Origin of the sequence: Marinobacter sp. P4B1 (genome assembly GCF_001447135.1) — a bacterium.
Taxonomy (GTDB): Bacteria; Pseudomonadota; Gammaproteobacteria; order Pseudomonadales; family Oleiphilaceae; genus Marinobacter; species Marinobacter vinifirmus.
In genome coordinates this window covers 1-114,881 of sequence record NZ_LLXM01000006.1, presented here as the reverse complement: position 1 = coordinate 114,881, position 114,881 = coordinate 1, and the positions used below count along the sequence as shown (strand labels likewise).

Here is a 114,881-nt window from a genome sequence, read left to right as displayed (position 1 = left end):
GTGAGCCACTCCCGGTCGTGCGGAGAGCCCGGTTGATCAGCGTTTGACGCTTTTCTGCCGGGTTTTCTTGATCTTTCGGCCTTTCTTCAGGTCATTATCCTTCTTGACCTTCTGCCGTGGTGTCAGCCGGTCAACCTTGTTGGCAAACGGGTTTTCACCGGACTTGAACTCGAAGCGGATGGGTGATCCCACCACTTTCAGCACCTTGCGGAAGGTGTTCTCCAGATACCGTTTGTAAGCCCCGGGCAGCGAATCCACCTGGTTACCGTGCACCACAATCACCGGCGGATTAGAGCCGCCCTGGTGTGCGTAACGCAGCTTGATTCGCCGGCCATGAACCATGGGCGGCTGATGCTGGGCTACGGCATCCTGCAGGATTGCCGTCAGGCGGTTTGTGGGCCACTTCGCCATGGCAGATTCGTAGCAGGCCTGCACCGATTCGTACATCGTGCCTACCGCGGTGCCATGCAGCGCCGAGATATAGTACTTGTCTGCATAATCCAGGAAATCGAGGCGACGGGCCACCTGCTCCTTCACCTTGCTTCGGTCTTCCGGATCCATGCCGTCCCATTTGTTGACGGCGATCACCAGTGACCGGCCGGCATCCAGCACAAAGCCGATCAGGTGCAGGTCCTGGTCTACCAGACCTTCCCGGGCGTCAATCACCAGGATCACCACGTGGGCGTCGTCGATGGCCTGCAAGGTTTTGATGATGGAGAACTTCTCCACCACTTCGTGAACGTTTTTGCGGCGCCGTACCCCGGCGGTATCAATCAGGGTGTACTGCTCACCATGGCGCTCGTAGGGAATATATACGCTGTCGCGAGTGGTTCCCGGCATGTCATAAACCACCACCCGGTCTTCACCCAGCATCCGGTTAACCAGTGTGGACTTGCCTACATTCGGACGGCCCACAACACCGATGCGGATACCCGGATAACGATCGGCCCGGTCCTGCTCCTCCGGATCTACCGGTTCAGGCAGCAGGGTTTCCAGCAAGGTACGGATACCGCGGTTATGGGCAGCGGCGATGGTAAAGCTGGATTCAAAGCCCAGGCGGTAGAAATCCGCTGCGGCAACATCCGGATCCTGGCCGTCCGTTTTGTTAACCACCAGGTGCGCCTGCTTACCGGAGCGGCGCAGATGGTCAGCAATCATTTCGTCACCGGCCGTCAGCCCTGCCCGACCGTCTACCAGGAACAGGACGATATCGGCCTCTTCCACAGCCTGCAGGGATTGCCTGGCCATTTCAGCGTCCAGGCCAACTTCGTCACCAGTCAGACCGCCGGTGTCGATAACAATGAACTTCTGCCCTTCATAATGACCTTCCCCGTATTTTCTGTCACGGGTGAGGCCCGGAAAATCTGCCACAAGGGCATCCCGGGAACGGGTCATCTGGTTGAACAGGGTGGACTTGCCAACGTTTGGGCGGCCCACCAGGGCTATTACTGGGGTCATATTGGTCTGCTATGCAAATAAAACAGAAACCCGGCCGTAGCCGGGTAAATTCATGGGGCTGTCAGTCGTCCTGCTCAAGCCTGAGCACGGACAGTTTGCCGCCGTTTCCGTAAACCAGCAGGTTACCATCTCTCGTAACCTGAACCGGTACGCGGATACCCTCACTGTCGAACTTCACCTGGCCCTGCAGGCTGCCGTCCTCGGCGGACAACACGTGCAGATAACCCTCAAAATCGCCAACCACCAGATAGTCTCCGGAAACGGCCGGACGGGTTACCTGGCGCCAGGACAGCTGGTCCTGAACCCACAGCTCCCTGCGGTCATTGCCACGAAGCGCCTGGATGTCGCCATTGGCCGAGGCCAGGTAAATATTGCCGTTACCGATTGCCGGTGAATAGAAGCTGGATGCCGGCTTGCTCCAGATTTCCTGGCCGGAACGAATATCCACCAGGGCCAGCTTGCCCTGATAACCCGCCACCATAATGGCGGAATCCAGCACCAGCGGCTGTCCGCCAATATCCACCAGGCGCTCAAGCTCTGTACGGCCCTGCGGCTGGCCTACTTCGTACTGCCAGACCGGCTGCCCGGCGGCTGCCGTCAACGCAATGACCCGGCCGTTGGCGAAGGACGCGATCACCACGTCTCCACCCACCAGCGGAGCAGCGCCAGTGCGCATGGTCAGAACCGGAACCTGGGCATCGTACTGCCAGAGCTGGTCACCGTTCCCGGCATCAAAACCGATCACCCGGCCATCGGTGGTCTGCGCCACGACCAGGGAACCGTTAGACTGCGGCGCGGCTACCACTTCCGTTGGCAGGCTCGCGCGCCATTGTTCACTGCCATCCTCACTGGACAGGGCGATCAGTTCGGCATTCCGGCTTGCCAGGTACAGTTGCCGGGCATCAGCACCCGGGCCCGCAAACAAACGCTCGTCCAGGTCCTGCTCCCAGATCAGCTCGCCGTTTTCGCTTTGGACCGCGACAACCTCGCCGTCTGCAGAGGCAGCATACAAGGTGTCACCCGCATACAGCGGCGCCATGTGCAGGAACTCACCGTCGTGGCCATCGCCAACCGACATGGACCACACCCGGTCGAAGTCCACACGCTCGTCGATTTCCGGCAAGGGAGCAGGCTGTTCAAAGGTATCGGTGGTGCTGCATCCGGCCAGGGCCATTGCCGCAATGGATGCCGCCGCCAGGAAACCCGAGCGGATGCTTCTGGATACCGGCATCAGGCGTCCTCCCCGACGCCCAGGTCAGACAGTTTCAGTTCCAGGACACCGCTTCGGCCCTGCTGGTTCTGCTCCCGGGCGGTCAGATAGGCTTCGCGGGCACCATCCTGGTCACCTTTGGCAAACAGGATATCGCCCCGAAGTTCGGAGAAAATGGCATTGAAGGCATCCGCTTCGCCAGCACCATCAAGCGTGGCCAGGGCATCGTCGTGGTTGCCGGCGGCAAACTGGGCCCGAGCCAGGCGGTTGCGCACGACCAGGGAAAGCGCCTTGTCATCAGCAGCCTTGTCCAGCGCCCAGCTGAGAGATTCTACTGCAGCGGCTGGATCGTTCTGTTCGGCCAGTTGCTGGCGCGCCATCACCAGGTTGCCGTATATGGCATAGGCGCTGTCGGAGTGCTCTTCACGCAGGGTTTCGGCGACAAAGGCCATGGTGTCTGTGTCAGATTCTCCCTGCTCACCCGAAAAGGCGTTCAGCAGATTGGCGAACTGGTTGGCTGCTTCCGCCCGTTGCTGGGCCTGGTGGTTCTGCCAGGCTTGCCAGCCGAAGACAATGGCGAGTGCCGCGCCGATACCGATCAGCAGCGAACTGCCGTTCTTTTTCCACCAATCCTTGATCGCCTGGACCTGTTCTTCTTCTGTGCGCAACTCGGCCATGAAAACTCCTGATTAATTAGTAAAATACAATGCGTTATCAAGAAAACTTAAAGCAAACCCTTCAGGACTGAAGCCAGTTCGGACTGGTTAACTTCCTGCTGGGGATCGTCATTTCGAAGTGGTTTCAGGGCCACCGTGCCGCTGGCAATTTCGTTCTCTCCCAGAATGACTGCATAGCGAGCATTGCTCCGGTCAGCCTTTTTCATCTGGCTCTTGAAACTTCCGCCACCACAATGGCTGACCACCACCACTCCGGGCAACTCATTACGCAGACATTCGGCCACCGCCATGGCTGGTGCAACGGCCTGCTCGCCCATGGCGGTTACGTATACGTCGGCGTTGTTGTTGACCTGCTCCGGCACCAGGTCGAGGGTTTCAAGCAGCAGAATCAGCCGCTCCAGACCCATGGCAAAACCTACCGCATCGGTGGGCTTGCCGCCAAGTTGCTGAACCAGTCCATCGTAACGGCCACCGGCACAGATGGTGCCCTGGGCGCCAAGGCTGTCGGTGATCCACTCGAACACGGTTTTACCGTAGTAATCCAGGCCCCGAACCAGTGCCGGATTGACGGTGTAGCTTACGCCGGCCGCATCCAGCAGTGATTTCAGTTGCTCGAAATGGGCGCGGGATTCGTCGTCGAGGTAATCATCCAGCAACGGTGCCCCGTTCAGGATTTCACGGGTGGCCGGGTCCTTGCTGTCCAGGATGCGAAGCGGATTGGTGCCAAGACGACGCTTGCTGTCGTCATCGAGCTGGTCTTTATACTGCTCGAGATAACGAACCAGCGCCTCCCGGTACACCTTGCGGGATTCGCTGGTACCGATGGAATTGATTTCCAGCCGGGCATGCTCGGTCAGCCCGAACGCCTTCCACAGGCGGGCGGTCAGAACCAGCAGCTCCGCGTCAATGTCAGGGCCGGCCATACCGAAGCACTCGACACCGATCTGGTGAAACTGGCGATACCGCCCTTTCTGGGGCCGCTCATGGCGAAACATCGGGCCGGTGTACCACAAACGGCGTGTCTGGTTGAACAGCAGGCCATGCTCTTCTGCGGCCCGCACGCAACCGGCTGTACCTTCAGGGCGCAGAGTCAGGCTGTCGCCATTGCGGTCATCGAATGTATACATTTCTTTTTCGACGATATCGGTTACTTCACCGATCGAGCGCTTGAACAGCTCGGTGTGCTCTACCACCGGCATACGGATTTCCTGGTAGCCGTACTGGCCGAGCACTTGTCTTACCGTGGACTCTACATACTGCCAGACCGGGGTCTGGTCCGGGAGGATGTCATTCATCCCCCGGATTGCCTGAATTTTAGCCAAGTTTAAACCCTGAAAATCTTTGAATGGTGTCTTTGTAACGCTCAGTCTGAAGACCGGGCGATAACGGCTTCTTCCTGCTCCTGGCGCTTGGCAACCTGTTCGCGGATCAGCCGCTCGAGGTCATCAGCCAGTGCCGTGTTGTCCAGTTTCTGGTTCGGCTTTCCGCCCACATACAGCAGGTGTTTCGGGCTGCCGCCGGTCAGCCCCAGGTCTGCTTCCTTGGCTTCACCCGGCCCGTTAACGATACAGCCAATGATGGCTACATCCAGTGAGGTGTTCACATCTTCAAGACGGGCTTCCAGGTCGTTCATGGTCTGGATAACGTCGAAGTTCTGGCGTGAACAACTCGGGCAGGCAATGAAATTGATGCCGCGGCTACGCAAACGCAGGCTCTTGAGGATGTCGAAGCCTACCTTGATTTCCTGTACCGGGTCTGCCGCCAGGGAGACCCGTATGGTGTCGCCAATGCCATCCATCAGCAACATGCCGAGGCCGATGGCGGATTTCACGGTACCGGACCGGAAACCGCCCGCCTCGGTAATGCCCAGGTGCAAGGGCTGCTCAATCTGGGAGGCAATCTGGCGATAGGCTGCGACGGTCATGAATACGTCGGACGCCTTCAGGCTGACCTTGAAGTTCTGGAAGTCGTGCTTGTCCAGAATATCGATGTGGCGCATGGCAGACTCCACCAGCGCCTCGGGGGTCGGTTCGCCATACTTGCGTTGCAATGCCTTTTCCAGTGACCCGGCATTCACCCCGATGCGGATCGGAATATTGCGATCCTTGGCAGCGTTGATCACCGCACTCACCCGGTCGTCCCGGCCAATGTTGCCGGGGTTGATCCGCAAACAATCAACACCCAGCTCGGCAACCCGCAACGCAATCTTGTAGTCGAAATGGATATCCGAAACCAACGGCACCGAGACCCGCTCACGAATCTTGCCGAATGCCTCGGCCGCCTCCATAGACGGCACAGACACGCGGACAATATCCGCACCGGCCTCTTCAAGGGCCTTGATCTGACCGACGGTGGCATCAACATCACAGGTATTGGTGTTGGTCATGCTCTGTACCGAAATGGGCGCATCTCCGCCCACTGGCACATTGCCCACCATGATCTGGCGGGATTTACGTCTCTTGATCGGGGAATCTTGCTTCATGGTCTGGAACCAACAATCTGTTCAGGCGGTCGTTCAGGGTTCTAGGGTGAACTCTGCTCGGTTATTCACTACGCGGAAACGGCCAGGGTCCAGGGTCTCGCCCCGGAACTGGATGGTTTCAACGGCACTCATTGCGCCAACTACCACTCTCAGTGGCGCCTCACCGGATACGTCCAGCTGGTTGCCGCGGGTACGAAGACCGGCAGCCAGGCGGTTACCAGCGCCATCAGTAACCTGAATCCAGCAATCATCACTGAACGTCATCTGCAGACGGGCCGCTGCCGGCGGCTCGTTAGCCGCAACCGTTTCTTCCGGAACCGGCTCAGCGACCGCCGCAACGTCCGCCGGCGCGGTCTCAAGGGCTTGGTCGTCAGCCTCAGGGGCTGTTGCAGGGGCCATGTCAGGCTCCAGGGTCACCCCGTCTTCGGGCATAACCGGCCCTGCCTCTGGCGCGGATTCATCAACAGACTCCTGGGGCTCTGGCACCCCCACAGCGGGCTCGTCAGATTCAATCAGAGGCGCGGTTGCAGTACTGTCCGGCTGAAACCCGGCAGGGTCTTCGGCGGCTTCGGGCTGCTCTGCTTCCGGTTGCGGTGTCGCCGGAAGCGCGGAGTCTTTGTTGCTGAGATAAGTAAAGGCCAGAAAGCCAATCAAAGCTGCGGCCACCAGCACGAGAATCAGCTTGGCGGCCCGACGCTTCTGGCGCCGGCGTCGTTCGATATTTACCAGCGGGTTAGCCTGCAGCGCCTGCTCCCGCTCCTGGCGGCGAGGCTCAAGCTCTGTGTCCAGGTCACGGATAATCGAGTCTGCATCCAGGCCTACTTGCCGCGCATAGGCACGGACATACCCCTTCAGGAACAGCTCGGTATCAATTTTGCTGTAATCACCGCTTTCAATCGCCTGGATCACGGAAACCCGAAGGTGCTGTTGGTCTGCAACCGCTGCCAGACTCAGCCCTGCCTTCTCCCGTGCCCGCCGGAGCTGCTGTCCGACAGATTCTGCGGATACGTTATTCAGCTGCTCGTCACCGGTCATTGGCAATCAGCACCTTGTATTGTTGATACTCTATGGATTCCGGGAATTCGTTCCGCAATAACAAAGCCATACTGGCTTCCTGGTCTTTGTCCCCGAAATAACGGGCAATGCGGATACCTGTGTAAAGGCTTTCTGCGGAATGGGTCAGTCGTGTATTGCCCTGAATCATGGTCTGAAGGCGACTGTAATACCGGGACGCTTCGGTGTAATTGTCCTGTTCCACCAGCACACGTGAAAGTGACAGTAACGAGCGAGCTTCGCCGCGGGTCAGCTCTACGGCTCTGCGGTAGGCTGCCTCTGCGCCTTCGAGGTTATCCAGGCGCTCTTCTGTCATGCCCAGATTGTAAAAGACACCTCCGCGCTCTCTGTACCCGGTATCCCGGGACGCAACGGAAAACTGGTTACGGGCACCTTCGTATTCTTTTTGGCCGTACAAGAAGGCACCGTAATACACTCGCCCACGGGTATAGCTTCCGTCCGCTGACACAGCCTTGCGGAAACTTTCTTCGGCCAGCTGCTCTTCGCCTTCATAGCTGTACACCAGCCCCATGGCAGCCAATGCCTCGGCATCTCCGCTGTCAATTTCCAGGGCGCGATCAAGGTGGTGCCGGGCCCGCTCCAGGTTGCCCTGCCGGATATAAGCGGTTGCCAGCTGAACGTAGCTGCTCAAGGCTTTGTCGCGGTCAGCCTCCCGGCTGAAACGGCTGTCTGTGGTGGTTACGCATCCGGACACCAGCATCCCTGAAAAAATCAGGGCCAACACAGCCAGTTTTACCTTGGAATTCCTAACCATCAACAAACACCTTACCTTGGTTGTTTCTGCTCCCCTGTATTCAGGGATTAACTTGCTGAACGGCAATATAGCGCTGGCTTCTGCGCGTCCGGTCTTCCACCCGGCCTACCAGCTGCCCGCAGGCAGCGTCAATGTCATCACCTCGGGTGGTTCGGATGGTGGTCACGAAGCCGGCTTCGTTCAGCACATTCTGGAAGCGCCGGGTTGCGTTCATGCTGGGCCGGCGGAAATCGCTTTCCGGGAATGGATTAAACGGTATCAGGTTAATCTTGCAGGGCAACCCCTTCAAGATTACGGACAGTTCCCGGGCGTGCTCTGGCTGGTCGTTCACACCTTCTATGACCGTGTACTCGATAGTGGCCTTACGCTTGTCCGGCAGGCGCGCCAGGTAGCGGCGGGTCGCTGCCAGCAACTCGGCAATCGGGTACTTTTTATTCAGCGGCACCAGCGTGTTACGAAGTTCATCATTAGGGGCATGCAGAGAGATGGCCAGTGAAACATCGGTAACCTCACCCAGCCGGTCAAGGGCCGGAACAACACCGGAGGTACTCAGGGTAACCCGACGCTTGGAAATACCGTAAGCCAGGTCTTCCATCATCAGGTTCATGGCGTCAACCACGTTATCGAAGTTGAGCAGGGGCTCTCCCATGCCCATCATGACCACGTTGGTAATCGGCCGATCGGTGGGATCAAACGGCATGAAAGCGCGGCGCGCCACCCACACCTGGCCAATGATTTCTGCCGCTGTCAGGTTACGGTTAAAGCCCCGCTTTCCCGTCGAACAGAAAGTACAGTCCAGGCTGCAGCCAATCTGGGACGACACACACAAGGTGCCACGTTCCCCATCAGGAATAAGCACAGTTTCAACACTGTTGCCGTTATCCATGCGCATAACCCACTTGCGGGTGCCGTCTTTCGAGGTTTCGTCGTAAACCACCTCGGGGCCACGCACTTCAGCAATTTCCTTGAGCCTTTCGCGCAGAACGCGGCTCATATTGGTCATTTGATCGAAGTCATCAACGCCACGCTGGTGGATCCACTGCAGCACCTGCTGGGCCCGGAAACGTTTTTCCCCCAGGGTTTCAAAAAATGCCTCGAGCTTGGCTTTGGGCATCCCCAGAAGATTGATTTTTTCGGCAGGGGCAGTCATGACATAACCTCGATCAGATAACCAATTCAGGGGCAGCCGTAAGCTGCCCCTGAACAGACAACATCAGCCGCGCGGGCAGATTTCGTTGTCGGAGAAGAAATACGCAATTTCGCGCTCGGCAGAAGCTGCAGAGTCGGAGCCGTGAACGGCGTTTGCGTCGATGGAAGAAGCGAAGTCTGCACGGATAGTGCCGGCGTCGGCTTCTTTCGGGTTGGTTGCACCCATCAGCTCACGGTTCTTCAGGATGGCGCCTTCGCCTTCCAGAACCTGCACAACAACCGGACCGGAAGTCATGAAAGCAACCAGGTCGTTAAAGAACGGGCGCTCTTTGTGCTCGGCATAGAAACCTTCGGCCTGCTCCTGGGTCAGGTGCATCATTTTGGCCGCAACGATTTTCAGGTCGGCTTTTTCAAAACGGCTGTAGATTTCGCCGATAACGTTCTTGGCGACCGCGTCGGGCTTGATGATAGAGAGCGTGCGCTCGTTTGCCATGATGTTTCTCCAGTCTGGTTAGGGTAAAAATTCAGGGGTGCGATTATACGCAGTCCGAGTGCAACTGCCTACCGCACCGTACGAAGTCGGGACACAACCTGCACAATCTGCTCCACGGCAAAGTCGATTTCTTCATCGGTGGTGAACCGCCCGAAGGAAAATCTTAATGCCCGATGAGCCAGCTCGTCACTCACGCCAATGCCACGCAGCACAAACGAGGGCTCTACCGTAGCCGAAGCACAGGCAGAACCGGATGACACCGCCACCTGCCGCAAGCCCAGCATCAGGGACTCGGCTTCAACACCCTCAAAGGATAGGTTGACAATGCCCGGCACCCGATGTTCCCGGCTGCCGTTGAAATGAACGCCGGAAAGCGACTCCAGCCCGCCCAGAAAGCGCTCGCGCAGGGCTTCAAGGCGCATAAGTTCGTCGGACAGTCCTTGCCCGGCCAGCTCGAAAGCCTTCCCCATGCCGGCAATCTGGTGGGTAGGCAAAGTACCGGAGCGCATGCCCCGCTCGTGGCCGCCACCATGCATCTGGGCCTCGATGCTGACCTCCGGAGACCGGCGCACATACAACGCACCAACACCTTTCGGGCCGTAAACCTTATGTCCGGAAAGCGACATCAGGTCGACATTCAGTGCGGCGACATCGACCGGCATCTTTCCGGCGGCCTGCGCGGCGTCCACGTGAAACAACACGCCACGGTTACGCAACAGTTCGCCGATTGCAGCCGTATCGGTAATACAACCCAGCTCATTGTTCACCAGCATCAGGCTCACCAGTACGGTGTTTTCCCTGAGTGCACCCGCCACCGCCTCAACCGAAATACGCCCGTCGGCTTCCGGCGCCAGCCAGGTAACCTCTACGCCCTGTTGCTCCAGCCACTTGCAGGTATCAATAACTGCCTTGTGCTCGATCGTCGATGTAATCACGTGGGCACTGGCCCGGCCGGCTACGGCACCTTTAATGGCAAGGTTGTCCGATTCCGTTGCCCCGGAGGTCCAGACAATCTCCCTGGGGTCGGCATGGATAAGGTCGGCTACCTGGCGGCGGGCACCTTCAACAGCGGCCTCGGCTTGCCAGCCGTATCCGTGGGAGCGAGACGCGGGGTTGCCAAAAACTCCATCAATGGTCAGATATTTGACCATCTCATCGGCAACGGCAGGATCAACGGGCGTCGTCGCCGCATAATCAAGATATACGGGTGTTTTCATAGTCAAAGGAAGTGTCGGTTATCAGGCCGGAGCCTGGTCAATCAAACGCCGGGTATTGATGGTATCCGGATCGCCATCAGACTGTTTACGGTTCTGGCGGTCCGCCACCTGGCGGATTTCGTGTTTTCGCATCAGGTCGCCCAGGCTGATTTCGCTGAGAAACTGATGAATCTGGCTGCTCAGGTCTGACCACAAATGGTGGGTAAGGCACTTTTCGCCATTCTGGCAGTCGCCTTTATTACCGCAACGGGTGGTATCCAGGGATTCGCTGACCGCATCCACCACTTCCGCGACATAAACGTCATCGGCAGAGCGGCTCAGACGATAGCCACCACCCGGGCCCCGCACGCTCACCACCAGGCTATGACGGCGCAAGCGGGAGAACAGCTGCTCGAGATACGAGAGGGAGATTTCCTGCCGGGCTGAAATATCTGCAAGGCTTACCGGCCCCTGGGCTCCGTGCAGAGCCAGGTCAAGCATCGCCGTTACAGCGTAGCGGCCTTTGGTGGTCAGCTTCATAATTTCAGCCCCGTTAATGGGAATGAATCGCGATATGCATGCGGAAGTATGAATTGACCAACTAAAACAGTCAAGTATTCAGCCTTTTCCGTCGGTGTCGGTTTCATCCCGCACGCAGTCAAAATCTTCCTCGTGCAAAGGTGGCAACTCGCCGTTCTGGTATTCGCTGTTCACCTTGCGAATGGCCTTGCACATGTTTTCGATGCGATCGTCCACCGCGTGCATGTGATCCAGCAGCGAACGCATGGCCCTGGCCACAGGATCCGGCATTTCTTCGGTAACCCCGTAGGCATCGAAGCCCATCCGCTCTTCCATCTGCTTGCGACGGACATCATCTTCGCCCTGACGCTTCACAATCACCCGGCCAGGAATGCCAACGACGGTCGCGCCCGCAGGCACCGCCTTGGTCACCACGGAATTGGACCCCACCTTAGCGCCCTCTCCCACTTCAAACGGCCCCAGGATCTTGGCACCGGCACCAACTACCACACCATTTCCGATGGTGGGATGGCGCTTGCCTTTATTCCAGCTGGTACCGCCCAGCGTAACCCCCTGATACAAGGTGACGTCGTCACCGATAACAGTGGTTTCGCCGATAACCACGCCCATACCATGATCAATAAAGAATCGCCGGCCAATGGTTGCGCCCGGATGAATCTCGATACCGGTAAACCAGCGGGCCAGGGTAGACAGGGTTCGGGCCAGCCACTTCAGCCCCAGGTTCCAGAGCCAGTGAGCCAGCCGGTGGAGCAACAAGGCATGCAACCCGGGATAGTTGGTAAGCACCTCGAAGGTGTTCCGTGCCGCCGGATCCCGATGGAATACGCTGTTGATGTCTTCCCTTAAACGCTCGAACATGACTTTATTCCCGCCCTTCGTCTGCGGAGGATTCCGCCGTCGGTTTATGCTTCATACCACCTTGTTGGGTTCCGGCGGCCTTCTGGACTGCAGAGAGTACGCCTCTCAGGATGTTTATTTCCATTTCATCCATCCGTGCCCGCTGGAACAGGCGCCTTAACCTGCTCATTAACTGACGCGGATTGTCACGGCGATGGAAATTCACATCCACCAGCACCTGCTCCAGGTGGCCAAAGAACCCTTCCACATCATTCACTGTTGCCGGCGGCACATCCCAGCCGTTATCACCCGGCGCCACCATAGCCTCAAGGTAGGGGCTCGACTCGCCCTCTTCAAGGCCGCGCAGGTACTGCATGCGCAGTTCATAGCAGATCACCTGAACCGCCATGGCCAGGTTCAGCGAACTGTAATCAGGGTTCGAGGGAATATGGATATGATAGTGGCAACGCTGAAGTTCGTCGTTCGACAGCCCGTGATTCTCCCTGCCAAATACCAGGGCCACCCGCCCCTTCGCACTGTGTTCTGATGCCATGGCTGCCGCCTGCGGCGGCGCCATCACCGGCCAGGGTACCTTGCGGCCGCGGGCGCTGGTGCCCATCACCAGGATGCAGTCCGCCAGGGCTTCATCCAGCGAAGAAACCACCCGGGCCCGGTCAAGCACATCCGAAGCACCGGCCGAACGAGCGTAGGAGGCTTCATCGGGGAAAGACGAAGGATTCACCAACCAGAGATTCCCCAGCCCCATATTCTTCATCGCCCGGGCAACCGCACCGATATTTCCGGAGTGGGAGGTTTCAACCAGAACAATCCGGACCTGATCGTTGAAAGTGTCGCTTCCTTCCTGCGGCATTGCGTGCTTGTGCATGTTCGTGGTGCCTGTGACTGGTCGTACATTCGCGGAAAAGAACCGCATGATAGCAGAAACCCGACCGTTTCCGCTCTCCGGAAATCCCGCAACTTCGCCCGAACCCCATGGTATCCGTGGATTTCCTGAGCCAAAAAACGTACAAGCGAAGGGAGTTTTTGCTATGATAGCCGGCCTTAACACACCCGGATAATGAACACTCAGATGCAACCAGCAATCAAAATGGCCCTGCGCGTTGCCCGCCAGGGATCCGACTACCTGAAAGCCCACTTCGAGCGCCAGGAACCTAACGGTAAAGATGAGTCTGACCGCCTGCGCCAGCTGGAACGGGTTGAGCAGTCCATTTACGACAACTTTGCCGAACAGCTTGAAAAGGCCTACAAAGACCACACCATCGCTCCGATGGGCGAGGCTGATGCCAACGGTAGCGATAAAAGCTGGCACATTTTCCCGGTTCTGGGGCGTGAGAACTTTGTACGGGGCATTCCCGAGTTCGCCCTGGCCCTGTCCCAGAAAAAGAACAACCGCACCGAGAACCTGCTACTGGTTAACCCGGTGACCGGCGAGGAATACTCCGCCAGCCGCGGCCATGGTGCCGCCCTGAACAGCCGCCGCGTGCGGGCTTCCGATGTAAAACTGCCAGCCAAGGCTGCAATCTCCACCAACCTCCTGGACCAGACTCGTCAGGGCGATGATCCGATGGTATGGGGCGAAATGGCCGCGACACTGGCCAGCGAAACCGCCATGTTCCGCACCTCCGGCTGCGTGGTCCTGGATATTGCCCGGGTTTCCGCCGGCCTGCTGGATGCAGCCGTTATCTTCCGCCCTGCCGCAGCTGACCTCGACCTCGGGGTTACCCTGGCTATGGAATCCGGCGCACTGACCGGCGACTTTTCCGGTAATCCCTCGGCTGGCAACGCCCGTCAGCTGATTGTGGCGAACCCGAAACTGTTCCGTGAAGTCCTGAAAGTACTGCACCCCTTCCGGGGTCGCCTGCCACGGTAAATTTACCGGCCACAAAAAAACCGCCATCCTTTCGGGTTGGCGGTTTTTTTTATGCCGGGCCACAAGGGCCCGGCAGGCATGCATTACATGCGATTCAACCACTCGGGCGGCTGCTCTTCCTCCGCCTCGTCTCCGGCACCTTCCTTTGCAGGCACCATCAGGTCTTCGCGGGTTACACCCATCACCATCAGCATGTTCGCAGACACATAGATGGAGGAATAGGTACCCACAACCACACCGATCATCAGAGCCAGGGCGAAGTTGTTGATCGCCTCACCACCGAGGAAATAGAGCGCAATCAGCACCACCAGCGTCGTGCCGGAGGTGTTAATCGTACGAGTGATGGTCTCGTGGATGGACTGGTTGATGATATCCCACGGCTCCCCTACCCGCATTTTCCGGAAATTCTCCCGGATACGGTCCGCCACGACGATGGTGTCGTTCAGGGAGTAACCGATAATGGCCAGCAAGGCTGCCAGAACGGTCAGGTCAAAGGTCCACTGGAACAGGGCAAACACACCCAGCACAATCAACACATCGTGGGCCAGCGGAATCACCGAGGCGATACCGAACTTGAACTGGAAACGCATACCGACGTAGATCAGTACTACGGCCAGCGCAATCAGCAGCCCCAAACCGCTATCCTCTTTCAGCTCGTCACCCACCTGGGAGCCGACAAACTCGGAACTCACCAGCTCCAGCTCGGCACCCGTGCGTGACAGCACCTCGGTCACCTCGCTCGCCAGCTCATCGTTACCTGCTTCCGCCATGCGGATCAGCACGATGGTGTCGGCTCCGAAGTTCTGAACCGAGAACTGCTCGTAGCCGGCTTCCGTCAGCTGGGTACGGATTTCATCAAGGCTTGGAGCCTCGGCATATTCGAATTCGACGGAGGTGCCGCCGGTAAAGTCCATGCCGAGATTGAGGCCGCGAATGCCCAGCAACGCAATAGACGCAATTACCAGAGCGATAGAGAGCACCGAAGCAATCTTTCGGAAGCCCATGAAGTCAAACGGTTGCTTTTCGGTATCAGCCATTGGCCAGCTTCCCTCCGATCGAAAGTTTCTCGACCCTGCGGCCGCCATACACCAGGTTCACCATGCTGCGCCCGACCATCAGGCCGGTAAACATGGAGGTCAGGATACCGATACACAGGGTAACGGCGAAGCCCTTGACCGGGCCGGAGCCCATGGCGAACAGAATCACCGCCACCAGCAGCGTGGTGATGTTGGCATCGAAAATGGATACGAAGGCGCGACTGTAACCGGAGTTGATCGCGCTTTGCGGCGGCACGCCCGATTTCAGCTCTTCCTTTATGCGCTCAAAGATAAGCACATTGGCATCGACGGCCATACCCACTGTCAGAACGATACCGGCAATACCCGGCAGCGTCAGGGTGGCCGAAAGTATCGACATACACGCCACCAGCAACATCAGGTTGAGGGTCAGCGCCACGTTGGCCATCATGCCGAAGCCACGATAGAAGAACGCCATGTAGATCAGGACCAGGGCAAAACCGATCATTACCGACATCAGGCCGGCATCGATGTTCTTCTGACCCAGGCTTGGCCCGATGGTCCGCTCCTGCACAAAGTACATCGGCGCAGCCAGTGCACCGGCACGCAGCAACAGCGCGAGTTCCGCGGCTTCGGGAATGGAATCCAGGCCGGTGATACGGAAGCTGCTGCCCAGGGCAGACTGCACCGTTGCCAGGCTGATCAAGCCCTTCTCTACTACGCGCTTGTCGGTCTCGACAATCTCGCCATCGACTTCGCGGGTTTCGGTCTCGGTACGGTACTCAATAAACAGCACCGCCATGCGGCGACCGATGTTGTTGCGGGTAGCGCGGTTCATCAGGTCACCACCCACGGAATCCATGGTGATGTTAACCTGCGGCTGGCCGTTCTCGTCGAACGCCTGCTGGGCATTTGCCACGTTGTTACCGGTCGCAATAACGTCCCGCTCCAGGCGAGCTGAGCGATTAGGCTCATCCCGGAAGCTGAACTGCTCGGTTTCGGCAGAAGCGGTGTCCTGGCGGGCTTCCATCCGGAACTCCAGGTTGGCCGTAGCCCCCAGAACCCGCTTGGCCTGCGCCGTATCCTGCACGCCCGGCAGCTCCACAATAATCCGGCTCGCGCCCTGGCGCTGTACCAGCGGCTCGGCAACACCCAGTTCGTTTACCCGGTTACGGATAGTGGTCAGGTTCTGCTCCAGGGCATATTCCTGGATGTTACGAACTTCGGCTTCAGAAAGGGCGAGTGAAATCAGGAATTCACCACCCTCGGTGCTCTCGTCGAGCAGGAATTCGTTGTAGTTGTCACGAATCAGCGTGAATGCTTCCGCGCGGGTCTCCGAATCGCGAAAACTCAGGATGATGTTGCGGTTCTCGCCCACATCACCGCCCCGGTAGCGGATGCGCTCTTCCCGCATATCCCGCTTGATCTGGCCTGACAGGGCCTCAAGGCGCTGGTTAACCGCTGTCTCCATATCCACTTCCAGCAGGAAGTGAACACCGCCACGAAGATCCAGGCCCAGCTTCATGGGGCCGGCGCCCAGACTCTGCAGCCAACCGGGAGTCGACGGAGCCATGTTCAGGGCCACCAGGTATTCCCGACCCAGGGCCGCCTGCACTGCCGGCCTCGCCCGCAACTGGTCATCGGAACTGGTCAGGCGAATCAGGGCGTCCCGCTCTTCGAGGAGGCTGGATTTGACTTCGATACCGCGGCTTTCGAGTTCGCCAAGTGCGCGGTCGAGCACACGCTGGTCTACCTCGGTGCTACCACGGGCGCCGGTGATCTGGATGGCGTAGTCGTCGGGGAAAAAATTGGGTAAGGCGTAAATAAACCCGATGACCAGTGCAAACACGATCACCAGATTTTTCCAGAGAGGATACTTGTTCAGCATGGGATCCCTTTGAGCCGACTGGTCGCCGGTCTTGGTGTGTCAGCCAGTATGAATCAGCCGGCGCCACAGGGCGCCGGCGCCTGACCAGCTCAGATATCCTTCAGCGTACCCTTCGGCAGGGCGGCTGCTACAGCTACTTTCTGAACCTTGATTTCTACGTTATCGGACACTTCCAGAACGATGAAGTCGTCCGCAACCTTGGTAATGCGACCGGCTACGCCGCCGGAAGTAACAACTTCGTCACCCTTGTTCAGGCCGGACATCAGAGCTTTGTGCTCTTTTGCACGCTTGGACTGCGGGCGCCAGATCAGGAAGTAAAAGATCAGGATAAAGCCTGCGAAGAAGATGATCTGACCCATCACGCTCATACCCTGGGCGCCCGGATCCTGAGCCATGGCCAATGCAGGCATCAGAGACAGCAGACCGGCGATGAGCAGTTTGATTGATTTCATTCAGGTTCTCCGTTTATTGACTTGTCTAGGTGTAAAACTTGATCAGGAATCGCCCAGCGGCGGCACACTTTCGCCGCGTAAGGCATAGAATTCGCTTACAAAGTCGGACAATGTACCTGCTTCAATGGCGCCACGCAATCCGCTCATCAGGTTCTGGTAAAAGCGCAGATTGTGGATGGTATTGAGCTGGGAGCCCAGCATTTCACCACACTTGTCCAGATGGTGCAGGTAACTCTTCGAGAAATTCTGGCAGGTGTAACAGTCACACCGTTCATCCAGGGGCCCGGTGTCGTGCCGGTTCCTGGCATTGCGAATCTTCACGATGCCGGTTGAGGTGAACAGGTAACCGTTACGGGCATTCCGGGTGGGCATTACACAGTCGAACATATCGACACCGCGGCGCACGGCCTCAACAATATCTTCCGGGCGACCCACGCCCATCAGGTAGCGGGGCTTGTCTTCCGGCATCTTGGGCGGCAGATGATCCAGAATGCGGATCATGTCTTCCTTCGGCTCCCCTACCGACAGGCCACCAATGGCATAGCCGTCAAACCCGATATTAGTCAACCCTTCCAGCGAGCGGTCCCGCAGGGATTCATACATGCCACCCTGAACGATTCCGAACAGTGCCGCCGGATTACCCTCATGGGCATTCTTGCTTCTTTCTGCCCAGCGCAGGGACAACTCCATGGATTCCTTCGCCTGCTTCTCGGTGGCAGGATACGGCGTACATTCGTCAAAAATCATGACGATATCCGAGCCCAGGTCCCGCTGCACGCCAATGGCAATCTCCGGCGACAACTCCACCTTCGAGCCATCCACCGGTGAACGGAAGGTTACGCCCTGCTCGGTAATCTTGCGCATTTCGCCCAGGCTGAACACCTGGAAACCGCCGGAGTCCGTGAGGATCGGCCCCTGCCACTGGGTGAAGTCGTGCAGGTCACCATGGGCCTTGACCACTTCCGTACCCGGCCGGAGCATCAGGTGGAAAGTGTTGCCCAGAATGATTTCCGCACCGATTTCCTTGATGTCCCGGGGCAGCATGCCCTTGACGGTACCGTAGGTGCCCACCGGCATGAACGCCGGCGTCTCGACCGTTCCCCTGGGGAAGGTCAGGCGGCCACGCCGGGCCTTGCCATCTTCTCCAAGTTTCTCGAAGCTCATGAAACAGGAATTACTCACAGGGATTCTCCACGGGATTCCGGTTGATCAGTATCGGCTTGGCCAGAGGCAGCCTGGCGCCCAAGGCTTGGCTGCTGGCCGGTCAGGAACATGGCATCACCGTAGCTGAAAAACCGGTAACGCTCCTGAACCGCCTCACGATAAGCAGACATAATATGTTCATAGCCGGAAAACGCACTAACCAGCATGATCAGCGTGGACTCCGGCAAATGGAAATTGGTGACCATCGCGTCCACCGTCTGAAAACGATAGCCGGGATAGATAAAGATATTGGTTTCACCCCGAAAGGCCGACAGCACGCCGTTCTGACTGGCGGATTCCAGCGAGCGTACCGAGGTGGTGCCCACCGCCACTACCCGACCGCCCCTGGCGCGGGCCTGATTCACGGCATCTACCGTTTCCTGGGGAACGTGGGCAACCTCACTGTGCATCACGTGGTCTTTGACGTTATCCACCCGAACCGGCTGAAAGGTACCGGCGCCTACGTGCAAGGTGACGTAGGCAAACTCAACGCCCTTTTCTTTCAGTAGCCCCAGCAGGTCATCGTCAAAGTGAAGCCCGGCGGTAGGCGCCGCCACGGCACCCGCCTCCCTGGCGTAGACGGTCTGGTAACGCTCCCGGTCTGACTGATCGTCATCCCGCTCCATATAAGGAGGCAACGGCATGTGGCCAATGCGCTCGAGCACATCAAGAATGGGTTCTTCGCTCTCGCAGACAAAGCGGAACAGCGCATCTTCCCGACCGGTCATAAGCAGGGCCGTGCCATCCTCAAGCAACACCCGCTGCCCCGGCTTGGGAGACTTTGAAGAACGGGTGTGGGCCAGGATTTCGTGTTCACCGACCACTCGCTCAACCAGCACCTCTACCCGGCCACCGGTCTCCTTCTGGCCGAACAGGCGCGCGGGAATAACACGGGTATTATTGAACACCAGAAGGTCGCCAGGCTGAAGCAGGTCAGGCAGGTCAGTAAAACGAAGGTGCCGGGTGTGGCCGGTAGGGCCATCGAGATTCAGTAAACGGGATGCACTGCGTTGTTTGAGCGGGTAACGGGCGATGAGCTCGTCCGGCAGGTCAAAGTGGAAATCAGAGACGTTCATGGGCCGGGCTATTCACGACGCCGCAGGTTGCGGCCAATAAGTGGTAGCGGCGGGCGGACTCGAACCGCCACGGGTTTTACCCCAACGGATTTTGAATCCGTCGTGTCTACCAATTTCACCACGCCGCCATCGGAGAGTGGGAGGATTATACTGACCCTGATTCTGAAAGCAACCGATCATTCATCCCAGGATGCAAGCTGCCCCGGCGCTTGCCAATTTTCAACAAATTCACGGGTTTCCGGCCGTGGCACGGGTGGCTTTTCCTGCACCACAGTACCCGTATACAGAAAGCCGACTATCGATTCGCCTTCCGCCAGCCCAAGGCCACGATGCACCTGGGCATGGTAGGTAACCGGGCCGGTGCGCCACATGCCGCCGTAACCCGCATCGCGCAATGCCAGGCCGATAAATGCCATGCCGGTGGCAGCAGACATCACCTGCTCTACTTCCGGTACCTTGGGATGATGTTGCGGTGAGGCAATCCCGACAATCACCATCGGAGCCCTCAGCGGTGCTTTACGGGATTTTTCGACTTCCTGCTCACTGGCGGTTTCCGGGCAGGCAGAGGCGAACAGCTCGCCAAGGGCCTCCAGCGCCTCACCCTCTATCACCAGGTAGCGCCAGGGCCGCAACAAGGCATGGTCCGGAGCCCTTGCTGCACACTGGAAAGCCTGCTCGAGAACATCCCTGGGCGGAGCCGGGGCCTCCAGGCGGGGCTCGGAGGCACGGTCAAGCAGAAAGCGGGTAACAGAGCTCATAGACACCTGTAAGAATTGTGGCTTATACGTAATACTGCTAACCTTCAGTGTTAGCTCACTTCAAAACTACAAAAAACCGGCAGCACACAATGAGCGACCAAAAGAATTTTAGCAACTCCGTGTCTGAATCTGTGCTTGGGGCCAGGCTCTGAAATGATGAACGCACCGGCAGAATTACGCAACGCTACCGGGTCCGCCGGAAAAGTTGTGCATGGCGACCTCTCCAGCCACGAAACCGTGGCTATTCCGCCTATGCCGGATTACAGCGGCCGGATTCTCGGGTACGGCGTCAACACTGCCATTATTATTACCGGCGTGCTGCAAGGTATCTTCCCGGGCTGGATGCTTTGGCTGGTCGCGGGCACCATGCTCTGGCCCCACGCCGCACACCTGATATCCCGTCGCACCTTTCTGAGACGATCACCCCGCATCCGGCAGAAAATGCTGTTCCTCGACTGCGTGATCGGCGGTGGCTTTATCGGAATGATCGGATTAGTCGCCATTCCTGCGGTATCCACCGTGCTTATGCTGATGTTCAGCTGCCTGATTGTCGGTGGCACACGCCAATGGCTGGTAGGCACCTTGTTGATGGGCGCGGCCACGGCTGTGTCGGTTGCCAGCTTCGGTGTTGCCGAAAGCTTCCAGTCGCCACTGCTGACCAGCCTGGTCTCGGTGTTCGCAACCGGCACCTACATTTGCGTTACCGCGTACTATTCCCACCAGCAAGCCCGTGCCCTGCTCCTGGCCAAAACCCAGATCCAGAACCAGCGGGAGCAATCCATTGCCCTGTCGCACAAGCTTTCCAAATACCTGTCGCCCCAGGTCTGGCAATCCATCTTTACCGGCGAGCGGGATGTCCGGCTTGAAACCCAGCGCAAAAAACTCGCTATTTTCTTCTCGGACATCAAGGGCTTTACCGAACTCTCGGAAGAAATGGAGCCGGAAGCACTGACCGAACTGCTCAACCATTACTTCAACGAAATGTCGGAAGTGGCCCTGAAATACGGCGGCACCATCGACAAGTTCGTTGGCGATTCCATCATGGTCTTTTTCGGCGACCCCACCAGCCGGGGCCAGAGAGAAGATGCCTTTGCCTGCGTATCCATGGCCATCGAGATGCGCAAGCACATGAAGATCATGCGCCAGAAGTGGCGAAGCCAGGGCATCAAGACACCATTACAGATCCGTATGGGCATCAGCACCGGCTACACCACCGTAGGCAACTTCGGCGCCGAAAACCGCATGGATTACACCATCATCGGCAAGGAAGTGAACCTCGCCAGCCGCCTGGAGTCCCTGGCGGATTCCGGCGAAATCCTGATTTCCTACGAAACCTTCTCGCTGGTGAAAGATCGCATCATGTGCCGCGACAAGGGCGAGATCACGGTAAAAGGCTTTGCCAAGCCGGTGCCGATCTATGAAGTGGTGGACTTCCGCCGGGACATGGGCCCGCACCGCAGCTTCATGGAACACGAGCACAGCGGATTTGCCATGTATATGGATTCGGAAAAGATTACCGAGAGAGAGCGCAAGGCCATACTGGCCGCCCTCGAAGACGCCGCCGACCGGCTGCGCATCGAGGAAGACAGCGAATAACCCCCGCCTTTACTGCCGTACCAGCCGCGGCCCCGGACCCTGCTCAGGGCTGGTGCTGCGCCACGGATTGATATCCAGCCCACCCCTGCGGGTATAGCGTGCACACACCGTCAGGTGTTCCGGTTTGCAGCGGGCCATCAGGTCTGTAAACACCGTTTCCACGCAGTGCTCGTGAAAGTCCTGCTTCTGGCGAAAGCTGACGATGTAGCGCAACAGGCCGGATCGATCTATCTTCTTGCCCTGATAGCGGATCAGCACCGTTGCCCAGTCCGGCTGGCCGGTGACCGGGCAGTTGCTTTTCAGCAGGTGCGAACACAGCTGCTCGCTGACCTGCTCACCGGACACCGCCAGGGACTCCGCCGAGTACTCGTACACCACATCATCTACCGGCTCGTCATCAATCAGCTCATAACCTTCCGGGCGCCCGATAGCCGGTGCCGACTCATCCACACTGAGCAGACGCACATCCACAGACGCTCCACAGGCACTGGACAGGTCAGCGGTAATGGTTTCCGCCACCTGTTCGACGGTGGAGAACACGGCCTGGTTGAGGGAATTCAGGTACAGCTTGAGCGACTTGCTTTCGATGATGGACGGTGACGCGGCAGGAAAGCGGATCTCCGCCCAGGCGACCGCCGGCACGCCACCAGGCCGAAGCCAGGAGATTTCCCAGGCTTGCCAGAGATCTTCCCCGAACCAGGGCCAGCGACCGTCTTCCAGGCCGATGCGACGCCGATTCTCTTCCCGTGCGACCGGAAACAGTAGCGAAGGATCGTACTGATCCGGGTATTCGCTGGATTTACCCAGCGGAGCGTTATGCAATGCCATGTCGTAAAGATTCCCCGATCAGTGACGGATGCCTTTGCCCCGGGCCAGCATGCGCAGTGCAACGGCAGCCAACAGGACAATAAAGACGACAATCATACCAAGGGAGATGAACGGATTAACGTCCGAAACACCCAGTATGCCGTAGCGGAACCCGTTCACCATGTACAGGATCGGGTTGATCATCGACGCCCCCTGCCAGAACGCCGGCAGCAGGTCGATGCTGTAGAAAACACCACCGAGATAGGTCAGCGGCGTGAGCACGAACGTCGGCACAATGGAGATGTCATCAAACTTGGTGGCCAGCATGGCATTGATAAAGCCACCAAGGGAGAACAGTGCCGAGGTCAGGAACACCGTAATCACCACCATGGGCAGGTTGTGGATAGACAGCTGGGTAAACGCCAGGGACAAGAGGGTAACAATCAGTCCGATGCTCAGGCCCCGGGCCATACCACCCGCCACATAACCTGCCAGAATCGTCCAGTTGGGTACCGGCGACACCAGCAACTCCTCGATGCTGCGCTGGAATTTCATCGAAAAGAACGACGACACCACGTTAGCGTAGGAGTTGGTGATCACCGCCATCATGATCAGACCGGGCACGATAAACTGCATATAGTCGTAGCCGCCCATGTCGCCGATCCGGGAACCAATCAGGTTACCGAAGATGATGAAGTACAGGGTCATAGTGACCGCCGGCGGCAACAGCGTCTGCGGCCAGATACGGGTGAAGCGGCGGATTTCCCGCAGGACAATGGTCTGGAACGCGATCCAGAGGGCCTGAATGGTCATGCTTTCACCCCCGCGCCGTTTTCGGCTGCCCGGGCATTGTCTTCGACCATTCGCACAAACAGCTCCTCCAGCCGGTTGGCCTTGGTACGCATACTCACCACTTTGATTCCTTGACGTTCCAGTTCGACAAACAGGGAGTTCAGGCTCTGACCTTTCTCCACATCGACTTCCAGGGCGCCGTCTTCGTTAACACTGCTACGGAAGCCGTCCAGTTCCGGCGCGGAATCCATCAATTGTTCCGTATCCAGAACGAAGGTTTCCACGTTCAGCTGCTGCAGCAGTTCCCGCTTGCTGGTGTGCCGGATAATCTCGCCGTGGTCGATAATGGCGATGTTACGGCACAGGGCTTCCGCCTCTTCGAGGTAATGGGTGGTCAGGATAATGGTGGTGCCCTGGCGGTTCATCTCTTCCAGGAACTGCCACATAGAGCGCCGTAATTCGATGTCGACACCGGCGGTCGGCTCGTCAAGAATCAGCAACCTGGGTTCATGCACCAGCGCCCGGGCAATCATCAGGCGCCGCTTCATACCGCCGGACAGCATGCGGGACGGGGTGTCACGCTTGTCCCACAAACCAAGCTTGCGCAGGTATTTTTCGGCAGAAGCCCTGGCCTGCTTCAGGGGAATGCCGTAATACCCGGCCTGGGTAGTGACGATATCAATGACTTTCTCGAACTGGTTGAAGTTGAACTCCTGTGGCACCACACCAAGGTTCAGCTTGGCGCCCGAGAGATCCGTATCGATATCGTGGCCAAACACCCTCACCTTGCCGCCACTCTTGTTCACCAGGGACGACACTATGCCCAGGGTCGTGGATTTGCCGGCACCATTGGGGCCCAGCAGGGCGAAAAAGTCCCCTTCCCTGACTTTCAGATCGATTCCCTTGAGGGCCCGGAAGCCATCGCCATAGCTTTTCTCCAGCCCTTCGATTTCGAGTGCAAAGGTCATAAACCGTACCGTTTCCGAAATTTGCCTGGCAAGCCAGGCTAAAAAGTAGAGAGCTATTGAATTGTGGCAAAAGGCGGTATTTCAAGGCCGGGGATTACAACCCGGGCAGCAGGCCAAACCCCCAAACTGCGACAGGATTCCCGATATACTCCAGGCACCGTCCCTATAATGCCGTTACAACAACTTACAAGACACCTGTCACCAGGCATCGGGTGCATCAGGTCAACGCGAAGGGATTGTACGACATACCATGAAACTCGTTCACCTTACCCGCCTGTTTCTTCCACTTTCCGCTGCCGTGGTTTGCACCGGCTGCCTGGACAGCGGCGGCTCCGGCTCTGACGACACCCGCATCGGGCGAATCAATTACCAGGGCCTCAGCGGACTGACCTACACCACCAACAGCCAGAGCGGTGAAACCAACGAAGCCGGCGAGTTCCGCTACTATCCCGGTGAAACCCTGTCACTGAAAGTGGGCAAGTTACCGGTCATCGATAACGTTCCGGCACAGGATTTTGTCAGCTTCCTGGATTTTCAGCCGGAACTGCGGGAAGCCTTGAAAACCGCCAGCGTGAACGATCGGGGCCTGAAAGATCACCGGCCGGTGGAAGTCAGATTGCTCCCGAACAACACCGAGTTGCAAAACCGCACACGGTTCCTGCTGGCACTGGACTGGTCCGGCAACGTGAGCGAAGGCGAAGGCATCGACATTCGCCCGAGAGTGATCGAGCAGCTGAATGCAGCGATTAACGATCCGGATATCCCCGACACCCTCGATTTCACTGTGAGCGCCCAGGATTTTTCCGCGGCAGATTCGCCAGCGAACCGCATTCTGCAAAGTATCTGCTTCTACCCTGAGGATGACCGCCTCTGTGGCGCGCCGCCAAGCCCGCAAGAGATTGAGGCGGCACAGTCCCGCCCTGAAAACGACGAGGACCTGGATCCGAACACCCCTTATAAAGAAGACCTGCAATCCCTGGCCGATCGCATCCGCGAGGCGGTCAGAACCCTGGAAGATGTCGACAGTGAGCAGGCTGAAAACTACCTTGAGCGGGAGCTGGCGAGCATTTCCAACCATTATGGCCGCCGTTACTACCTGGAAGACTACCTTGCCAGCCATCCTGCCAGCGACACCGGCATCAAAACCATCGGAATCCGAAAAATCGGTGGCGAGGCGGCATTAGCCGAAATCGAGGCAGTCAGCACCCGTCCGAACGAGATCGCGGTGCACTCCTGGAGCTGGCAGACGGCGGAGGTGGAGTACTACGTGGCAGGCGATACCGGCGGTGAATCCGACATCCTGATCAACTTCAGGCCCGAAGACACCTACCGGTGGATTGACAAAGAAATCCGGGTAATTATCGACTGAGCAGCTTGCCCAGCGACCAGCGGGACTCGGCTCCGGTCACATCATAGCCGGCCGGGTCCAGCCCTTCCGTACCATGGGGCAGACACTCCCTGACAGAAAGCATTGCCTCTCCGGATTTCGATTCGTTATAGCTGGCCAGGTCGATAATCTTTGCCGTTTTACGGGACTGGCGACCGGCATCCTGCATCACCATGACACTGGGCCACAGCCGCCGTTCCGGCGAATGGGAAATCACAATGCCCCGCTGCCCGTCTGACAACTCCACCAGGCTGCCGGTGGGGTAAACCCCGATTGCCTTGATAAAGGCCTCGACCAGGTCATCCTGAAACTCGATGTTACGCATTTCGTAAAGCATCGACACCGCTTTCGCCGGCGTCAGTGAATCGCGGGTTTCGCGGGGCGTGATCAGCGATTCGAAAAACTCGGCAATACCGGCCACCTTGGCCAGCAACGGAATTCTGTCGCCTTTAAGCCCTTGAGGGAAACCGGAACCGTTATGGCGCTCTCGATGGTTCTGAACCACTGTCATCACTGCCCGGGACAGCCCCGAGTTTTGCAAAAGCGCCACACCTCGCTCGATATAACCGCGATAGTGTGCGTACTCTTCCGCAGAAAGCTGTTGTTCACGCTCTACCAGATCTTTTGGCAGCGCAGTCTTACCTACCTGGGACAACAGGCAGCCCATCGCCAGGTGGTTGAGCAAACCTTCATTCAAGCCCAGTTGACGACCACAAACCAACGCCCAAACCGCTGTATTCAGGGCGTGCTGGTAAAGAAAATCATCATAGTGGCGGGTGCGGCTGAGCCACAGCAAAGCACTGGGCTGACGCACGACACTGGCGACCATCTTGCGGGTAAGATCGGCTACCGGCCGCAAATCAGGGGCCTTGGCGGAGCGAATAGCATTAAAAACCTTCTGAAGAGCCGCCTCGCCATCGTCGAGAAGTTCCCGCGAAGCCTTTATTTCTTTACGCAGAGGTACCGTAACCTGGTGGCTGACCGGTTCGCGGATACTCAGTGGCGGCAGTTTCAGCTCGTTCCGGCCATTACCCCGCCCGGAAGCCCGCTGGCTGAACAGACGGACATTGCCCTCTTCCTGGTCAACCTTCTGCCGCGCTTCGGCAACATCTACCTTGACCCACTTGCAATGGGAATGCAGGGCCCGGATATCACTCGGGGAACGAATGTAGAACCCCTGAATGGGGAATGGCGTCTGGTGCCATGGACGATCGAGATCCGACACAAACATGCCGATCTCGAGGTCATGCACCATTATTTTTCTCTGACTTACGCCCACCACGCACCTCGGTTCAAGCTTTTGACACTATTTTACAGTTTGGCACTTGCACAAAAAAACGCCGCTTTAATTTAGTAGCCAACCGTCACTGTACATCGCCCCCAGGTAACGCAGTTTATCTTTGTGCAACAAACTGTATCAGCGGGACAGCCATCACAGCTTACACCTGGCTGATCACTCCGCCTTACACAGGGATTCATCAAAGGCCGGCAAGCGCGCACTCAAAGAGCCTCTGGGTACCCGCCTCGCGAACACGGTATAAGCCACCGCTGAGGAGCGGATGTAATCGACGTTAACTTCTTCGTCACCCCGTACTATTTGCCGCTGCACAGGCTCACAGGAAACCCGCAAAGAAAACCGGCCGCCCAGCTCCGTAATGCGCCCGGCTCCGTCCGGGGATGAAACTGTCATACACGCGGTGGCGCCGGATGCCGGCTGGCCTGAACCGGCCACAGTATCCCGGGCCGGATCTGCACAGGCCCGGATGCCATCTCCGCACTCCCCTGCCTGGTCATGACTGTCATCAGCCAGCCGCCAGACCCGCTCGCTGCACTCCGTTTCCACCTTCATGGTGGTGGACTTGTCAGACAGCAACCACCAGTCAGGATAGTCGGCGCTATCCCAGTGCACCCTTACCTGGCGGCTTTCGCCGGCCGAATTCTCCGCTGGAAACATGGCGTAGTGAGTGTAATAGCTGGCACACCCCGACAACCCGAGCAGGGGCAGGAGTGGCAGTCCAAAAATCACAACACTTCGGGCGATCGACGGGCATTTCATCAGTAAAAACCTTCCTTGCTTGACTCACTCCATTATCGACGGCCTGCCGTTTTTATCTACGTACTACTCATCATTCTGCGGCACCAAATTATTCCAAAAGGGTTATTGACTCCGATGCTGATAGTAATGAGAATGGTTGACGTTTATAGTTGCTTGTAAGATTCATCCACATACAGGCCCAAAGTCCAAAGGAACGAAACCATGCGAATGAAACTTGCCGCTACCGCTGCCATCGCCCTGACGGCCCTGCCCCTGACCGCTTCTGCAGACGGCGAAGTGAATATCTATTCTTACCGCCAGGCTTACCTGCTTGAACCTCTGTTGAATGCCTTTACTGACGAAACCGGCGTCAAAACCAACGTGGTTTTCGCCAAGCAGGGCCTTGCAGAGCGCCTGGAGCGTGAAGGCCGAAACAGCCCGGCAGATATCGTAATGACGGTCGATATCTCCCGCATTAACGAGCTGGTCGAGAAAGACCTGGTTGCCGGTGTTGAGTCAGACACGCTGAACAAGAACATTCCGGAAAACCTGCGCCACCCGGAAGGCAAGTGGTATGCACTGACTACCCGTGGCCGCCTGATTTTCACCTCCAAAGAGCGCGTGGAAGCCGGTGAAATCGCCAGCTACGAAGACCTGGCCGATGACAAGTGGGAAGGCCGCATCTGTACCCGCAGTGGCAAGCACCCGTACAACATCGCCCTGATTTCTTCGATGATTGCCCACCATGGCGAGGAAGCGACACGGGAATGGCTGGAAGGCGTTAAAGAAAACCTGGCCCGCAAACCGCAAGGTGGCGACCGCGACCAGATCAAAGCCATCGCCGAAGGCGTATGTGACGTAGCCATTGGTAACAGCTACTACTATGGCAACATGCTGATGGATGAAAACCAACGCCCGATTGCCGAACAGGTGAACCTGGTATTCCCGAACGCTGAAGGCCGCGGCACCCACGTTAATATCAGCGGTATCTCCCTGACCAAGAGCGCTCCCAACAAGGACAACGCCATCAAACTGATGGAGTTCCTGTCATCGCCGAGCGCCCAGCGTATCTACGCCGAGGCAAACACCGAGTACCCGGCTAACCCGGAGGTGAAGCCCACCGGCCTGGTGGCTGAATGGGGTGAGATCAACCCTGATGGCCTGTCTCTCCAGGAGATTGCCAACAACCGGAACGCTGCAGTAAAACTGGTCGACACCGTGGATTACGACGGCTGATCCATCAGTAACTGATCGATAGCTTTTATAGCTGACTCGAAAGGTGCTCCGGAGGGTTCCGGGGCACCTTTTCTTTTAGCAGGACAAAAGGAAATGACCCGCATCATTGCAGGGAGCATGCTCAGTATCTAAAATCGGAACACTTCTCATCACCACTATCAGAACGGATCACTCATGACAGAGGTCGTTACCAGCGCCAACCCGGGTCTTTCGCAACCATTGCTGGCCAAACGAACCTCCAAACGATGGATGATCAGCGCACTGGTCACCACCGCCATCGTAGCCTTACCCGTTCTGTCGGTGATTGTCCTGGCCCTGTTCCCGGAAGAGAACATCTGGCCGCACCTCCTGGAAACCACCCTGCCCCGCTACCTGGTGACCACCATCAAACTGATGATCGGTGTGGGCGTAATCACACTGGCCATCGGGCTGGCAACGGCCTGGGCCGTCACCATGTGCGAATTTCCCGGCCGCAAGTTTTTCGAATGGGCGCTGATGCTGCCCTTTGCGGTGCCCGCCTACGTGATCGCCTATGTGTATACCAGCCTGCTGGATTACGCGGGCCCGGTTCAGATTGCCCTGCGGGACTGGTTTGGCTGGCAAAGCGCCGCCGACTACTGGTTTCCGGAAATACGCAGCCTGGGCGGCGCGACCATCATGATCGGGCTGGTGCTGTACCCCTACGTGTACCTGCTGGGCCGCGCAGCGTTTCTTGAACAGTCCCCATCGCTGTTTGCGGTCAGCCGCAGCCTTGGCCATTCTGCCCTGAGCACCTTCTTCAAGGTAGTGTTGCCCATTGCGCGCCCGGCCATCGCCGTAGGCTTGTCGCTGGTGTTGATGGAAACCCTGAACGACTTCGGCACCGTGGACTTCTTTGCGGTACAAACGCTCACCGCAGGCCTGTTCGATACCTGGATGAACCTGGGCAATCTGGGGGGAGCCGCGCAGATTGCCACCACCATGCTGATGTTCGTGGTACTGCTGGTGACGCTGGAACGCTATTCCCGCCGCCGGCAGCAACAGTTTGCCGCCCGGGACAACCGTGAGCCGCTGCACCGGTTCACCATGTCTTTCCCGCGCCAGATGATTTGCGTGGTGGTATGTGCCGTGCCACTGGTGCTGGGCTTTGTCATTCCCGGTGCAACGCTCGGCTACTACGCCTGGGAATATTTCGATGTAAGCTGGAACCCCGACTTCCTGCGCAACACCATGAACAGCCTGTTCCTGTCCGGCTCGGCCGCCCTGACCACGCTGGTAATCGGGGTAACCCTGGCCTACAGCCGCCGGCTGCACAACACCCGTAGCATGCAGGTGCTGATGCGCCTGTCCTCATTGGGGTATGCCATGCCCGGTGCCGTATTGGCAGTCGGTGTGATCGTCCCCCTGGCCGGGTTTGATAACTGGCTGGATTCCCTGATGCGGGATTACCTGGGAGTCAGTACCGGCCTGCTGCTCAGCGGCAGTGCCTTTGCCCTGATCTTCGCCTACACCGTCCGCTTTCTGGCAGTATCAGCCGGCAGCGTGGAAAGCGCCCTGCAGAAAGTAACCCCAAGCATGGATATGGCGTCCCGCTCACTGGGCCACAGCCCTGGCAAAACCCTTGTGAAAGTCCACCTGCCGATGCTCAGGGGTACACTGATTACGGCGGCACTGGTGGTCTTCGTGGACTGCATGAAGGAGCTGCCGGCAACGCTGATACTGAGGCCTTTCAACTATGAAACCCTGGCCACTTACGTGTATCAGTTTGCGTCTGACGAGCAGCTTTACCATAGCGCACTGCCGGCGCTGATCATTGTACTGGCCGGTATCATCCCGATTATTCTGATGAACCGCTCCATCTCCAATTCCCGCTCCATGGCTTAGGGCCGGTTTTCAACTGGCGCAAAAAACAAAGGCCCGGCAATTTGCCGGGCCTTTGTCGTTCACCATCAATCCTGCAGCCGTTACTGCCAGATTACCGGCTGCTTCTGGGCATACCAGTTATCCACCTTCGCCTGGTAGGCATCCTCCACCACGTTACGCTTGAGCTTCAGTGTAGGTGTCAGGAAGCTGTTCTCGATGGACCATTCATCACTGACAACCGTGATGAACGCCAGCTGCTCGTGGGGATCCACCGTCTTGTTCACGTCGGCAATCAGCTTCTTGAAGCTTTCCTCGATCTCCTTCCGGAAACCGGCGTCGGCCATCTGAGGACGGATTTCCTCGCCCAGCAGCACCAGCGCATGGGGCTGGGTCTGGTTGGCACCAGAAACGCACACCATCTCAATGGCATCGTGAGCCATCAGGCGGTTCTCGATCGGTGCCGGGGCAATGTACTTGCCTTTGCTGGTTTTGAAGATCTCCTTGATGCGGCCGGTCAGCTTGAGACGACCCATTTCGTCGATTTCGCCCTTGTCACCGGTTTTCAGGAAGCCGTCCTCGGTGAAGGTTTCCCGGGTTTTCTCCTCGTCCTTGTAATAGCCCATCATGGTGGCCGGGCTCTTCACCAGCACCTCGCCCTGCTCGCTGATTCTAACTTCAACGCCGGGCAGCGCCTCGCCAACATAACCGGTCCGGGTACGGCCGGGCTTGTTCATGTGGGAGTAGGCAAAGTTCTCGGACATGCCGTAGCCTTCCAGCAGTTCCAGCCCGAGGTTGCGGTACCAGTCGAGCACATCGTTGGACAGCGGCGCCGAACCGGAGCCTGCCAGCTTGACCTTGTCGAGTCCCAGCCCCTTGAGCACTTTTTTCTTGATCAGCTTGCTGACCACGGGGATCTTCAGCAAACGCTCGAGCTTCTGCTTCGGCACCTTCTGCAGCACGCCGTGCTGGAACTTCACCCACAGGCGGGGTACAGACAGGAACAGGGTCGGCTGTGCACGCTGCAGGTCCTGGACAAAGGTATCCAGTGACTCGGCAAAATACAGCTCGAACCCTGCGTACAGTGAGCCAAGCTCCACAAAGGTCCGCTCGAACACGTGGGCAAGCGGCAGGTAAGACAACATCCGCTCACCCGGGCCCACGCCCAAGGTTTCGATGCCACCGGCGGCAGCAAAGGCCATGTTATTGAAACTCAGCATCACGCCTTTCGGCCGGCCGGTACTGCCGGAGGTGTAAACAATGGTGGCCAACTCTTCGGCCTCGCGCTCGGTCTTGCCTTCCAGCGGCGGATACTTGGCAACGATATCGTCCCAGGTTTCGAAATCATTGGGCGGGCTGAGGGGGTAGGAAATGCAGCGCACGGAATCCGGCACGCCGGGTTTCATCATGTCCCAGTCGTCCAGCTTGCCCACAAACAGGACTTCACACCCGGCATGGTCGAGGATGTAGTTGACGGTATCGGCATTCAGGGTGGGATACAGTGGCACGGAAATATGGCCGGCCATCCAGATTGCCCAGTCGGTCATGACCCATTGGGCACAGTTCTTGGAAATCAGGCCGATACGGCTTTTTTCCGGCAGGTTAAGAGACTTCAGGTACGATGCCATCCGGCGAGCTTCGTCTACCGCCCGGCCCCAGGTGTATTGCACCACCTTGCCATCGCCGATGGGCTGGGTCATATAAAGGGAGTCCGCCATTGTGGCCTCCCTGTGGTAAACCATTTCCAGGGGAAGTTTCTTTGCTGTGTCCATGGACCTTCCTGCTTTGTCTTTATAGTTTTCAGAGTTGCGTTTTTAGTGTTATCCGTGGCCCGAATAGCCATTACGACTTTAGTAGCCTATTTGAACACACCTTCACTCGTCAAAACGTGATGAATGCAAAATTATCTGCAGTTCAATACATTGAGGAAAAACAACCGATAAAGTTCATCGCAATCGCTACCCCGAACCCCGCAACCCTGTGGTAAACTTGCGAACTTTGAAAATTTTCCACCCCGTTCCAAGGGGAAACCTGCAACAGACCCGGAGATCGGCATATGGCCAAGAAAACTCTGCGTACCCTGATCGGCGCGTCGCTGCTCGCCGCTGCAAGCCTGGTTCAGGCAGAAGACACTCGTGTAGTTGCCATCACCCAGATTGTTGAACACCCGGCACTGGATGCCGCCCATCAGGGCGTGGTCGACGAGCTGGCCGAACGTGGTTACCGTGAAGGTGAAAACCTGCGTCTCATGCACGAAAGTGCCCAGGGCAACTCGGCTATCGCGTCCCAGATCGCACGCAAGTTTGTGGGTGAAAGCCCGGACGTCATCGTGGCCATTGCCACACCGTCAGCCCAGACAGTTGCCGCAGCCGCCCGGGAAATTCCCGTTGTCTTCTCCGCCGTAACCGACCCGGTTGCCGCCAAGCTGGTTAAGAGCTGGGAAGCACCTGGCGCTAACATCACCGGCGTAAGCGACATGCTGCCGATCGAAAAGCACCTGGATATGCTCCAGCGTGTAATGCCGGATGCCAAGCGTATCGGTACCGTATACAACCCTGGTGAAGCCAACGCTGCTGCCCTGGTCGAACTGCTGGAAGAGCGCCTGAGTGCCCGTGGACTGGAGCTTGTTAAAGGCGCTGCCACCAAGACTTCCGAAGTACTGGGCGCTGCCCGCTCCCTGGTTGGCAAGGCCGATGCCATCTACCTGACCACCGACAACACCGTTATCAGTGCAGCTGAAGCGGTTATTTCCGTAGGCGAGCGCGCCAAGATCCCGGTCTTTGCCGCTGATACCGCTACCGTAGAGCGTGGCGCGGTTGCAGCCCTGGGCTTCAACTACTACAACCACGGCCGCCAGACCGGCGCCATGGTAGCCCGCGTACTTGAAGGTGCCAGCACCGCAGACATGCCGGTGGAAATCATGGAAGAGCTGGACCTGTATGTGAATCCTGAAGCTGGTGAGCGCATGGGCATTACCCTGTCTGAAGACCTCATCCAGGAAGCAGTAAAAGTCGTCAAGAACGACAAGTAACGCCTGACCAACACGGGCGGACCCCAAAAGGGCCCGCCCGTTTTCTTTCACGGTGAATCCATACCCATGCTCAGCGAAATTGCTTTTTACGGCGCACTCGAAACCGGCCTCATTTATGGCCTGGTTGCTTTTGGTATCTATCTCTCTTTCCGCGTTCTGGACTTTCCCGACCTGACGGTAGACGGCAGCTTTCCCCTTGGCGCTGCTGTAGCGGCCGTACTGCTGCTGGAAGGCTGGAACCCCTGGCTGGCCACAGGCTGTGCCGTCCTGGCAGGCATGGCCGCCGGTGCGGTGACTGCCATCCTGAACGTTAAACTGAACATTCTTAACCTGCTGGCCTCCATCCTGACCATGATTGCGCTTTATTCGGTGAACCTGCGCATCATGGGGCGGCCCAATATTGCGCTGCTTACCGAAGAAACCGTGCTGACCCCCTGGTACGATCTGGGGCTGGATTACCACCAGGTTCCGGTACTGCTGTTCGTGATCGTGGTTTTTGTGTCACTGATCCTGCTCTGGCGTTTCATGAAATCCGAAACCGGCCTGGCCATGCGCGCCACCGGCGCCAACGCCCGGATGGCACGCGCCCAGGGCATCGCGACTGGCGGCATGATCATTCTCGGCGTTGCCCTCTCTAACGGCCTGGTTGGCCTGGCCGGCGCCCTGTTCGCCCAGAGCCAGGGCGCGGCAGACGTGACCATGGGCGTTGGTGTGATCGTTATCGGCCTGGCCTCGCTGATTGGCGGCGAAGCGGTTATCACACCGTCTACGGTTATCCGGGCCCTGCTGGCCTGCGTGATTGGTGCCATCATCTACCGCCTCGCGATCGCCTTTGCCCTGAATGCCGACATTCTGGGATTGCAGGCTCAGGACCTGAACCTGATCACCGCAGTGCTGGTAACCCTGGCCATTGTTCTGCCGGGCGTGCGCACCAATATCGCCAACCGCTTCACCCGCAAGAAAGCCTGAGGAGGCACTATGATCAGCGCAACCGATCTGAGGCTCACCTTTGGCAAGGGCACTCCCCTGGAGAACCCGGCCTTGCGGGGCATGAGCCTGACTGTAAACCAGGGTGAATTTGTCACGGTTATCGGCAGTAACGGTGCCGGCAAGTCCACCTTCCTGAACGCCCTGGCCGGCGAAGTGATGGTCGACAGCGGCCAGATTATCGTGGACAACCAGGACGTAACCCGGCTGCCAACCTACAAGCGCGCCGCGCGGGTGGCCCGGGTTTTCCAGGATCCCCTGGCGGGCACCTGTGAAAACCTGTCCATCGAAGAAAACCTGGCGCTGGCCATCAAGCGCGGCCAGCGCCGTGGCCTCACTTCTGCGGTGAAAAGACAGTATCTGGGTCAGTTCCGGGAGAGCCTGTCTTCCCTGAATCTGGGCCTGGAAAGCCGCCTTGGTGACAAGATGGGCCTGCTTTCCGGCGGCCAGCGCCAGGCTGTCAGCCTGCTGATGGCAAGCCTGACCCCGTCCAGCATCCTGCTGCTGGACGAACACACTGCGGCGCTGGACCCCAAAACCGCAGCCTTTGTGCTGGATCTCACCGAGCAGATCATCGAAGAGCAGAAGCTGACCGCACTGATGGTCACCCACAGCATGAAACAGGCACTGGAAGTCGGCAGTCGCACTGTGATGCTGCATCAGGGCCAGGTGGTGTTCGACATCGCCGGTAAGGATCGGGAAGGCCTGGAGGTGAAAGACCTTCTGGGACTGTTCGAGAAACAGCGTGGGCTTCAGGTAGACGACGACAGCCTGTTACTCGGCTGATTCAAACCAGAGCCTGACCTGAAAAGCGGGGCCTGGCCCCGCTTTTTTTGTTTTGTTAATTGTGGCAAGGATCACCTTTTAACCACTACATCTAGTGATCTCCGCAAACGCAGGTTTCATGCGGGGTTGCGGAGTTTCAAGCCTTTTTCCATTGAATTTCTTTGCGGGGCATCGCTCCGGCAATAGTTCGTACCTTATTCACAGAACACTATATCCTGTTATACTCCATTCAAAATAAGCCCATATATAGGGTTAAAGCCAAAGACAGACTGGAAACCGAGGGTGGCAATGAACGCTAAGGCACAGGCAGTAATCACAACGATTCCGATGCAGGAAGCTTCGCTCGACATCTGGAGCAGCAAGTACCAGCTGAAAACCAAGACTGGCGAGCCGGTCGACAAGGACATCAACGCAACCTACGAACGGGTTGCCCGCGCCCTTGCCGAAGTCGAGAAAAAGAATGTACGCGACAAGTACATGAAAGAATTCCTGTGGGCCCTGCAGAACGGCGCCATTCCGGCGGGCCGTATCACCTCCAATGCCGGAGCCGAGGCTCACAAGCCGGCGACCTCGACCATCAACTGCACCGTGTCCGGCAGCATCCACGACTCCATGAATGACATTCTGGAGAAAAACCACGAAGCAGGCCTTACCCTCAAGGCCGGCTGCGGCATCGGCTATGAATTCTCCACCCTGCGCCCCCGTGGTGCCTATGTGGCCGGCGCCGGCGCCACTACTTCCGGCCCGCTGTCATTCATGGATATCTTCGACCGCATGTGCTTCACCGTGTCGTCTGCCGGTGGCCGCCGCGGTGCACAGATGGCCACCTTTGATGTTCACCACCCGGACGTCATCGAGTTCATCCAGGCCAAGCGTGAAGATGGCCGCCTGCGCCAGTTCAACCTGTCTCTGCTGATCACCGAAGATTTCATCGAAGCCGTGCGTAACGGCGACGACTGGCACCTTTCCTTCCCGGTCACCAAAAAGGAAGTGGAAGAAGAGGGCCTGGACCTGACCGACACCAGCAAGTTCCTGTACCGCGACTTCCCGGTTCAGGACAGCTACGTTATTAACGATGAAGGCAAGGTCGCCTGCCGCATCTACAAGACGGTGAAAGCCCAGTTCATCTGGGACACCATCATGACCAGCACCTACGACTACGCCGAGCCGGGCTTCATCCTGATTGACAAGGTCAACCAGATGAACAACAACTGGTTCTGTGAAGACATCCGTGCCACCAACCCCTGTGGCGAGCAGCCCCTGCCCCCTTATGGCAGCTGCCTGCTGGGTTCGGTCAACCTGACCAAGTTCGTGGATTACCCGTTCACCGACAAGGCCAGCTTCAACTACGAGAAATACCGCAAGGTCGTTGGCACCTTCACCCGTATGCTCGATAACGTAGTGGAAATCAACGGCCTGCCGCTGGCCGAACAGCGCCACGAGATTACCTACAAGCGTCGTCATGGCATGGGCATTCTGGGCCTCGGCTCTACCCTGGCGATGCTGCGCATGCCTTACGGTTCAGATGAATCCGTGGAGTTCACCGAAGAAGTGGTTCGGGAGATGGCCGTTGAAGGCTGGCGCCAGTCCCTGGCCCTGGCCGAAGAGAAAGGCCCGGCCCCGATCATGGAAGACGAGTTCGAAGTGACCCCGAAGATGATGAGCAAGTGCCCCGAGCTGGCCAAAGACGGCTATAAGGTGGGCGACATCCTCAAGGGCAAGCTGCTGCACGCGAAGTACAGCCGCTACATGCAGCAGATCGGCCACGTAGAGCCGGAGCTGGTCAAGCAACTGGCCGAGAAAGGTGGCCGTTTTACCCACCACACCTCCATTGCTCCGACCGGCACCATCAGCCTGTCCCTGGCCAACAACGCCAGTAACGGTATTGAGCCGAGCTTCTCGCACCACTATGCCCGGAACATCATCCGTGAAGGCCGGAAAACCAAGGAAAAAGTGGACGTGTTCAGCTTCGAACTGCTGGCCTACCGCCACCTGGTCAACCCGGGCGCCATGCCGTTCTCCGATGACGACGACAAGAAGCTGCCCGGCTACTTCACCACATCCGATGATGTATCACCAAAGCAGCACGTAGACATTCAGGCGGCCGCCCAGAAGTGGGTTGATTCCTCCATTTCCAAGACCGCCAACGTACCGCAGGACTTCAAGTACCAGGACTTCAAGGGCATCTACCTGTACGCCTACGACATGGGCCTGAAGGGTTGCACCACTTTCCGCTTCAACCCGGAGGCGTTCCAGGGCGTGCTGGTTAAAGAGAAAGACCTTGAGAATACCCTGTATGAGTTCACCCTGGACGATGGCAGCAAAGTCACCCTGAAGGGCAACGAACAGGTAGAGTACGACGGCGAAGTCCATACCGCCGCCAACCTTTTCGACGCCCTCAAAGAAGGCACCTACGGAAAATACTGAGTCCGGAAACCGACAGACAGGAACAGCAAAATGACAGTCAAAATCAGCAACAAAATCGTCGGCTACCGGGTCAAGAAAGCCGATGCGGAAACCCCGAACGAACACCAGGCACCGGTACAGGCTGAAACCAAGCCGGTGGAGATGAATGAGTACATCGAGCGGCCGGATTTCCTGTTGGGCACCACCTACAAGATCAAGCCGCCCGTGGCCGAGCACGCGATGTACATCACCATCAATGACATCCTGCTCAACGAAGGCACTGACCACGAGAGCCGCCAGCCCTATGAAGTGTTCATCAACTCCAAGTCGATGGAACATTTCCAGTGGGTTATCGCCCTCACCCGCGTTATCTCGGCGGTATTCCGCAAAGGTGGCGACGTCACCTTCCTGGTGGAAGAGCTGCGCAGCGTGTATGACCCGAACGGTGGTTACTTCAAGAAGGGCGGCGTCTTCATGCCGTCACTGGTGGCCGAAATCGGCGCCGTGATCGAGAAACACCTGAAAGCCATTGGCCTGCTGGAAAGCGACGAGCTGAGCGAAACCACCAAGCGCATTCTCGCCGAGAAGCGTGCGGAGTTCGAGGCCAGTCAGGACAAGGCCACCAACGACGACACTGGCAGCGACTACCCTGCCAACGCCACTATGTGCGGCAAGTGCAACACCAAGGCTGTGATCGTGATGGACGGCTGTGCTACCTGCCTGTCCTGCGGCGACAGCAAGTGCGGCTGAAGTAATCAGCTGACGAGTTGAAAAAAGCCCGGTTGCGCAAGCAACCGGGCTTTTTTTACAGGCAATTACAGATAAACGCCAGGCGTCTCAGGAACAGGAACCACAGCAGGTGCCACCGCCATGGCCACCTTTGCTGGTTTCTTCCTTCTTCTCTTCCGCGTTGGCTTTCGGGTCAAACCCTTCAACCTTTGCGGTTTCAGTTTCTTTCTCTTCTTTCTTGAAAATATTCAGAAATGACAGTGCCATCAGGTGTTCCTCTATCAAGGTTTATTAACATTCATTTTTAATGAATGTTAAAGAGTGCCGGGAATGGGGTCAAGCAATTTGAGTAGGTATGAATGCTGGATTTTCCTGCTGTACGGGGTATGCTGCGGGTATAGTGGAATAACGGTTTTATCCTGCTATCCAACACAGGTGCACACTGAGCTGACATGAACACAATCACGTCTATCACGATTCGCAAGTACCAGATTCAGGATCTTAGCCCGGTGGTTCGGCTGTTTACGGATTCCGTACATGAGCTGACCGCTGGGGCCTATGATGAAACCCAGCGCTATGCCTGGGCCTCCCGCACGCCTCACCTGGATGTCTGGCGCGAGCGGCTGGACTCGCTGGAAACCCTGGTCGCCGAGGAAGGCGACGACCTGGCTGGGTTCATTTCCTACGACAAGGACGGTGCCATTGACCTGGTGTTCACCGCGCCCAACTTTGCCCGCCGGGGCATTGCCTCCACCCTCTACCATGAGGCGGAGAAGCAACTGATCGGCATGGGTGTGAAAGAGCTGAAAACCGAGTCCAGCGTGGTCGCACGGCCGTTCTTTGAGCGGCACGGCTTTGAAGTGGTCGACGAGCAGCGGGTCACGGTTCGTGGAGCCCAGTTCCTGCGCTATAACATGCGCAAAGTACTGGAAGGATAATGCGGTGATGCACTATGGCATCACCCCATGCTCACAGGGCCAGCTGCTGGCCAGCTGGTCTGAAGAAGGCCTCTGCGCCATCGAGCTGGGCGACACAGACGAAGAACTTGTCGCCCTGCTTCACGCCCATTTCCCCGGCCAGGCTCTCAAGCCCGCAACCGCCGGCAACGCCGACATCCTTGAGCCCGTGCGGCAGTTTGTCGACACCCCCACTGGCAGCCTCGGCATGCCCCTGGCACCAAAAGGCACTGTCTTCCAGAAAGAAGTCTGGCAAGCCCTTCTGCGAATTCCGGCAGGCACCACCGTCAGTTACAGCGAACTTGCCCGGATGCTGGGCCGCCCGAAAGCCACGCGCGCCGTTGCTACGGCCTGCGCAGCCAATAAACTGGCGGTGGTAATACCCTGCCACCGGGTTGTCCGGTCTGACGGCAGCCTCGGAGGCTACCGCTGGGGCATCGAGCGTAAACGGGCCCTGCTCAACCTTGAAGTGACGCTGGCAGCCAGCGCTTCTTAGCCTTCTCCACAAGATCCCGGGCGTCGTTGTTCCAGGGGTGGAAGTTCGGGCTGTAATACTTCAGGTAAGACGGTATCAACTTGCGGAACACACCCGGCTTGCCCCACATATAATTAAAGGCCCCGGCCCAGGATTTCAGGTTCCCCAGCTGGCCGTCTTCCTTCATCAGCTGAATCACGTGCAGCGTGCTGAAGAACGGGAAGATCACACTCACAACCATCATTTCCGTCACCCGGATAAACTCGCTGCCTCCGATACTCTTATAAACATCAAAGGCCACCGCCTTGTGCTCTGACTCTTCAATAGCGTGCCAGGCCCAGACTGGCGCGATCCTCGGGTCCATTTCCTCGAGCGCATCAAACTTGAGCAAAAACTCCTCTGCCATCAGGGCCGTAAAGTGCTCAACCGCCACGGTGTGGGCCAGCTGGCGCTCCGGAGTGAAGTTCCTGCGCAGCTTGTTCATGAACCACTGCACCTCACGCTCGAGCCGGCCCAGACCAACGCCCCGCTCCTCCAGGAAGCCGTTCATCAGTTTGTGCTCTTTCGAGTGATGAGCCTCCTGGCCGATAAATGCCCGGATCGCCTTCTTCAGCTCCGGGTCCGTAATCTGGTCCTGGTAGTGACGGACAGAATCAATGAAGAATTTTTCTCCGGGCGGGAAGCTGGCAGACAACGCCCCCAGCAACAAGGTTTTTACCGGGTCGTTATCCCACCAGTATTTTGGGAGATCCTCCGGAAACTCGAAATCCGGACTGCGCACTTCCGGTACCAGCCCCGGCGGTGTCGCACTCCGGTAGCCCCTTGCGGACTTCTTGATTTGTGTCGCTGGCGCGTTCATAGCAAACTCTCCTGAACCTGTGGGCTCGAATACTTTCCTACAGACTACGCCCCCTTTTACGGGAGCGTCAGGTGATTGCGGGCCAATTTCGTGATCAGGCGGGCTCTGTGGCCTCTGCAGCAAGCGCCCGTACCCGTTCGAAGTCCTCCTCGGTGAACACACCGTTAACCCCGGACACTGCCGCCAGCTGCATGCCGTGCTTCAGGCCGAGTTTGTAGATTTCCCGCACCTTCTCCCATTCGATATTACGGCCCAGGGTGAAGTTCTCGAACCGGGCTTCCAGCGCCAGTACGATGGTTTCGGCCAGGCAGGCATAGGCGATGCCTTTGGGCAGGCCGATGTCTTTCATCTTTACCGGCCCGGGAAGCTGGATTTCACCGGATTCGATGACCAACACATCCGGCCGCCTGGCCACATCTTCTGCAGGAATATCCAGCGGCCGGGCCACGTCGGTAATCACGCAGCCAGGCTTTACCTTCATGATATCCAGGATGCGCTTGCCGGCCCCGGAGGTGGCCGTTACCACCATATCCATATCCGGAAGATCGCGATCGGTGGTGGCTGCCACGTGCACGATAGCGCCCGGGGTTTCCAGTTCGATGCTTTCCTTCAGGGCCAGCAGCTTGGCCGCTTCCGGAGCCACCATATAGATTTCATCCACGGCCTTGGCCAGCAACCGGGCACACACGGAACCAATGGCTCCGGTAGCGCCCACAACCATGGCCTTGCCAGCCATCTTGCCGCTTTTGCCAATACTCACCCTGCCAATACGTTGCGCCGCGTCATGGGCGGCCCAAAGGGCGCCAGATGCGCTGTAGCTGTTGCCGGTAGTAATCGGCAGCGGTGCCCGCTTGGCCACCGTAATCCCGGCATCCCCGACTACCTTGGTAAACGCGCCCAGGCCCATAATCTGGGCACCCAGCTTCCTGGCCAGCTTTGCCGCCGCCAGCAAGCGGCTGTAGGTAAACTCCGGGTCGTGGGCCATGATTTCTTTCGGGGTGCCGCCCACAGTAATCAGCCAGCCTTCCACTTCATCGCCAGTGGGTGACTGAATGCCGGAGACCTTCGAATACACAAATGGCGGCGTATAGGCGATGGCTTTTTCTACCAGGTTCATTACTCCCGGCGGCGATACGCTGGCGACCCAGTCCAGGGGCGGGGTTTTGGTCAGATACTGTTGGGACAGAGGATGGATTACAAAGGCGAACCGGTTTATACGGCGGTAGCCATTGGGGTACAGAATCCGCGGTTCCACCCCGAGCCGATCGATTACATCGAGAAAGTCATCTGCGCCCAACTGCTCCGGAGTTCGGGACAGCGCTGCGCTGATCATCGCCTCCATAACGTTCACCCCCACTGGCCGACCTTCCAGCCAGGGGCTGTAGTCCACCACCATGGCGACTTTCCGGGAACGGAACCAGTCCAGGGCAGATTCGCTCACCCGGGAGGTGATCACGGTTTTGCCATCCAGCTCTTTCTCCGTGAAGGCCTCCAGATCCCCCATCGCCCCGACAATCACATGGCAGTCCCTGACCGATTCATGCAGGGAACCGCTGATCAGTTTCTCCCCCATCCGGTAAAGCGGAGTACGGTGCAGTCGCTCGATGACCTTGACGGCATTGGGGCTGAACATCACCGGTGCGGTGAGCTTGGTGTAGGCTTCCAGCTGGCTCAGGGAAGTCAGCAGACGTGGCACGCCGAAATCCAGGTAAGGATCAGCGAACAGCAGGTTGTCTGTATGTTCCGACAGCGCCTTGGCAATGCGGAAACCGGCCTGGCCGTTGAGGAACAAAACGCGGGCATTGTCGAAAAAATGGCCCAGTTCGGTTTGGGTATGGCGTACGGCCCATTCCTGGAGAATGCCCCGAAGGCCGGCCCCGGTGGTGACGGGCTTGTCCGGCACACAGGCTTCCAGACGCGAGGTATCCGGGTGTTGAAGCTGCTCCCGCCCTACCTGGTAATGGTCGTGGATCATGCTCAGGCCGATGGCATCTGCCTGTTCACGCACCGAATCCAGAACGGCCTCGGCACGGTCCAGGTTGCCATCGCTCCCCACCCTGATCACCCGGAAGTCCTGGCCCAGAAACCGGGTTTCAAGCTCGTAGTCGTACTCGGATGAGCCCTGGCTGATACTCACAACGGTTTTCATGGCGCCTTGTCCCTGTTGTTTTGTTCTTTCTCAAGTCTAGAAGCTGGGGCCTTATCCTGCCTTAGCCCAGATCAAATACCGCCGAGCAAATTACCGGCTACACTGAAAAACACGTTTGATCACCACATCCTTCCACGGAGGTACCATGACCATTCAGGACGAACTGATTACCACCATTGCCGACCTGGTGCAGCCCGGCAAAGGCATACTGGCTGCCGACGAGAGCACGCCTACCATCGCCAAGCGCTTCAAGGCAGTGGGCGTGGAGTCCACCGAAGCCACACGGCGCCAATACCGCAGCATTATTTTCTCCACGCCCGGCCTTGGCGAACACATCAGTGGCGTGATTCTGTATGAAGAGACCCTGGAACAACTGAGCCTGGATGACGTCGCTATCCCCAAGCTGCTTGCCAGTCAGGGCATTGTGCCCGGCATCAAGGTTGATCAGGGTAAAGGCCCGCTGGTGAATGCCCCGGGGGACGAGATTACCTATGGGCTGGATGGCCTGGCTGCAAGGCTGGAACATTACAAATCCATGGGTGCGCGATTTGCCAAGTGGCGGGATGTGTTCCATATCTCGGATACCCTGCCCTCGTTCCAGGCCATCAAATCCAACGCAGAGGTGCTGGCCCGCTATGCCGCTGTGTGTCAGTCGATGGGTATTGTGCCGATTGTTGAGCCGGAGGTACTGATTGACGGCAACCACACTATCGAGCGGGCTGCAGAGGTGAGCGAGGATGTGTTGCTTGAAGTGTTCAAGGCCCTGCATCGGCACCGGGTGAACCTGGAATGCATGGTGCTGAAGCCCAGCATGGTGACACCGGGCAAGGAATCCGGCAAAGCCACACCTGAACAGGTTGCCGAAGCGACGCTCAGCGTTTTCCGGCGAGTGGTGCCAGCGGCCGTCCCCGGGATATTTTTTCTCTCCGGAGGCCAGACACCTGAAGAATCCACCGAAAACCTCAACGCTCTGAACAGCCTGGGCTACCACCCGTGGGAGCTGAGCTTCTCCTACGGCCGGGCGCTGCAGGAGCCCGCCCAGAAAGCCTGGGCCGGAAGACTGGAGAACGCCGGGGCATCACAGGCGGCCATGAAAAAACGGGCCAGACTCAATGGCCTGGCCCGTTCCGGTGATTACACGCCCATGATGGAGAACGAGGGCTAGGCGGCGTTAGTGCTGCGTTGCGAGAGGTCTACCGGCTGATCCAGGCAAGCCAGCATCGGCGCCACTTCCCGGATTTTACGGGCCTGGGGCCACAGGGCTTCGGCTTCAGCAAAACCCTGGCGCAGGTAGTTGAGCCATTGCTTGATGCGGCCGGTCACGTATTTGTCTTCCAGGCGGGTTTGCAGGGCGGCAGCGTATTCCCGCACCAGAACCACGGCCTCGGCCCAGCTCATGGGCTCCCGTGTTTCACCGTTCTGGGCAGCTTTGATCTGCGCCGCCAGGTCCGGCCGGGCGATCAGGCCCCGGCCGATCATCACATCGTCACAGCCGGAGACTTTCCGGCAGCGCCAGTAATCGTCCACGGTCCAGATTTCGCCGTTGGCGATGACGTGGCTTTTGACCGCTTCGCGTACCTTGGCGATTTCTTCCCAGTAAGCCGGCGGCTTGTAACCATCCACCTTGCTGCGGGCGTGAATAACAATCTCGGAGGCACCGGCCGCTTCCAGTGCCTGGCCACAGGCCACGCCCATGGAACGGTCGTCATAGCCCAGTCGCATCTTGGCTGTGACCGGAATATCCGCAGGCACGGCTTTACGAACGGCTGCGGTGATTTCATACATCAGCTCCGGCTCGCGCATCAGTACACAGCCGCCCTTGTGTTTGTTCACCGTCTTAGCCGGGCAGCCGAAGTTGATGTCCACCTGCCCTGCTCCCAGCTGCGCAGCCTTGGCACCGTGACGGCCCATCATGCCGGCGTTGGAGCCCAGCAATTGGACGGCCACGGGCGTACCTACCTCGGTGAGCGCACCGTTGTATAGCTCCGGAGCGTACTTGTAGAAAATCCGGGGCGGCAACATGCCGTGGGTCACGCGAATAAATTCCGTCACGCACCGGTCAATCCCGCCGACCTTGGTCAGGGTTTCACGAATGGGTGCGTCGACCAGCCCTTCCATCGGGGCAAGGATGATTCGCATGAAAGCTCCAGAAACTGAGAGAAGTGAATCAGAATGCGGCTGATCAAAAATCAGGCGGAGCGGATTGTAAGGAATTCGGGGGGAAATAGGTAGCCGGGCATCCCGAAACAGGATGCCCGGCGGGTTTTACAACGTTACCGGCAGATTATGCCTGTACGTCGAAGCGGTCGTTGTTCATGACCTTGGTCCAGGCAGCGATAAAGTCCTTCACGAACTTCTCACCGTTATCGTCCTGGGCGTACACCTCTGCGTAGGAACGCAGGATGGAGTTGGAGCCGAACACCAGGTCTACGCGGCTTGCGGTCCACTTGGCCTGGTCGGTCTTGCGGTCACGGATCTCGTAGGTTCCGTTACCCACCGGCTTCCAGCTGTAGGCCATGTCGGTCAGGTTCACGAAGAAGTCGTTCGTGAGCTGGCCTTCACGGTCTGTGAACACACCGTGCTTGGTGCCACCGTGGTTGGTGCCGAGCACCCGCATACCGCCGATCAGAACGGTCATTTCCGGTGCCGTCAGCCCCATCAGCTGGGCGCGGTCGAGCAGCAACTCTTCCGGCTTCACGACGTAGTCTTTCTTCTGCCAGTTCCGGAAGCCATCGGCTACCGGCTCCAGGTACTCGAAAGACGGTGCATCGGTCATCTCGTCGGTTGCGTCGCCACGGCCCTTCAGGAAGGGTACGCGAACATCGTAACCGGCAGCTTTCGCTGCTTTTTCGATACCCACGCTACCAGCCAGTACGATCACATCGGCCACGCTGGCACCGGTTTCGGCAGAGATCTGCTCGTACACCTTGAGTACCTTGCTCAGACGGGCCGGCTCGTTGCCTTCCCAATCTTTCTGCGGGGCCAGGCGAATGCGGGCACCGTTGGCACCGCCGCGCATGTCAGAGCCACGGAAAGTACGGGCGCTGTCCCAGGCAGTGCTGACCATCTCGCTGATGCTCAGGCCGCTGTCTGCAATCTTCTCTTTGACCACCTCTTCACAGTAGTCGATGCTTCCTGCCGGTACCGGATCCTGCCAGATCAGGTCTTCTGCCGGCGCTTCCGGGCCGATATAACGGCTCTTCGGGCCCAGATCCCGGTGAGTCAGCTTGAACCAGGCACGGGCGAAGCAATCCTTGAAGTATTCCGGATCTGCCATGAACTTCTCGCAGATGGCGCGGTACTTCGGATCCATCTTCATGGCCATATCCGCATCGGTCATGATCGGATTGTGGCGCTTGGACGGGTCGCTGGCGTCCAGCGGCTTGTCCTCTTCCTTCATGTTGATGGGTTCCCACTGCCAGGCACCGGCCGGGCTCTTCTTGAGCTCCCACTCGTAGCCGAACAGAAGGTCAAAGTAACCCATATCAAACTTGGTCGGATGGGTGGTCCAGGCACCTTCAATACCGGAAGTCACGGCATTGGCGGCCTTACCCTTCATGTTCGGGTTGCTCCAGCCAAAGCCCTGCTCTTCTACATCCGCCGCTTCCGGCTCGGGGCCGAGGGCACCTGCGTCACCGTTACCGTGACACTTACCAACTGTGTGGCCACCGGCTGTCAGGGCTGCGGTTTCTTCATCGTCCATCGCCATACGGGCAAAGGTTACGCGAACCTGTTCACCGGTCTTGATCGGATCCGGCTGGCCATTTACACCTTCCGGGTTTACGTAGATCAGGCCCATCTGAACCGCGGCAAGCGGGTTTTCCATGGTGTCTGGCTTATCGACGTCGCCGTAGCGCTCGTCAGACGGTGCCAGCCACTCTTTCTCGTTGCCCCAGTAGATGTCTTTTTCCGGGTGCCAGATGTCCTCACGGCCGAAGGAGAAGCCGTAAGACGGCAGGCCCATAGACTCATAAGCCACCGTACCGGCCAGGATAATCAGGTCTGCCCAGCTCAGTTTATTGCCGTACTTTTTCTTGATCGGCCACAGCAAACGGCGGGCCTTGTCGAGGCTGACGTTATCGGGCCAGGAGTTCAGCGGGGCAAAGCGCTGGTTACCCGTACCACCGCCACCACGGCCGTCCTGGATACGGTAGGTACCAGCGGCGTGCCACGACATACGAATCATCAGACCACCGTAGTGACCCCAGTCTGCCGGCCACCAGTCCTGGCTGTCTGTCATCAGGGCGTGCAGGTCTTTTTTGACGGCTTCAAAATCGAGTTTTTTGACTTCTTCCCGGTAGTCGAAATCTTCACCGAGGGGATTGGTCTTGCGGTCGTGCTGGTGCAGGATGTCGAGGTTGAGGGCTTCCGGCCACCAATTCATGACATCGCGGTTTTCGGTGGAGTTGGCACCGTGCATCACCGGGCACTTACCACCAGAATTATTCTCAGACATAGCACTCTCCTGTTTTCGTCATTTAGACATTCGGTCTTTCTTATCAGGGCAACACTTAATATAGATCACTCACGTTTGCCTGCTTGAATCTTTCCTAACGCCAGCATAGTGCGTGACTATAAAACGGCCCCTAAAGTTCCGGGATGTGAGGTCAAGATACGCCGGAACCAGGATTAGTAACAATTAATTAGAAATAACCTGGCGAAAGATTTTAGTTATCGAAAACATTTCTCATTGCCAACAAAAAAGGGGCCGGTGATTTGCTCACCCGCCCCTTTTTCTCAACCACAGTAACGATCGCTATCAGTTCGCCAGTTCCAGCAGCAACCGGTTCAGGCGGCTGACATAGACACCGGGATCTTTCAGCTGTTCACCGCTGGCCAATGTGGCCTGGTCAAACAGAACCGCAGACAGCTCCTTGAAGCGCTCCTCGCCCTGCTCGGTTTCCAGGCGCTGCACCAGCGGGTGGTCCACGTTGATTTCAAAGATCGGCTTGCTCTCCGGCACTTTCTGGCCGGCAGCTTCCATGATCTTCTTCATCTGGGCGCCCATATCGAACTGGCCAACCACCAGGCACGCCGGTGAATCGGTCAGGCGGTTGGTTACCCGTACTTCCTGCACCTGATCTTCCAGAGCGGTCTTGATGCGCTCCAGCAGATCCTTATGCTCCTTGGCGGCTTCTTCCTGGTGCTTCTTGTCTTCCTCGGTTTCCACCTCGCCCAAGTCCAGGTCACCACGGGCAACATCCTGGAACTGCTTGCCGTCGTACTCGTTCAGATAGCCCATCATCCACTCATCGATACGATCCGTCAGGATGAGTACCTCGATGCCTTTCTTACGGAATACTTCCAGATGCGGGCTGCTCTTGGCGGCCGCGAAGTTGTCACCGGTGATGTAGTAGATCTTTTTCTGGCCGTCTTTCATCCGGCCGATGTACTCGTCCAGAGAGACGTTCTGGGTCGACTCACCAGTGTGGGTAGAGGCAAACCGCAGCAAGCCGGCAATTTTCTCGCGGTTGCTGAAGTCTTCGGCCGGGCCTTCTTTCAGCACGGTGCCGAACTCGTCCCAGAAGCCCTGGTAGTCATCACCCTCTTTCTTGGCCAGCTTCGACAACATGTCCAGCACCCGCTTGGTCATGGCAGTGCGGATGCTCTCCACGGTGCTGTCGTTCTGCAGGATTTCCCGCGATACGTTCAGGGACAGGTCGTTGGAATCGATCACACCCTTGGCGAAACGCAGGTACAACGGCAGGAACTGCTCGGCGTCGTCCATGATGAATACACGCTGAACATACAGCTTCAGGCCACGGGGCGCTTCGCGGTTATACAGGTCAAACGGCGCACGCTTCGGGATATACAGCAGGCTGGTGTAGTCCAGCTTGCCTTCCACCTTGTTGTGGGACCAGGTGAGCGGGTCCTCGAAGTCGTGGGCAATGTGCTTGTAGAACTCCTTGTACTCTTCGTCCTTGATCTCGGTCCGGGGCAACGTCCACAGGGCGGTGGCATCGTTGACCGTCTCTTCTTCGCCCTTCTTGTCCTCTTCCTCGGACTCGGCTTTCATCACGACCGGGAAGGAGATGTGATCAGAGTACTTCTTCACCAGGCTGCGCAGCTTCCAGCCATCCGCAAACTCTTTGTCTTCGGCTTTCAGGTGCAGCACGATTTCAGTACCGCGCTGTTCACGGCTCACCGGCTCGATGGTGAACTCGCCATCGCCTTTGGACTCCCAATGCACACCCTCTTCGACCGGTGCACCGGCCTTACGGGTGAACACATCCACCTTGTCGGCCACGATGAACGCAGAGTAGAAACCGACACCAAACTGGCCGATGAGCTTGCTGTCTTTCTTTTCGTCACCCGACAGCTGCTTGAGGAACTCGGCCGTGCCGGAGCGGGCGATGGTGCCAAGGTTAGCAATCACATCGTCACGGGTCATACCGATGCCGTTGTCGGCAATGGTGATGGTGCCGGCGTCTTTGTCGTAATCCAGGCGGATTTTGAGGTCGGAATCGCCTTCGTAGAGTTTGTCGTCTTTCAGGGCGGCGAAGCGGAGTTTGTCTTCGGCGTCTGAGGCGTTTGAGATGAGCTCACGAAGGAAGATTTCCTTGTTCGAGTACAGAGAGTGGATCATCAGGTGAAGCAGTTGCTTCACTTCGGTCTGGAATCCTAGTGTCTCTTTGTTGGTTTCTACCGTCATGGCTGTGTTTTCTCCTGCTGGTTCTTTATGTTCGGGGGAGCGGCGTGGTCAGGTAGTCCTTTCCAAAACACGCTCCTTGCGGCACGTCCATGTGGCGCTTGGGCTCCGCCATCCATGGCTCCGCACAGTTTTGGAAAGGACTACCTGACCACACCACCGGACTTCTCAGTTAGGCCGGCTTTGCACGGAGTCTGGGCAAGCGTGTGGGGGTGCCCTTCCGAAACCGTGCGGAGCCATGGATGGCGGAGCCGAGCGTACACGGACGTATTCACAGCGTGTTTCGGAAGGGCACCCCCACACGCTTACCTGCACCGAGGCCAGAACTTGAACCAGAGATGGGGGTCGACCGGGGCATTTCAACCCCGGCCAGAACCAATTCAGTCTTCGAGAAGGAAGTGCGCGCGGGCCGTGGCTATGGGCTGGGAACGGGATTTTTGCCAGGCGGTGATCATTACGTTGGCTACCCGGTTGCCCTGGCGGGTCAGGCGGCATTCGGCGTAGGTTTCACGGTTGAGACCGGCGCGCAGGTAGTCGAGGGAGAAGTCGACAATTCGCGGCATTCTGAAGGTGTCCTGGGACATCATCAGGTAGATCGCCGCAGACATTTCCATGAAGCCGCCAATCACGCCGCCGTGGATGGCGGGCAGGATGGGGTTGCCGAGGTTTTCTTCTTTCTTGGGCAAGCGGAAAATCAGGTCGTCACCGAAGCGCTCGCACTGCAGGCCGATCCACTTGGCGTAGGGTACGGCGTCGAGCATTCTGGAGAAGTCGCCGCTTTCCCGGGTGAGCTTGAGGATTTCCGGGTCGGTCATTCGGCGCCTCCGGTGATCAGGTCGCGGTAGCTTTTAGGCGTGGCTTCTTTGCCGATGCGCATGAAGGTGCCCACGCAGTTGGCGATGGTTTCGCCGCCTTCCTGGTAGGCTTCGCAGCGGGTGAAGATGATGTTCTTGGTGATCTTGTAGGTTTCGGCCCGGGCGAAGACCGGTTTATGGGGTTCTGCCGGGCGCATGTAATCTACCCGCAAGTCCAGGGTCGGGCAGAGTTCGAATTCATCCAGTGCGCAGATCATCACCGAGCCGGAGGTGGTGTCCATCAGGGTGGTGATGGCGCCACCGTGGATCACGCCGGTGTCAGGGTTACCGATGATTTTGTCGCTGTAGGGCAGCTCCATGACCAGGTAGCCTTCACCCGCTTCCCTTGCGGCCAGGCCGAGTTCCCGGGCCTGGTTGAGCGTGTTCAAAAACCGGTTCACCCGGTTAATTCGGGTTTCGTCATTCATTCAGGAAAATCCTGCAGGTCAGTTTTTCGTTTTTGCATCGTCACCCGTGCGGGCGGGGGTGGCTTCTTCAAATACTTTGCCGGCACGCAAGGACGCCAGCGCATCAGAGTGGAATTCCCTGCGGTAGAGCACGTATACCACCAGCGTCGCCGCCGCAATCAGGGCCAGCGGGTGTATGAACCAGGCCACCACGGCGAGCGCATAGTAATAGGAACGCAGGCCAAGGTTAAAGGTATCGCCCGCCTGGTTGCAGATGGCGCCGGCACTGCGGGCAAAGGCCTCCCTCGCCGCCGGGCTGGTTTTGCTGTCGTCGGGCATGGGGGCGCTGCCGATCATCACCGCCACGAAGTTGTACATGCGCATCGACCAGGTGAATTTAAAGAAGGCATAGACAAACACCACCATAAGCACCACCAGCCGCAACTCCCAGATTTCCCGGGAAGGCACTACGCCGAACGGCATGGTAGCGAACACTTCCATGGCTTCACTGGTGTACCCCAGTGCCGTGATGATACCCGCTAGGATCAGCAGGCAACTGGAGGCAAAGAACGCCCCGTTGCGCTCAAGGTTACCCACCACAGAGGCGTCGGAGATGCGGTTGTCCCGCTTGAGCATCACCCTCATCCAGTCTTCCCGGTAGAGGTCCAGCGTGTTGGAGAGGCAAGACCGGGAATCCGCCCGATTACGGGAGTACCAGGTATAGCCACCCCAGCAAGCCAGAAACCAGATCAGTGCCAGAAAATCCAGGTAATGCGTTGTCACAGGTAGCGGTATCCGGGCCAATTTCGGTGATTATTCAATGTGCTGATATGATACGCCAAGGCTGGTGGCCCGGCCACATTCCCGCCAGTACAGGCGAGGAAACCACCGCCCGGCTGTGCTATAAAAACAGCATCATCATGAATGGCCGGCCTCTTAACAGGACGTTGGTTACTGACCAATCAAGGAGTAAAACGTGATTTCCGGATCTCTCGCCCGTTTGTGTGTCGTTCTTTCTTTGCTGTTTGCCCTGGCGGGCTGCGCCGTGAATCCGGTGACCGGCAAGAAGCAGCTGTCCCTGATCTCGGAAAGCGAAGAACTCGCTCTGGGCGCAGAACAGTACAGCCCTACCCAACAAACCCAGGGCGGGCAGTTCTACATTGACCCTGAGCTGACGGTGTACGTTCGGGAAGTCGGCATGAAGATGGCGCAGGTCAGTGATCGTCCGGACCTCCCCTACGATTTCGTGGTGCTGAACAACAGTGTACCCAACGCCTGGGCCCTGCCGGGGGGCAAGATTGCCATCAACCGGGGGCTGTTGGTGAAGCTTGAAGACGAAGCCCAGCTGGCCTCGGTACTGGGCCATGAAATTGTTCACGCTGCGGCCCGCCACAGCGTTCAGCGCATGCAGCAAGGCATGCTGATCAGTGCAGGCATGGCGGGGATCGGCATTGCGGTCTCTGACAACGAGTGGGCAAGCCTGATTATGGGAGGCGCCGCCGTTGGCGCACAGCTGGCGCTGGCACGGTACAGCCAGGGCGACGAACTGGAATCGGATGCCTATGGCATCGAATACATGAAAGCCGCAGGCTATGATCCCCAGGCCGCCGTGGAACTCCAGGAAATTTTCCTCCAACTCTCCGACGGCCGGGAGAGCAACTGGCTGAGCGGGCTGTTTGCCAGCCACCCGCCCTCCGCCCGTCGGGTGGAGGCGAACCAGCAACTGGTGCAGGAACTCGGTGGGGGCGGCTACCGGGGCCGGGACGTGTACCAGCGCCGGATTGCCAAAATCAAACAACTCCAACCCGCCTACGATGCCCACGACAAAGCCATGAAACTGGCGTCCGAGGGGGATTACGAGGCAGCCCTGGCTTCGGTAAACCAGGCCATTAAGGCAGAACCCCGTGAAGCCATGTTCTATGCCCTGCGTGGCCGCATCTACAAGGCACAGGACCAGGCTGAGAAAGCCCGTGCCGACTTCGACAAAGCCGTCTCGCTGTATCCGGAAATGTTCGAGTACCAGCTTTACAACGGCCTGAACGAGCTGCAACTGAACAACCTCACCAAAGCCCGCGAACACCTTGAACGGGCGAACCAGGTGGTGCCCACCTCTATCGCTTACCTGCGGCTGGGCGATATTTCCCGGCAGCAAGGGCGGAGAGATGAGGCGGTGCAATACTATGCAGCCGCTGCCGAAGCCGGTGGAGATGTGGGCGAGGAAGCCAGGCGTAAACTCGCCGCCATGACCAACTGACGGCAACGCCGCAAGCCCGGGAACCGGAGGCCACAAGCCTCCGGTTTTTTTGTGCCCGGTCAATTTGCCAGCCTGACGCGGAGTTCGTGTCACTGAATGCATTGACTTCTAGAGCAATAACTCTAAAAATCACTGAAACCAACAACAACCGGATTGCGAACATGCTCCTCAAGCGACTCCAACCGATGATGTTTCAGGCCAGGCGTAATTATGTGGAACTGATGTTCCAGGTAATGGGCCGGGCACTGCAGGCGATCAGTGACGTAGACGAACCCACCCGCGAAGAAGTCCGCGCCCTGCCCGAAGGTTTTCTGTTCGAGATGCAGGTTATGCCCAACGGGCCGAAACTGATTGTGGAACACACCGGCGACGGCAAATTACACTTTCACGGTGACACCGCCCCGCGCCCCGTGGACCTGTCTATCCAGTTCAAACACATGGCCCACGCGTTCCTGGTGTTGTCGTTCCAGGAGAAAACCTCCGTTGCCTTCGCCAACGACCGCATGCTGGTAGATGGCGATGTCAGCTACGCCGTGCGTATGACCCGGGTGCTGAACCGCCTTGAGTCGTTCATCCTTCCGAAACTGGTGGCACAGCGGGCCGTCAAGGAATACCCCGCAGACCTCCACCTGCCGGAGAAGCTCATGAGCTCAGCCCGCATCTACCTGAAAGTTGCCACCCAATTTGTCGAGACAGTGAGAGCATAATGACTAACAAATACTACGAGTTCTTCTGCCCGGTAAAAGTGATTGCCGGTAAAGCCGCCCTGGAGCATATTCCGTACGAACTGACCGGGCTTGCTGCCAAGCGGCCAATGATTATTACCGACAAGGGTGTGCGGGCCGCCGGCCTGCTGGACCCGGTGATTGCAGCCTGTGAAGAGAGCGGGCTGGAGATTGTGTCTATCTATGACGATGTGCCGCCGGATTCCTCCACGACCGTGGTAAGGGACATCGCCGCTGTTTATCGCAAGGAAAAATGCGACTCCATCATTGCCGTCGGTGGCGGATCCGCCATCGATACCGGAAAGGCCGTCAACATCCTGGTGTCCGAGGGTGGCGATGACATTGCCAGGTACACCGGCGCGGGCGTGCTCAAACATCCGCTCAAGCCCTTCTTCGTAGTACCCACAACTGCCGGCACAGGCTCCGAGGTTACCTCGGTGGCGGTCATTACCGACGAAAAGAAAGGCGTCAAGCTGCCGTTCACCTCCAGCTTCCTGCTGCCGAATGCCGCGATTATAGACCCGCGCATGACCCTGACGCTGCCGCCGCACATTACCGCCGCCACCGGCATGGACGCCCTTACCCATGCCGTTGAAGCCTTCACTTGCATGGCCAAGAATCCGTTAAGCGATGCCTACGCCACCGCCGCCATCAAGAAAATCAGCCAGTCCCTGCTGGCGGTGATGGACAACCCGAAAGACCAGGACGGCCGGTTAGAGCTGGCTCAGGCCTCAACCATGGCCGGTATCGCCTTCTCCAACTCCATGGTAGGGCTGGTGCACTCCCTGGGGCACGCCACCGGTGCCATCTGCCATCTGCCTCACGGCCTGTGCATGAGCTTGTACCTGCCGTACGTGCTGGAGTTCAACCTTGAAAGCATCCGTGAGTCTCTGGGCGAATTGCTGCTGTATCTGGAAGGCCCGGAGGTCTATTCTGCCACTCCGGCTTCCCGCCGTGCCGAAGCCAGCATCTCCGCCATCCGCAAGCTTCGTGATGCCCTGCACAAGCGCTGTGAGTTGCCCCGTACCCTGAAGGAAACCGGCAAGGTACTGGAAACCCAAATGGAGGCGATTGCCCGCCAGGCACGGGACGACGGCTCCATCATGTTCAACCCCAGAGAGGTGACCCTCGAGGACGCATTGAGCGTTCTCCGCCGGGCCTGGGCCTGAACACGGACTCAAAATCATTGAAACAAACGGATAAAACGGTAATATTTGGCAAGCGCACTGGCAGGGAGTTGGCCGGATAAGTGCATTTTCAAAGCATAGGCCGCTTCCACCAGAGTTTCTTGCGATGACTAAACTGGTCCGACACCTCAAGAGCATTGGTTTCCGGACACTCTCCGGGCTGATAACCGCAGGCTGCTTTTCCATGGCAGCCTATAGCGGAGAAACCGGCCCGGGGGTTTTCCACTTCAATGTATCCCCTAACGGCTACCCCCCGTACCTGATCGTCCAGGACTCCGAGCCTGCCGGTATTATGTGGGATGTGGTGGAACTGATTGTTCCGCGACTCGGCTACCAGGTCGAGCCGCGAAAGATACCCCGTAAACGGGTAGACCAGATGCTGGAAGACGGATACATCGATGGCACGCCCAGAGCCATCGAATGGACCGAAGAACCGGAAAAGTTTCTGTTCACGGATCCTGTTGTGAATGTGGAAGAAGTGTTTTTCTTTCCTGAAGTTTCAGACCTGGATTTCGAACATCCCAGCGACCTTTTCGGGAAAACCGTGGTGACTCACCTGGGCTACCTCTATCCCACCCTGGCCCCCTATTTCGAAGACCAGCGTATCCGGCGCTTTGACGTTTCCCGTGACCGTGACATGTTCCGCTTCCTGCAACACGGCGACCGATTCGATACTGCGCTGGCAGATCGCCTGGTGGGCAAGTGGATACTGAGAAATGAAGGCATGGCGGATGAGTTCAGAAGCTCGGACAAAGCCATCAGCCAGTATGGGTTCCGGCTGATGTTGAGGCCTGACTGGACGGACTTCGCCGAATCCTTCAACCGGGAACTGGAACTGATTCGCGAGAATGGCGAACTGGACGCCATTCTCGCCAATTACCGCTAAAACGCCGTCATTGCCGGCTCACTCGAGCCGGCGCAGCAACAGCATGGGTGACACGCTGAGTACCGGCCGCAACTGCCAGCGGCCAAACAGGGCCAGCAGCAACGCGCTGATCAATGGCACTGGCAGCATCACTTCCCAATGCCACTGAAAACTGCCCTCAAACATTCTCACCTGCAAGGCATAAACCGCCGCTTCCGCCGCCAGCACGCCCAATATCCCGGCAACGAACCCAAGCAAGGCAAACTCGAGCATGGTACTGCGCACCAGCAGAGATTGTTGGCCGCCCAGCGTCCGCAACAGGGCACCTTCACGCTGACGATCCCGCAAGGTCGCGCTGACGACCGCCGCCATCACAACCAGTGCCGCCGCAAGAATCAGCGCCAGAATCGCTTCAATGGCCTGAGTGACCTGGCGGACGATATCCTGGATGCGCTCGATAATGTGGTCGATCTCCAGCACCGACACGGTGGGAAAACGGCGCGAAAACTCGTTCAGGGCCACCTTGTTGCTGGCCCCCAGATGGAAACTGGTAATCCAGGTAGCCGGCATGTCGGTCAGGCCGCCGTCCGGGGGAAAGGCAATGTAGAAGTTCGGCTTCATGCTGTCCCATTGCACGGTACGGATACTGACGACCGGCTCGGTGACCTGTTCCGAGCCTATGGTAAAGGTCAGCCGGTCGCCAAGTTCCAGCCCCAGCCTCTCCGCCAGCTCGGCTTCCACCGAGACCCCCTCGGTTACGCCCGCAGCAAACCACTCGCCTTCCACAATCCGGTTGTCTTCGGGCAGGTCTTCCATCCAGGTCAGGTTCAGCTCCCGGTTAAGCGCGTTAATTCGCTCATCCTTACTGACCGCTTCTTTCACAGGCTGGTCGTTCAGTTCGGTCAAACGGCCACGCACCATGGGATAGACGGTGTCCAGGGGCGATCCCTGCTGCGCCCAATAGGCATCAACCTCGTCCACCGTGTCCGGCGCTATGTTTATCAGGAAGTGATTGGGAGCATCGTCCGGAAGCTGGGCCTGCCAGTCGTCCAGCAGGGACGAACGGACCAGCACCAATGTCGCCGCCAGCATCAGGGTCATGGCAAATACCGCCATTTGCGCCATGCTGGCCTGACGGTGCCGATAAAGGCCAACAAGGGCCAGGCGCCAGGCGTTGCCACCACCGCGCACTTTGCGCAGCACCGAGACCATCAACCAGCCCACCAGCCCCAGCACTGCCAGCAATAACACCAGCCCGCCCAGCAGCGATGCCACCAGGGCAAGTTCGCCGGCATACATCCACACCAGCCCGAAGATGGCCAGCACGGCGATGACCAGGTCCGGAACGGCTTCCCGGCCGGTTTCCCCGGGCTGGGAGCGCAGCACCCGCATAGCGGGCACATTGCGCAGGCGGCGAACCGGCGGGTACGCGAAGGCGAACAAGGATACCAGCGCGGTCAGCAGCGCCGGCGCCAGGGCGGCGGGGTCGAGATAAATATCAACCGGGCGCTCCAGCACACTGCCAAGCATCCTGGCCAGCAGCCAGAACAGCGGCAGTGCCAGCACCAGCCCGCCAATAATGCCCGCCACGCCCCACAGGGCCAGGCGGCGAAGGTACAAACGGCCGATGCCCTTACCGGTAAGCCCCAGCGTCTTCAGCAGTGCCACTGTGTCCCGTTGCGACAATGCGTACTGACGACTGGCCACCGCAACCGCCACCGCTGCCAGCAGAACCGCCAGGCTGCCGCCAAGCAGCAGGAAGCGTTCGGCCCGCTCAAGGGAGCGGGAGAAGGTTTCGCCGTCCCTCACGCCTTCCCATTCATGGCTCGGCTCCAATTGCGGCTCCAGCCACTGGTAGTAATCGTTTAACAGGTTTTCGGCACCGGCAAACAGATAGATGTATTCCACCCGACTGCCTTCCTGAAGCACTCCGGTAGCCGGAACATCGTCTACGTGCATCATCACCCGGGGCGCCAGCGATGAAAGCCGGAAACCGCCATCGGGCTCACGTAACAGCAGGTTTGAAATCTCAAGTTTCAGGTTGCCGACTTCCAGCGTGTCGCCAACGTCCAGCTCCAGCAATCGCAGCAGGCGCGGGTTGATCCAGATCTCGCCTTTGGCGGGGCCAGACCCCACAATTGAGCGAGTACCCTCGGCACGGGATTGCACTTCAATGTCACCGCGCAGCGGATATTCATCGCTGACCGCTTTTACGGAAACCAGCTGAAAACCGCTTTCACCGAAAACCATGGTGGAAAATTCGATCATCTGGCCGGTTTCGATGCCACGATCACGCGCTTCCTCAATCCAGCCTCCCGGCACCGGCCGGCCGTTTTCCGCTTCCAGCTGGCGATCAGCCGCCAGGAAGGAGCTGGCCGAAGATACCAGCGTGCGCTGCAACTGGCTGGCAAACAGGGCGATGGTGGCCACCGTGGCCACGGCGATAATCAGGGCAACCAGGACCACCCGAACGTCCCGTTCGCGCCAGTCCCGGCTTACGGACATGAGCTTCTGTGATGCTGCCATCAGCCAGACACCTCTTCCACCAACTCAGGCTCGGTGAGCACGCCCGCTTCAATATGCAGTTGCCGGCCACAGCGGGCCGCCAGGCGGTCATCGTGGGTGACCATCACCAGTGTGGTGCCCTGCTCCCGGTTCAGGTCCATCAGCAGGTCGGACACTGCCTGGCCGGTGCGGTTATCGAGGTTACCGGTGGGTTCGTCGGCAAACAGGATCACAGGGTCGGAAGCAAACGCCCGGGCAATCGCTACCCGCTGCTGCTCGCCGCCGGAGAGCTGCCGGGGCGTGTGGCTCAGCCGCTCACCCAGGCCAACCCGTTCCAGCAGTTCCCGGGCCCGTTTCTCCGGCGCTTCGATGCCGGCAAGCTCCAGCGGCAGCATGACATTTTCCAGGGCACTCAGGGCCGGCAACAGCTGGAACGACTGGAACACGAAGCCCACCCGCCGGGCCCGCAGCCTGGCGCGTTCGTCCTCGCTCAGACGGCTGATTTCAGAGCCGTCCAGCTCGACCTTGCCTTCGCTGGGGGTATCGAGGCCCGCCAGCAAACCGAGTAACGTGGTTTTGCCGGAACCGGAGCGGCCAACAATGGCTACGGACTCTCCCCGATTGATTTCCAGATTGACCCCCTGCAAGATCGTCAACGTATCAGCTTCCAGGCTGACCTTGTGGGTCAGCTCTGTTACGCGCAGCATCGGGCTGGTATCGGTTTTACTGAGATCCGTCATCTGGTTCACGGTTGCTCCGTTGTCTGGTTCTGGATGTTCATGAATTGTTTAAGGGTATACGACTTTACTATGCATACGATATCCACATTCGTCAGATCATTGGCCATCGCAGCGTTTGCCATGGTGTCGCTGCCGGTTCTGGCCAGCCAGAACACCCTGCTGGTGGTCGGCGACAGCATCAGTGCCGCCTACGGCGTACCCTCTGAAACCGCGTGGGTAGAGCTGCTCAGGGAACGGCTGTCCCGACAAGGGCTGGACTGGCAGGTCGTGAATGCCAGCATCAGCGGCGAAACCACAGACGGCGGCCTTCGTCGCCTGCCGGGGCTGCTGGAGAAGAATGATCCGGATATCGTCGTGATCGAACTGGGTGGTAACGATGGCCTCCGGGGGTTTCCGCCAAACGTGATCGAGTCTAACCTGGCCGGGATGATTGAGCTGGCACAGGATTCCGGTGCGGTTCCGTTGTTGGTGGGAATGCAGATTCCGCCAAACTACGGCCAGCGCTATACCCGGATGTTTGCCGATCTTTTCCCGACCTTGTCTGACCGTTACGGGGTCCCTTTGGTTCCGTTTTTCCTTGATGGAATCTACGACCAGGACGGATTAATGCAGGGCGATGGCATTCACCCTACCGAGGAGGCCCAGCCTTTGTTGCTGGACAATATCTGGCCGAGGCTGGAACCCCTGGTTGCCGATTAGCTTCCAACGAACATTAACGCCCGTCGCTCTGACCAGTAGTAACCGTCCTTCGCATGCTCCACAAAGCCCACGTGCCCTCCCCACTTGGGCACTTCCAGCTTCACATAGGAACCCAGCACTTTCTTTGAATCCGGGAAACAGGCCGGTGACAGGAAAGGGTCGTCTGCGGCGTTGATCATCAGCGAAGGTACACGGATATCTTTCAGCCGGAACAGGGCCGAACAGTTCTCCCAATAGTCCTGCGCATCTTTGAAACCATGCAGGGGGGCGGTGTAGCGGTTATCGAATTCATGGAAGTTACGGATATCCCTGAAACCACTCACATCGATCAGATCAGGGAATAATTCCGATTTTTCCTGCATTTTCCCATGCAGATCGTTCAAAAATCGCTGCATGTAGATCTTGCGACTGGGCAAGGCGAGCATGTCGGCGCTGCCGGCAAGATCTACCGGTACTGAATAGGCCACCGCACCACTGATGCGGCTGTCTACCTGTTCACCCTGCTGACCGAGATACAGGAGCGTCAGGTTGCCGCCCATACTGAAACCACTCAGGAACAGGTTCTGGTAGTTTTTGCCCAGGGCGTGGTTGATCACGATTTCCAGGTCTTCCGTAGCACCGCTGTGGTAAAACCGGGGCTGACGGTTCATCACGCCTCCGCAGGAGCGGAAGTTCCAGGCCAGCACATCCCAGCCGGCCGCCATCAGCGCCCGGGCCAGGCCCAGTACATAGGGGCGCCGGCTGTGGCCTTCCAGTCCGTGGGAAATAATAGCCAGGCGGTTGCTGTTCTGGCGGTACCAGTCCAGGTGGAGCTGGTCGTCATCCGGGGTGCTGATCACTTCGGTTTCTGGCTCCGGCATCTGCACCTTGCGGAACAGCGTGGGCCAGATGGACTGCACGTGTCCGTTACGCAGCCAGACCGGTGGGCGATAGCGGTTTTTGGCACTTCTGTGCAAATTTTGACCTTTCATTTCAGAGGGTTGACGAACCTGATCAAAGCGCTTAATATGCGCGCCACGTTGATGATGTTCCCCGATAGCTCAGTTGGTAGAGCAACGGACTGTTAATCCGTTTGTCCCTGGTTCGAGCCCAGGTCGGGGAGCCACTTATTCCGAAAAGCCGCTGATTGTTTCAATCAGCGGCTTTTTACTTTCTGCCTCAGAATACTTCTTCCCGCTGCATGAATTCCTTCAACACCTGGTACAGGGTGTGGCCGTCCTGGGTACCAATCAGTTCGCGAATGGAATGCATGGCAAATTGCGGCACACCGATATCCAGGGTCGTTACCCCCAGATTGCCAGCAGTCAGCGGGCCGATGGTGCTGCCACAGCCCATGTCACTGCGCACCACAAAGGTCTGGTGCGGCAGGCCGAGTTCGTCACTGATGTGACGATACAAAGCGGCTGAGCGGCTGTTGGTGGCGTAACGCTGGTTGTGGTTAACCTTGATCACCGGGCCCTGGTTCAGGATCGGACCATGGTTCTCATCGTGCTTGTCCATAAAGTTAGGATGCACGCCGTGGGCGTTGTCGGCCGAGATCATCATGGAACGGGCGATGGCCCTGCCCTTTCCGGCACCACACCAGCGTTCCAGCACAGAACCAAGGAAAGGCCCCTGGGCGCCTTCGGCTGACATGCTGCCCACTTCTTCGTGGTCGTTGCATACCAGCAAGGCCGCCTGGTCTCCGGAGGTATCCAGCAACGCCTGCAGGCCGATGTAACAGCTCAGGAGGTTGTCCAGCCGCGCAGAGGCCAGGAACTCTTCCCGCAGGCCAACGTAGGAAGCGCCCTGGGCGTCATAGAAGCTCAGCTCATAACCCAGCACCTTGCGGGCTTTCAGGCCGGATTCACTGGCGATCTGCTCCCGCAACAGGTCGGTAAAAGCCGTGGTATCCGTCTCCGGCACCTGCATGACGACCGGTGGCAGGTCGGTCTGGGCATTGACCGAACGATTGCTGTTGGCCTCCCTGTCCAGGTGAATGGCCAGGCTGGGGATAATGGCCACAGGCTTGCGGAAGTTCACCAGGGTGTCCTGCACCTTGCCGGACTCATCCAGCACGGTTACCCGGCCGGCCAGGGACAGGTCCCGGTCAAACCAGGGGTTCAGCAACACACCGCCATAGACTTCTACCCCGAGCTGGAAGAAACCTTTGCGGCGGATTTCCGGTGTCGGCTTTACCTTCAGGCAGGGGCTGTCGGTGTGGGCACCGACCATACGTACACCGGAGCTGACCACGTCGTTCTTTCCGGTACGGAAGGCAATAATGGATGAGCCGTTGCGAATGGCGTAGTAGCCTTTGCCCTGCTCCAGCGCCCACTCTTCACGTTCATCCAGCTGCTGAAAACCTGCGGCATCGAGGCGGGTTTTCATGGTATTCACGGCATGCCAGGGCGTGGGTGAGGCGTTCAGAAATTCAATCAAGTCATTATTAAATTCAGTGTGTTCCATGATCTTCCTGATTGCATGATAATGGCTGCTACAGTATGGCACGAAGCCGGCAATGCTCCTACAGCGTGCGCCGTCAGTGACTATACTCACCCAACAATATTTACCGGAGTCGCCTGTGTCGATACCCCGCTTTCTGGACATCGAATACTGCCAGACCGAAGACGCCCTGTTTCCCGTTGCCATTGCCTGGTCACTTGCAGATGGCCAGATGAAAACCGTGGTGATCACGCCGGAAGAATCCTGGCTTCCGGAAGACGGGGATCTGGGGGATATCGATCTGCTGTACCTGGAAGAACAGGGCGTGCCGCTACTGGAGCTGGTACAAGAGCTGCACCAGGACCTGCCGGACCAGACAGTTTACGTAGACGGCATAGACCCGGATGAACTCCTGGTTGACCTGATTTTCAGTGCCGTGAGCCAGGATGCCCCCTTTGAAGTCGCCCCTGTTTCCGAACTGATCTCCGGACTGGACAGCGAAGCCATCGAAGACCGCCGGCGCCAGCTGTTGTTCGATGAAGGCCTTGAACCACAGCTCCCGGAAAACGGCGTCTATGCCCTGCTCCTGCTGGCACAGGAAGAAGGCCTGCTGGACGACCTGTAAAACCGGCCTTCAGGCGGGGAAGTGTGACCGGCGTCTGCGTAACAACGCGTTACACAAGGCAGAATCTGGCGTCAGTATCCATGACGACAGGACGCCGGACCATAATGAAAAAAATCACATCGCCCCTGCTTTGCGCCAGCCTCGTTACCGCGGTTTTATTCCCGCCGGTTGTATGCGCCCAGGAAGGTGCCGCGTCAGAAACTCCCCGCTCGGACAAACACTACATCGGATTACTGGCCACGGCACTGGAACATCGCTCCATCGGCATTTCCAAGGAAGACGGCTGGGGCCAGGCGGGTACGCTGGTGATCGGTGGCCACCTGAATGACCTGATCCACGCTGAAATCCGCCTGGGCGGTGGCTACAAGGATGCCGAGATCTCCCGAGGTGACCTGAGCCTGGCGATCGACTATTTCGGCAGCTGGTACATGGGGCTGCATTACCCGATTGGTGAGCTTGGTAACGTCTATGCGCAGGCAGGTTTCACCCACGTGAGCGGTGAGGCAACACTGGACAATCCGGATGCCGATGCCAACGGGCAGTTCCGGGATTACGTGGGAGATTACCCTTCAAGCAGTTTCAGCTTCAGCTGGCTTGCCGGTATCGATTTCGAACTGCTGGATAGCACGTACCTGGTGCTGGAAGGTGGCAAGCTGTTCAAAGATACCGATACCAGTGCCAATGCCTTCCAGTTTTCTTCCGGCATTCGTTTCGAGTTCTGAGTTGGCGGCCCGTTTCCGGTGCAGGCCGCCACTAAACTGACGCTTAATCAGTAAGTTTATGTTGGATATGCCAGCAGCGGTGAATCTTCTGATTCCGCTGGAAATCCTTGTCCAGAGTGCTCGCCGTTACCTCTTTAACTTCGAATTCCTGCTCCAGATCTTCATCGAGCTTAAATTTCCGGAAGTTGTTGGAGAAGATCAGTAAACCATCACTGGATAACCGCTCCATACACTGCCGAACCATGGCGCCGTGATCCCGCTGGATGTCGAGAACGCCGGCCATTCTGGCGGAGTTCGAGAAGGTGGGCGGGTCCATGAAGATCAGGTCGAAGGTCTGGTTGGCGGTTTTGCGGTCGGCCAGCCAGGCCACGCAATCAGCCTGTTCCACTACGTGCTTGCGGGCGTCTGACCGATTCAGGGCCAGGTTGTCCTGCGCCCAGCTGACGTAGGTTTTGGACATATCCAGGCTCAGGGACCGGCTGGCACCGCCAACGGCTGCGTGTACGGTGGCTGCGCCGGTGTAGCAGAACAGGTTCAGGAAGCGTTTGCCCCTGGCATGTTGCTGTATCCAGTAGCGTACCGGGCGGTGGTCCAGGAACAGGCCGGTGTCCAGGTAATCTTTAAGGTTTACTTTCAGGGTGCAGCCGTGTTCGTGCACGTTGAAGTATTCACCGGTTGCGGCCTGTTTTTCATACTGCTTGGTGCCGGTCTGGCGCTGGCGTTGTTTACAAACCAGGTTTTCCGACGCAACTTCCAGCACTTCCGGGATGACCGCCATGGCTTCGGCGAGGCGTTCCCTGGCGGCTTTTTCGTCTATAGATTTCGGAGCCAGGTATTCCTGTACATGCACCCTGCCCTCGTAGATATCGATAGCCAGGGCGTACTCCGGCATGTCCGCATCGTACAGGCGATAGCAGCCAATGTTCTGTTTCCGGGCCCACTGGCCGATGGTTTTCAGGTTTTTCTTCAGCCGGTTGCGCAGCATGTCTGCCCGCTCGGGATTGGCGATCCGGGGCATCACCTGGCCGGGCGCTGCAGGGTCCCGGGGGGTGCGGGCATTTTCGGGCTGGATTTCGAATAACAGCAGTTGTGCCGGCAGCTTTCCGTTGAAGAGCTTGTATTGCTTGAAGCTGCGCAGGCCGATGGACTTTCCGAACTCCGGAGCGCCAGTAAACACTGCCAGACGCCAGCCGGGAAGCTCACGCAGCACCACTTCGCCAAGAGCCTGGTAAAGGCCGGCCAGTTCTTTGCGCTCACTCAGGCGTTCACCGTAAGGAGGGTTGGTCAGCACCAGGCCCTGTCCGGCCCAGCTTTCCTGCCGTTCAAATCCGGCAACCGGCCGAACCTCAACCTGCACAAGGTTATCCAGGCCGGCCCGGCGGATGTTGTTTCGGGCGGTATCGATAACACGGCTGTCCTGGTCAAAACCGGCAAAGGCCGGTATCCGTTTCTGTTTGCCTTCGTGGGCGCGGCGCTCCGCTTCCTGGCGTAGTCCAAGCCAGAGTTCCGGCTGATGGCCAGGCCATTTTTCGAAACCGAAACGCTCGACCCGGCGGCCCGGAGCGATATCCAGGGCCATCAAAGCGGCTTCAATCAGCAGGGTGCCGGAACCACACATGGGGTCAACGAAGTCACCACCGGCAGGGGCAATGTCCGGCCAGCCGGAACGCATCAGCAAGGCGGCCGCCAGGTTTTCCTTCAGGGGTGCCAGGCCTTTCTCCGTGCGATAGCCCCGCATGTGCAGGCTGTGGCCACTGAGGTCGAGCCCAACCGCCAACCGGCCCCGGTTCAGGCGGGCAGAAATGGTCACGTCCGGGTCTTTCGGGGCGACGGACGGCCGTGGCATGCCGGCACCGCGGATGCTGTCAACGATACCGTCTTTAACTTTCTGGGCACCAAACTGGGTGTTACGGATCTCTTCATTCTGGCCCAGGAAAGTCACGCGGAAACTGCCAGACGCAGGGATATGGGCCTGCCAGTCCAGCGACACCACGCCTTCGTAAAGTTCCTCGGCACTGCGGGCGTCTACCTCGGCGATGTGCAGCATTACCCGGTTGGCCAGGCGCGACCACAGGCAGGCACGGTAGCCCGACTCCAGCGTGCCCTCTACCCAGACTCCTGCCGGCGCATTACGCACCTGTGCCAGACCAAAACTTTCCAGTTCATCAGCCAGGAGATACTCAACGCCCTTCGGGCAGGTTACGAAAAATACATGTTTGGACAAAATAAACTCCTGGTTTTCCTGATGAAGCCGGTAAGCCGCCGGATTGGCAGCAAAACCCGATTTCGGGCTGTCATCGATATGCAATAAACCTATAAGAAAAGGTTCACATAGATGAAATAAGTAGTGTACTTCCGCTCAAGGTTCGTCTTACCTTGTACATGACGCGTCGTTCCGGAAGCCAGTAGAAAGTGCTTCCGTTAACAGGATCCTGACTGCTCTGGCCCGAGCTGGCAATAGGGGGATATCCCGGATGGGTACCCATGCCATGGTCACTGCAGATGTGTACACGCTTGTTCTGTTAATCCATCAGTGAGGAACGGCATGAAAAGACAGAAGAGAGACATGTACGCTCGTGCATTCAAGCGGGGTTATCTCGCTGGCGTGTCCGGCAAATCCAAAGACAGCTGCCCCATTGATCAGCCAGAAGTACGTCAGGAATGGCTGAACGGGTGGCGCGAAGGCCGCACAGATAACTGGGAGGGCATGACCGGCGTATCCGGCATCCACAAGCTTGCCAACGTAACCGCCACGTAACTGCGGTGTTGGCAGACCCCGTTTAACCCTGATCTGTTTTTTTTCACACACCAACACAACAATTAAAGCAGTAACCAGAGCAACCAAAACGGGGCCTCCCGCCCCGTACCATGCGAAGAAGCGCTACGGGGTTAGTTCCCCGCAAGGGCCCGCTCAGCGGGCCCACCTTCTTTCTGGCCTCACCGTTTTTGCTGTTCTTTTCTGATCGCTTCTACCGCTTCGTTAATCAGCGCAGGGCCTTTATAGATGAAGCCTGTGTAGATCTGTACCAGTTTCGCCCCTGCCCGGATTTTCTCTGCTGCGCTCTCGCCATCGGTAATGCCGCCCACGCCGATAATGGGCAAACGCTCACCCAGCTCGGCATACAACCCCTGAATCACCCTCAGGGAGGCCTCGCGCACCGGGGCACCGCTCAAGCCACCCGCCTCCTGTTCGTGCTGGTGGCCGCGCACTGCCTCACGGCTGATCGTGGTATTGGTGGCAATCACGCCATCCAGGCCCGCCTCGAGCAGCGCGCTAGCCACAAAACGAATACCGTCATCGTCCATATCCGGCGCAATTTTGACAGCAACGGGCACATAGCGGCCCAGGGCCTGGTGGCACCTGGTCTGCTCGTCTTTGATGGCATGCAGCAACTGCTTGAGGGAGTCACCAAATTGCAGGTCCCGCAGGCCCGGCGTATTCGGCGAAGACACATTCACGGTGATGTAGTCGGCATGTGCATAGACCGCTGCAATCCCCTTGCGGTAATCCAGCTCGGAGTCTTCGTTGGGGGTGTCTTTGTTCTTGCCCACATTAATGCCTAATACACCCCGGTAACGACGGTGCTGAACATTGTGAACCAGGTGCTCCAGCCCTTCGTTATTAAAACCCATGCGGTTGATGATGGCCTGGTGTTCCGGCAAACGGAACATACGGGGTTGAGGATTACCCGGCTGGGCCAGGGGCGTAACCGTGCCCACTTCAATAAAACCGAAGCCCAGCGCACCCAGGGCATCAAGATGGTCGGCATTTTTGTCGAGACCTGCGGCCAGCCCGACCGGGTTCGGAAATTCCAGCCCCATGACATTGACCGGACAAGGTGCAGGATGCTTTGAAAATACATTCAACATACCCAGTTTATGGGCTACATCCAGGCTATTAAGTGTCACATTGTGAGCGGTTTCCGGGGGCAGCCGGAAAAGCAGGTTTCGAACAACGCCGTACATCAGAAAACTCCTTGCCAGAGGGTGGCCGGAGTATACCGGAAGTTTTCCACACCATCCTCCTGAACCGGCAAATGTATCCTTAAGCCCCATGTTCAAAGGGCTCGCGCGGCTTTTCCACGGAATCTGTGGATAACCCTGTTGAAAACGTCGGGGCAAACGTTTCTACCCCTTGATAACTGCGCCAGCCTACAAATTGATCATTTTTTAACCAGTCTTTTTGTTGTTATTTTTCAATTACTTACATTGCTAAAAATAAGATTTGACGAAAGTTGGAGCAAAATGCTAACGGTTAATCGATTTGTCATCATGTGCATAAATCGATCCGCCTTTCTTGATTAATCCCGCCCTGTCAAGCGCTTGTTCACGCTATACTGGCCACTGTCAGAAATCCCCGGAGCCACGGATAATGGAACAGCCTTCCCCAACACATCACCGCCCACAGCCCGATCTGGAAAAGGAAAAGCATGCTGCCTCCCGGGTTACCCTGATCGGGATGTTTCTTGACGCCTTTCTCGGTGTCATAAAAGTCATTGGCGGTACACTATTTCACTCCCAGGCATTGGTGGTTGACGGCATCCATTCGTTTACCGACGTGGCGTCGGACTGGGTGGTCCTGGCGGTCATGCGGTTATCCCGGAAAGGCCCGGATGCCGACCACCCCTACGGCCACCAGCGCATCGAAACGCTGGGCACCCTGCTTCTGGGCAGCATTCTGATTGCCGTGGGTGCAGCCCTGGCCTGGGAGAACATTCTGCGGCTGTTGTCCGGCGAAGACCTGGCAGTTCCCGGCTGGCCGGTTCTGGTCGCGGCGGCTATTTCCGTTGGCAGCAAGGAGTGGATTTACCGCTACACCCGCCACGTTGGTATCCGCATCCGCTCTGACCTGCTGATTGCCAATGCCTGGCACAGTCGCACTGATGCATTCTCTTCCGTTGTGGTGCTGGTATCCACCATCGGCGCAATGCTTGGGTTTGTGTGGCTGGACGTCGTCGCCGCGGTGGTAATTGCCGGCATCATTATCCACATTGGCTGGAAGTTCACCTGGGACAGCGTGAAGGAACTGGTCGATACCGGTCTCTCTGAAGAAGATACCCGCATGCTTATGAACATTGCCATGGAGACCGATGGCGTTCGCAACGTTCACGAACTGCGCAGCCGCCGGATGGGCCACGATATCCTGCTGGACGTTCACCTGGTGGTACGCCCGGAGATCAGCGTGTCGGAAGGCCATCAGATTGGCATGAAGGTGGTTGCCGGTATGCGGGAGGCCCTCGGTAACATCCTCGATATCAATTTCCACATCGATGCCGAGAACGACGAAAAGTACCCCCATCCCACCGAGCCGGACCTTCCCTCCCGCGAGCAGGTGCGGGAATACCTTCAGAACGCCCTGGGCGAGCTGCCCCACCACAGCAAGCTCCGCCTTCATTACCTGAAAAACCGGGTGCACCTGGAACTGTTCCTGGACGAGGATCACCCCGCCCCGGAACTGAACAACGAAACCGTCCGCCAGGTTCTTGCCGATTACCCCTGGTTTGGCAGCGTCCGGGTCTGGGTGGCGGCCACCTGACCCGGCAGCCTCGCTTAACCGGGATCAGCGGCGGCGGTTTTCCTCCATGCGGGACAGAAACTCCTGCATGATCAGGGTATACAGTTCACCGCCCAGGAACTTGTCCTCAACACCGGAATCGATGCTCGGGTTGTCGTTCACTTCAATCACCGCAACCCGGTTACCGGCCTGTTTGATGTCTACACCGTACAGGCCGTTACCGATCAGGCGCGTGGAGTTCAGCGCCGCCTGAATCACGTTGCGCGGCACCTCGTAGGTGGGCATGGTTTCAAAGCCGCCACTCTCCACCGACGCGCCACCATGCTGGTAAATCTGCCAGTGGCCTTTCACCATCATGTATTTGCACGCGTAAATCGCCCGGCCGCCAAGCACACCAATACGCCAGTCGTAATCGGTATAGAAGTACTCCTGGGCCAGCACCAAGGCCGATTGTTTGAACAACTCTTTAAGACCCGCCCGTAGCTCCTTCTCATCCCGGGCCTTGGCCACACCCCTCGAGAAAGCACCGTCCGGTATCTTGATCACCACCGGAAAGCCCAGCTCCTGCACTACCTGCTCAACCGCGTTTTTCTGATCTTTCGACAGGATCAGGGTCTTTGGCGTGGGCACCTTGTTGTTCTTCAACAGGTCCGCCAGGAACACCTTGTTGGTGCAGCGCAGAATGGAAACCGGGTCATCAATCACCACCATGCCCTCGGCTTCTGCCTTGCGGGCGAACCGGTAGGTGTGATGGTCAATGGCGGTGGTTTCCCGAATGAACAGGCCGTCGTATTCCGGCAGCCGCATATAGTCCCGCCGGGTAATCCGCTCCACATTGATACCCAGCTTGCGCCCTGCCTTCTCGAAGCGTTTCAGGGCAGCCTCATCGCTGGGCGGCATTTCCTCATCCGGGTTCACCAGCATGGCCAGGTCAAACCGGTAACGCCGGCGGGTGCGGGGTTTGCGCCAGACCATGCTGCTGAACCGATCCAGTGCAGCGGCAAAGACATCCTGTTCAGGCTCGCCCAGGTCCGACGGAGACGCCGGCTTCATGGACTCGATCTGCCACTGTTTCCGGTGCCGGAACACCACTTCAAGAATCGGACAGGGAAAACGCTCGAACAGGGCGCGGGCCACCGGCTTCAGGTCCGGATGCTCGGCCTGGCCGAAATAGGTGCGAATCCGCACCTCATGGGTCGCTTCCCGGGCATCGGTAGACGGGTCAATTTCCCTGGCCTCTTTTTCCAGCCACTGGATAACACTGCTGTCGAGTTCCTCCAGCTCCAGGGAAAAAAGGCCCTTGCGGCTGAGGTCATTCAGCGTCATCACCGACGGCACAACATGATGGCCGCGGGCTTCGGCCAGTAAGGAGCAGTAGTAACCCCGGCTCAGGTACTTGCCGCTCTGGCACAGGTTGATCACCCGAACCCGGCTGTTCGCCGGCGCGGTAAACTGCAAGTACTGGTCAAAAGTGAGCACATCTTCGCTGGGGTAGTACGGCGCCCAGTCTTTGGCACGGTCCACAACAATCAACAAGCGGGACATCAGCGGCATTCCTCCCTGAAGGTTCAGCCGGGGTTATTTCGCGCAACAATACGCCGGCGCACAGTACTTCACAATCGGCTTTCGATGCGTGCTTTTACGCATCCTCGCCAGCTATCGGAACACGGCGCTCTCTACCATAATAGCTGCAGGAACGGCGCCCGCCATTTCCGCCTGATACACCCGGGACACCCAGAAACATGACCGATGTAATTCTCCGACAAGCCGTCGCTAAAGACCTTGATGCATTGGTTCAACTGGAACAGCGGTGCTTCTCTGAAGACCGGATATCCCGCCGCAGTTTCAAGCGTTTCCTGGACATGCCCAGAGACCGGTTGATAGTCGCCCGGCAGGAATCTGAACTGGTGGGCTACTGCCTGGTGCTGATGAATGCGGCCACCCGCCTGGCCCGCATCTATTCCATTGCGGTATCACCCTCGGTTCGTGGCCGGGGCGTGGGCGAGAAGCTGGTTCGTGAGGCAGAGAAAGAAGCGGTAGAAGCAGACCGGATTCTGATGCGCCTGGAAGTTCGGGAAGACAATACGGGCGCCATCAATCTTTACAAGCGGCTGGGCTATCGCCAGTTCGGCACCTATCGGGATTACTACGAAGACCACGGCAACGCCCTGCGGTTCGAACGGCGCATTCTGTATTACGAGCCATCCCGGGAATTCCTGCCGGTACCCTACTACCCCCAGACGACGGAGTTTACCTGCGGGCCGTCGGCACTGATCATGGCCATGGCCGCGCTGGATGAGCAGCAGCCGGTCAGCACGCTGGAAGAGCTGAAAATCTGGCGCGAAGCCACCACCATTTTCATGCTGGCCGGCCACGGCGGTTGCGGGCCCCACGGCCTGGCGTTGTCCGCATGGCACCGGGGCTTCGAGGCCAGTGCGTGGATCAGCCAGGAAGGCGCCCTGTTCAAGGACACCGTGCGCAACGAGGACAAGAAACGGGTACTGGAACTGGTGCACGAAGGCTTCCTGCACGACATAGGCCAGACCGATATCCAGCTGCACCACGACCCACTGACACTGGACGCCATGGAAAAGGCCCTTCACGAAGGCAGGATTCCGGTGATCCTGATCAGCACCTGGCAACTCAACCGCAGCCGGGTGCCGCACTGGGTAACGGTGTGCGCCATCGACGAAGACTTCGTATACCTGCACGACCCGGAAATCGATACCGAAGAAGGCGAAACCGTGGCCGACAAGCAATACCTGCCCATCGACAAGCGGGTGTTCGGCAAGATGTCCAGCTACGGCCGCAACCAGCCTTTGCAGGCTGCGGTTATCGTCGGGCCGAAACGGCCCTGATCAGCCAGTGCGAATAGCCGCTTCCTTCAGTTCGGAAATCTGGTCCCGCAGGCGCGCGGCCGTTTCGAAATCCAGGTCCGCGGCGGCCTTGTACATATCATCTTCCAGGCGCGCCACTTCCTTGAGCAGGTCTTCCGGCGAACGTTTGCCCGCCTTCACCAGGTAACTTTCCGCTTCTTCCGCCGCCTTCTGGCCCGGGCGCTCCGCCTTACGCCGGCCACGACCACCGGTGGCGCCTTCCATCACATCGGCAATCTTCTTGTTCAGCCCCTTGGGGGTAATGCCGTGTTCTTCGTTATGAGCTAACTGCTTGGCGCGACGGCGTTCGGTTTCATCAATGGCCCGCTGCATGGAACCGGTAATGCGGTCGCCGTACAGAATCGCCTTGCCGTTCAGGTTACGGGCTGCCCGGCCGATGGTCTGAATCAGGGAACGCTCGCTGCGCAGGAAACCTTCTTTGTCTGCATCCAGAATGGTTACCAGTGACACCTCCGGCATATCCAGGCCTTCCCGCAACAGGTTGATGCCCACCAGCACATCAAACTCACCCCGGCGCAGGTCACGGATGATCTCCACCCGCTCCACGGTATCGATGTCCGAGTGAAGGTAACGCACGCGGATGTCGTGCTCCATCAGGAAGTCGGTCAGATCTTCCGCCATGCGCTTGGTCAGGGTGGTCACCAGCACCCGTTCCTGCACCGCCACCCGCTTGTGAATTTCAGACAGCAAATCGTCCACCTGAGTAGACGCCGGGCGCACCTCGATTTCCGGGTCCAGCAGGCCGGTAGGCCGCACCACCTGCTCCACCACCTGGCCGGCGTGTTCCGCTTCGTAGTTGCCGGGAGTGGCAGACACAAAGATCATCTGCGGCGCAATCCGCTCCCATTCCTCAAACCGCATGGGCCGGTTATCCAGTGCCGACGGCAGCCGGAAGCCGTATTCCACCAGGGTTTCCTTCCGGGAGCGGTCGCCCTTGTACATGGCGCCGATCTGCGGAATGGTCACGTGGGATTCGTCCACCACCAGCAGGGCATTGGCTGGCAGGTAATCAAACAAGGTAGGAGGCGGCTCGCCCGGGGCGCGGCCCGACAGATAGCGGGAGTAGTTCTCGATGCCGTTGCAGTAGCCCAGCTCCATCATCATTTCCATGTCGTAGCGGGTACGCTCCTCCAGCCGCTGGGCTTCCACCAGCCGGTGGTTGTCCCGCAATTGCTGCAGCCGTACTTCCAGCTCGGCACGGATATTCTCTACCGCATCCAGCACTTTTTGCCGGGGCGTCACGTAGTGGGATTTCGGGTAAATGGTCACCCGGGGCACCCGGCGCAGCACTTCCCCGGTGAGCGGATCGAAGTAGCTGAGGTTTTCCACCTCGTCGTCGAACAACTCAATGCGAATGGCTTCGCGCTCGGATTCCGCCGGGAACACATCGATGACGTCGCCGCGCACCCGGTAATTGGCGCGGTGGAACTCGATATCGTTACGGGTGTACTGCAGTTCGGCCAGCCGGCGCAGGATCGAGCGCTGATCAATCTGATCGCCCCGATCCAGGTGCAGCATCATCTTCAGGTAGGATTCGGGATCACCCAAACCATAGATGGAAGACACCGTGGCCACGATAATGGCATCCGGCCGCTCCAGCAGCGCCTTGGTGGCAGACAGGCGCATCTGCTCGATGTGTTCGTTGATGGAGGCGTCTTTCTCGATAAAGGTGTCGGAAGACGGCACATAGGCTTCCGGCTGGTAGTAATCGTAGTAAGACACGAAATACTCCACCGCGTTATCCGGGAAGAACTCCTTGAACTCGCCGTATAGCTGCGCTGCCAGGGTCTTGTTGTGGGCCATGATGATGGTGGGCCGCTGAACTTCCTGCACCACATTGGCAATGGTGAAGGTCTTGCCGGAGCCGGTTACCCCCAGCAGGGTCTGGTGCGCCAGCCCTGAGTGAATGCCGTCCACCAGCCCGGCAATCGCCTTGGGCTGGTCGCCGGCAGGCTGATAGGGAGAGTCGACACGGAACACTCCTTCACGGGCGACACTGGATGCTTTACTGGCCATAACGGGCGGTTAACCTCCGGGTTTGGCGCTGGCCGCAATACGGCACAACCCCTACAAGAAATTTAGTGTTCTGGCTGCTTCATGATACCATCTGTGCGATCGACGGCTGGGTAGAAAAACAGCCCGCACCTTTGGCTCCACAGTTGCCCGGCCGATCGCAGCCCATAAGACGCAGCTTTAAGGAGCTCAAGTTTGGACCTTCAACTTTCCAGCCGAGTACAGGCGATCAAGCCTTCCCCCACCCTCGCAGTCACCAACAAAGCCGCAGAACTCCGCGCGGCTGGCCAGGACATCATTGGCCTGGGTGCTGGCGAGCCGGACTTCGACACCCCCGAGCACATCAAACAGGCAGCCATCGAAGCCATTAACAACGGCCAGACCAAGTACACCGCCGTTGATGGTACGCCGGCCCTGAAGAAAGCGATTATTGCGAAGTTCAAACGGGACAACGGCCTGGATTACGAAGCCAACCAGATACTGGTAAGCAGTGGTGGTAAACAGAGCTTTTTCAACCTGGCGCTGGCCACACTGAACGAAGGCGACGAAGCCATCATCCCCGCGCCTTACTGGGTATCTTACCCGGACATGGTGCTGGTAGCGGAAGGCAAGCCGGTGATCATCGAAACCACCGTAGACACCCGCTTCAAGATCACCCCGGAACAGCTGGAAAACGCCATTACCGAGCGCACCCGCCTGTTCGTGATCAACAGCCCGTCCAACCCAAGTGGCATGGCCTACTCCCTGGAAGAGCTGCAGGCCATTGGTGAAGTGCTGAAAAAGCACCCGAACATCATGATCGCCACAGACGACATGTACGAGCCGATCCTGTGGACCGGCAAGCCGTTCTGCAACATCCTGAACGCCTGCCCGGAACTGTATGACCGCACCTTCGTACTGAACGGCGTGTCCAAGGCCTACTCCATGACTGGCTGGCGTATCGGCTACGCTGCCGGCCCGGCGAAAATCATCGGCGCCATGAAGAAAATCCAGTCCCAGAGCACCTCCAACCCCTGCTCCATCTCCCAGGCCGCCGCGACTGCCGCCTTGGATGGCGACCAGGCTTGCGTGGGTGAAATGGTCAAAGCGTTCAAAGAACGCCACGACTGGCTGGTAGACGCCCTGAACAAACTGCCGGGGGTTGAATGCCCCTACGGCGACGGCACTTTCTACGTGTTCCCAAGCTTCCAGGGCGCTATCGACGCCACCGAAGGCGTGAGTACAGACGTAGAATTCGCCGAGAAACTGCTGACCGAAGCCGGCGTTGCCCTGGTTCCGGGTTCTGCCTTCGGCAGCCCTGGCCACATGCGTTTGAGCTTCGCCACCAGCATGGATAACCTGCGAAAGGCCATCGAGCGTTTGCAGAAAGCCCTTGGCTAAAAATTTTAGTCAGGGGGTTGACGAGGCGGTATAGCCAACTTAATATACGCGCCTCGTCACATGACGACGTTCCCCGATAGCTCAGTTGGTAGAGCAACGGACTGTTAATCCGTTTGTCCCTGGTTCGAGCCCAGGTCGGGGAGCCACTATTTCGAAAGCCCGCTAGTTCTCTGAATTAGCGGGCTTTTTTGTTATTCCTCGCTTCTTGATTGTTATACCGGGCTTCTGGTGATCTTGCCAGGCTCTGGGCCCTAGCCTGTCAGGGGTGCGGGCATGTCAGTGCAGGAAAGCCTTTCCAAAAACCGCTACGAGCACATCCATGTGCGCTTCTCTCCGGCCATCCATGGCCTACGAAATTTTTGGAAAGGCTTTCCTGCACTGCCACCCGAGCAACCGGAATATAGGCAACTTCTGATCTGAAACTGCGAAGACCTTCGTTGTTGCTGAACAACCTGGGGTTATCGACTACCACTCCGGAGCATGAACCGGGGGTGTGGGGGTTGGCTCCCAAAAATTTGCGGAGCCATGGATGGCGGAGCAGAAGCGCCACATGGATGTGCCGCAGGAGCGGTTTTTGGGAGCCAGCCCCCACACCCCCGATCACCATAAACGGCAGGCTAGCTGCGGAGTCGACACCACAACCGAAGTCAGACTGACACCACCTCAGCGTGAATAGCCTCCAAGGCAGCCAGGGGGTCGGATGCCTGGGTAATGGGGCGGCCGATGACGAGGTAGTCGGAGCCGGCTTTGAGGGCATCGGTTGGGGTCATGATGCGTTGCTGGTCGCCTTTGTCGGCAGTCAGGGGGCGGATTCCCGGGGTGATTAGCTGGAAGTCGGCACCCTGCTCGGCTTTCAGGCGCGAGGCTTCCTGGGCGGAGCAGACGACGCCATCCAGGCCGCAGTTCCTGGTGAGGGCTGCCAGGCGGGATACCTGGGCTTCGGCGGAGTCGGTGATGCCGATGCCGGCGAGGTCGGCGTCAGACATGCTGGTAAGCACGGTAACGGCAATCAGCAAGGGCTTGTCGGCACCGAAGGACTCCAGGCGCTCGCGGCAGGCCACCATCATTTTTTCCCCGCCGGAGGCGTGCACGTTCACCATCCAGACGCCCAGGTCGGCTGCCGCAGCAACGGCGGCTGAAGTGGTGTTCGGGATGTCGTGGAATTTCAGGTCCAGGAACACGTCAAAGCCCCTGCCCTGCAGCGACTTGACCAGTTCCGGGCCGGAGCGGGTGAACAGTTCCTTGCCAACTTTCAGGCGGCATTTAGCTGGGTCGAGCTGGTCAGCGAGGGCCAGCGCAGGGTCTTGGGAGGGAAAGTCCAGGGCGACGATGATTTTCGGGTCGTTAAGGGTTTGCACAGTAGAGTTCCGCATTCGGTAAATTAAGTTCGTTATTCCGCTTCGACGCCCTGAATGGGCCTGACGGTTTCCCATTGCTTGCAGCTCGGGCACAACCAGTGCAGTTGCTGGCCGGAGAAACCGCAGCTTACGCAGCGGTATACTGGCCGGTTGGCGAGGATCAGGTGCCCTATCCGGCTTACCAACCGGCCTTCATCGGTGGTCATGCCCTTTTCATATCCGGCAATTTCAACCAGGCGCAGCAAGCCGCGAACGGAGGGCCGGAGTTCCAGCTCCTGGCGCAGCAGGTCGATCGCTGCCGGGCGCCCTGCCGAGCGCTCGACGGATTCTACCAGCGCCAGCAGCAAACTGGTGCCGGGATATTGCTCGTAGAGTTTGCGCAGTTTCTTCGCCAACCGGCCTACGTCGCCATGCTCCCGCTCTAATTTCATCAGACGGTCCACGGCTTCCGGGCCAAAGTCCGGATTCTGCTCGAACACTTTCAGGCTTTGATTGCCGGCCTCCCGGTAGTTGCCCTGGCGTATCTGCATTTTCATCAGCAGAAGGGTCGCTCTGACACAGGAGCGATCGTAATCGAGGGCTTCCTTGGCCAGCTTCTGGGATGTCCAGCGGTCGTCTTTGTTCAGAGCCGCATCGGACAGTTCGCAGGTTATGTAGGCCAGTGTCTTGAACATGGCGGGGTCAGCATCGGAGCGGGTCAGCGTCTGGGCCACCTGGGCGGCTTTCTCCCATTCCCGTTCCTGCTGGTACAGCTCGATTAGTTCCTGGGCAGCCCGGCGGCCGTACTCGCGATCGCCCATTAACTGGTGAAACAGCGCCTCGGCCCGGTCAAGGAGACCGGCGTTCAGGTAATCCATGGCCAGTTCAAAGGTAACCTGGGGGGTGTAGCGTGCCGGCAGCTCCGGACGGGCAAGCAGGTTCTGGTGTATCAGAATCGCCCGGTCGGTTTCGCCCTTGTTGCGGAAGTGGCTGCCAATAGAGAGATGAAGGCTGACGGTATCCCGGTTAACAGCCAGGGACTGCACAAAGTTTTCGACCGCTTGGTCAGAATAGTTGGTAAAGAGAAACTGCAGACGATCCCGAACCGAATCTTCGTTATCAATGCTCTTGCGGGAACGATGGCGCTGCTTACTGTAGCGCCCAACGACCCAGCCGGCGGCAACCGCTACTGTCAGAAGCAGCCAGTTAAACACCATATCCATTACAGCGTCCGGTCGTTTTCGGCCCTGGATTTTTCAAGTGCCTGCTCGGCACGATCAAGTCGTTTCTGAAGGTTACGGCGAGATACCGAGGTACGGAATGTTGCGAGCATGGTAATCAGCACGCCAATCAGCGCGCCAATCACGAAGGACATGATAATCCAGACTGCCACACCGTGAGGCTGGGTCTCAAACAACAGGAAATTGAGCGAGACCGCCATCTGGTTGTTGAGCGAAAACACCAGCGCCAACAATATAAGAAGCAGAACCAGAACGGTGATAAGGATCTTCTGCAGTCCAGCCATGTCGTTTGCGCTCCAGACGGGCAAATCGCCCGATGCTACGGTGTCCTTTGATCAGTGCGGGCGTGGTTCAGAAGCCTTTTTTCAGACTGTCGTTCACCTGCTCACGCAACTCTTTACCAGGCTTGAAGTGGGGCACAAACTTGGCAGGCAATTGAACCGCTTCCCCGGTTTTCGGGTTGCGACCGGTGCGGGCTTCCCGGTGATGCAGGGAAAAGCTACCAAACCCCCGGATTTCAATTCTTTGACCATCAGCAAGAGCCTGGGACATATGCTCGATGACCGTTTTAACCGCGAGCTCAACATCCTTGACGGAGAGCTGAGTCTGCTTCGAGGCAATCAGTTCTACCAGTTCGGACTTCGTCATGAGGCGTTTCCCTCTGTCGTTATTATTCCGTGGTCACTTACCGGATTCCAATGCCTCTAGTTTAGCCAAACCAGAAAAAAACACAAAAAAAACGGGCTCTTAGAGCCCGTTTTTTTGACACCAATCGGAATTTTATTCCTTGTTGGCGTTCTGCTGCTGCATCTGTTCCTTGATCAGGTCACCGATAGTGGTGGCACCTGAGGACTCAGCAGCCTTGCTGCGTACATTTTCCAGGGCCTGCTTGTCGTCCTCTACGTCTTTGGACTTAACAGACAGGTTGATGACGCGGTTCTTGCGATCGATGCTGATGATCTTCGCTTCAACTTCTTCGCCTTCCTTCAGAACGTTACGCGCGTCTTCTACGCGGTCACGGCTGATTTCGGAAGCCTTCAGTACCGCTTCAACTTCTTCGTTCAGGGCAATGGTGGCGCCTTTGGCGTCAACTGCAGAAACAGTACCCTTAACGATGGAGCCCTTGTCGTTCAGCTGAACGAACTCGGCAAACGGATCGCTTTCCAGCTGCTTGATGCCCAGAGAGATACGCTCACGCTCGGGATCAACAGACAGGATAACGGTTTCAACTTCGTCGCCCTTCTTGTACTCGCGAACGGCTTCTTCGCCAGTCTCGTTCCAGCTGATATCGGACAGGTGAACCAGGCCGTCGATGCCGCCATCCAGACCGATGAAGATACCGAAGTCAGTGATTGACTTGATCTTACCGGAGATGCGGTCACCCTTGTTGAAGTTGCTGGAGAAGTCTTCCCACGGGTTGGATACGCACTGCTTGATACCCAGGGAGATACGACGACGCTCTTCGTCGATATCCAGGATCATCACTTCAACTTCGTCACCTACCTGAACAACCTTGGACGGGTGGATGTTCTTGTTGGTCCAATCCATTTCGGATACGTGAACCAGACCTTCCACACCTTCTTCCAGCTCGGCAAAGCAGCCGTAGTCAGTCAGGTTGGTTACGCGTGCAGTAACCTTGGAGCTTTCCGGGTAACGACCTTTGATGTCGACCCACGGATCTTCGCCCAGCTGCTTCAGGCCCAGGGATACGCGGTTACGCTCGCGATCGAACTTCAGGACCTTAACATTGATTTCGTCGCCCACATTCACGATTTCGCTCGGATGCTTGATGCGCTTCCAGGCCATATCAGTGATGTGCAGCAGGCCGTCAACACCGCCCAGATCTACGAACGCGCCGTAGTCGGTCAGGTTCTTGACGATACCCTTGATTTCCAGACCTTCGGTCAGGGTTTCCAGCAGAGCTTCACGCTGCTCGCTGTTTTCAGCTTCCAGAACGGCGCGGCGGGAAACAACCACGTTGTTACGCTTCTGGTCCAGCTTGATAACCTTGAACTCGAGTTCTTTGTTCTCCAGGTGCGCAGTGTCGCGAACCGGACGAACGTCTACCAGGGAACCCGGCAGGAAGGCACGGATGCCAGCCAGATCAACAGTGAAACCACCCTTGACCTTACCGTTGATGATACCCTTAACAACTTCTTCAGCTTCGAAGGACTTCTCGAGTACCTTCCATGCTTCAGCGCGCTTGGCCTTCTCACGGGACAGACGGGTTTCACCGAAACCGTCTTCAACTGCATCGAGAGCCACATCGACAACGTCGCCGACAGCTACTTCCAACTCGCCTTTTTCGTTCAGGAACTGGGAGGCGGGGATAACGCCTTCGGACTTCAGTCCGGCGTTAACGGTGACCCAGTCGTTATCGACGTCTACAACGGTTCCCTGAACAATGGAACCCGGTTGCATATCGATTTCTTTCAAACTTTCTTCGAAAAGATCCGCAAAGCTCTCGCTCATTATGTGCCCTATATGATCAACGCAAGTGTGCTCCGTGCCGCCAGCAACACGGTCTGTTAGTGATTTCCGGAATCAGCCAGCGGCTGGCAATTTGCGCTGCTTCCGGCATTCCAACGACAAAAAGGTGTAGTCAGGCCTGACCTGCTGCGGCCATACACCTGTCTAACACCTCTTCTATACTCAAACCCGTAGAATCAATGACTTGCGCATCATCTGCAGGCTTGAGAGGGGCCGCTGAACGGTTCATATCCCGCTCGTCACGTACCCGTATCTCTTCCAAAAGGGCGTCAATATTAACATCGACACCCGCTTGCATCAACTGGTTGTAGCGTCGCCTGGCCCGTTCTTCGGCGCTGGCGGTCAGGAAGATCTTGACCGGCGCGTCCGGGAACACCACGGTTCCCATATCACGGCCGTCTGCCACCAGGCCCGGTAACTGGCGAAAATCCCGTTGCCGCTGCAGCAGGGCATCGCGAACCGGCTGCATAACCGCAACCTTCGAGGCGTTATCACCACAGGTTTCGGTACGGATTTCCGAGGTGACATCCTCGCCGGCCAGAACCACTTTAACCGGGTGCCCTTCCCCGGTCGGCTCGAACGCCACATCCAGGGTCGCCGCCACTTTCACCAGCCCGGCTTCATCGTCCAGAGCAACGCCCTGCCGGGTTGCCGCCAGGGCAGTCAGGCGGTAGAGCGCGCCACTGTCCAGCAGGTGCCAGCCCAGTTTCCTGGCCAGCATCTGGGTGATGGTGCCTTTGCCGGAACCGCCCGGGCCATCAACGGCGATTACCGGAGCCTTGGTCTGGGTCATTACTGAACACCTTCTGTACTGATCTGAATTCCTGTCTGCTTTGCCAGCTCAACGAAGCCCGGGAACGAGGTAGCCACGTTCGCACAATCGTTGATACGGATCGGGCCGTTAGCCCGCAACGATGCAACGGCAAACGACATGGAAATCCGGTGATCTTCATGGCTTTCGATGGTGCCGCCACCTATTGTCTGGCCGCCGTCAATAATGATGCCATCCGGCGTTACCGTGGTTTCCACGCCCAGCGCAGCCAGGCCGTCAGCCATCACCTGAATACGGTCGCTTTCCTTCACCCGCAATTCCTCGGCGCCGCGCAGCACGGTGCGACCCTCGGCACAGGTGGCAGCAATGAACAGCACAGGGAACTCGTCAATGGCCAGCGGCACCTGGTCTTCCGGGATATCAATACCCTTCAGGCTCGCGGAGCGAACCCGCAAGTCAGCCACCGGCTCGCCACCAATCACCCGTTCTTCCAGTACCTCAATATCCGCGCCCATCTGGCGCAGAATATTGATCACACCAACACGGGTCGGGTTCATACCGACATGGCGCAGGGTCAGGTCGGAATCCGGGGCAATACTTGCCGCCACCAGGAAGAACGCTGCCGAGGAAATATCCGCCGGCACATCGATTGCACCGCCAGTCAGCTTGCCACCGCCGGTAACGCTGGCAGTGGCGCCATCACGATGCACGTGGTAGCCGAAACCCTGCAGCATGCGCTCAGTATGGTCGCGGGTAGGAGCTGGCTCGGTTACGGAGGTCACACCTTCGGCGTACAGCCCTGCCAGCAACAGGCACGACTTCACCTGGGCACTGGCCACCGGCATGTCGTAGTGAATACCAGTGAGGTGCTGCCCGCCCCGGATCTTCAGGGGCGGACGCCCACCTTCTGCGGTATCAATCACCGCACCCATGGCGCGCAACGGGTCGGCTACTCGGCCCATTGGGCGCTTGGACAGGCTGGTATCCCCGGAGAGTTCGGAGTCAAACGGCTGCGCAGCCAGCAGGCCGGCAAACAAACGCATCGCAGTACCGGAATTGCCCAGATACAGCGGGCCCCTAGGCGCCTGCAGGCCGTTCATGCCAACACCGTGGATGCGGACAAACCCGTCTTCCGGGCCTTCAATCGTTACACCCATATCCCGAAACGCCTGCAAAGTCGCCAGGCTGTCTTCGCCTTCCAGGAAACCCTTAACCTCGGTAATTCCCTCAGCCAGGGCACCCAGCATGATGGAGCGGTGAGACATGGACTTGTCACCCGGCACCCGGATATCACCCCGGACAGAACCGCCGGGTTGCATTAGGAAAGTCACCTGCTTGTCACTGTTATTCGTCACGTAAGCCTGCCCTGAAAGCATCTTGGAAAAATGTTCACGCGCCGCCTTGGCGCGACTGAATACCCGAAGCAGCGTAGCGCCATCACCGGCGGCGATGGCAGACCGAAGCTGGTCGAGGTCCTGGGTAAAATGGTCGATCACCCGCAGAACCGCATCGCGGTTTGACAGGAAAATGTCGTGCCACATGACCGGATCGCTAGCCGCAATCCGGGTAAAGTCCCGGAAACCGCCGGCCGCGTACCGGAAGATGTCCATATTCTCGTCTTCACCCGCCAGCGTGTCCACCAGCGAGAAAGCGATCAGGTGCGGCAAATGGCTGGTAGCCGCCAGCACTTCGTCATGATAGGCCACAGACATGGTCAGCACCGTAGCTCCGGTGCCCTCCCACAGTGCCGTGAGCCTGCTGACACCCGAAGGAATCGCGCTTTCGGCTGGCGTCAGGATGACTTTATGGTGGGCAAACAGTTCCGGGTTAGCCGCGCGAATACCGCTCTTCTCTGAGCCGGCAATGGGATGCCCGGGAATGACATTTGCGGGTAAGGTGCCGAAAACGGCCTCCACATCCGCAACAAAGCTCGACTTGGTGCTTCCGACGTCGGTCAGCAAGGCATCATCTGCAAGAAACGGCTGAATCTGTTCGAGCACAGCCCGGGTAGCCCGCACCGGAACCGCCAGCACGATAAGGTCACTGCCCTGCACCGCCTGCTCAACACTTTCAGCGGCCTCGTCAATAACGCCGAGTTCAACCCCCAAAGCCGCATCTTCCGCTTTGCGGTCGAATCCCACCACGGTACCGGCCAGCCGGTACTTGCGCATTGCGCTGGCCAGGGAACCGCCGATCAGGCCCAGGCCTATAACGGCAACACGACGAAAAACAGGCTCAGGTGCTGCCAAATCAGCCTCCCTCACCCGCTGATACCAGCGCCTCGGCAAGAGCATCCAGAAAACGATCGTTCTCTTCCGGCAGGCCCACAGAAACCCGCAGGTGACACGGCATGCCATAGCCGGCTACCGGGCGCACAATAACCCCGTGCGCCAGCAGGGCCTGGTACACACCGGCCGCCTGCTCGCCCACTTCTACCGCCACGAAATTGCCGGCGGAGGGAATGTAAGGCAGGCCCATCCGGTCAAAGCCTTCGTACAGCTGGCGCAGCCCGGCTTCGTTCACTTCCCGGGAACGGTTCAGATAGGCTTCGTCTTCCAGGACCGCGGTGGCAGCCGCCAGGGCGACAGTGTCTACATTAAACGGCTGGCGCACGCGGTTGAGAATATCGGCAATTTCCGGCGAGCTGATGGCATAGCCAACCCTCAGAGCTGCCAGCCCCCAGGCCTTGGAGAAGGTGCGGCAGACGATCAGGTTCGGGTATCGCGCCAGCAGCTTGATGCCGTCCGGGTATTCATCGCCGGTCAGATACTCGCAGTAGGCTTCGTCCAGAACCACCAGCACCCGTTCCGGAATGCGATCCAGGAACGCTTCGAGGGCATCCGCTTCATGCACGGTTCCGGTGGGGTTATTCGGGTTGGCCACGAACACCAGCTTGGTGCGGTCTGTTACAGCAGCGGCCATGGCGTCCAGGTCATGGCCCCAATCCCTGGCAGGTACCGAAACGCCCTTCGCCCCGATGGCCTGGGTCACAATCGGGTAAACGGCAAAGGCATACTGGGAGAACACCACTTCGCTGTCGCTATCGGCAAAGCAGCGGGCGATCACTTCCAGCACATCGTTGGAACCGTTGCCCAGCGTGATCTGGTTCATGCCCAGGCCGAAACGCTTCGAAAGCGCCTGCTTCAGGTCGAAACCGTTGCCGTCCGGGTACAGGCACATTTCTTCCAGCGCCTTACGGGCGGCAGCCATTGCCTTGTCACTGGGCCCCAGGGGATTCTCGTTGCTGGCCAGTTTAACAATCTCCGCGGGGTTCAATCCCAGCTCACGAGCCAGCTCCTCAATGGGCTTGCCCGGCTGATACGGAGACAGAGCCTGAACACCTTTCACCGCAAGACTCTGGTAATCCACTGCCATTCAACTTTCCTCCGGTTCCGGTCTGTGAAATCTCAGAGAACACCAATGGGGTATGAGCCCAGGCGTTTGAGCTCCACAGCTTCCTGATCAATTTCAGCGAGTACTTTTTTAACCTGTTCGTCGTCCATGTGCCCTTCGAAATCGATGTAGAACACATAGGCCCAGGTGCCACTGGGCGACGGACGGGTTTCAATACGGGTCAGACTGATGCCATGGCGATGGAAGGGCTCCAGCACGGCGTAAAGCGCACCCGGCTTGTTCCGCATGGACACCAGCACTGATGACTTATCCTGGCCGCTGGCAGGCACCTCTTCCTGGCCGATAATCAGGAAGCGGGTGGTGTTGTCTGGCCGGTCTTCAATGCTGTTGGAAAGCTTTTCCAGCCCGTACAGCTCTGCCGCCATATCACCGGCAATCGCGGCAGCGCCCGGCTCTTCAGCCGCACGGCGGGCCGCTTCTGCGTTGCTTGAGACGGTAATCCGTTCAATGCCGTAACGATGGGTATCCAGCCACTGGCGGCACTGGGCAAAGGACTGCTGGTGGGAATAAATCCGGGTGATTTCCTGGTCTTTGTGCTTGGGCGAGACCAGCAAATGATGGTGAATCCGCAACTGCACCTCACCGCAGATTTTCAGCGATGAGCCAATAAACATATCCAGCGTGTGGTTAACCATGCCTTCGGTGGAGTTCTCCACCGGCACCACGCCGTATTGGGCCGCACCAGATTCCACTTCACGGAACACGGCATCAATAGCCGGCAGCGGAACACTGATCACGGAATGGCCAAAATGCTTGAGCGCCGCAGCCTGGGTGAAGGTGCCCAGGGGGCCTAGGAACGCGATATGCATCGGCTTTTCCAGGGCCAGGCAGGCCGACATGATTTCCCGGAACAGGCGGGCCATCTCTTCCGCCGGCAAAGGCCCCGGGTTCTGCTCCTTGATACGGCGCAGAACCTGGGCTTCCCGCTCCGGACGGTAGAAGAACACATCCTGCCCCGGATTGGCTGCCATCTTCACGTTGGCCACTTCCTGGGCGCATTTGGCACGGGCGCTGATCAGCTTCATGATCTGCTGATCAAGGCTGTCTATTTCATCCCGCAGCTCACCCAGACGGGTCTTCTCGTCCGTCATGATCAGCCCCGCTCCTTCGCAAATTCCGCCATGTAGGCAATCAACGCATCCACACCCTCTTCCGGCATGGCGTTGTAGATGCTGGCTCGCATGCCGCCTACCGAACGATGGCCCTGCAGGTTCAGCAGGTGCCGGGCTTCAGCACCTTTAAGGAACTCACCGTTAAGAGCATCGTCTGCCAGGGTGAACGGCACGTTCATCCAGGAACGGAAACGCGGTTCGATCGGGTTGGCATAGAAATCATTGGTATCAATGAAGTCGTACAGCTTCTTCGCCTTGCGGGCATTCAACTCGCCCATGGCCTTCACGCCGCCCTGCTCTTTCAGCCACTTGAACACCAGGCCGGACAGGTACCAGGAATAGGTAGCCGGCGTGTTGTACATGGAATCGTTATCGGCGATGACCTGATAGTTCATCATCGTTGGCGTTTCCTTGCGGGCCTTGCCCAGGAGGTCCTTGCGGATAATCACAACCACCAGGCCAGACGGCCCGATGTTCTTCTGGGCGCCGGCGTAAATCAGCCCGAACTTGTTGATGTCTACAGGGCGCGACAGCATGGTGGAAGACATGTCCGCCACCAGCGGCAACTTGCCGCTGTCCGGAATGAAATCGTATTCCAGGCCACCAATGGTTTCGTTCGGCGTGTAATGCAGGTACGCCGCATCGGCATTCGTAGTCCATACCGCCTGGTCCGGAATGGTGGTAAAACCGCTCTCTTCAGAACTGGCCACCACATTCACGTTGCCGTAGCGGCTGGCTTCTGCGATGGCTTTCTTGGACCAGATACCGGTGTTCACATAATCGGCAGAGGTCTTTTCACCGAGCAGGTTCAGCGGGATGGTAGAGAACTGGCTGGAAGCTCCACCCTGCATGAAGAGTACGGCGTAATCGTCTGATATTCCTGCAAGTTCCCGAAGGTCTTTTTCAGCCGTTTCGGCAATCGCCACAAACTCGTCACTGCGGTGACTCATCTCCATCACCGACATGCCGGTGCCGCGCCAGTCGAGCATTTCGCTCTGAGCCTGCTTCAGCACAGCCTCCGGCAAGGTGGCCGGACCCGCACAGAAATTAAACGCCCTGCTCATTCTTCGGTTTCCTCGCCTTCAACGTCTACGTCAACGCCCGCATCGGTATCTTCCGCATCGGCATCGTCATCATCAGATTCTGCAATCCGCTCAACACCCACCAGGCGCTCGTCTTCCTGCGCCAGGCGAATCAGGCGCACACCCTGGGTGTTCCGGCTGAGTACAGAGACCTCATCGGTACGGGTACGCACCAGCGTGCCCTTGTCCGAAATCAGCATCATCTCGTCGCCTTCGAACAGCTGCAGGGCGGTTACCAGGTTGCCGTTACGCTCGGAGCACTGCATGGCGATAACGCCCTGACTGCCACGGCTGTAGGCCGGGAATTCGTCGATGGCGGTACGCTTGCCGTAACCGTGTTCACTGGCGGTGAGAATTACGCCGCCGTCCTGCGGAATAATCAGCGACACCACATGGTGGCCTTCCGGCATCTTGATACCGCGCACACCACGGGCAGTCCGGCTCATGGGCCGCACCTGGTCCTCGCGGAACCGCACCGCTTTGCCGGCGGTAGAGAACAGCATTACCTCGGCGGAACCGTCAGTGATGGCTGCACCAATCAGGGTATCGCCTTCGTCCAGGTTCAGGGCAATCAGGCCACTGCTGCGCGGACGGGAGAAGTTCGGCAGCGGGGTTTTCTTGACCACACCGGCAGAGGTGGCCATCAGTACAAACTGGTCTTCCGGATAATCACGCACTGGCAGGAAGGTGGTAATACGCTCACCTTCGTCCAGCGGCAGGATATTGACCATCGGGCGACCACGGGAACCACGGCTGCCACGGGGAATCTCGAATACCCGCAGCCAGTACACCTTGCCGCGGTCGGAGAAGCACAGAATGGTATCGTGGGAGTTAGCGACCAGCAGCTTCTCAATAAAGTCTTCGTCTTTCATCGAGGTGGCAGCCTTACCGCGACCACCACGGCGCTGGGCCTGGTAATCTTCAACCGCCTGGGTCTTGGCATAACCGCTGTGGGAAATGGTGACCACCAGGTCTTCTTCGTCAATGAGGTCTGCGATGGTCAGGTCACGCTGGGAACTGGTGATTTCGGTACGGCGCTCGTCACCAAACTCGGACACCACAGCTTCCAGTTCTTCACGGATAACCTGCATCAGGCGGTCCGGATCACCCAGGATTTCCAGCAGGCCGGCAATCTTCTCGAGGATTTCTTTGTACTCGTTCTGGAGCTTTTCGGTTTCCAGGCCGGTCAGGCGGTGCAGGCGCATGTCCAGGATCGCCTGGGTCTGCTCCGGTGACAGGTAGTACAGGCCATCACGCAGGCCGTAGAATTCCGGCAGGTCATCCGGGCGGCAGGCATCTTCACCAGCACGTTCCAGCATGGCCAGGACGTCGCCGGGCGCCCAGCCCTTGGACATCAGCTTTTCCTTGGCTTCAACAGAGCTCGGAGAAGCCTTGATCAGTTCGATCATCTCGTCGATGTTGGCCAGGGCTACGGTCAGGCCTTCCAGGATGTGACCACGCTCACGGGCTTTGCGCAGCTCATAGATGGTCCGGCGGGTAACCACTTCGCGACGGTGGCGCACGAAGGCGTCGAGCATCTGCTTCAGGTTCAGGATCTTCGGCTCGCCGTTCAGCAGCGCAACCATATTGATGCCGAACACTGTCTGCAGCTGAGTGTGGGCGAACAGGTTGTTCACCACCACTTCCGGGTTTTCACCACGGCGCAGTTCGATAACAACCCGGATACCTTCCTTGTTGGACTCGTCACGCAGCTCGGTGATGCCCTCAAGGCGTTTTTCCTTGACCAGTTCGGCGATCTTCTCGATCAGCTTCGCCTTGTTCAGCTGGTAAGGCAGCTCGGTGATGATGATCGCATCGCGGTTGGTCTTGTTGTCGTGCTCGATCTCGTGACGGGCACGAATGTAGATACGACCACGGCCGGTGCGATAGGCCTCGACAATGCCTGCACGGCCGTTAATGATGCCCTGGGTCGGGAAATCCGGGCCCGGAATGTATTCCATCAGTTCATCGATGGTCAGGTCCGGGTTATCAATCAGCGCCAGGCAGCCGTTAACGACTTCGGTCAGGTTGTGGGGCGGAATGTTGGTGGCCATACCCACGGCGATACCGGAGGAGCCGTTCACCAGCAGGTTCGGTACGCGGGTGGGCAGGACTTCCGGAATACGCTCGGTGCCGTCGTAGTTGTCTACGTAGTCGACCGTTTCCTTTTCCAGGTCCGCCAGCAGCGAGTGCGCCATCTTCTCCATGCGGATTTCGGTGTAACGCATGGCGGCCGCGTTGTCGCCGTCGATGGAACCGAAGTTACCCTGGCCATCAACCAGCGGGTAGCGCAGCGAAAACGGCTGGGCCATACGAACGATGGTGTCGTATACCGCAGAGTCGCCATGGGGGTGGTATTTACCGATAACGTCACCCACCACACGGGCAGACTTCTTGTACGCCTTGTTCCAGTCGTTACCCAGCTCGGACATGGCGAACAGAACGCGCCGGTGCACCGGCTTGAGGCCGTCGCGCACATCCGGCAGGGCCCGGCCAACGATAACGCTCATGGCGTAATCGAGGTAGGACTGTTTCAATTCGTCTTCAATATTGACCGGCAGGATCTCTTTGGCTAACTCACCCATCGAGAAAGGTTCCTTTGCGTTATCTGGAAGTCGTTACGGGGCCTTTTTCCGCACCCACATTTATTCTTCAACAAGCCGCCAAGCATACCACAGTCCACCCCTCGCCGGGGCAACTGTGGTAAAGCCTTAATCAAACACTACGGTCTTGTTTTCATAGGTAATCACGCGGTCTTCAACATGCGACCGGAGCCCGCGGGCCAGTACGTTCTTCTCAACGTCCTTACCCAGGCGAACCATGTCTTCGATGGAGTCGCGATGGCTGATGCGAATAACGTCCTGCTCGATGATCGGGCCTTCATCAAGATCCTGGGTTACGTAGTGGCAGGTTGCACCAATCAGCTTCACACCACGACTGTAAGCCTGGTGGTATGGCCGGGCACCAGCGAAAGACGGCAGGAAGCTGTGGTGGATATTGATCACCTTGCCCGCGTACTTTTCACACAGGTCAGCCGGCAGGATCTGCATATAACGGGCCAGAACCACCACATCGGTTTCGTACTGTGCGAACAGATCTTCAATGTGGGCGAAGGCTTCGGCCTTGTTTTCCTTGCTTACCGGCACATGGTGGTAGGCAATGTCATGCCATTCCACCATCCGGCGCAGGTCATCGTGGTTCGAGATAACTGCCACGATTTCGCAGTTGAGTTCCTTGCTGTGCCAGCGGTGTAACAGGTCGGCCAGGCAGTGGGATTCCTTGCTGCACATCAGGATCACCCGCTTGGGACGGGCAGAATCGGCAATGTGCCAGTTCATGTTGAACTCGCGGGCAATCGGCTCGAAGGCTGCGCGGAACTGGTCCAGCCCGAACGGAATCGATTCGGCCTTGATCTCGTGCCGCATGAAGAACCAGCCGGACTGGGTATCTGAGTGGTGGCTCGCCTCGGTAATCCAGCCATTGTAGGTGGACAGGAAATTACTCACCTTGGCAACAATCCCTACCCGGTCCGGGCAGGAAATAACAAGACGATAGGTATGCTCCATGAAGCCTTTCCTTAACTTGAATCCGGGAAAGCGGGTGCGACGGGGAACCGGCAAAACAAAGTTTGCGGCAAACGATCGGAACGCACCGTTAAAAATGACCGGCTATGATAGCCTATCTGAAAGCCAGAAACGAGGAGTGAGCGCATGGACAGAGTCAACCACAGCCTTTTAAAGAAAATCCCTCTGAGGGGCCTGTGGCGCCTTACAGCCGCAAGCTTGTTCGCAGTTGCAACCACTGCTGCTGCAGCCAGCAACCAGGCCATTCTGGAAGGCGAGCGCTTTTATCCCGTTCAAGGCACCCAGGGCATGGTGGCCACCAGCCACACACTGGCCTCGGAAGTGGCCCTGCAGGTTCTCAAAAACGGTGGTAACGCCATAGACGCTGCGGTTACCGCCGGCTTTGCCCTGGCTGTCACCCAGCCCCGCTCCGGCAACATCGGTGGTGGCGGCTTTCTGCTCTACGCACCGGGCGATGGCTCCGCACCGGAAGCCATCGACTACCGGGAAACCGCGCCGGCGGCCGCTACCGAAACCATGTTCCAGGATGAAGACGGCAATGTGGTGAACGAGCGCAGCCGGTTCAGCCATAAAGCCGCGGGCGTTCCCGGCACCGTGGCTGGCCTGGCCATGGCCCTTGAACGCCATGGCACCCTGTCGCTGAAAGAAGCCCTGGCGCCGGCCATACGCCTGGCCAGGGACGGCTTTGTGGTTCCACACCGGTTTACCGAGGGGCTGGAACAGGCGCGGGATCGCCTGCAACGCTGGCCCGCCACCCGCGATACCTTCTATAAGGAAGACGGCTCCGCACCGCAGCCGGGGGAAACGTTCAGGCAGTCGGAGCTGGCCGCTACACTTCAACGCATTGCTGATCAGGGCATCGAGGGCTTTTACCAGGGCGAAACCGCCCGGCTGATTGTGGAAGAAATGCAGCGCGGCGAAGGGCTGATTACCCTGGAAGACCTGGCCAGCTATCAGCCCGCGGTCCGCCAGCCGGTGCAGGGTAATTACCGGGGATACGATATTTTCTCCATGTCACCGCCCTCTTCCGGCGGCACCCACATCGTCCAGATCCTGAATATTCTTGAACACTTCCCCATTGGCGAATGGGGGCACAATTCCGCCAACACCCTGCACCACATGGCCGAAGCCATGAAGCTGGCCTACGCCGACCGGGCCGAATACCTGGGCGACACCGACTTTGTGGAGGTGCCCCTGGCCGGGCTGACCAGCAAAGACTACGCTGCAGAACTGCGCAAAGGCATTGCCCCGGATAAGGCCCGCCCTTCCCTCGAGATCAAACCCGGCCAGCCCGCAGTATTTGAAAGCCCGGAAACCACCCACTTCTCGGTGGTGGACCGTTGGGGCAATGCCGTATCCAACACCTACACCATCAATTTCAGCTACGGCTCCGGCATCACCGTGGCCGGCGCAGGCTTTCTGCTGAACAATGAAATGGACGACTTCAGCGCCAAGCCGGGCGCTGCCAACGCCTACGGCCTGATTGGTGGCGAAGCCAACAAGATTGAACCGGGCAAGCGTATGCTCAGCTCCATGTCGCCCACCATCGTGCGTAAAGACGGCAAGAATGTTCTGGTCACCGGCAGCCCGGGCGGCTCTCGTATTATCACCACCACCTTGCAGGTAGTGATGAATGTGATCGACCATAATATGAACATACAGACTGCCGTCAGCGCCCCGCGCATGCACCATCAGTGGCTGCCGGATGAGATTCGCATCGAACAGGGCATCAGCCAGGACACTATCGAATTGCTTGAGTCCCGGGGCCATGTGGTGAATACCAGTACCGCCATGGGCGCCATTCAGAGCATCATGGTCGGCGAAGACGGTACCCTGTTCGGCGGCGCCGATCCCAGGCGAAGCACTTCATCCGCCATGGGCTTCTAATCAGACAGGAACGTAGTAATGGAACCTGAAAAGCAAGGACAAGACCAGACGCCACCACCGGCCGTACCTAACCAGCTGTCATTTTTGTGGTTAAGCGCGGCCATCTTCCTGATGTTCCTGTGGCTACAGGACAGCGGCCAGCCGCAACAGCAGGAACTGGCCTACTCCGAGTTCAAGGAAGCCGTGTTGAGTGGCCAGGTCTCGGAAGTGACTCTGCAGAACGAGGAAATCCGTGGCCAGTTTACAGACTCCGGCAGCAGCCAGTTCAGCTCTGATACCGGCCCGGCGTCGCGCAGCTTTATCACCGTGCGCCCGCCGGTTGAAGACACGGAGCTGCTGGCCTTGCTGGAACGGCAGGAAGTCACCATTCGCGGAGCCCGCTCTGGCAGGCCCTGGTGGCAGGAGCTGATTCTCGGGTTCCTGCCCTGGATATTGCTGCTGGCACTGATGTTCTGGTTCTGGGGCGCGGCCCAGAAACGCATGACCGGCGGCAACAGCCCCTTCGACTATGCCAAGTCAAAGGCCCGCAGGGCCCGCAAGGAAACCTCGACCACCACGCTGGATGACGTAGCCGGCATCGAGTCGGCCAAGCGGGACATCTCCGAGATTATCGACTTCCTGAAAACCCCGGAGAAATACCGCCGGCTGGGCGCCGTTATGCCCAAGGGCGTATTGCTGGTGGGCCCGCCGGGCACCGGTAAAACCCTGCTGGCCCGGGCCATTGCCGGTGAAGCCGAAGTGCCGTTTTTCAGCATCAGTGCCTCGGAATTCATCGAAATGTTCGTGGGCGTGGGTGCCGCCCGGGTGCGGGATATGTTCCAGAATGCCCGCAAGGAAGCCCCTGCCCTGATCTTTATCGACGAACTGGATGCCATCGGCCGCTCCCGGGGTGCAGGCCTCGGTGGTGGCCATGATGAGCGGGAGCAGACCCTGAATCAGATCCTGACCGAAATGGACGGTTTCGAGGCCCACGAGAACGTCCTGGTGCTGGCAGCGACCAACCGTCCGGATGTGCTCGACAGCGCCCTGCTGCGCCCCGGCCGGTTTGACCGGAAAATCACCCTGGACCGCCCCCACAAAGATGCCCGGGAAGCCATCCTGAAAGTCCACGTGCGCAAGGTGCCCCTGGCCGGCGACGTAAACCTGGCACAACTGGCCGCCCGCACCACCGGATTCTCCGGTGCGGATCTTAAAAACCTGGTGAACGAAGCCGCCCTGACTGCAGCCCGGGAAAACCTGGATGAGGTCACCGCGCACTGCTTCGAAGTAGCCCGCGACAGAATCATCCTTGGCGAAGAGCGGGACGCCCAGCTGACCCCGGAAGAACGCGAAGTGGTGGCCTACCACGAATGCGGCCACGCGCTAATGGCGTATTACATGCCCAAAGCCGACCCGCTCACCAAGGTGACCATCATCCCTCACGGCATGGCCATGGGCGTTACTGAACAGACACCCCGGGAAGACAAATACAACTACACCGAAAGCTACCTTCGGGATCGCATCAAGGTGATGCTGGGTGGCCGCTCTGCGGAGAAAATCATTTACGGGGAAGTCAGCACCGGTGCCCAGAACGACCTGAAAGAAGCCACCAAACTGTTGCGCCGGATGATCGGCCAGTGGGGTATGAGCGAAAAGGTGGGCCCCCTGGGACTCGGCATTGGTGAAGAGCATGTATTCCTCGGCCGCGAAATGGGCGCACCCCGGGAATACAGCGAAAAGCTTGCGGAAATGATCGATTCCGAAATCCAGACCCAGCTGATGGACCTGGAACGTTTTACCGTCGCCTTTCTGACTGAGCACCGCAAAGAACTGGATGCCCTGGCCAAGGCGGTGATGGAACGGGAAACCATGGAATCCGAGGAAATCGAGCAGGTACTGAACGATGCCGGCAATCGCAAGAATGCCTGATCGCTGCACTTCCGGTCAGGGCGTTACCGTAACCGGCAGGTTCAGGGCCGACAACAGGGCCTCCGCGCCCTGATCGGCGAACAGGCTGCAACTGCGGCTGACCACCAGCTGGCTGGCCCCCTCCTCCTGCATGGCCCGCACGGCAGCACCGGCACTGGCGGCCGGTATCTGCCGAACCCGCGCCGCAATGCCCTCACTCTGCAGGTACGCCAGGATATCTTCGGCTACCGACTGATCTGCCTCGGAACCGGTACGCAGTAACACGCTCAACGGTTGATGACTGCGCCGCGCCAGCTCGGCTCCCACAAGCACTGCCCGGTGATTGGCACCCTGATCATGATTGAGCAGAACTACCATGCGGTTCTGGCGCTGCACTCGGGGCTCCGCCCACAGCAACACATCGCCCGGAGCCTGCCGCAGCAGAACCCGGGCCGTTGAACCCAACCGGGCTCCGGGAATACCGGACCAGCCAACCCGACCCAGTACCACCAGGTCTTGCGGCTGCACCAGGTTCAAAACCTCTTCCGCTACACGGCCCCGGCACAGCTTCAGGGTCTGGGCCAGGCCGCGACGAGCCATCGCCTGTTGCAATGAACGGCGGGCCGCCTCTGCCAGTGCCTGCATGCGGGCCTCGATTGCAGCTGAATCCAGCGGGCGGGCCAGGCCGGAACTGCCGCCCACTTCCCGGGCAAAGCCATACCCCGCCGTGCGCAGCAGGTTAACCTCTTCCACAAAGATGCCCAGAACCTCTGCATTACGGGCCGAGGCAATCTCTCCGGCAGCTTCCAGCGCGGCAAGGCTCAGGCGCGAACCATCCAACAAGATCAATACCCGGCCCGCTGGTATGTCCGGTTTGTCAGTCGTCGCCGTTGTTGCCATTGCCATTGCCTCCGTTGCCGTTCTCCTTGCCGTCGTCTTTCTTCTTGCCAACTTCGGCAAACTCCGCCAGCCGATCCGCCACCAGCCGGTTGAACGTGTTCTCCGGGTAAACGCCATCAGCATCGGGAACACCGGCTTCCATACCGGTCATCAGCTCAATGGCCTGGTCGATGTGGCTGAGCGGATAGATGGTGAACCGTCCTTCCCGCACGGCGTCACGAACCTGTTCATTGAGCATCAGGTGTTCCACGTTGCCGGCCGGCAACAGGGCGCCATGACCATTCACGCCCCTGGCTTGTGTGCACACATTGAAGAAGCCTTCGATTTTTTCGTTTACACCGCCCACGGCCTGAACCTCGCCGTGCTGGTTCATGGAACCGGTTACGGCCAGTGATTGCTTCAGGGGAACGCCGGTAATCGCCGACAGCAACACGCAGGTTTCCGCCACCGACGCCGAATCCCCTTCCACGCCACCGTAGGACTGCTCAAAAGCCAGGCTGGCCGACAACGACAACTCGCCCAGAGGCGCATAGCGGTTGGCCAGGAAGCGGGACAGGATCATCACCGCCTTGCTGTGAATGGGTCCGCCAAGCTTGGCTTCCCGCTCGATATCCACCACCTGGCCTTTGCCGGGGCGGGCCGTCGCGGTTATGCGGGTGGGCTGGCCGAAGCGGGTAGCGCCAATCTGCAGAACCGACAAGCCATTAATCTGTGCTGCCTGTTCGCCTTCGGTGGCAATCATCATCACGCCCCGGCGAATCTGCTCCAGGCTGCGCTCACGGATACGGCTGGCCCGGTATTCCCGCTCATCAATGGCCTGCTGCACGTGAATCACTTCAATGCGGGCGCTACGGGCCTGGGAAGCCCAGTGGTCGGCCTCGCTGAGCAAGTCTTTCAGCACGCGATCGTGTGCGGTGAGCTTTTTCTGGTCACTGGCCAGCCGGCTCGCATGCTCGATTACCCGGGCAACGGCCGCACGGTCCAGCGCACGGATGCCGGACGACCGCGCCATGGTGGCAATCACCCGGGCATACAGCGGATAGCTCTGTTCGTCCCGGTCCAGGTCGTCTTCAAAATCGGCTTCCACCTTGAACAGGTCCAGGAAGTCCGGGTCGTAGTGGGACAACAGGTAATACAACATCCGGTCACCCACCAGAACCACCTTCACGTTCAGGGGGATCGGCTCCGGCTGCTGGCTGACGGTGGTCGCCAGGCCATACAAGCGCTCCAGCGACTCAATGCGGATTTCACCGGAGAACAGAATCCGCTTCAGGCTCTCCCAGGCCAGTGGCTGGGTGAGGATGCGGCGGGCATCCAGGATCAGGTAACCACCATTAGCCCGGTGCAAAGAGCCGGCCCGGATCAGGGTGAAATCTGTGTACAGGTTGCCCTGGTGGGCCCGGTGTTCGATCTGCCCGGTCAGGTGTTGATGGTTGGGAAGGTCTTCATAGACCACCGGGGCGCCCCGGGTTTCTGCATTGTCGACCAGCAGGTTCACCCGATACCGGTTCAGCAACCCGGCAGGCGCGCCATTTTCGTTATCCTGGAAGGCCTCAGCGTGCTCAACCACGTCTTCCCGCACCGAATCCAGGTGGGCGACCACCGCCGGAATATGGCTCCATTTCTCACGCAGTTCGCCAATGGGACCGCCAAGCGTGAGCTGCATCATCTCTTCATTGAGCTGATGTATCCGTTCCCGCACTTCCTTGCGCAACCGGGGAACCTGCTGAATCGCCTGCTGCAGCTTCTTCTGCAGGTCTTCCACCTTGGCTTCGACAAGCTCTTTCTCTTCATCAGAGAGTTTCTTGTACTCCTCGGGCTCGATGACTTCGCCATTGCGCATGGGCGCAAAGGTAAAGCCGGCGGGCGTAGTGATCATGGCAATATTGTTGGCGTTGGCCTCTTCCTGAATGGCAAACAGGCCTTTTTGCTGGCGCCGGGTGACTTCTTCCTGGAGCTCCTGAATCCGGGCCTGGTATTCCTCGCTCTCGAAGGTAGCGGGAATGGCAGTTTTCAGCTCGTTGGCCAGGTCGTTCATGTCGCTTTTGAACTTGCGACCCTCGCCCGGTGGCAACTCGATAGCGCCAGGTTTGTCTGACTGCTGGAAGTTAAATACATGGCACCAGTCAGACGGCACCGGCTTGCCTGCGGCGTGGGTGGCCAGAAACCGCTTCACCAGTTCATGCTTGCCGGCGCCCGAGGGGCCCAGCACAAACAGGTTGAAGCCACTGGCGGCCATACTGGCGCCGAACTCCAGTGCCCGGAGCACACGGTCCTGCCCGAATGGCAGTTCCAGGTCTTCCAATGCATCCGTGGTGTCGAAATCCAGCTTTTCAGGCGGACAGCGGTGGTAAATCTGGTCCTCGGTTAACGCCGCAGGTACAGCCATTCTTGCTCCTTAAGATTGCTTGCCTTCGAGTTTATCCTGGGTGCGTAAGTCAAAATCGCTCGCATCGTGGCGCTCGTGCAGCTGGGAGGACAACTCGCCCCAGGCACGGTTCACCATGCGGCCACGCTGCACTGCCGGGCGCTTGGCCAGTTCATTCGTCCAGCGCAGTACGTTGGTATAAGTATGGGCTTCCAGGAATTCGGCGGCCTCATACACGGTATTCTTCACCAGCGAGCCATACCAGGGCCACACCGCCATATCGGCGATGGTGTACTCGTCACCGGCGATGTACTGGTTATCCGCCAGCTGGCGATCCAGCACATCCAGCTGGCGCTTCACCTCCATGGTGTAGCGGTTGATGGGGTACTCGTATTTATCCGGGGCATAGGCATAGAAATGCCCGAATCCACCACCCAGAATCGGTGCGCTGGCCATCTGCCAGAACAGCCAGTTCATGGTTTCTGCACGCCGGGCACGGTCCGTTGGCAGGAAGGCACCAAACTTCTCCGCCAGATAGAACAGGATAGAACCGGATTCGAATACCCGCACGGCCGGGTCTTCACTGCGATCCAGCAACGCGGGGATCTTGGAGTTGGGGTTAACCTCCACAAAACCGCTACTGAACTGGTCACCTTCCATAATCTGGATCAGCCAGGCATCGTATTCCGCTTCCTTGATGCCTTTCTCCAGCAACTCCTCAAACATGATGGTGGCTTTAACACCGTTGGGCGTTGCCAGGGAATACAGCTGGAACGGATGCTCGCCCACCGGCAGGTCTTTATCGTGGGTGGCACCGGCAATCGGGCGGTTGATGCTGGCAAACCTGCCGCCGTTACCCTGCTCCCATTTCCAGACTTTCGGTGGCGTGTAGGTCGGATCGCTCATCAGTTGTTTCTCCCCTTTACGTTGAAAGATGCGTGGCATGACTGTAACTGAATCCGGCACAGGAAAGCACCCATGAACTATACTCGGCTCTACAAACAATGGCTTACACCGGAAGGAACCATGAAGCCCGCCTCACTCCCGGACACCCCCGTTTTCCACACCGCCGGCCTGACCAAGACCTACCATCAGGGCGAGGTAGAAGTACATGCCCTGCGCGGCGTGGACCTAGATCTTTACCCCGGCGAACTGGTGGTGATGCTGGGTGCATCCGGCTCTGGCAAATCCACCCTGCTGAACATTCTTGGCGGCCTGGATGTGCCCACCAGCGGTGAGGTGAGGTATCAGGACACAGACCTTGCCCGGGCCACCGACAAGCAACTCACCCGTTACCGCAGGGACTACGTCGGTTTCGTGTTCCAGTTCTACAACCTGATCCCGAGCCTGACTGCCCGGGAAAACGTGGTCGCCGTCACCGAGATCGCCCGTAACCCCATGGAGCCGGATGCAGCCCTCGAGTTGGTGGGGCTGGCCAACCGGGCCGATCATTTCCCGGCACAGCTGTCCGGTGGCGAACAACAGCGGGTTGCCATCGCCCGGGCCATCGCCAAACAACCCAACGTTTTACTGTGCGACGAACCCACCGGCGCACTCGATTCTGCCACGGGTATTCTGGTGCTGGCCGCGCTCGAAAAAGCCAACCGGGAAACCGGCACCACCACGGTGATCATCACCCACAACGCCTCCATTGCTCAGATGGCCGACCGGGTAATCACCCTCTCCGACGGCCAGATCAGTGGCGAACACCGCAACCCAACGCGGCAAGACCCGCGCACCCTGAGCTGGTAACGCCGTGTTCCCTTTTCACCCCAGCATTCTGCACACCAAACTGCGCCGGGAAATCTGGCAGATGCGGGGGCAGTTGCTGGCCATTGCGCTGGTAATTGCCGGTGGCATTGCCGTGTGCCTGCTGTCGCTGGTGAACTACGCTTCCCTGAACGCCACCCGTGGCCAGTACTACCAGCAACACCAGTTTGCCGATGTGTTCGTGTCGCTGAAGCGGGCCCCTCGCCACCTGTTACAGCAGGTTGCGGACATACCGGGTGTTACCCGGCTGAGCGGCCGTGTGGAAGGTGGTGCAAAACTGGAAGTGGCTGGCTTTCAGGAGCCGGTGTCCGCGCACCTGATCTCGGTTCCGGAAACCGGCCAGCCAGATGTAAACCAGCTCTACCTGCGCCAGGGCCGGTTACCGGATGCCAGCCGCACTGATGAGGTAACCATCATCGGCAGCTTTGCCGATGCTCATAACCTGCAACTGGATGCTCAGCTGACCGCCATCATCAATGGCCGCAGGCAAACACTCACCATTGTCGGCATCGCCGAATCGCCGGAATTCGTTTACGTAATTCCCCCCGGCGGCATGCTGCCGGATTACCAGCGCTTCGGTGTGCTCTGGATGTCGCAGGCGGGGCTGGCGCCGGCCATGGATATGGAAGGGGCCTTCAACAGCCTGGTTCTGAAAACCGCACCAGATCGGCCCGTGAAAGACGTCATTAACCGGCTCGACCGCCTGCTGGACCGCTATGGCAGCACCGGGGCCTACGCCCGGGCCGACCAGTTCTCTCATCGCTTTCTAAGTGATGAGCTGGAACAACTGAAGGCCATGGCCCTGATCTTCCCCGCCATTTTTATGGGCGTGGCCATGTTCTTGCTCAATGTGGTGGTGGGCCGGTTGATCAGTACCCAGCGGGAAGTGATCGCCATACTTAAGGCCTTTGGTTACAGCAACCGACAGATTGGCTGGCACTACAGCCAGCTGGTCATCGCCATTGCCCTGGCCGGCCTGCTGATCGGCACCGTCGCCGGCCTTTGGCTGGGGCGGATGCTGGGTGGGCTGTACATGGAGTTTTACCGTTTTCCCGAATTGCTGTTCCGGATCAGCCCGATGTGGATCCTGATTCTGGCCGCTGCCAGCCTGGCCGCCGCCTGGCTTGGCGGCTGGCGCTCTATCCGTAACGCCGCAGCCCTGCCGCCAGCCGAGGCCATGCAACCGGAGGGCCCGGCAAAGTTCCGGATAACGTTGCCCGAACGGTTATTGTCCTGGATGCGGTTGCGGCAACCCTCTCGCATGATTGTCCGGCAACTGGCCCGCCGGCCCGGCCGTACCGCGCTGTCTGTTGCCGGAATCGCCATGGCCACCGCCATTGTGGTGGTGGGTAATTTCCAGTTCAGCTCGGTATCACTGATGGTGCATACCCAGTTTGCCCGGGTACAGAAGCAGGACCTGACGGTTACCCTGACCGACCCGGTCAATCAGACCGCCCTCTACGGCATGGCCCGGCAACCGGGCGTACTGTATACCGAAGGCCGGCGCCAGGTGGCTGTGGAACTGGTGAACGGCCACCGCAGCTGGCGCACGGCACTGACCGGCCTGCCGGAACAGGCTGAACTGCAGTTTGTGGTAGACCGCCAGCTGAACAACGTAGCCATGCCGCCAGCAGGTTTGCTGCTGACCGATTACCTGGCCCAGGCCCTGGAAGTGACACCGGGCGACCAGCTGGTTGTGCGGGTGCTGGAAGGCAAGCGCCCTACCCTGACCATTCCGGTGGCCGGCACCACCAGCGAGTTTCTCGGTGTTGGCGCTTACATGAACCTGGCGGCCATGAACCGGGCCCTGGGCGAAGGCCCGCTGGTCAACCAGGTACTGCTGAACCTTGAGGCAAACCTGGCGGACACCGTATACCGGGATCTGCGCGATACCCCCAAAGTAGCCGGCACCAACCTGCGCCAGGCCATGCTGGACAGCTTTTTCGAGACCCTGGCCCGCACCTTCCTCACCTACACCTTCGTGATCAGCCTGCTGGGGGGCATTATTGCCTTTGGCGTAATCTACAACACGGCCCGGATATCCCTGGCCGAGCGCGGGCGGGACCTCGCCAGCCTGCGGGTGCTGGGTTACAGCCACAATGAGGTGTCGCACATTCTGCTGGGTGAACTGGCCATCCTGCTGATCATAGGCATACCGCTCGGCTGGGCCATCGGCCTTGGCCTGGGTCAACTGGTGGTCACCGCCCTGCAAACCGAGCTGTACCGGGTGCCGCTGATCATCACGCCCAGAACCCTGGCACTGGCTGCCAATGTGGTGATTGCCTCTGCCTTGCTGTCGGGTTTCATTACCTGGCTAAGACTCCGTAAACTGGACCTAGTCGCGGTACTGAAAACCCGGGAATAACCCACAACCCTTTAAGAGAAACACTATGGCCACACACGCAAACGCACCGGGAAAATGGATCTTCTGGATCATCATTGCCTTGCTGGTGGCTGCCGTGTTTTTCTTCATTTTGCGCCCGGAACCCGAGTGGGTAGACCTGGCCACCGCAGAACCGGGCCCGATGGAAGTCACCATCCGCGAGGAAGGCAAAACCCGGGTAAAAGACCGCTACCAGATCTCCGCACCGGTCACCGGTTACCTGCACCGGGTGCAGATGGATGTGGGCGACCCGGTCAGCCCCGGCCAGCTACTGACCCGGATAGACCCCATGCCCGCCAGCATCCTGGACGCTCGCACCCGGGCTGAAGCCGAAGCCCGAGCCGCCGCCGCGGCCTCCGCGCTGCAATCCATTCGCCAGAAAGTGGCCGCTGCCCAGGCCGAATACGATTTCGCACGACAGGAGTACCAACGCCTGCAGTCCCTTGCGGCCTCCCGCTTTATCTCCGGCGAACAGCTGCAGCAGGCCGAAACCACCGCCACCCGGGCAGCAGCCATTCTGCGTTCGACAAAATTCGATGAAGAAGTCGCCGAACACGAACTGGCCGCCGCAAGAACCCGGCTGCAGGTTTCAGATAGCGGGCAAAACGCAGGCCAGCCGGCCGAACAAGTGGCCGTCCGCTCACCAGTTACCGGAGCACTACTCAACATCGTCCGCAAAAGTGAAGGTGTGATCCAGGCCGGTGAAGCCATCCTGGAGGTGGGCGACCCCAGTGCCCTGGAAGTGGTGATCGACGTGCTCAGCTTTGATGCCACCAAACTGGAGCCCGGCCTGGCAACCCGCCTGACCGGCTGGGGCGGCCCGGCGCTGGATGCCGTAGTGCGGCGCGTGGAGCCCATCGGCTTTGAAGACGTATCTGCCCTGGGCGTGGAAGAGCAGCGAGTTAAAGTGATTGCCGATATGGTCAGCCCCTACGACCAGTGGAAACTGCTGGGCGACGGCTATCGGGTAGATGCCGAATTCATCCTCTGGCAATCCGACAACAGCCTGCAAATCCCCGCCTCTGCCCTGTTTCGCCATGACGGCGGGCACGCGGTATTTCTGGTGCGGGACGACGCGGCAAGGCTGACGAAAGTGGAAGCGGCAGAGAGCAATGGCCTGAGTACCGTTATAACCGGCGGCCTTTCCGAAGGCGATACGGTGGTGCGGCACCCGGGGCGTGGTTTGAGTGACGGCAGCCGGGTTCGGGTGCGATAACGCACAGGCACCCCCCCGGGATTTCGCAACCTAGTTTTTCTTGAACACAGCCGTGATCCGATCCCACCAACTGCGCTTCATCTGCTCTTCAGGGCTGGGCCAGGCTGGATCCTTGTTTTTGCTCTGCACAATGCCGCTGTTACCCAGCCGCAGGCGCCACAGCTGGGCCAATGAGTGATCCTGCCCCGGCTGCTCAGACACCAGCAACAAATGGAAGTCCTGCTGCCTCTCGATCGGATGAACCTGTACCGAAAGCCCGAACTCTTCATCCTCCTCACACACATACAGTCGATCCCGACTCACCTTGATCATTTCACACAGAGCTTCGAAATCCAGCGTTATACGCTCCCTGATCTCATCGTGTTCCAGGGTGTCTTTGTCCGGTTTGAGCAGAGACCGGTAACAGATAACTTGTGCATCATCGTTGTTGGCCGAGCGTCCGATGGCACTGGCGACCACCTGCGGCAAATCCGAGAGATTCCGATAATCCACCCACACCAGCTGCCTGGCCACCTGCTGCCTGGTGTAAGGCATTCGCAGGCGAATCCGCCAACGGGGCTTGCCCCGGCGTAACCGGCGGGTAATCACGTTGATCATGTCTTCGCGCACCATGTCACGAACGCCGTACATCAACGCGATAACCAGCAACAACGTGATGGAAAGCGTTTCGCTGGCATTGCGCACGTTAAACAGCATGTAGGTCAGTATCGACATGATGAACATTGTGGTGGCGGCCTTCACCAGCTTGCGCGTACCGGAGCCGAGTTCGGCAACTTTTGGCCGTAGCGAGATGGGGTACTCCAGCAACCGGTCGTAGAGGCTCATACGATTCCAAAGCGCGGTGGGCGTGCCCTGAAAATCACGCAGGTAATCCTGCTCTTTACGATGGGTTCGCTCCTGCTGGAGAAAATCCGTAATGCTCTGGCGGAGCGCCTCGTCCAGTTCGGAAAAGCTGTCGCGGGTCATGCATTCGAGGAAGAACTGCTCCGCGAACCAGGAAAAGTAAATGTCCATCTGGCGCAGATACCGCTTCTGGCGGTCCCGCGAGGGCTGAGTCTCACGCATGCGTTGCGCGAAAGCCTGGCTGAGCCGCAGGGCGCGCGCAATGGTCTCGCCCGGCGTGTCGGTATTGTTCAACTGCCCTCGCAACCGACCCATGGACGCCTTGTACCGAAGCAACCAGGAACTGTTGGCGATTTCGAAGTACGGGGATAGCAGGGCAAAGGACTCATCATTCTTGACGGCCCTGTCGCCACCCTGCAAACCCATCAACCCAAAACTGTGGGCAACAGAGCCGAAGAAGAACTGCTGCTCTGAAAGCGTTCGGGCAGAAAGCGTGGTTTCTGGCGGGATAAAAAGATACAGCTCAACCGAATGCCGTCCGGGCGTGTTCACCGTACGAGTCAGCCGGAGCTCATAATCGCCCTTCCGCCGTGTACTCCATTTATCGACCATACTGATAGTTCTTGTACCTCCATCAACAAACACATCTTAAGCTAAGCTTGCCTTATTACCGCCAACAAATTTGTCCAATAACCAACGAGGTGCACCCGGTGCCGGAGAATTCCGTATTCATAGGTAATGGCAGTCACGTTCAGAGCCTGCTGCTAAGCCGTGCTAACCGTCATGGCCTGATTGCCGGCGCCACAGGTACCGGCAAAACCGTCACCCTGCAGATTCTGGCGGAAGGCTTTTCCGCCCAGGGTGTGCCGGTGTTCATGGCCGATGTAAAAGGCGACTTGTCTGGCATCTCCCAGCCCGGCACGCCCAAGCCTGCGCTGCTCAAGCGTGCAGAGAAGATAGGCCTTGAACCCTACACCTTCAATGGTTTCCCCACGGTTTTCTGGGATGTATTCGGCGTTGAAGGCCACCCCATGCGGGCCACCATTTCAGATATGGGGCCACTTTTACTGTCTCGCCTGCTGGAACTGAACGACACCCAGGAAGGCGTTCTGAACATCGCGTTCAAAGTGGCGGACGAGCACGGCATGGCCCTGCTGGACCTGAAAGACCTGCGAGCCCTGATGACCTTCGTAGCCGAGCAGTCACAAGAGCTTACGGCAATCTACGGCAACGTCAGCAAATCCTCTGTGGGCGCCATACAGCGCCGGTTACTTCAACTTGAGCAAGAAGGCGGAGACCGGTTTTTCGGTGAGCCCGCACTGGAACTGGCAGACCTCATGCGCTGCGACGCAGCAGGCCACGGGCACATTAACCTGCTGGCAGCAGACCAGTTGATCCAACGCCCACGACTGTATGCCACCATACTGCTCTGGTTGCTTGCCGAATTGTTTGAAGAGTTACCGGAAGTGGGCGACCCCGACAAACCCAAACTCGTATTCTTTTTCGACGAAGCACACTTGTTGTTTGATGATGCCCCGAAAGCGCTCCTGCAGAAGGTGGAACAGGTAGTTCGGCTGGTCCGCTCCAAGGGTGTGGGTGTTTATTTTGTCTCCCAGAACCCCACAGACATCCCGGACACCGTGCTGGGCCAGCTGGGCAACCGTGTACAACATGCACTCAGAGCCTTTACCCCCCGAGACCAGAAAGCCGTTCGCTCTGCCGCCTCCACCTTCCGGCAAAACCCGAATCTGGATACTGAAAAAGTCATCACCGAACTGGGTATCGGCGAAGCCCTGGTATCCACCCTGGACGCCAAAGGCATGCCATCGATAGTGGGCCAGACACTGATCCGACCGCCCTCCTCCCGCCTGGGCCCGGCCACGGCCGAAGAACGCAGGCAAATCATCAATGCCAGCGAGTTTGGCCCAAGGTACAACACCACCATTGACCGTGAATCCGCCTACGAGAAACTGAAAGAACGAGCTGAGCAAGCCGCCAGGGAAGCCGAACAGGCAGCGCTTGATGACAGCCGGATGTACAAAGCGCCAACCAGCAAACGAAAAGCCCCGGCGCGAGCAAGAACATCGTCGCGCCAGGGCGTTTTTGAAACCATGGCAAAAAGCGTAGCCCGCACCGCAGGGCGAGAGATGACCCGGAGCATTTTGCGGGGGTTGTTGGGGTCTTTGTTTAAGGGGCGCTGAAAGGCCTGGCTCAGCAGTGTGCTGGCGCACCGGTGACTTTGACCTAGCGAAGCGGAGAAAAAGGCATCCGAGTGCCGCGCCTGGTTAGCTGTTCCCAAGCATGTACGCCCGAAGCTGTCGCTCCTCTCGCATGACATAGAGAATGAGAACTCGCTTATCATCCTCACGATAAAAAATGCGACACGGAGGAACCACTACCTCCCTGTATACTGAATCAGGGAGCTCTGGAGGAATCCGTCCAGATTGGGGGAAATCTTCCAAACGCCCGGTCTTATCGAAAACTTCCTGGACCAGGTGACTTGCGGCTGCAGGATTATCCAGAGCAATGTACTCAGCGATCGCATCCAGTTCTTGAAGGGCGGGCTCCGTCCAGATTACTTCAGCCATTTACTCATTTTCTCCCTGGCCTCACTTTGACTGTACGTTCTTCCCTCAAGTACAGCCAGCTCTCCTCGTGAGAGCCCCTCAAGCAGCTCAAGTCGGCGCTGCATAAACTCGTAATCTTGCACATCAACAAGGTATGCGGATGGCTGACCGTGCTCCGTGATCAGTATCGGCTCTTTAGTCAGGTGCAGATCTGCCAGAATCTTTGTGGCTTGGCGCTTGAGGTTCGTAACCAGCTCAACTTTCATGGACTCACCCTGATCCAAATTAATAGTGACACTATAGTATCACTTTTCGAGTGAGACAATCACAGCTAAAACGCGAAGCTTTGCGCCAATTTTGGAGCCGCGAAGCGGTGGAAAATTTGTCCGGCAACAGCGCCTGGCTATGCCTTATTCGTAGTGACTCCAGAGCCTGAGAACTTTCACCACTCGCTCCTCCTCGAGCACTTGGTAGACCAGACGATGCTGAATATTGATGCGGCGTGAATAGGCCCCTGAAAGATCACCAATGAGCTTCTCAATCGGAGGCGGCTTGCGGTATGGATCTTCCGCTATCAGCGCTAACAGTTCCTGGGCTTTTGGTTTGAGGCCCCTGAAGGCCAACTTCTTTGCATCTTTCTGGGCTTGCTTGGTGTAAACCAACTTCCATGTCACCAGTCCAGCTCCTCATCGCATTCATCTACAGGGGTATCCATCCCCTCACGAATCGACTCCCGCATACCTGGTACGGAGAGCAGGTAAAGTGTTTCCTGAATTGCAGACCAGTCTTCCTCGGAAACCAGAACAGCTTTGTTCCGCTTACCCATGATGACGATTGGTTGGTGGGACTCGGCGGTCTCGTCAATCAACCGATAAAGGTTGCTGCGCGCCTCAGTTGCTGTGATTCCAGTCATGACGCACCTCTTGCGTGTTTAACTTTTCACCAAAGTGTACGCCTCTGGGTACGTACGTCAAGACGAACGCCCCACATAACGCCCCGCAGCATGCGCGGCTTTGGAATGGAGGCGAAGCCGCAATGGAAAAGACGTCGCCGTGCCTGCGATGGTTATGTGCTGTGAGCGACGTTCGGGAACCTCTCGGGATGCTCTATAATTTCTTCCGTCAGGTCGACATCAAGGTCAGGCCAATAGAAGTGGCCTGGAGATTGTTCCTCAACGTTCACAATTGCGCTGACCGGCTGCTCCTTAAACCAGGGAAAACTGTTGTAGGGCATGAAAAACTCTCGGTCGTGCGCCAGAAGCCACACGCCATGCGCAGAAATGTTCGTCACCTCAACTGCCGAAGTGCTGTTTCCAAGCGCTGACAAGCTCATCTCGGTGATCCTCCACCAATAATTCGATTTCTTTCAGTTGCTGCCGGTTGTATCCGTAATTTTTGGACAGCTCAAGATCTGGTTCAAGCCAGAATTTTGCGCTGAAGCGCACCGGTGGCTTTGTCGCAGCGTAGCGGAGACAAAGGCATCCGAGTGACGCGCCTGGTTAAATTACTACCGCTCACCTTCAAGGCCATGCCATACCCGGAGAATGATGATGGCACTGGGATGGAGCGAATATCGAACGACATATTTCCCGAAAACCATATCTCGAACAGAGTCAGGCACCGGTGCCATTTCAACTGGTGTGCCCATCTTGGGAACATCAGGAAGCAATTCGATTTTGCCAACCAGTTCGGTGGCGATCCGGGCTGCCGCCGATGGATTGTGGACTGCAATGAACTCCCTGAGGCGCTGTAAATCTTCAATGGCTTCGTCCGTGTAAACCAGTTTCACTTACCTGACCTCGGTGCATCCTGCTCGTTGTCGGTTCCCCAACTATTAAGCCAGCTGTGAACCTCGCGGGCATCAACAACCTTGCCTTGTGCAGCGGACTCCATTGCTTCTAAGGTCTGTTTCCAGCGCTCTTGCTCCAGCTGCTGCTTTTCTATGTACTCCGATAATGCTTGGTTAATTACCCAACCTTTGCTCCGGTGCAACCTGCCAGCAATTGCTTCCAGGTGCTGTTCAACTTCTGCTTGAAGGCGAACCGTGGTGACGCTCATGACTATACCCTCGAGTTTGGCTACTACAATGTATTACAACATAGTCTACGAGGGTGCGGCAAAAAATTTAACGCCAGCCAACATGCGCGGCTACAAAATGGAGGCGAAGCCGCAATGTAGTAGGCGTCGCCGTGATTGGCCTTGTTATATATTTTTGATGCCGTACTCACGTTCCATCGCTTGGTGGCTCATCACGATACACTGCTGATCCCTATGTCCCTCTTTATAGCTGATGACAAAGAATTTTTCTTTTGTGAGCCAATCCTGAATTAAGCCTCCCTGAGAAGGGTAATGTTCAATAAACAGCATATTCTCAAAAGCTTGCGACAGGCCCTCGGATTCGCTGTAATAATCAACAATATGTGTTTTCGCTTCGCTTAAGCATGGTCCGACTTTGGGGCCCAACCACATTAGTGCTGAAAGCTCATCGTGTACTCCGCCCGAGTTATACAAACCATTGGAGAAATTTTGCTGCAACTTAGAAAGAATCCCTAACAGATCGAAGCCAGTTAATTTCCTTATTACGTCTTGATCCTCAGCCTGAATGGAGCCAAGAATATTCTGTGACATAAAATATCCATATATGTCTTCCGACGCGTTAACAACTGAGACACCATTCCAACCGCGTGCCTGTGAAGCCATCAATATAGGCGCTTTCTTAAAGGCAGGGTCAGTCCAGAGCCTAAGACGAAAAATTAAATCTTCAGGTGTTTTAAAGTAGTCCAATGAGTCATATCGCAACTTCATGTAATTAATCCTATATAACGCCGCGCTCTGCGGAAATTTATGAGCGCCAGCGAGTAAATTTTGATTAGCAGTGCTTTGTTATGGCTCATTCTCGCACCCAATACAAAACTAGCGCTCCAAGTGGGGTCAAAACACCAGCTAAGAACAAAAATACAGCACTACTAAACACCCGGTACTTAATGAACGATATCCTAGAGTTATTTACAATTTGGTCACAAAAAGCCAGCTCTAATTGGGACTCTTTATGCGAGCCCAACTCACTATATCGATTAAAGAGCTCAAGGTACGTTCTTTTACTGTACTTGCAAGCATGGCCAAAAAAGAGGGGGTTATCTACTTCTTCTTTACTTGGCATTTTTATCCAAAATGGTGGGTTTACCCTAGGTATAAAGGAAGTAAGTGATAAAACTATCGCAGCAGAAACAAATATGGTGAAGGACGCTACATAAAATGCAACTAAGGCGCTTTCCATTGAGAAGGAAGAATAAAGCCTCAGCACTCCAAAAACTGTTGCACACCCAACGGCGACTAGAGCTCCGTTTTTGGCCTCTGCGAACTTTAGCCAATCAACTACTTGTTTAAGTGTGCTTTCAAGCACGTCTATTCTTTCTTTGTTCATAGCTAAATATTTTCCACCGCAGTTTTAATCACATCACCACCGTAAATATCACCACTATAATCCCTTACGTTAATGGATTTCTTGGAAAACCACCCGTTCTTTATCGAGTCCGCATTTGGATTAAATGACTTATAACCATCATAAACAGCTTTAGTCATTAGTATTGGACTATGTGATTCACTGTGATAGATAGTGGTTTTAAAGAACGTATGAAAATTCTCGTCTTTATGTCTTAGCATTCTAGAGCTAGTTCCCTCAAGATCATCAATAAACTGTTCGTAGGGCTTAGATTGCCAATGCCAATCCTTTATATACCGATAATAATTACCTTGATGAATCGCAGGGATTGAATAATTTTCAGTTTTATTGGCGAGATCTGTAAGTCGCGATGCTGTATTGGCTGGTTTTCCAAGCCATACTAGACTGCGGTAAAACTCCTTTTCATCACCTTGCCTAATAGCGCCAGACTTAGTTATGAGCATCTTTCCATAATCAATGCCTATCCCAGCACTAAACTCAAATGATTTAATTCTATTATTCAGAATATGCTTACAAACGCTATTCATTAGAACTGCAGTATCTACAGCTTTTGTAAAACAGTCTTGCTTATCAAATACAACCATTACCCTATCGCCAATAATATTCCTTACGTGACCTCCGTAATAACGAGCACATGCCAGCATTGTCCTCACGAAGCTGGAATACATCTTAGCTAGAGTTTTAGGTCTTCTCTCAGCGCTAATTTTTGCAGACCCGCGAATGTCGACGTATAAAACACAGCTCTCAAGGAGTTTACATTTTTTCTTTTGCGTATCGAGATTATCGTAAGTAATACTTGCGTCTGAGAATGAAGGAACGAAGTTAGTTTCTATAATTTCAACTTCAAAACTAGACGAGTTTACAGCTTGAACCTCTTCATCTAGCTCTCTCAAAAAATCTATTAACGCCACAAAAATCCCTCAATAGTCATAACGCTTGCAGCATGCGCGCCCACGGAATGGAGCCGAAGGCGCAAAGTAGTGGGCGTCGCCGTGCCTGCACTTGTTATGCAATACACCCTCACGGCTCAATATAACTCGAAATTCATACCGAGCTCATTCATCACGTCTTGAAACTCAATCGATGATTTCAAATATTTTGTTGACTCAAAATCCATGAATTGAATACAAATAAATACAAGACGAAGCTGGGCGAAATTCGTGAAGTTAACAAGCGTCTTTAGGTGATACATCCGTTCCTGAGAACTAAACCCCTCAGAGCTCGTCAACCTCTCTATTATCATCATTACTATTACATAGAAGCACCTGGTCAAACCAAAAAGTTGGTCATTCGAATCTATTTCTTCAAGAAAACTTTTAACTTTTTGATCGTCGCCACCACTGACCCTAATCTCCTCTATCACATCTTCGACTGCTATAACGGCTTCTGCGCCCGAAAAAACCACTTGCCCCTGATCCGCATTTATTTTTACTCTAAACGACTCAAACAAAGTTTTTTGCGACTCAATCATATTGAAAAACAACGCCTCGAAAGATCGTAGCTTTTCAGTTTTCTCGCTATTCTTTAACTCTACCTTAAGTGTTTGGTTGGCCTCATTCTGAAGCGTTAATGACTTAATTAGAAGCACTATGGATAAGAAACTTAATAGCGGCCCAAGGACTCCACCAAAATAATCACCGAAGCTTGACCAAACCGCTGATTCGCTGGATATACGATAACCATTAACTAAGTAAAAGTTAACAAAGTAGACAGCAACAACTACAACTATAAGAATTATAGCAGAGACTATATATCCATTAATTTTCATAAAAACCTTTAACAATATGCTTAACTACCCTACCATCTTTTAGTCTTACAGGGGACGCTGAGATCTTTATATACTGCCACTCGCTTGGCTTTAGACCATTATTATGATTCAGATTCTCTGAGAAAATCTTTTTAGCTTCTAATCTCACATCTCTATATGTGATCCCAAAGCCAAATGCCACGGTCTCATCTTGACCTTCAACTTGAAGCCGTCCATTTCCTGTGTGGATATTTAGTCTCGTTACTATAACGTTTAGATCAACGGTTTCATTAGATGTTTTAGCCTCCAACGATTTGGCCGTATTTCTATTAAAGTTTGCCAAGGTTGTAATATCATTTCTACTTTTTCTGTATCTTATCTTTATATCATGATTAAACTTCAAAGATATTTGATGTATGTTTTCTAAGGCTGAGACTCGGAGCTGATTGACCACCGACTCAGACTGCTCACCAAGCTCATCAAGTGTTTTTTTCGCCCGTGCAGACAAAGGCCGCGCTTCAATGTAAAGAGATTCACTAATAAAATATGATATCAATTCAGCAAAAGCTGGCCTTCCAATTGTTTTTAGCTTTTTGTTCAACTTGTCATCATATATATCAACACTAAACACTTGGCCATATGACCCTTTAAAGCTCTTTTTTAAAGAAGTCCTAACTTTGCTTTTGTGGGTCTGCCGTTGAGGAGTCTTTCCGGTAAGGACAGATTCGGCTACACACCTAAGAGCGTCCGATACTCCTTGCATAGACTCCAATCCAGCCTTCATGTCGACAGAGTCTTCTGTTGTCTCAATTACCAAGTCAAAATTAATTGTCATAGTCAGTATTTCTTACTCTCTGTATCGGAACCTGCATAACGCTGAGGTAACCGGCGCCGGAGCGCCAGCGGAGGGAACCAAAAGCGCCACGCTTTTGGCGTCCGGTTGACCGCCTGGTTATGGCCTCGCATGCTTGGCCACCGTATGAATTACAAATTTTCCGCAAACCAAGCAAATGACGAGAATTAGTAGTATTTGGATGGCGAAGTTCGCGCCGAAATACCACCAGTACTCGTCAGATACCTCTTTCTTAGCTGCGACCAAGCGGTCCACAAATTCCGGAGAGCGCATCAATGCATTGGCTTCTTCTCGGGAAAGATCTGATATTGACCTGCCCTCCAATGCCAATTCAGCGGTCTCTGTGTTTACGTGCTCTACCAGTACCTCGCCAAAAACTCCGCCTATTGAGCTGACGCACACTGCCAAAATTAGGCTAGCAAAAATGGATAGATAAACCTTCTTCTTCACTCGACTTCCTTGTAGCCATAACGCCCGCAGCACGCGCGGCTTTGGAATGGAGGCGAAGCCGCAATGTAAAAGCCGTCGCTGTGCCTGCGATTGTTAGATTTTTTCATCATGGTTGTCTGAAGGTGTGATCGTTACTTTCAGTGCACCTTCGCCTCTGTCTGTGAGGAAGGTTAAAGCCTTGGCAATCTTCTCCATTTGTTCGGCTTGTTTCTTCTCCCAATTTCTATCAGAAGCATCGGTGCCTTCAAAAGAACGAATATCTACACGTGATGTTGTCCGGTGCTTTTGCTTCTTGACCCTTAGAGGCGGTGAGCTGAAGTAAACGGCCGAAATATCTAGAACTTCATCGCCAAGCCCCGCTTTTAGGCCACCGTATTGGCCCCAAGTGATAATGCGCCTTTCTCCTGGGCCAAAAGAAGGGATTCCATTAATGAGAGGGCCATCTTTCATTGACTCTGGAACAGCTGCGTTTTCAAAACCAAAGGCTCTCGCTGGGATATCACGCGCGCAATCGAATCGAACATCATGCGCTACTCCTTTGCCTGTATTTTCGATGACAAGATTAATAATTGTCGGCCTTTGTGGGTCCGGCACTGAGGTGGACCCCATCAGTTGGACAGCCTGAAGGTGCAGTTAAGCTCTGATCCGGCTGTATTCCCGGCTCAAGCTGCCAGGGTCATGGGTTGTTGGTAGTACACCTCATCCGGTGTTTGGTAATCAAGGGTTTGGTGGTACCGGGTCTGATTGTAATGCCGGAAGTACCGGTGGAGCGCCTGCTTCAAGTGTCGGCCATCCTCGAAGGCAGTGAGGTAGACGCACTCGTGTTTGACGCTGCGCCAGAGCCGTTCCACAAAGATGTTGTCATGGTAGCAGCCTTTGCCGTCCATGCTGATCCGGATGCCATGCTCTTTGAGAACGCTTGTGAAGGCCTCGCTGGTGAACTGGACGCCCTGATCGGTGTTGAAGACCTCCGGTGTTCCGTGGCGCTGTAGAGCCTCCTCCAGTGCATCGACGCAGAAGTCTGTGTCCATGGTGTTGGAGACTCGCCAGGACAACACCTTGCGGCTGTACCAGTCGATGATGGCAACCAGATACATGAAGCCCCGGGCCAGCGGGATATATGAAATATCTGTTGCCCACACCTGGTTGGGGCGGTCGATTTTCAGCCCTGTGAGCAGATACGGGTACACCTTGTGCCCATCGCCCGGAATGCTGGTTCTGGGGCGCGGATACACCGCCTGAATGCCCATGGTGCGCATCAGCCGCTGCACCCGCTTCCGGTTGACCCGATAGCCCTGGTGCTGCAAGTGGACCCGCATCTTGCGAGAGCCATAGTACGGCGTTTCCAGGTGCTGTTGATCAATCAGGTACATCAGATCCAGATCCTCCTGACACTGCTCACGAGGGACGTAGTACACCGATGAGCGGCTCAGCTTGAGCAGCTCACACTGGCGCGAAAGACTGACTTGGGGATGACCACGCTCGATCATCGCCAACCGCTGTTGACGGCTTACTGATCGAGCTTGCGCGACAAAAAATCGCGTTCCACCGTCAGTCGGCCAATCTCTCGGTAAAGTTCGTCTGTGCTGGGCTCATCGGATTGCTTGCCGGCTTTCTTCTTGCCTTCGAAGAGGCCCGGGGCATTCTCCAGCAGTTCGCGCTTCCAGGTGCTGACCATGGTGGGGTGGATCTGGAAACGGGCAGCAATTTCGGATGTGGTCTGGTCGCCCTTGAGGGCAGCCAGGGCGACTTTGGACTTGAATGATGCGCTGTATTGCTTGCGTTTCTTGCTCATGATTCTCCTCCTTATGGAGATGATGAATCAGAGCTTAGGCACCTGTCCAAAATTTGGGGTCCACTTCA

105 protein-coding genes and 3 tRNA genes (1 of these 108 running past the window's edge) are annotated in these 114,881 nt (G+C 57.5%); 33 read left to right on the top strand and 75 right to left on the bottom strand.

Annotated elements, in window-relative coordinates; genetic code table 11:
• Nucleotides 1-4 carry the final stretch of a phosphate acetyltransferase gene (gene pta, locus AQ621_RS04995; protein ID WP_058340534.1) on the top strand. 2,150 nt of this gene lie to the left of the window's left edge, so only the last 4 of its 2,154 coding nucleotides appear in the window; the start codon falls outside the window, past its left edge; the stop codon is at nt 2-4.
• A gap of 32 nt (nt 5-36) precedes the next feature.
• Here the strand turns inward: pta and der are convergent, their stop codons facing one another.
• From der to trmJ, 13 genes are all read right to left on the bottom strand, one after another.
• Nucleotides 37-1,458: a ribosome biogenesis GTPase Der gene (gene der / locus AQ621_RS04990; protein WP_058340533.1), complete on the bottom strand. Its 1,422-nt coding sequence runs from the start codon at nt 1,456-1,458 to the stop codon at nt 37-39.
• Nucleotides 1,459-1,519: 61 nt separating this feature from the next.
• Entirely contained in the window at nt 1,520-2,689 is a 1,170-nt protein-coding gene (gene bamB, locus AQ621_RS04985) for an outer membrane protein assembly factor BamB (protein ID WP_058340532.1), read from the bottom strand.
• Nucleotides 2,689-3,345: a YfgM family protein gene (locus AQ621_RS04980; RefSeq protein ID WP_058340531.1), complete on the bottom strand. Its 657-nt coding sequence runs from the start codon at nt 3,343-3,345 to the stop codon at nt 2,689-2,691. The genes bamB and AQ621_RS04980 overlap by 1 nt, the downstream gene beginning before the upstream one ends.
• Before the next feature lie 47 nt (nt 3,346-3,392).
• On the bottom strand, nt 3,393-4,667 hold the full coding sequence (hisS, locus tag AQ621_RS04975; protein ID WP_082640903.1) for a histidine--tRNA ligase: 1,275 nt from the start codon (nt 4,665-4,667) through the stop codon (nt 3,393-3,395).
• Between the two features lie 41 nt (nt 4,668-4,708).
• Nucleotides 4,709-5,827, bottom strand: coding sequence for a flavodoxin-dependent (E)-4-hydroxy-3-methylbut-2-enyl-diphosphate synthase (gene ispG / locus AQ621_RS04970; protein WP_022989209.1), 1,119 nt, complete (start codon nt 5,825-5,827; stop codon nt 4,709-4,711).
• A gap of 33 nt (nt 5,828-5,860) precedes the next feature.
• Complete coding sequence (locus AQ621_RS04965; RefSeq protein ID WP_058340529.1) at nt 5,861-6,862, bottom strand: RodZ domain-containing protein; 1,002 nt, start codon at nt 6,860-6,862, stop codon at nt 5,861-5,863.
• Nucleotides 6,852-7,655 carry a type IV pilus biogenesis/stability protein PilW gene (gene pilW, locus AQ621_RS04960; RefSeq protein ID WP_022989207.1) on the bottom strand — a complete coding sequence of 268 codons (804 nt, stop codon included), beginning with the start codon at nt 7,653-7,655 and terminating at the stop codon, nt 6,852-6,854. Before pilW ends, AQ621_RS04965 begins: the two co-directional genes overlap by 11 nt.
• A gap of 40 nt (nt 7,656-7,695) precedes the next feature.
• Entirely contained in the window at nt 7,696-8,805 is a 1,110-nt protein-coding gene (gene rlmN, locus AQ621_RS04955) for a dual-specificity RNA methyltransferase RlmN (protein WP_022989206.1), read from the bottom strand.
• A gap of 63 nt (nt 8,806-8,868) precedes the next feature.
• The gene (ndk, locus tag AQ621_RS04950) at nt 8,869-9,297 is read right to left on the bottom strand and encodes a nucleoside-diphosphate kinase (protein WP_022989205.1); all 429 of its coding nucleotides are present in this window, start codon (nt 9,295-9,297) and stop codon (nt 8,869-8,871) included.
• Nucleotides 9,298-9,365: 68 nt separating this feature from the next.
• Nucleotides 9,366-10,514, bottom strand: coding sequence for an IscS subfamily cysteine desulfurase (locus AQ621_RS04945; protein WP_058340528.1), 1,149 nt, complete (start codon nt 10,512-10,514; stop codon nt 9,366-9,368).
• 21 nt (nt 10,515-10,535) lie between these two features.
• On the bottom strand, nt 10,536-11,033 hold the full coding sequence (gene iscR / locus AQ621_RS04940) for a Fe-S cluster assembly transcriptional regulator IscR (RefSeq protein WP_022989203.1): 498 nt from the start codon (nt 11,031-11,033) through the stop codon (nt 10,536-10,538).
• Between the two features lie 78 nt (nt 11,034-11,111).
• Nucleotides 11,112-11,891 carry a serine O-acetyltransferase gene (gene cysE, locus AQ621_RS04935; protein WP_058340527.1) on the bottom strand — a complete coding sequence of 260 codons (780 nt, stop codon included), beginning with the start codon at nt 11,889-11,891 and terminating at the stop codon, nt 11,112-11,114.
• Nucleotides 11,892-11,895: 4 nt separating this feature from the next.
• The gene (gene trmJ, locus AQ621_RS04930; RefSeq protein ID WP_082640902.1) at nt 11,896-12,756 is read right to left on the bottom strand and encodes a tRNA (cytosine(32)/uridine(32)-2'-O)-methyltransferase TrmJ; all 861 of its coding nucleotides are present in this window, start codon (nt 12,754-12,756) and stop codon (nt 11,896-11,898) included.
• Between the two features lie 204 nt (nt 12,757-12,960).
• Between trmJ and AQ621_RS04925 the strand changes: the two genes are divergently transcribed.
• Entirely contained in the window at nt 12,961-13,761 is an 801-nt protein-coding gene (locus AQ621_RS04925; RefSeq protein ID WP_036219547.1) for an inositol monophosphatase family protein, read from the top strand.
• Nucleotides 13,762-13,844: 83 nt separating this feature from the next.
• Here the strand turns inward: AQ621_RS04925 and secF are convergent, their stop codons facing one another.
• The 7 genes from secF to AQ621_RS04890 all read right to left on the bottom strand — a co-directional run bounded on the left by secF (nt 13,845) and on the right by AQ621_RS04890 (nt 20,154).
• Nucleotides 13,845-14,798 carry a protein translocase subunit SecF gene (secF, locus tag AQ621_RS04920; protein ID WP_058340526.1) on the bottom strand — a complete coding sequence of 318 codons (954 nt, stop codon included), beginning with the start codon at nt 14,796-14,798 and terminating at the stop codon, nt 13,845-13,847.
• Complete coding sequence (gene secD, locus AQ621_RS04915; protein WP_058340525.1) at nt 14,791-16,665, bottom strand: protein translocase subunit SecD; 1,875 nt, start codon at nt 16,663-16,665, stop codon at nt 14,791-14,793. Before secD ends, secF begins: the two co-directional genes overlap by 8 nt.
• A gap of 89 nt (nt 16,666-16,754) precedes the next feature.
• Nucleotides 16,755-17,060 carry a preprotein translocase subunit YajC gene (gene yajC, locus AQ621_RS04910; protein WP_227498326.1) on the bottom strand — a complete coding sequence of 102 codons (306 nt, stop codon included), beginning with the start codon at nt 17,058-17,060 and terminating at the stop codon, nt 16,755-16,757.
• A gap of 99 nt (nt 17,061-17,159) precedes the next feature.
• Entirely contained in the window at nt 17,160-18,281 is a 1,122-nt protein-coding gene (tgt, locus tag AQ621_RS04905; RefSeq protein ID WP_036219564.1) for a tRNA guanosine(34) transglycosylase Tgt, read from the bottom strand.
• A gap of 14 nt (nt 18,282-18,295) precedes the next feature.
• Nucleotides 18,296-19,396, bottom strand: a complete 1,101-nt coding sequence (queA, locus tag AQ621_RS04900; protein ID WP_058340524.1) for a tRNA preQ1(34) S-adenosylmethionine ribosyltransferase-isomerase QueA — start codon at nt 19,394-19,396, stop codon at nt 18,296-18,298.
• A gap of 41 nt (nt 19,397-19,437) precedes the next feature.
• A tRNA-Leu gene (locus AQ621_RS04895) sits at nt 19,438-19,524 on the bottom strand.
• A 48-nt stretch (nt 19,525-19,572) separates the two neighbouring features.
• Nucleotides 19,573-20,154, bottom strand: coding sequence for a nitroreductase family protein (locus AQ621_RS04890; protein ID WP_058340523.1), 582 nt, complete (start codon nt 20,152-20,154; stop codon nt 19,573-19,575).
• 153 nt (nt 20,155-20,307) lie between these two features.
• Here AQ621_RS04890 and AQ621_RS04885 point away from each other — a divergent pair, with 153 nt between their 5' ends.
• Nucleotides 20,308-21,750: an adenylate/guanylate cyclase domain-containing protein gene (locus AQ621_RS04885; protein ID WP_058340522.1), complete on the top strand. Its 1,443-nt coding sequence runs from the start codon at nt 20,308-20,310 to the stop codon at nt 21,748-21,750.
• A gap of 9 nt (nt 21,751-21,759) precedes the next feature.
• Here AQ621_RS04885 and queF read toward each other — a convergent pair whose 3' ends face one another.
• The 3 genes from queF to AQ621_RS04870 are packed head-to-tail and all read right to left on the bottom strand — an operon-like array spanning nt 21,760 to nt 24,317.
• Entirely contained in the window at nt 21,760-22,578 is an 819-nt protein-coding gene (gene queF, locus AQ621_RS04880) for an NADPH-dependent 7-cyano-7-deazaguanine reductase QueF (protein WP_022989191.1), read from the bottom strand.
• A gap of 18 nt (nt 22,579-22,596) precedes the next feature.
• Nucleotides 22,597-23,370 carry an ABC transporter permease gene (locus tag AQ621_RS04875; protein ID WP_022989190.1) on the bottom strand — a complete coding sequence of 258 codons (774 nt, stop codon included), beginning with the start codon at nt 23,368-23,370 and terminating at the stop codon, nt 22,597-22,599.
• Nucleotides 23,367-24,317, bottom strand: coding sequence for an ABC transporter ATP-binding protein (locus AQ621_RS04870; protein WP_058340521.1), 951 nt, complete (start codon nt 24,315-24,317; stop codon nt 23,367-23,369). The genes AQ621_RS04875 and AQ621_RS04870 overlap by 4 nt, the downstream gene beginning before the upstream one ends.
• A gap of 250 nt (nt 24,318-24,567) precedes the next feature.
• On the opposite strand from AQ621_RS04870, the gene AQ621_RS04865 reads away from it, so the two are divergent.
• The gene (locus AQ621_RS04865) at nt 24,568-25,686 is read left to right on the top strand and encodes a hypothetical protein (protein WP_058340520.1); all 1,119 of its coding nucleotides are present in this window, start codon (nt 24,568-24,570) and stop codon (nt 25,684-25,686) included.
• Here the strand turns inward: AQ621_RS04865 and AQ621_RS04860 are convergent.
• Nucleotides 25,676-26,983: a cyclic di-GMP phosphodiesterase gene (locus AQ621_RS04860; RefSeq protein ID WP_058340519.1), complete on the bottom strand. Its 1,308-nt coding sequence runs from the start codon at nt 26,981-26,983 to the stop codon at nt 25,676-25,678. The genes AQ621_RS04865 and AQ621_RS04860 overlap by 11 nt on opposite strands.
• 174 nt (nt 26,984-27,157) lie before the next feature.
• A complete protein-coding gene (locus tag AQ621_RS04855; protein ID WP_058340518.1) occupies nt 27,158-27,760 on the bottom strand; it encodes a hypothetical protein in 603 nt (200 codons plus the stop codon).
• Between the two features lie 201 nt (nt 27,761-27,961).
• Between AQ621_RS04855 and AQ621_RS04850 the strand changes: the two genes are divergently transcribed.
• Both AQ621_RS04850 and AQ621_RS04845 read left to right on the top strand, forming a co-directional pair.
• Complete coding sequence (locus tag AQ621_RS04850; protein WP_058340517.1) at nt 27,962-28,975, top strand: Fe(3+) ABC transporter substrate-binding protein; 1,014 nt, start codon at nt 27,962-27,964, stop codon at nt 28,973-28,975.
• A gap of 174 nt (nt 28,976-29,149) precedes the next feature.
• Nucleotides 29,150-30,838, top strand: a complete 1,689-nt coding sequence (locus AQ621_RS04845) for an ABC transporter permease (protein WP_058340516.1) — start codon at nt 29,150-29,152, stop codon at nt 30,836-30,838.
• A gap of 80 nt (nt 30,839-30,918) precedes the next feature.
• Here AQ621_RS04845 and AQ621_RS04840 read toward each other — a convergent pair whose 3' ends face one another.
• Nucleotides 30,919-32,586, bottom strand: coding sequence for an AMP-binding protein (locus AQ621_RS04840; protein WP_058340515.1), 1,668 nt, complete (start codon nt 32,584-32,586; stop codon nt 30,919-30,921).
• Nucleotides 32,587-32,870: 284 nt separating this feature from the next.
• Here AQ621_RS04840 and AQ621_RS04835 point away from each other — a divergent pair, with 284 nt between their 5' ends.
• From AQ621_RS04835 to AQ621_RS04815, 5 genes are all read left to right on the top strand, one after another.
• Nucleotides 32,871-33,845: an ABC transporter substrate-binding protein gene (locus AQ621_RS04835; RefSeq protein WP_022989182.1), complete on the top strand. Its 975-nt coding sequence runs from the start codon at nt 32,871-32,873 to the stop codon at nt 33,843-33,845.
• A 66-nt stretch (nt 33,846-33,911) separates the two neighbouring features.
• Nucleotides 33,912-34,814 carry an ABC transporter permease gene (locus AQ621_RS04830; protein ID WP_058340514.1) on the top strand — a complete coding sequence of 301 codons (903 nt, stop codon included), beginning with the start codon at nt 33,912-33,914 and terminating at the stop codon, nt 34,812-34,814.
• Nucleotides 34,815-34,823: 9 nt separating this feature from the next.
• The gene (locus AQ621_RS04825) at nt 34,824-35,618 is read left to right on the top strand and encodes an ABC transporter ATP-binding protein (protein WP_058340513.1); all 795 of its coding nucleotides are present in this window, start codon (nt 34,824-34,826) and stop codon (nt 35,616-35,618) included.
• 288 nt (nt 35,619-35,906) lie between these two features.
• Nucleotides 35,907-38,045 (top strand): adenosylcobalamin-dependent ribonucleoside-diphosphate reductase, encoded by a 2,139-nt coding sequence (locus tag AQ621_RS04820; protein ID WP_058340512.1) that lies wholly within the window; start codon nt 35,907-35,909, stop codon nt 38,043-38,045.
• A 30-nt stretch (nt 38,046-38,075) separates the two neighbouring features.
• A complete protein-coding gene (locus tag AQ621_RS04815) occupies nt 38,076-38,774 on the top strand; it encodes a TSCPD domain-containing protein (protein ID WP_022989178.1) in 699 nt (232 codons plus the stop codon).
• 87 nt (nt 38,775-38,861) lie between these two features.
• On the opposite strand, the gene AQ621_RS17240 is transcribed toward AQ621_RS04815, so the two are convergent.
• Entirely contained in the window at nt 38,862-39,020 is a 159-nt protein-coding gene (locus AQ621_RS17240) for a CCGSCS motif protein (RefSeq protein WP_082640900.1), read from the bottom strand.
• Nucleotides 39,021-39,205: 185 nt separating this feature from the next.
• Here AQ621_RS17240 and AQ621_RS04810 point away from each other — a divergent pair, with 185 nt between their 5' ends.
• Nucleotides 39,206-39,691, top strand: a complete 486-nt coding sequence (locus AQ621_RS04810; protein ID WP_058340511.1) for a GNAT family N-acetyltransferase — start codon at nt 39,206-39,208, stop codon at nt 39,689-39,691.
• A gap of 7 nt (nt 39,692-39,698) precedes the next feature.
• Nucleotides 39,699-40,205 (top strand): methylated-DNA--[protein]-cysteine S-methyltransferase, encoded by a 507-nt coding sequence (locus AQ621_RS04805; RefSeq protein ID WP_058340510.1) that lies wholly within the window; start codon nt 39,699-39,701, stop codon nt 40,203-40,205.
• Here AQ621_RS04805 and AQ621_RS04800 read toward each other — a convergent pair.
• Nucleotides 40,168-41,043: a metal-dependent hydrolase gene (locus tag AQ621_RS04800; RefSeq protein WP_082640898.1), complete on the bottom strand. Its 876-nt coding sequence runs from the start codon at nt 41,041-41,043 to the stop codon at nt 40,168-40,170. The two genes, AQ621_RS04805 and AQ621_RS04800, sit on opposite strands and share 38 nt — an antisense overlap.
• A gap of 94 nt (nt 41,044-41,137) precedes the next feature.
• Nucleotides 41,138-43,192: a dehydrogenase gene (locus AQ621_RS04795; RefSeq protein WP_058340509.1), complete on the bottom strand. Its 2,055-nt coding sequence runs from the start codon at nt 43,190-43,192 to the stop codon at nt 41,138-41,140.
• A gap of 145 nt (nt 43,193-43,337) precedes the next feature.
• On the opposite strand from AQ621_RS04795, the gene AQ621_RS04790 reads away from it, so the two are divergent.
• The gene (locus AQ621_RS04790) at nt 43,338-44,357 is read left to right on the top strand and encodes a class I fructose-bisphosphate aldolase (protein ID WP_058340508.1); all 1,020 of its coding nucleotides are present in this window, start codon (nt 43,338-43,340) and stop codon (nt 44,355-44,357) included.
• Here AQ621_RS04790 and AQ621_RS04785 read toward each other — a convergent pair.
• From AQ621_RS04785 to AQ621_RS04760, 6 genes are all read right to left on the bottom strand, one after another.
• Nucleotides 44,354-45,331: a tRNA dihydrouridine synthase gene (locus tag AQ621_RS04785; protein WP_058340507.1), complete on the bottom strand. Its 978-nt coding sequence runs from the start codon at nt 45,329-45,331 to the stop codon at nt 44,354-44,356. The genes AQ621_RS04790 and AQ621_RS04785 overlap by 4 nt on opposite strands.
• A 145-nt stretch (nt 45,332-45,476) precedes the next feature.
• The gene (katG, locus tag AQ621_RS04780; protein WP_058340506.1) at nt 45,477-47,648 is read right to left on the bottom strand and encodes a catalase/peroxidase HPI; all 2,172 of its coding nucleotides are present in this window, start codon (nt 47,646-47,648) and stop codon (nt 45,477-45,479) included.
• Between the two features lie 303 nt (nt 47,649-47,951).
• Nucleotides 47,952-49,844 (bottom strand): molecular chaperone HtpG, encoded by a 1,893-nt coding sequence (gene htpG / locus AQ621_RS04775; protein ID WP_058340505.1) that lies wholly within the window; start codon nt 49,842-49,844, stop codon nt 47,952-47,954.
• Nucleotides 49,845-50,221: 377 nt separating this feature from the next.
• Nucleotides 50,222-50,656, bottom strand: coding sequence for a PaaI family thioesterase (locus AQ621_RS04770; RefSeq protein WP_058340504.1), 435 nt, complete (start codon nt 50,654-50,656; stop codon nt 50,222-50,224).
• Nucleotides 50,653-51,123, bottom strand: coding sequence for a PaaI family thioesterase (locus AQ621_RS04765; protein ID WP_058340503.1), 471 nt, complete (start codon nt 51,121-51,123; stop codon nt 50,653-50,655). Before AQ621_RS04765 ends, AQ621_RS04770 begins: the two co-directional genes overlap by 4 nt.
• A gap of 18 nt (nt 51,124-51,141) precedes the next feature.
• Nucleotides 51,142-51,885, bottom strand: coding sequence for a DUF599 domain-containing protein (locus AQ621_RS04760; protein ID WP_058340502.1), 744 nt, complete (start codon nt 51,883-51,885; stop codon nt 51,142-51,144).
• Nucleotides 51,886-52,078: 193 nt separating this feature from the next.
• Here AQ621_RS04760 and AQ621_RS04755 point away from each other — a divergent pair, with 193 nt between their 5' ends.
• The 4 genes from AQ621_RS04755 (at nt 52,079) to AQ621_RS04740 (ending at nt 56,154) form a co-directional block, all read left to right on the top strand.
• Nucleotides 52,079-53,356 carry a M48 family metalloprotease gene (locus AQ621_RS04755; RefSeq protein WP_058340501.1) on the top strand — a complete coding sequence of 426 codons (1,278 nt, stop codon included), beginning with the start codon at nt 52,079-52,081 and terminating at the stop codon, nt 53,354-53,356.
• Nucleotides 53,357-53,517: 161 nt separating this feature from the next.
• Nucleotides 53,518-54,063, top strand: a complete 546-nt coding sequence (locus tag AQ621_RS04750) for a hypothetical protein (RefSeq protein WP_058340500.1) — start codon at nt 53,518-53,520, stop codon at nt 54,061-54,063.
• The gene (locus AQ621_RS04745; protein WP_058340499.1) at nt 54,063-55,250 is read left to right on the top strand and encodes an iron-containing alcohol dehydrogenase; all 1,188 of its coding nucleotides are present in this window, start codon (nt 54,063-54,065) and stop codon (nt 55,248-55,250) included. The genes AQ621_RS04750 and AQ621_RS04745 overlap by 1 nt, the downstream gene beginning before the upstream one ends.
• Before the next feature lie 124 nt (nt 55,251-55,374).
• On the top strand, nt 55,375-56,154 hold the full coding sequence (locus tag AQ621_RS04740; protein ID WP_058340498.1) for a substrate-binding periplasmic protein: 780 nt from the start codon (nt 55,375-55,377) through the stop codon (nt 56,152-56,154).
• 18 nt (nt 56,155-56,172) lie between these two features.
• Here AQ621_RS04740 and AQ621_RS04735 read toward each other — a convergent pair whose 3' ends face one another.
• The gene (locus AQ621_RS04735; RefSeq protein ID WP_058340497.1) at nt 56,173-58,659 is read right to left on the bottom strand and encodes an ABC transporter permease; all 2,487 of its coding nucleotides are present in this window, start codon (nt 58,657-58,659) and stop codon (nt 56,173-56,175) included.
• Entirely contained in the window at nt 58,659-59,378 is a 720-nt protein-coding gene (locus AQ621_RS04730; protein ID WP_082640907.1) for an ABC transporter ATP-binding protein, read from the bottom strand. Before AQ621_RS04730 ends, AQ621_RS04735 begins: the two co-directional genes overlap by 1 nt.
• Before the next feature lie 69 nt (nt 59,379-59,447).
• On the opposite strand from AQ621_RS04730, the gene AQ621_RS04725 reads away from it, so the two are divergent.
• The gene (locus AQ621_RS04725; protein ID WP_058340495.1) at nt 59,448-60,077 is read left to right on the top strand and encodes an arylesterase; all 630 of its coding nucleotides are present in this window, start codon (nt 59,448-59,450) and stop codon (nt 60,075-60,077) included.
• On the opposite strand, the gene AQ621_RS04720 is transcribed toward AQ621_RS04725, so the two are convergent.
• A complete protein-coding gene (locus AQ621_RS04720) occupies nt 60,074-61,033 on the bottom strand; it encodes a YheT family hydrolase (protein WP_227508238.1) in 960 nt (319 codons plus the stop codon). The genes AQ621_RS04725 and AQ621_RS04720 overlap by 4 nt on opposite strands.
• Nucleotides 61,034-61,106: 73 nt before the next feature.
• Between AQ621_RS04720 and AQ621_RS04715 the strand changes: the two genes are divergently transcribed.
• Nucleotides 61,107-61,182, top strand: a tRNA-Asn gene (locus tag AQ621_RS04715).
• Between the two features lie 53 nt (nt 61,183-61,235).
• On the opposite strand, the gene AQ621_RS04710 is transcribed toward AQ621_RS04715, so the two are convergent.
• The gene (locus AQ621_RS04710; RefSeq protein ID WP_058340493.1) at nt 61,236-62,525 is read right to left on the bottom strand and encodes a M18 family aminopeptidase; all 1,290 of its coding nucleotides are present in this window, start codon (nt 62,523-62,525) and stop codon (nt 61,236-61,238) included.
• Between the two features lie 115 nt (nt 62,526-62,640).
• Here AQ621_RS04710 and AQ621_RS04705 point away from each other — a divergent pair, with 115 nt between their 5' ends.
• Nucleotides 62,641-63,126 (top strand): hypothetical protein, encoded by a 486-nt coding sequence (locus AQ621_RS04705; protein ID WP_058340492.1) that lies wholly within the window; start codon nt 62,641-62,643, stop codon nt 63,124-63,126.
• 104 nt (nt 63,127-63,230) lie between these two features.
• Entirely contained in the window at nt 63,231-63,848 is a 618-nt protein-coding gene (locus AQ621_RS04700) for an outer membrane beta-barrel protein (protein ID WP_022989155.1), read from the top strand.
• 43 nt (nt 63,849-63,891) lie between these two features.
• Here the strand turns inward: AQ621_RS04700 and rlmKL are convergent, their stop codons facing one another.
• Nucleotides 63,892-66,072, bottom strand: a complete 2,181-nt coding sequence (gene rlmKL / locus AQ621_RS04695; protein WP_058340491.1) for a bifunctional 23S rRNA (guanine(2069)-N(7))-methyltransferase RlmK/23S rRNA (guanine(2445)-N(2))-methyltransferase RlmL — start codon at nt 66,070-66,072, stop codon at nt 63,892-63,894.
• Nucleotides 66,073-66,393: 321 nt separating this feature from the next.
• Between rlmKL and rmf the strand changes: the two genes are divergently transcribed.
• On the top strand, nt 66,394-66,606 hold the full coding sequence (gene rmf, locus AQ621_RS04690; RefSeq protein WP_036219531.1) for a ribosome modulation factor: 213 nt from the start codon (nt 66,394-66,396) through the stop codon (nt 66,604-66,606).
• 179 nt (nt 66,607-66,785) lie between these two features.
• Here rmf and AQ621_RS04685 read toward each other — a convergent pair whose 3' ends face one another.
• Nucleotides 66,786-67,814, bottom strand: coding sequence for a quinone-dependent dihydroorotate dehydrogenase (locus tag AQ621_RS04685; RefSeq protein WP_058340490.1), 1,029 nt, complete (start codon nt 67,812-67,814; stop codon nt 66,786-66,788).
• Nucleotides 67,815-68,220: 406 nt separating this feature from the next.
• On the opposite strand from AQ621_RS04685, the gene AQ621_RS04680 reads away from it, so the two are divergent.
• Nucleotides 68,221-69,384, top strand: a complete 1,164-nt coding sequence (locus tag AQ621_RS04680; protein WP_058340489.1) for a cation diffusion facilitator family transporter — start codon at nt 68,221-68,223, stop codon at nt 69,382-69,384.
• Nucleotides 69,385-69,408: 24 nt separating this feature from the next.
• On the opposite strand, the gene AQ621_RS04675 is transcribed toward AQ621_RS04680, so the two are convergent.
• Entirely contained in the window at nt 69,409-70,908 is a 1,500-nt protein-coding gene (locus tag AQ621_RS04675; protein ID WP_058340589.1) for a RimK family protein, read from the bottom strand.
• 197 nt (nt 70,909-71,105) lie between these two features.
• Here AQ621_RS04675 and rimI point away from each other — a divergent pair, with 197 nt between their 5' ends.
• Nucleotides 71,106-72,221: a ribosomal protein S18-alanine N-acetyltransferase gene (gene rimI, locus AQ621_RS04670; protein WP_058340488.1), complete on the top strand. Its 1,116-nt coding sequence runs from the start codon at nt 71,106-71,108 to the stop codon at nt 72,219-72,221.
• Here rimI and uvrB read toward each other — a convergent pair whose 3' ends face one another.
• Complete coding sequence (gene uvrB, locus AQ621_RS04665; RefSeq protein WP_058340487.1) at nt 72,222-74,276, bottom strand: excinuclease ABC subunit UvrB; 2,055 nt, start codon at nt 74,274-74,276, stop codon at nt 72,222-72,224.
• A gap of 192 nt (nt 74,277-74,468) precedes the next feature.
• Between uvrB and AQ621_RS04660 the strand changes: the two genes are divergently transcribed.
• On the top strand, nt 74,469-75,653 hold the full coding sequence (locus AQ621_RS04660) for a pyridoxal phosphate-dependent aminotransferase (protein WP_022989147.1): 1,185 nt from the start codon (nt 74,469-74,471) through the stop codon (nt 75,651-75,653).
• Between the two features lie 70 nt (nt 75,654-75,723).
• A tRNA-Asn gene (locus tag AQ621_RS04655) sits at nt 75,724-75,799 on the top strand.
• A 501-nt stretch (nt 75,800-76,300) separates the two neighbouring features.
• On the opposite strand, the gene pyrF is transcribed toward AQ621_RS04655, so the two are convergent.
• The 12 genes from pyrF to purU form a co-directional block, all read right to left on the bottom strand.
• On the bottom strand, nt 76,301-77,026 hold the full coding sequence (gene pyrF / locus AQ621_RS04650; protein ID WP_058340486.1) for an orotidine-5'-phosphate decarboxylase: 726 nt from the start codon (nt 77,024-77,026) through the stop codon (nt 76,301-76,303).
• Nucleotides 77,027-77,043: 17 nt separating this feature from the next.
• On the bottom strand, nt 77,044-78,213 hold the full coding sequence (lapB, locus tag AQ621_RS04645) for a lipopolysaccharide assembly protein LapB (RefSeq protein ID WP_058340485.1): 1,170 nt from the start codon (nt 78,211-78,213) through the stop codon (nt 77,044-77,046).
• Nucleotides 78,213-78,515 carry a LapA family protein gene (locus AQ621_RS04640; RefSeq protein WP_058340484.1) on the bottom strand — a complete coding sequence of 101 codons (303 nt, stop codon included), beginning with the start codon at nt 78,513-78,515 and terminating at the stop codon, nt 78,213-78,215. The genes lapB and AQ621_RS04640 overlap by 1 nt, the downstream gene beginning before the upstream one ends.
• Nucleotides 78,516-78,582: 67 nt before the next feature.
• Nucleotides 78,583-78,879, bottom strand: coding sequence for an integration host factor subunit beta (locus AQ621_RS04635; RefSeq protein ID WP_022990025.1), 297 nt, complete (start codon nt 78,877-78,879; stop codon nt 78,583-78,585).
• 132 nt (nt 78,880-79,011) lie between these two features.
• The gene (rpsA, locus tag AQ621_RS04630) at nt 79,012-80,703 is read right to left on the bottom strand and encodes a 30S ribosomal protein S1 (RefSeq protein ID WP_022990024.1); all 1,692 of its coding nucleotides are present in this window, start codon (nt 80,701-80,703) and stop codon (nt 79,012-79,014) included.
• Between the two features lie 130 nt (nt 80,704-80,833).
• Nucleotides 80,834-81,514 (bottom strand): (d)CMP kinase, encoded by a 681-nt coding sequence (gene cmk, locus AQ621_RS04625; RefSeq protein ID WP_022990023.1) that lies wholly within the window; start codon nt 81,512-81,514, stop codon nt 80,834-80,836.
• Complete coding sequence (locus AQ621_RS04620; RefSeq protein ID WP_058340588.1) at nt 81,514-83,787, bottom strand: bifunctional prephenate dehydrogenase/3-phosphoshikimate 1-carboxyvinyltransferase; 2,274 nt, start codon at nt 83,785-83,787, stop codon at nt 81,514-81,516. The genes cmk and AQ621_RS04620 overlap by 1 nt, the downstream gene beginning before the upstream one ends.
• Nucleotides 83,744-84,868, bottom strand: coding sequence for a histidinol-phosphate transaminase (gene hisC, locus AQ621_RS04615; RefSeq protein WP_058340483.1), 1,125 nt, complete (start codon nt 84,866-84,868; stop codon nt 83,744-83,746). Before hisC ends, AQ621_RS04620 begins: the two co-directional genes overlap by 44 nt.
• Before the next feature lie 32 nt (nt 84,869-84,900).
• Nucleotides 84,901-85,998, bottom strand: a complete 1,098-nt coding sequence (pheA, locus tag AQ621_RS04610) for a prephenate dehydratase (RefSeq protein WP_058340482.1) — start codon at nt 85,996-85,998, stop codon at nt 84,901-84,903.
• Nucleotides 85,999-86,000: 2 nt separating this feature from the next.
• Entirely contained in the window at nt 86,001-87,083 is a 1,083-nt protein-coding gene (gene serC / locus AQ621_RS04605; protein WP_058340481.1) for a 3-phosphoserine/phosphohydroxythreonine transaminase, read from the bottom strand.
• A complete protein-coding gene (gyrA, locus tag AQ621_RS04600; RefSeq protein WP_058340480.1) occupies nt 87,080-89,686 on the bottom strand; it encodes a DNA gyrase subunit A in 2,607 nt (868 codons plus the stop codon). The genes serC and gyrA overlap by 4 nt, the downstream gene beginning before the upstream one ends.
• Before the next feature lie 126 nt (nt 89,687-89,812).
• Nucleotides 89,813-90,667 (bottom strand): formyltetrahydrofolate deformylase, encoded by an 855-nt coding sequence (gene purU / locus AQ621_RS04595; protein WP_058340479.1) that lies wholly within the window; start codon nt 90,665-90,667, stop codon nt 89,813-89,815.
• A 144-nt stretch (nt 90,668-90,811) separates the two neighbouring features.
• On the opposite strand from purU, the gene ggt reads away from it, so the two are divergent.
• Together ggt and ftsH are read left to right on the top strand one after the other, a co-directional pair.
• Nucleotides 90,812-92,572 carry a gamma-glutamyltransferase gene (gene ggt / locus AQ621_RS04590; RefSeq protein ID WP_058340478.1) on the top strand — a complete coding sequence of 587 codons (1,761 nt, stop codon included), beginning with the start codon at nt 90,812-90,814 and terminating at the stop codon, nt 92,570-92,572.
• An 18-nt stretch (nt 92,573-92,590) separates the two neighbouring features.
• Complete coding sequence (gene ftsH, locus AQ621_RS04585) at nt 92,591-94,480, top strand: ATP-dependent zinc metalloprotease FtsH (RefSeq protein ID WP_058340477.1); 1,890 nt, start codon at nt 92,591-92,593, stop codon at nt 94,478-94,480.
• Between the two features lie 15 nt (nt 94,481-94,495).
• Here the strand turns inward: ftsH and AQ621_RS04580 are convergent, their stop codons facing one another.
• Genes AQ621_RS04580 through yghU form a run of 3 tightly spaced genes read right to left on the bottom strand, consistent with a single transcriptional unit; the run spans nt 94,496 to nt 98,633 of the window.
• Entirely contained in the window at nt 94,496-95,359 is an 864-nt protein-coding gene (locus AQ621_RS04580) for a universal stress protein (RefSeq protein ID WP_173637031.1), read from the bottom strand.
• Nucleotides 95,337-97,748 carry a Lon protease family protein gene (locus tag AQ621_RS04575; RefSeq protein ID WP_058340475.1) on the bottom strand — a complete coding sequence of 804 codons (2,412 nt, stop codon included), beginning with the start codon at nt 97,746-97,748 and terminating at the stop codon, nt 95,337-95,339. Before AQ621_RS04575 ends, AQ621_RS04580 begins: the two co-directional genes overlap by 23 nt.
• Before the next feature lie 9 nt (nt 97,749-97,757).
• The gene (gene yghU / locus AQ621_RS04570) at nt 97,758-98,633 is read right to left on the bottom strand and encodes a glutathione-dependent disulfide-bond oxidoreductase (RefSeq protein ID WP_058340474.1); all 876 of its coding nucleotides are present in this window, start codon (nt 98,631-98,633) and stop codon (nt 97,758-97,760) included.
• 120 nt (nt 98,634-98,753) lie between these two features.
• Here yghU and AQ621_RS04565 point away from each other — a divergent pair, with 120 nt between their 5' ends.
• Genes AQ621_RS04565 through AQ621_RS04555 form a run of 3 tightly spaced genes read left to right on the top strand, consistent with a single transcriptional unit; the run spans nt 98,754 to nt 103,096 of the window.
• The gene (locus tag AQ621_RS04565; RefSeq protein ID WP_058340587.1) at nt 98,754-99,479 is read left to right on the top strand and encodes an ABC transporter ATP-binding protein; all 726 of its coding nucleotides are present in this window, start codon (nt 98,754-98,756) and stop codon (nt 99,477-99,479) included.
• A gap of 4 nt (nt 99,480-99,483) precedes the next feature.
• A complete protein-coding gene (locus tag AQ621_RS04560) occupies nt 99,484-101,862 on the top strand; it encodes an ABC transporter permease (protein ID WP_227508235.1) in 2,379 nt (792 codons plus the stop codon).
• A gap of 25 nt (nt 101,863-101,887) precedes the next feature.
• The gene (locus AQ621_RS04555; protein WP_058340473.1) at nt 101,888-103,096 is read left to right on the top strand and encodes an efflux RND transporter periplasmic adaptor subunit; all 1,209 of its coding nucleotides are present in this window, start codon (nt 101,888-101,890) and stop codon (nt 103,094-103,096) included.
• Between the two features lie 30 nt (nt 103,097-103,126).
• Here AQ621_RS04555 and AQ621_RS04550 read toward each other — a convergent pair whose 3' ends face one another.
• The gene (locus tag AQ621_RS04550) at nt 103,127-104,551 is read right to left on the bottom strand and encodes a hypothetical protein (protein ID WP_058340472.1); all 1,425 of its coding nucleotides are present in this window, start codon (nt 104,549-104,551) and stop codon (nt 103,127-103,129) included.
• A 98-nt stretch (nt 104,552-104,649) separates the two neighbouring features.
• Here AQ621_RS04550 and AQ621_RS04545 point away from each other — a divergent pair, with 98 nt between their 5' ends.
• Nucleotides 104,650-106,140 carry a helicase HerA-like domain-containing protein gene (locus AQ621_RS04545; RefSeq protein ID WP_058340471.1) on the top strand — a complete coding sequence of 497 codons (1,491 nt, stop codon included), beginning with the start codon at nt 104,650-104,652 and terminating at the stop codon, nt 106,138-106,140.
• 84 nt (nt 106,141-106,224) lie between these two features.
• Here AQ621_RS04545 and AQ621_RS04540 read toward each other — a convergent pair whose 3' ends face one another.
• From AQ621_RS04540 to AQ621_RS04470, 16 genes are all read right to left on the bottom strand, one after another.
• Nucleotides 106,225-106,527 carry a type II toxin-antitoxin system RelE/ParE family toxin gene (locus tag AQ621_RS04540; RefSeq protein WP_058340470.1) on the bottom strand — a complete coding sequence of 101 codons (303 nt, stop codon included), beginning with the start codon at nt 106,525-106,527 and terminating at the stop codon, nt 106,225-106,227.
• The gene (locus tag AQ621_RS04535) at nt 106,515-106,772 is read right to left on the bottom strand and encodes a type II toxin-antitoxin system Phd/YefM family antitoxin (RefSeq protein WP_022990007.1); all 258 of its coding nucleotides are present in this window, start codon (nt 106,770-106,772) and stop codon (nt 106,515-106,517) included. Before AQ621_RS04535 ends, AQ621_RS04540 begins: the two co-directional genes overlap by 13 nt.
• A 144-nt stretch (nt 106,773-106,916) precedes the next feature.
• Complete coding sequence (locus tag AQ621_RS04530; protein WP_058340469.1) at nt 106,917-107,180, bottom strand: Txe/YoeB family addiction module toxin; 264 nt, start codon at nt 107,178-107,180, stop codon at nt 106,917-106,919.
• A complete protein-coding gene (locus AQ621_RS04525; protein ID WP_058092928.1) occupies nt 107,177-107,419 on the bottom strand; it encodes a type II toxin-antitoxin system Phd/YefM family antitoxin in 243 nt (80 codons plus the stop codon). Before AQ621_RS04525 ends, AQ621_RS04530 begins: the two co-directional genes overlap by 4 nt.
• A gap of 152 nt (nt 107,420-107,571) precedes the next feature.
• Entirely contained in the window at nt 107,572-107,838 is a 267-nt protein-coding gene (locus tag AQ621_RS04520; protein WP_058340468.1) for a DUF2442 domain-containing protein, read from the bottom strand.
• Nucleotides 107,798-107,950, bottom strand: a complete 153-nt coding sequence (locus AQ621_RS17235) for a DUF4160 domain-containing protein (RefSeq protein WP_082640896.1) — start codon at nt 107,948-107,950, stop codon at nt 107,798-107,800. The genes AQ621_RS04520 and AQ621_RS17235 overlap by 41 nt, the downstream gene beginning before the upstream one ends.
• Before the next feature lie 62 nt (nt 107,951-108,012).
• On the bottom strand, nt 108,013-108,294 hold the full coding sequence (locus AQ621_RS04515; protein ID WP_058340467.1) for a type II toxin-antitoxin system RelE/ParE family toxin: 282 nt from the start codon (nt 108,292-108,294) through the stop codon (nt 108,013-108,015).
• Nucleotides 108,291-108,563: a CopG family ribbon-helix-helix protein gene (locus tag AQ621_RS04510; protein ID WP_022989998.1), complete on the bottom strand. Its 273-nt coding sequence runs from the start codon at nt 108,561-108,563 to the stop codon at nt 108,291-108,293. Before AQ621_RS04510 ends, AQ621_RS04515 begins: the two co-directional genes overlap by 4 nt.
• A gap of 144 nt (nt 108,564-108,707) precedes the next feature.
• Nucleotides 108,708-109,310 (bottom strand): hypothetical protein, encoded by a 603-nt coding sequence (locus tag AQ621_RS04505; protein ID WP_058340466.1) that lies wholly within the window; start codon nt 109,308-109,310, stop codon nt 108,708-108,710.
• A gap of 85 nt (nt 109,311-109,395) precedes the next feature.
• On the bottom strand, nt 109,396-109,929 hold the full coding sequence (locus tag AQ621_RS04500; protein ID WP_058340465.1) for a Pycsar system effector family protein: 534 nt from the start codon (nt 109,927-109,929) through the stop codon (nt 109,396-109,398).
• 2 nt (nt 109,930-109,931) lie between these two features.
• The gene (locus AQ621_RS04495; RefSeq protein WP_058340464.1) at nt 109,932-110,879 is read right to left on the bottom strand and encodes an adenylate/guanylate cyclase domain-containing protein; all 948 of its coding nucleotides are present in this window, start codon (nt 110,877-110,879) and stop codon (nt 109,932-109,934) included.
• A 116-nt stretch (nt 110,880-110,995) separates the two neighbouring features.
• Nucleotides 110,996-111,736 carry a hypothetical protein gene (locus AQ621_RS04490; RefSeq protein WP_058340463.1) on the bottom strand — a complete coding sequence of 247 codons (741 nt, stop codon included), beginning with the start codon at nt 111,734-111,736 and terminating at the stop codon, nt 110,996-110,998.
• Nucleotides 111,726-112,550 carry a hypothetical protein gene (locus AQ621_RS04485; RefSeq protein WP_058340462.1) on the bottom strand — a complete coding sequence of 275 codons (825 nt, stop codon included), beginning with the start codon at nt 112,548-112,550 and terminating at the stop codon, nt 111,726-111,728. The genes AQ621_RS04490 and AQ621_RS04485 overlap by 11 nt, the downstream gene beginning before the upstream one ends.
• Before the next feature lie 117 nt (nt 112,551-112,667).
• Nucleotides 112,668-113,018, bottom strand: coding sequence for a hypothetical protein (locus tag AQ621_RS04480; RefSeq protein WP_058340461.1), 351 nt, complete (start codon nt 113,016-113,018; stop codon nt 112,668-112,670).
• A gap of 93 nt (nt 113,019-113,111) precedes the next feature.
• Nucleotides 113,112-113,627 carry a hypothetical protein gene (locus AQ621_RS04475; protein ID WP_145840246.1) on the bottom strand — a complete coding sequence of 172 codons (516 nt, stop codon included), beginning with the start codon at nt 113,625-113,627 and terminating at the stop codon, nt 113,112-113,114.
• Nucleotides 113,628-113,680: 53 nt separating this feature from the next.
• Nucleotides 113,681-114,813, bottom strand: a protein-coding gene (locus AQ621_RS04470) for an IS3 family transposase (RefSeq protein ID WP_145840233.1) whose coding sequence is annotated in 2 segments (ribosomal slippage) — nt 113,681-114,543 and nt 114,543-114,813 — 1,134 coding nt in all. Because the reading frame shifts where the segments join, the coding sequence is not laid out codon by codon here.
• Between the last annotated feature and the right edge of the window lie 68 nt (nt 114,814-114,881).

What these genes read in the sequence shown, in the direction of transcription:
- der (WP_058340533.1), bottom strand. Translation starts at nt 1,458, where the DNA reads ATGACCCCAGTAATAGCCCTGGTGGGCCGCCCAAACGTTGGCAAGTCC.
- bamB (WP_058340532.1), bottom strand. Translation starts at nt 2,689, where the DNA reads ATGCCGGTATCCAGAAGCATCCGCTCGGGTTTCCTGGCGGCGGCATCC.
- AQ621_RS04980 (WP_058340531.1), bottom strand. Translation starts at nt 3,345, where the DNA reads ATGGCCGAGTTGCGCACAGAAGAAGAACAGGTCCAGGCGATCAAGGAT.
- ispG (WP_022989209.1), bottom strand. Translation starts at nt 5,827, where the DNA reads ATGAAGCAAGATTCCCCGATCAAGAGACGTAAATCCCGCCAGATCATG.
- AQ621_RS04965 (WP_058340529.1), bottom strand. Translation starts at nt 6,862, where the DNA reads ATGACCGGTGACGAGCAGCTGAATAACGTATCCGCAGAATCTGTCGGA.
- pilW (WP_022989207.1), bottom strand. Translation starts at nt 7,655, where the DNA reads ATGGTTAGGAATTCCAAGGTAAAACTGGCTGTGTTGGCCCTGATTTTT.
- rlmN (WP_022989206.1), bottom strand. Translation starts at nt 8,805, where the DNA reads ATGACTGCCCCTGCCGAAAAAATCAATCTTCTGGGGATGCCCAAAGCC.
- ndk (WP_022989205.1), bottom strand. Translation starts at nt 9,297, where the DNA reads ATGGCAAACGAGCGCACGCTCTCTATCATCAAGCCCGACGCGGTCGCC.
- AQ621_RS04945 (WP_058340528.1), bottom strand. Translation starts at nt 10,514, where the DNA reads ATGAAAACACCCGTATATCTTGATTATGCGGCGACGACGCCCGTTGAT.
- iscR (WP_022989203.1), bottom strand. Translation starts at nt 11,033, where the DNA reads ATGAAGCTGACCACCAAAGGCCGCTACGCTGTAACGGCGATGCTTGAC.
- cysE (WP_058340527.1), bottom strand. Translation starts at nt 11,891, where the DNA reads ATGTTCGAGCGTTTAAGGGAAGACATCAACAGCGTATTCCATCGGGAT.
- trmJ (WP_082640902.1), bottom strand. Translation starts at nt 12,756, where the DNA reads ATGCACAAGCACGCAATGCCGCAGGAAGGAAGCGACACTTTCAACGAT.
- AQ621_RS04925 (WP_036219547.1), top strand. Translation starts at nt 12,961, where the DNA reads ATGCAACCAGCAATCAAAATGGCCCTGCGCGTTGCCCGCCAGGGATCC.
- secF (WP_058340526.1), bottom strand. Translation starts at nt 14,798, where the DNA reads ATGGCTGATACCGAAAAGCAACCGTTTGACTTCATGGGCTTCCGAAAG.
- secD (WP_058340525.1), bottom strand. Translation starts at nt 16,665, where the DNA reads ATGCTGAACAAGTATCCTCTCTGGAAAAATCTGGTGATCGTGTTTGCA.
- yajC (WP_227498326.1), bottom strand. Translation starts at nt 17,060, where the DNA reads ATGGCTCAGGATCCGGGCGCCCAGGGTATGAGCGTGATGGGTCAGATC.
- tgt (WP_036219564.1), bottom strand. Translation starts at nt 18,281, where the DNA reads ATGAGCTTCGAGAAACTTGGAGAAGATGGCAAGGCCCGGCGTGGCCGC.
- queA (WP_058340524.1), bottom strand. Translation starts at nt 19,396, where the DNA reads ATGAACGTCTCTGATTTCCACTTTGACCTGCCGGACGAGCTCATCGCC.
- AQ621_RS04890 (WP_058340523.1), bottom strand. Translation starts at nt 20,154, where the DNA reads ATGAGCTCTGTTACCCGCTTTCTGCTTGACCGTGCCTCCGAGCCCCGC.
- AQ621_RS04885 (WP_058340522.1), top strand. Translation starts at nt 20,308, where the DNA reads ATGATGAACGCACCGGCAGAATTACGCAACGCTACCGGGTCCGCCGGA.
- queF (WP_022989191.1), bottom strand. Translation starts at nt 22,578, where the DNA reads ATGGCATTGCATAACGCTCCGCTGGGTAAATCCAGCGAATACCCGGAT.
- AQ621_RS04875 (WP_022989190.1), bottom strand. Translation starts at nt 23,370, where the DNA reads ATGACCATTCAGGCCCTCTGGATCGCGTTCCAGACCATTGTCCTGCGG.
- AQ621_RS04870 (WP_058340521.1), bottom strand. Translation starts at nt 24,317, where the DNA reads ATGACCTTTGCACTCGAAATCGAAGGGCTGGAGAAAAGCTATGGCGAT.
- AQ621_RS04865 (WP_058340520.1), top strand. Translation starts at nt 24,568, where the DNA reads ATGAAACTCGTTCACCTTACCCGCCTGTTTCTTCCACTTTCCGCTGCC.
- AQ621_RS04855 (WP_058340518.1), bottom strand. Translation starts at nt 27,760, where the DNA reads ATGAAATGCCCGTCGATCGCCCGAAGTGTTGTGATTTTTGGACTGCCA.
- AQ621_RS04850 (WP_058340517.1), top strand. Translation starts at nt 27,962, where the DNA reads ATGCGAATGAAACTTGCCGCTACCGCTGCCATCGCCCTGACGGCCCTG.
- AQ621_RS04845 (WP_058340516.1), top strand. Translation starts at nt 29,150, where the DNA reads ATGACAGAGGTCGTTACCAGCGCCAACCCGGGTCTTTCGCAACCATTG.
- AQ621_RS04840 (WP_058340515.1), bottom strand. Translation starts at nt 32,586, where the DNA reads ATGGACACAGCAAAGAAACTTCCCCTGGAAATGGTTTACCACAGGGAG.
- AQ621_RS04835 (WP_022989182.1), top strand. Translation starts at nt 32,871, where the DNA reads ATGGCCAAGAAAACTCTGCGTACCCTGATCGGCGCGTCGCTGCTCGCC.
- AQ621_RS04830 (WP_058340514.1), top strand. Translation starts at nt 33,912, where the DNA reads ATGCTCAGCGAAATTGCTTTTTACGGCGCACTCGAAACCGGCCTCATT.
- AQ621_RS04825 (WP_058340513.1), top strand. Translation starts at nt 34,824, where the DNA reads ATGATCAGCGCAACCGATCTGAGGCTCACCTTTGGCAAGGGCACTCCC.
- AQ621_RS04820 (WP_058340512.1), top strand. Translation starts at nt 35,907, where the DNA reads ATGAACGCTAAGGCACAGGCAGTAATCACAACGATTCCGATGCAGGAA.
- AQ621_RS04815 (WP_022989178.1), top strand. Translation starts at nt 38,076, where the DNA reads ATGACAGTCAAAATCAGCAACAAAATCGTCGGCTACCGGGTCAAGAAA.
- AQ621_RS17240 (WP_082640900.1), bottom strand. Translation starts at nt 39,020, where the DNA reads ATGGCACTGTCATTTCTGAATATTTTCAAGAAAGAAGAGAAAGAAACT.
- AQ621_RS04810 (WP_058340511.1), top strand. Translation starts at nt 39,206, where the DNA reads ATGAACACAATCACGTCTATCACGATTCGCAAGTACCAGATTCAGGAT.
- AQ621_RS04805 (WP_058340510.1), top strand. Translation starts at nt 39,699, where the DNA reads ATGCACTATGGCATCACCCCATGCTCACAGGGCCAGCTGCTGGCCAGC.
- AQ621_RS04800 (WP_082640898.1), bottom strand. Translation starts at nt 41,043, where the DNA reads ATGAACGCGCCAGCGACACAAATCAAGAAGTCCGCAAGGGGCTACCGG.
- AQ621_RS04795 (WP_058340509.1), bottom strand. Translation starts at nt 43,192, where the DNA reads ATGAAAACCGTTGTGAGTATCAGCCAGGGCTCATCCGAGTACGACTAC.
- AQ621_RS04790 (WP_058340508.1), top strand. Translation starts at nt 43,338, where the DNA reads ATGACCATTCAGGACGAACTGATTACCACCATTGCCGACCTGGTGCAG.
- AQ621_RS04785 (WP_058340507.1), bottom strand. Translation starts at nt 45,331, where the DNA reads ATGCGAATCATCCTTGCCCCGATGGAAGGGCTGGTCGACGCACCCATT.
- katG (WP_058340506.1), bottom strand. Translation starts at nt 47,648, where the DNA reads ATGTCTGAGAATAATTCTGGTGGTAAGTGCCCGGTGATGCACGGTGCC.
- htpG (WP_058340505.1), bottom strand. Translation starts at nt 49,844, where the DNA reads ATGACGGTAGAAACCAACAAAGAGACACTAGGATTCCAGACCGAAGTG.
- AQ621_RS04770 (WP_058340504.1), bottom strand. Translation starts at nt 50,656, where the DNA reads ATGACCGACCCGGAAATCCTCAAGCTCACCCGGGAAAGCGGCGACTTC.
- AQ621_RS04765 (WP_058340503.1), bottom strand. Translation starts at nt 51,123, where the DNA reads ATGAATGACGAAACCCGAATTAACCGGGTGAACCGGTTTTTGAACACG.
- AQ621_RS04750 (WP_058340500.1), top strand. Translation starts at nt 53,518, where the DNA reads ATGCTCCTCAAGCGACTCCAACCGATGATGTTTCAGGCCAGGCGTAAT.
- AQ621_RS04745 (WP_058340499.1), top strand. Translation starts at nt 54,063, where the DNA reads ATGACTAACAAATACTACGAGTTCTTCTGCCCGGTAAAAGTGATTGCC.
- AQ621_RS04740 (WP_058340498.1), top strand. Translation starts at nt 55,375, where the DNA reads ATGACTAAACTGGTCCGACACCTCAAGAGCATTGGTTTCCGGACACTC.
- AQ621_RS04735 (WP_058340497.1), bottom strand. Translation starts at nt 58,659, where the DNA reads ATGGCAGCATCACAGAAGCTCATGTCCGTAAGCCGGGACTGGCGCGAA.
- AQ621_RS04730 (WP_082640907.1), bottom strand. Translation starts at nt 59,378, where the DNA reads ATGACGGATCTCAGTAAAACCGATACCAGCCCGATGCTGCGCGTAACA.
- AQ621_RS04725 (WP_058340495.1), top strand. Translation starts at nt 59,448, where the DNA reads ATGCATACGATATCCACATTCGTCAGATCATTGGCCATCGCAGCGTTT.
- AQ621_RS04710 (WP_058340493.1), bottom strand. Translation starts at nt 62,525, where the DNA reads ATGGAACACACTGAATTTAATAATGACTTGATTGAATTTCTGAACGCC.
- AQ621_RS04700 (WP_022989155.1), top strand. Translation starts at nt 63,231, where the DNA reads ATGAAAAAAATCACATCGCCCCTGCTTTGCGCCAGCCTCGTTACCGCG.
- rmf (WP_036219531.1), top strand. Translation starts at nt 66,394, where the DNA reads ATGAAAAGACAGAAGAGAGACATGTACGCTCGTGCATTCAAGCGGGGT.
- AQ621_RS04685 (WP_058340490.1), bottom strand. Translation starts at nt 67,814, where the DNA reads ATGTACGGCGTTGTTCGAAACCTGCTTTTCCGGCTGCCCCCGGAAACC.
- AQ621_RS04680 (WP_058340489.1), top strand. Translation starts at nt 68,221, where the DNA reads ATGGAACAGCCTTCCCCAACACATCACCGCCCACAGCCCGATCTGGAA.
- AQ621_RS04675 (WP_058340589.1), bottom strand. Translation starts at nt 70,908, where the DNA reads ATGTCCCGCTTGTTGATTGTTGTGGACCGTGCCAAAGACTGGGCGCCG.
- rimI (WP_058340488.1), top strand. Translation starts at nt 71,106, where the DNA reads ATGACCGATGTAATTCTCCGACAAGCCGTCGCTAAAGACCTTGATGCA.
- uvrB (WP_058340487.1), bottom strand. Translation starts at nt 74,276, where the DNA reads ATGGCCAGTAAAGCATCCAGTGTCGCCCGTGAAGGAGTGTTCCGTGTC.
- pyrF (WP_058340486.1), bottom strand. Translation starts at nt 77,026, where the DNA reads ATGCGGAACTCTACTGTGCAAACCCTTAACGACCCGAAAATCATCGTC.
- lapB (WP_058340485.1), bottom strand. Translation starts at nt 78,213, where the DNA reads ATGGATATGGTGTTTAACTGGCTGCTTCTGACAGTAGCGGTTGCCGCC.
- AQ621_RS04640 (WP_058340484.1), bottom strand. Translation starts at nt 78,515, where the DNA reads ATGGCTGGACTGCAGAAGATCCTTATCACCGTTCTGGTTCTGCTTCTT.
- AQ621_RS04635 (WP_022990025.1), bottom strand. Translation starts at nt 78,879, where the DNA reads ATGACGAAGTCCGAACTGGTAGAACTGATTGCCTCGAAGCAGACTCAG.
- rpsA (WP_022990024.1), bottom strand. Translation starts at nt 80,703, where the DNA reads ATGAGCGAGAGCTTTGCGGATCTTTTCGAAGAAAGTTTGAAAGAAATC.
- cmk (WP_022990023.1), bottom strand. Translation starts at nt 81,514, where the DNA reads ATGACCCAGACCAAGGCTCCGGTAATCGCCGTTGATGGCCCGGGCGGT.
- AQ621_RS04620 (WP_058340588.1), bottom strand. Translation starts at nt 83,787, where the DNA reads ATGCTCTTGCCGAGGCGCTGGTATCAGCGGGTGAGGGAGGCTGATTTG.
- hisC (WP_058340483.1), bottom strand. Translation starts at nt 84,868, where the DNA reads ATGGCAGTGGATTACCAGAGTCTTGCGGTGAAAGGTGTTCAGGCTCTG.
- pheA (WP_058340482.1), bottom strand. Translation starts at nt 85,998, where the DNA reads ATGACGGACGAGAAGACCCGTCTGGGTGAGCTGCGGGATGAAATAGAC.
- serC (WP_058340481.1), bottom strand. Translation starts at nt 87,083, where the DNA reads ATGAGCAGGGCGTTTAATTTCTGTGCGGGTCCGGCCACCTTGCCGGAG.
- gyrA (WP_058340480.1), bottom strand. Translation starts at nt 89,686, where the DNA reads ATGGGTGAGTTAGCCAAAGAGATCCTGCCGGTCAATATTGAAGACGAA.
- purU (WP_058340479.1), bottom strand. Translation starts at nt 90,667, where the DNA reads ATGGAGCATACCTATCGTCTTGTTATTTCCTGCCCGGACCGGGTAGGG.
- ggt (WP_058340478.1), top strand. Translation starts at nt 90,812, where the DNA reads ATGGACAGAGTCAACCACAGCCTTTTAAAGAAAATCCCTCTGAGGGGC.
- ftsH (WP_058340477.1), top strand. Translation starts at nt 92,591, where the DNA reads ATGGAACCTGAAAAGCAAGGACAAGACCAGACGCCACCACCGGCCGTA.
- AQ621_RS04580 (WP_173637031.1), bottom strand. Translation starts at nt 95,359, where the DNA reads ATGGCAACAACGGCGACGACTGACAAACCGGACATACCAGCGGGCCGG.
- AQ621_RS04575 (WP_058340475.1), bottom strand. Translation starts at nt 97,748, where the DNA reads ATGGCTGTACCTGCGGCGTTAACCGAGGACCAGATTTACCACCGCTGT.
- yghU (WP_058340474.1), bottom strand. Translation starts at nt 98,633, where the DNA reads ATGAGCGATCCGACCTACACGCCACCGAAAGTCTGGAAATGGGAGCAG.
- AQ621_RS04565 (WP_058340587.1), top strand. Translation starts at nt 98,754, where the DNA reads ATGAAGCCCGCCTCACTCCCGGACACCCCCGTTTTCCACACCGCCGGC.
- AQ621_RS04555 (WP_058340473.1), top strand. Translation starts at nt 101,888, where the DNA reads ATGGCCACACACGCAAACGCACCGGGAAAATGGATCTTCTGGATCATC.
- AQ621_RS04550 (WP_058340472.1), bottom strand. Translation starts at nt 104,551, where the DNA reads ATGGTCGATAAATGGAGTACACGGCGGAAGGGCGATTATGAGCTCCGG.
- AQ621_RS04540 (WP_058340470.1), bottom strand. Translation starts at nt 106,527, where the DNA reads ATGGCTGAAGTAATCTGGACGGAGCCCGCCCTTCAAGAACTGGATGCG.
- AQ621_RS04535 (WP_022990007.1), bottom strand. Translation starts at nt 106,772, where the DNA reads ATGAAAGTTGAGCTGGTTACGAACCTCAAGCGCCAAGCCACAAAGATT.
- AQ621_RS04525 (WP_058092928.1), bottom strand. Translation starts at nt 107,419, where the DNA reads ATGACTGGAATCACAGCAACTGAGGCGCGCAGCAACCTTTATCGGTTG.
- AQ621_RS04520 (WP_058340468.1), bottom strand. Translation starts at nt 107,838, where the DNA reads ATGAGCTTGTCAGCGCTTGGAAACAGCACTTCGGCAGTTGAGGTGACG.
- AQ621_RS04510 (WP_022989998.1), bottom strand. Translation starts at nt 108,563, where the DNA reads ATGAGCGTCACCACGGTTCGCCTTCAAGCAGAAGTTGAACAGCACCTG.
- AQ621_RS04505 (WP_058340466.1), bottom strand. Translation starts at nt 109,310, where the DNA reads ATGAAGTTGCGATATGACTCATTGGACTACTTTAAAACACCTGAAGAT.
- AQ621_RS04500 (WP_058340465.1), bottom strand. Translation starts at nt 109,929, where the DNA reads ATGAACAAAGAAAGAATAGACGTGCTTGAAAGCACACTTAAACAAGTA.
- AQ621_RS04490 (WP_058340463.1), bottom strand. Translation starts at nt 111,736, where the DNA reads ATGAAAATTAATGGATATATAGTCTCTGCTATAATTCTTATAGTTGTA.
- AQ621_RS04485 (WP_058340462.1), bottom strand. Translation starts at nt 112,550, where the DNA reads ATGACAATTAATTTTGACTTGGTAATTGAGACAACAGAAGACTCTGTC.
- AQ621_RS04475 (WP_145840246.1), bottom strand. Translation starts at nt 113,627, where the DNA reads ATGGGGTCCACCTCAGTGCCGGACCCACAAAGGCCGACAATTATTAAT.